Origin of the sequence: Gilliamella sp. W8128 (assembly GCF_016100545.1) — a bacterium.
Lineage (GTDB): Bacteria > Pseudomonadota > Gammaproteobacteria > Enterobacterales > Orbaceae > Gilliamella > Gilliamella apis.
In genome coordinates, this window is the sequence record NZ_JACFSE010000004.1 from 115,344 (window position 1) to 230,686 (window position 115,343).

General features: G+C 34.0%; 102 protein-coding genes, 1 tRNA gene and 1 CRISPR repeat array (2 of these 104 cut by a window edge). Of the genes, 32 read left to right on the forward strand and 71 right to left on the reverse strand.

What is annotated here, in order from left to right:
- The 3 genes from rpoD to rpsU form a co-directional block, all read right to left on the reverse strand.
- Positions 1-1,507 carry the 5' portion of an RNA polymerase sigma factor RpoD gene (gene rpoD, locus H3U97_RS05165; RefSeq protein WP_198198433.1) on the reverse strand. Its footprint begins 332 nt before the window's first position, so the window shows 1,507 of its 1,839 coding nt (coding positions 1-1,507); it begins with the start codon at positions 1,505-1,507; the stop codon falls past the left edge of the window.
- A gap of 82 nt (positions 1,508-1,589) precedes the next feature.
- The gene (dnaG, locus tag H3U97_RS05170; RefSeq protein WP_034901120.1) at positions 1,590-3,371 is read right to left on the reverse strand and encodes a DNA primase; all 1,782 of its coding nucleotides are present in this window, start codon (positions 3,369-3,371) and stop codon (positions 1,590-1,592) included.
- 133 nt (positions 3,372-3,504) lie between these two features.
- Positions 3,505-3,720, reverse strand: coding sequence for a 30S ribosomal protein S21 (gene rpsU / locus H3U97_RS05175; RefSeq protein ID WP_034882800.1), 216 nt, complete (start codon positions 3,718-3,720; stop codon positions 3,505-3,507).
- Positions 3,721-3,902: 182 nt separating this feature from the next.
- Here rpsU and hemB point away from each other — a divergent pair, with 182 nt between their 5' ends.
- Positions 3,903-4,913, forward strand: a complete 1,011-nt coding sequence (gene hemB / locus H3U97_RS05180) for a porphobilinogen synthase (RefSeq protein WP_198198434.1) — start codon at positions 3,903-3,905, stop codon at positions 4,911-4,913.
- Between the two features lie 428 nt (positions 4,914-5,341).
- A complete protein-coding gene (locus H3U97_RS05185; RefSeq protein ID WP_198198435.1) occupies positions 5,342-6,265 on the forward strand; it encodes a hypothetical protein in 924 nt (307 codons plus the stop codon).
- A gap of 23 nt (positions 6,266-6,288) precedes the next feature.
- Here H3U97_RS05185 and nudC read toward each other — a convergent pair whose 3' ends face one another.
- From nudC to epmB, 6 genes are all read right to left on the reverse strand, one after another.
- Entirely contained in the window at positions 6,289-7,092 is an 804-nt protein-coding gene (nudC, locus tag H3U97_RS05190; protein WP_065578153.1) for an NAD(+) diphosphatase, read from the reverse strand.
- 60 nt (positions 7,093-7,152) lie between these two features.
- Positions 7,153-8,778 (reverse strand): membrane protein insertase YidC, encoded by a 1,626-nt coding sequence (gene yidC / locus H3U97_RS05195; RefSeq protein ID WP_198198436.1) that lies wholly within the window; start codon positions 8,776-8,778, stop codon positions 7,153-7,155.
- Positions 8,778-9,101 (reverse strand): membrane protein insertion efficiency factor YidD, encoded by a 324-nt coding sequence (yidD, locus tag H3U97_RS05200; protein WP_081298823.1) that lies wholly within the window; start codon positions 9,099-9,101, stop codon positions 8,778-8,780. Before yidD ends, yidC begins: the two co-directional genes overlap by 1 nt.
- Positions 9,068-9,424 carry a ribonuclease P protein component gene (gene rnpA / locus H3U97_RS05205; protein WP_081298824.1) on the reverse strand — a complete coding sequence of 119 codons (357 nt, stop codon included), beginning with the start codon at positions 9,422-9,424 and terminating at the stop codon, positions 9,068-9,070. The genes yidD and rnpA overlap by 34 nt, the downstream gene beginning before the upstream one ends.
- Positions 9,425-9,435: 11 nt before the next feature.
- A complete protein-coding gene (rpmH, locus tag H3U97_RS05210; protein WP_025314679.1) occupies positions 9,436-9,576 on the reverse strand; it encodes a 50S ribosomal protein L34 in 141 nt (46 codons plus the stop codon).
- A 160-nt stretch (positions 9,577-9,736) separates the two neighbouring features.
- Complete coding sequence (gene epmB, locus H3U97_RS05215; protein WP_198198437.1) at positions 9,737-10,762, reverse strand: EF-P beta-lysylation protein EpmB; 1,026 nt, start codon at positions 10,760-10,762, stop codon at positions 9,737-9,739.
- 32 nt (positions 10,763-10,794) lie between these two features.
- Between epmB and efp the strand changes: the two genes are divergently transcribed.
- On the forward strand, positions 10,795-11,361 hold the full coding sequence (gene efp, locus H3U97_RS05220; protein WP_034901106.1) for an elongation factor P: 567 nt from the start codon (positions 10,795-10,797) through the stop codon (positions 11,359-11,361).
- 206 nt (positions 11,362-11,567) lie between these two features.
- Here efp and trmL read toward each other — a convergent pair whose 3' ends face one another.
- From trmL to thiI, 4 genes are all read right to left on the reverse strand, one after another.
- Complete coding sequence (trmL, locus tag H3U97_RS05225; RefSeq protein ID WP_086320975.1) at positions 11,568-12,050, reverse strand: tRNA (uridine(34)/cytosine(34)/5-carboxymethylaminomethyluridine(34)-2'-O)-methyltransferase TrmL; 483 nt, start codon at positions 12,048-12,050, stop codon at positions 11,568-11,570.
- A 21-nt stretch (positions 12,051-12,071) separates the two neighbouring features.
- A complete protein-coding gene (gene cpxA / locus H3U97_RS05230; RefSeq protein ID WP_198198499.1) occupies positions 12,072-13,445 on the reverse strand; it encodes an envelope stress sensor histidine kinase CpxA in 1,374 nt (457 codons plus the stop codon).
- Positions 13,446-13,475: 30 nt separating this feature from the next.
- Positions 13,476-14,195, reverse strand: a complete 720-nt coding sequence (locus H3U97_RS05235; protein WP_034901102.1) for a response regulator — start codon at positions 14,193-14,195, stop codon at positions 13,476-13,478.
- 125 nt (positions 14,196-14,320) lie between these two features.
- Positions 14,321-15,769 carry a tRNA uracil 4-sulfurtransferase ThiI gene (gene thiI, locus H3U97_RS05240; protein ID WP_086353904.1) on the reverse strand — a complete coding sequence of 483 codons (1,449 nt, stop codon included), beginning with the start codon at positions 15,767-15,769 and terminating at the stop codon, positions 14,321-14,323.
- Between the two features lie 178 nt (positions 15,770-15,947).
- Here thiI and secG point away from each other — a divergent pair, with 178 nt between their 5' ends.
- From secG to H3U97_RS05280, 8 genes are all read left to right on the forward strand, one after another.
- The gene (gene secG, locus H3U97_RS05245) at positions 15,948-16,340 is read left to right on the forward strand and encodes a preprotein translocase subunit SecG (RefSeq protein ID WP_034901097.1); all 393 of its coding nucleotides are present in this window, start codon (positions 15,948-15,950) and stop codon (positions 16,338-16,340) included.
- Positions 16,341-16,347: 7 nt separating this feature from the next.
- Positions 16,348-16,433 (forward strand) — tRNA-Leu (locus H3U97_RS05250).
- A 183-nt stretch (positions 16,434-16,616) separates the two neighbouring features.
- Complete coding sequence (locus tag H3U97_RS05255) at positions 16,617-17,867, forward strand: integrase domain-containing protein (RefSeq protein ID WP_198198438.1); 1,251 nt, start codon at positions 16,617-16,619, stop codon at positions 17,865-17,867.
- A 736-nt stretch (positions 17,868-18,603) separates the two neighbouring features.
- A complete protein-coding gene (locus H3U97_RS05260; RefSeq protein ID WP_086361640.1) occupies positions 18,604-19,116 on the forward strand; it encodes a GNAT family N-acetyltransferase in 513 nt (170 codons plus the stop codon).
- 353 nt (positions 19,117-19,469) lie between these two features.
- Positions 19,470-20,036 carry a hypothetical protein gene (locus H3U97_RS05265; protein WP_198198439.1) on the forward strand — a complete coding sequence of 189 codons (567 nt, stop codon included), beginning with the start codon at positions 19,470-19,472 and terminating at the stop codon, positions 20,034-20,036.
- A 133-nt stretch (positions 20,037-20,169) separates the two neighbouring features.
- Positions 20,170-21,063: a hypothetical protein gene (locus tag H3U97_RS05270; RefSeq protein WP_198198440.1), complete on the forward strand. Its 894-nt coding sequence runs from the start codon at positions 20,170-20,172 to the stop codon at positions 21,061-21,063.
- Between the two features lie 105 nt (positions 21,064-21,168).
- A complete protein-coding gene (locus tag H3U97_RS11590; protein ID WP_198198441.1) occupies positions 21,169-21,369 on the forward strand; it encodes an AlpA family phage regulatory protein in 201 nt (66 codons plus the stop codon).
- Between the two features lie 217 nt (positions 21,370-21,586).
- Positions 21,587-22,339, forward strand: coding sequence for an antA/AntB antirepressor family protein (locus tag H3U97_RS05280; RefSeq protein ID WP_198198442.1), 753 nt, complete (start codon positions 21,587-21,589; stop codon positions 22,337-22,339).
- A 250-nt stretch (positions 22,340-22,589) separates the two neighbouring features.
- Here H3U97_RS05280 and H3U97_RS11595 read toward each other — a convergent pair whose 3' ends face one another.
- Positions 22,590-22,754 carry a YlcI/YnfO family protein gene (locus H3U97_RS11595; RefSeq protein WP_198198443.1) on the reverse strand — a complete coding sequence of 55 codons (165 nt, stop codon included), beginning with the start codon at positions 22,752-22,754 and terminating at the stop codon, positions 22,590-22,592.
- Positions 22,755-22,821: 67 nt separating this feature from the next.
- Here H3U97_RS11595 and H3U97_RS11600 point away from each other — a divergent pair, with 67 nt between their 5' ends.
- Genes H3U97_RS11600 through H3U97_RS05300 form a run of 3 tightly spaced genes read left to right on the forward strand, consistent with a single transcriptional unit; the run spans position 22,822 to position 26,037 of the window.
- Positions 22,822-23,304 (forward strand): hypothetical protein, encoded by a 483-nt coding sequence (locus H3U97_RS11600; protein WP_198198444.1) that lies wholly within the window; start codon positions 22,822-22,824, stop codon positions 23,302-23,304.
- A complete protein-coding gene (locus H3U97_RS05295; RefSeq protein WP_198198445.1) occupies positions 23,297-23,671 on the forward strand; it encodes a hypothetical protein in 375 nt (124 codons plus the stop codon). The genes H3U97_RS11600 and H3U97_RS05295 overlap by 8 nt, the downstream gene beginning before the upstream one ends.
- Positions 23,672-23,682: 11 nt before the next feature.
- Positions 23,683-26,037 (forward strand): primase-helicase zinc-binding domain-containing protein, encoded by a 2,355-nt coding sequence (locus H3U97_RS05300; RefSeq protein WP_198198446.1) that lies wholly within the window; start codon positions 23,683-23,685, stop codon positions 26,035-26,037.
- 106 nt (positions 26,038-26,143) lie between these two features.
- On the opposite strand, the gene H3U97_RS05305 is transcribed toward H3U97_RS05300, so the two are convergent.
- Positions 26,144-26,503 carry an MmcQ/YjbR family DNA-binding protein gene (locus H3U97_RS05305; RefSeq protein ID WP_037489287.1) on the reverse strand — a complete coding sequence of 120 codons (360 nt, stop codon included), beginning with the start codon at positions 26,501-26,503 and terminating at the stop codon, positions 26,144-26,146.
- 608 nt (positions 26,504-27,111) lie between these two features.
- Here H3U97_RS05305 and H3U97_RS05310 point away from each other — a divergent pair.
- The gene (locus tag H3U97_RS05310; protein ID WP_081298780.1) at positions 27,112-27,345 is read left to right on the forward strand and encodes a primase-like DNA-binding domain-containing protein; all 234 of its coding nucleotides are present in this window, start codon (positions 27,112-27,114) and stop codon (positions 27,343-27,345) included.
- A gap of 168 nt (positions 27,346-27,513) precedes the next feature.
- Here the strand turns inward: H3U97_RS05310 and H3U97_RS05315 are convergent, their stop codons facing one another.
- Positions 27,514-28,134, reverse strand: a complete 621-nt coding sequence (locus H3U97_RS05315; RefSeq protein WP_065577681.1) for an NADPH-dependent F420 reductase — start codon at positions 28,132-28,134, stop codon at positions 27,514-27,516.
- A gap of 99 nt (positions 28,135-28,233) precedes the next feature.
- Here H3U97_RS05315 and H3U97_RS05320 point away from each other — a divergent pair, with 99 nt between their 5' ends.
- Positions 28,234-29,130: a LysR family transcriptional regulator gene (locus H3U97_RS05320; RefSeq protein WP_086361242.1), complete on the forward strand. Its 897-nt coding sequence runs from the start codon at positions 28,234-28,236 to the stop codon at positions 29,128-29,130.
- A 159-nt stretch (positions 29,131-29,289) separates the two neighbouring features.
- On the opposite strand, the gene H3U97_RS05325 is transcribed toward H3U97_RS05320, so the two are convergent.
- Positions 29,290-29,649, reverse strand: coding sequence for an MmcQ/YjbR family DNA-binding protein (locus H3U97_RS05325; RefSeq protein WP_039105503.1), 360 nt, complete (start codon positions 29,647-29,649; stop codon positions 29,290-29,292).
- Between the two features lie 599 nt (positions 29,650-30,248).
- Positions 30,249-30,677 (reverse strand): MerR family transcriptional regulator, encoded by a 429-nt coding sequence (locus H3U97_RS05330; protein WP_198198448.1) that lies wholly within the window; start codon positions 30,675-30,677, stop codon positions 30,249-30,251.
- A gap of 133 nt (positions 30,678-30,810) precedes the next feature.
- Here H3U97_RS05330 and lepA point away from each other — a divergent pair, with 133 nt between their 5' ends.
- Positions 30,811-32,607, forward strand: coding sequence for a translation elongation factor 4 (gene lepA / locus H3U97_RS05335; protein ID WP_232343749.1), 1,797 nt, complete (start codon positions 30,811-30,813; stop codon positions 32,605-32,607).
- A gap of 103 nt (positions 32,608-32,710) precedes the next feature.
- On the opposite strand, the gene mukB is transcribed toward lepA, so the two are convergent.
- The 3 genes from mukB to mukF are packed head-to-tail and all read right to left on the reverse strand — an operon-like array spanning position 32,711 to position 39,229.
- Positions 32,711-37,129: a chromosome partition protein MukB gene (gene mukB, locus H3U97_RS05340; protein WP_198198500.1), complete on the reverse strand. Its 4,419-nt coding sequence runs from the start codon at positions 37,127-37,129 to the stop codon at positions 32,711-32,713.
- A gap of 2 nt (positions 37,130-37,131) precedes the next feature.
- Positions 37,132-37,863: a chromosome partition protein MukE gene (mukE, locus tag H3U97_RS05345; RefSeq protein ID WP_081298793.1), complete on the reverse strand. Its 732-nt coding sequence runs from the start codon at positions 37,861-37,863 to the stop codon at positions 37,132-37,134.
- 43 nt (positions 37,864-37,906) lie between these two features.
- Positions 37,907-39,229: a chromosome partition protein MukF gene (gene mukF, locus H3U97_RS05350; RefSeq protein WP_086353907.1), complete on the reverse strand. Its 1,323-nt coding sequence runs from the start codon at positions 39,227-39,229 to the stop codon at positions 37,907-37,909.
- Between the two features lie 299 nt (positions 39,230-39,528).
- Here mukF and H3U97_RS05355 point away from each other — a divergent pair, with 299 nt between their 5' ends.
- On the forward strand, positions 39,529-40,254 hold the full coding sequence (locus tag H3U97_RS05355; RefSeq protein WP_034902283.1) for a DUF4198 domain-containing protein: 726 nt from the start codon (positions 39,529-39,531) through the stop codon (positions 40,252-40,254).
- Positions 40,255-40,304: 50 nt separating this feature from the next.
- Here the strand turns inward: H3U97_RS05355 and H3U97_RS05360 are convergent, their stop codons facing one another.
- The 3 genes from H3U97_RS05360 to rbsK are packed head-to-tail and all read right to left on the reverse strand — an operon-like array spanning position 40,305 to position 43,861.
- On the reverse strand, positions 40,305-41,693 hold the full coding sequence (locus H3U97_RS05360) for an MFS transporter (protein ID WP_198198450.1): 1,389 nt from the start codon (positions 41,691-41,693) through the stop codon (positions 40,305-40,307).
- Positions 41,690-42,643 carry a nucleoside hydrolase gene (locus tag H3U97_RS05365; RefSeq protein WP_370527995.1) on the reverse strand — a complete coding sequence of 318 codons (954 nt, stop codon included), beginning with the start codon at positions 42,641-42,643 and terminating at the stop codon, positions 41,690-41,692. The genes H3U97_RS05360 and H3U97_RS05365 overlap by 4 nt, the downstream gene beginning before the upstream one ends.
- Positions 42,644-42,667: 24 nt before the next feature.
- A complete protein-coding gene (rbsK, locus tag H3U97_RS05370; protein ID WP_198198451.1) occupies positions 42,668-43,861 on the reverse strand; it encodes a ribokinase in 1,194 nt (397 codons plus the stop codon).
- A 363-nt stretch (positions 43,862-44,224) separates the two neighbouring features.
- Here rbsK and pntA point away from each other — a divergent pair, with 363 nt between their 5' ends.
- Both pntA and pntB read left to right on the forward strand, forming a co-directional pair.
- On the forward strand, positions 44,225-45,757 hold the full coding sequence (pntA, locus tag H3U97_RS05375; RefSeq protein ID WP_034902289.1) for a Re/Si-specific NAD(P)(+) transhydrogenase subunit alpha: 1,533 nt from the start codon (positions 44,225-44,227) through the stop codon (positions 45,755-45,757).
- A 15-nt stretch (positions 45,758-45,772) separates the two neighbouring features.
- Positions 45,773-47,164 (forward strand): Re/Si-specific NAD(P)(+) transhydrogenase subunit beta, encoded by a 1,392-nt coding sequence (gene pntB / locus H3U97_RS05380; RefSeq protein ID WP_198191908.1) that lies wholly within the window; start codon positions 45,773-45,775, stop codon positions 47,162-47,164.
- Positions 47,165-47,567: 403 nt separating this feature from the next.
- Here pntB and fabR read toward each other — a convergent pair whose 3' ends face one another.
- Together fabR and oxyR are read right to left on the reverse strand one after the other, a co-directional pair.
- Positions 47,568-48,212 (reverse strand): HTH-type transcriptional repressor FabR, encoded by a 645-nt coding sequence (gene fabR / locus H3U97_RS05385; RefSeq protein WP_198198452.1) that lies wholly within the window; start codon positions 48,210-48,212, stop codon positions 47,568-47,570.
- A 33-nt stretch (positions 48,213-48,245) separates the two neighbouring features.
- A complete protein-coding gene (oxyR, locus tag H3U97_RS05390) occupies positions 48,246-49,172 on the reverse strand; it encodes a DNA-binding transcriptional regulator OxyR (protein ID WP_034902295.1) in 927 nt (308 codons plus the stop codon).
- 420 nt (positions 49,173-49,592) lie between these two features.
- Here oxyR and pcnB point away from each other — a divergent pair, with 420 nt between their 5' ends.
- From pcnB to sppA, 6 genes are all read left to right on the forward strand, one after another.
- Positions 49,593-50,894 carry a polynucleotide adenylyltransferase PcnB gene (gene pcnB / locus H3U97_RS05395; protein ID WP_065650793.1) on the forward strand — a complete coding sequence of 434 codons (1,302 nt, stop codon included), beginning with the start codon at positions 49,593-49,595 and terminating at the stop codon, positions 50,892-50,894.
- A gap of 74 nt (positions 50,895-50,968) precedes the next feature.
- On the forward strand, positions 50,969-53,359 hold the full coding sequence (lptD, locus tag H3U97_RS05400) for an LPS assembly protein LptD (RefSeq protein WP_198198453.1): 2,391 nt from the start codon (positions 50,969-50,971) through the stop codon (positions 53,357-53,359).
- Positions 53,360-53,428: 69 nt separating this feature from the next.
- The gene (surA, locus tag H3U97_RS05405) at positions 53,429-54,742 is read left to right on the forward strand and encodes a peptidylprolyl isomerase SurA (RefSeq protein ID WP_198198454.1); all 1,314 of its coding nucleotides are present in this window, start codon (positions 53,429-53,431) and stop codon (positions 54,740-54,742) included.
- The gene (gene rsmA / locus H3U97_RS05410; RefSeq protein ID WP_086320399.1) at positions 54,735-55,532 is read left to right on the forward strand and encodes a 16S rRNA (adenine(1518)-N(6)/adenine(1519)-N(6))-dimethyltransferase RsmA; all 798 of its coding nucleotides are present in this window, start codon (positions 54,735-54,737) and stop codon (positions 55,530-55,532) included. Before surA ends, rsmA begins: the two co-directional genes overlap by 8 nt.
- A gap of 4 nt (positions 55,533-55,536) precedes the next feature.
- The gene (gene apaH / locus H3U97_RS05415) at positions 55,537-56,352 is read left to right on the forward strand and encodes a bis(5'-nucleosyl)-tetraphosphatase (symmetrical) ApaH (protein WP_034903809.1); all 816 of its coding nucleotides are present in this window, start codon (positions 55,537-55,539) and stop codon (positions 56,350-56,352) included.
- Positions 56,353-56,374: 22 nt separating this feature from the next.
- Positions 56,375-58,192, forward strand: coding sequence for a signal peptide peptidase SppA (gene sppA, locus H3U97_RS05420; RefSeq protein ID WP_198198455.1), 1,818 nt, complete (start codon positions 56,375-56,377; stop codon positions 58,190-58,192).
- Positions 58,193-58,227: 35 nt separating this feature from the next.
- On the opposite strand, the gene H3U97_RS05425 is transcribed toward sppA, so the two are convergent.
- From H3U97_RS05425 to moaC, 5 genes are all read right to left on the reverse strand, one after another.
- Positions 58,228-60,048 (reverse strand): sulfatase-like hydrolase/transferase, encoded by a 1,821-nt coding sequence (locus H3U97_RS05425; protein WP_198198456.1) that lies wholly within the window; start codon positions 60,046-60,048, stop codon positions 58,228-58,230.
- Positions 60,049-60,326: 278 nt separating this feature from the next.
- On the reverse strand, positions 60,327-60,539 hold the full coding sequence (locus H3U97_RS05430; protein WP_086364866.1) for a hypothetical protein: 213 nt from the start codon (positions 60,537-60,539) through the stop codon (positions 60,327-60,329).
- Between the two features lie 127 nt (positions 60,540-60,666).
- Positions 60,667-61,110 carry a molybdopterin synthase catalytic subunit MoaE gene (gene moaE / locus H3U97_RS05435; RefSeq protein WP_198198457.1) on the reverse strand — a complete coding sequence of 148 codons (444 nt, stop codon included), beginning with the start codon at positions 61,108-61,110 and terminating at the stop codon, positions 60,667-60,669.
- A 4-nt stretch (positions 61,111-61,114) separates the two neighbouring features.
- Entirely contained in the window at positions 61,115-61,360 is a 246-nt protein-coding gene (gene moaD, locus H3U97_RS05440) for a molybdopterin synthase sulfur carrier subunit (protein WP_086353913.1), read from the reverse strand.
- Positions 61,357-61,851, reverse strand: a complete 495-nt coding sequence (gene moaC / locus H3U97_RS05445) for a cyclic pyranopterin monophosphate synthase MoaC (RefSeq protein WP_198198458.1) — start codon at positions 61,849-61,851, stop codon at positions 61,357-61,359. The genes moaD and moaC overlap by 4 nt, the downstream gene beginning before the upstream one ends.
- A 194-nt stretch (positions 61,852-62,045) precedes the next feature.
- Here moaC and priA point away from each other — a divergent pair, with 194 nt between their 5' ends.
- Complete coding sequence (priA, locus tag H3U97_RS05450) at positions 62,046-64,214, forward strand: primosomal protein N' (protein WP_198198459.1); 2,169 nt, start codon at positions 62,046-62,048, stop codon at positions 64,212-64,214.
- A gap of 40 nt (positions 64,215-64,254) precedes the next feature.
- Here priA and H3U97_RS05455 read toward each other — a convergent pair whose 3' ends face one another.
- The 21 genes from H3U97_RS05455 to accD form a co-directional block, all read right to left on the reverse strand.
- A complete protein-coding gene (locus tag H3U97_RS05455; protein WP_065650801.1) occupies positions 64,255-64,560 on the reverse strand; it encodes a helix-hairpin-helix domain-containing protein in 306 nt (101 codons plus the stop codon).
- A 152-nt stretch (positions 64,561-64,712) separates the two neighbouring features.
- On the reverse strand, positions 64,713-66,581 hold the full coding sequence (locus H3U97_RS05460) for a SurA N-terminal domain-containing protein (RefSeq protein WP_198198460.1): 1,869 nt from the start codon (positions 66,579-66,581) through the stop codon (positions 64,713-64,715).
- A gap of 150 nt (positions 66,582-66,731) precedes the next feature.
- Positions 66,732-69,143, reverse strand: coding sequence for an endopeptidase La (gene lon / locus H3U97_RS05465; protein ID WP_198191914.1), 2,412 nt, complete (start codon positions 69,141-69,143; stop codon positions 66,732-66,734).
- Positions 69,144-69,319: 176 nt separating this feature from the next.
- Positions 69,320-70,585 (reverse strand): ATP-dependent protease ATP-binding subunit ClpX, encoded by a 1,266-nt coding sequence (clpX, locus tag H3U97_RS05470; protein WP_065614377.1) that lies wholly within the window; start codon positions 70,583-70,585, stop codon positions 69,320-69,322.
- A 20-nt stretch (positions 70,586-70,605) separates the two neighbouring features.
- Positions 70,606-71,208, reverse strand: coding sequence for an ATP-dependent Clp endopeptidase proteolytic subunit ClpP (gene clpP / locus H3U97_RS05475; protein WP_174565253.1), 603 nt, complete (start codon positions 71,206-71,208; stop codon positions 70,606-70,608).
- 90 nt (positions 71,209-71,298) lie between these two features.
- Positions 71,299-72,600, reverse strand: a complete 1,302-nt coding sequence (gene tig / locus H3U97_RS05480; protein ID WP_198198461.1) for a trigger factor — start codon at positions 72,598-72,600, stop codon at positions 71,299-71,301.
- A 108-nt stretch (positions 72,601-72,708) separates the two neighbouring features.
- A complete protein-coding gene (gene lpxD, locus H3U97_RS05485) occupies positions 72,709-73,737 on the reverse strand; it encodes a UDP-3-O-(3-hydroxymyristoyl)glucosamine N-acyltransferase (protein ID WP_065577714.1) in 1,029 nt (342 codons plus the stop codon).
- Entirely contained in the window at positions 73,737-74,225 is a 489-nt protein-coding gene (locus tag H3U97_RS05490; RefSeq protein ID WP_165755099.1) for an OmpH family outer membrane protein, read from the reverse strand. Before H3U97_RS05490 ends, lpxD begins: the two co-directional genes overlap by 1 nt.
- 39 nt (positions 74,226-74,264) lie before the next feature.
- On the reverse strand, positions 74,265-76,688 hold the full coding sequence (gene bamA / locus H3U97_RS05495; RefSeq protein WP_198198462.1) for an outer membrane protein assembly factor BamA: 2,424 nt from the start codon (positions 76,686-76,688) through the stop codon (positions 74,265-74,267).
- Between the two features lie 25 nt (positions 76,689-76,713).
- Complete coding sequence (gene rseP, locus H3U97_RS05500) at positions 76,714-78,078, reverse strand: RIP metalloprotease RseP (RefSeq protein ID WP_165596335.1); 1,365 nt, start codon at positions 78,076-78,078, stop codon at positions 76,714-76,716.
- Positions 78,050-78,892, reverse strand: a complete 843-nt coding sequence (locus tag H3U97_RS05505; RefSeq protein ID WP_086320413.1) for a phosphatidate cytidylyltransferase — start codon at positions 78,890-78,892, stop codon at positions 78,050-78,052. The genes rseP and H3U97_RS05505 overlap by 29 nt, the downstream gene beginning before the upstream one ends.
- The gene (locus H3U97_RS05510) at positions 78,892-79,617 is read right to left on the reverse strand and encodes an isoprenyl transferase (RefSeq protein ID WP_065650805.1); all 726 of its coding nucleotides are present in this window, start codon (positions 79,615-79,617) and stop codon (positions 78,892-78,894) included. Before H3U97_RS05510 ends, H3U97_RS05505 begins: the two co-directional genes overlap by 1 nt.
- Positions 79,618-79,663: 46 nt before the next feature.
- Positions 79,664-80,296 carry a cAMP-activated global transcriptional regulator CRP gene (gene crp / locus H3U97_RS05515; protein WP_034903327.1) on the reverse strand — a complete coding sequence of 211 codons (633 nt, stop codon included), beginning with the start codon at positions 80,294-80,296 and terminating at the stop codon, positions 79,664-79,666.
- A gap of 84 nt (positions 80,297-80,380) precedes the next feature.
- Positions 80,381-80,587 carry a YheU family protein gene (locus H3U97_RS05520; RefSeq protein ID WP_065614372.1) on the reverse strand — a complete coding sequence of 69 codons (207 nt, stop codon included), beginning with the start codon at positions 80,585-80,587 and terminating at the stop codon, positions 80,381-80,383.
- Positions 80,588-80,763: 176 nt separating this feature from the next.
- Positions 80,764-81,906, reverse strand: a complete 1,143-nt coding sequence (locus tag H3U97_RS05525; RefSeq protein WP_198198463.1) for a hypothetical protein — start codon at positions 81,904-81,906, stop codon at positions 80,764-80,766.
- A gap of 120 nt (positions 81,907-82,026) precedes the next feature.
- Complete coding sequence (locus H3U97_RS05530; RefSeq protein ID WP_198198464.1) at positions 82,027-84,738, reverse strand: inverse autotransporter beta domain-containing protein; 2,712 nt, start codon at positions 84,736-84,738, stop codon at positions 82,027-82,029.
- A 449-nt stretch (positions 84,739-85,187) separates the two neighbouring features.
- Entirely contained in the window at positions 85,188-86,705 is a 1,518-nt protein-coding gene (gene purF / locus H3U97_RS05535; RefSeq protein WP_198198465.1) for an amidophosphoribosyltransferase, read from the reverse strand.
- 18 nt (positions 86,706-86,723) lie between these two features.
- Positions 86,724-87,209 carry a CvpA family protein gene (locus tag H3U97_RS05540; RefSeq protein ID WP_086362502.1) on the reverse strand — a complete coding sequence of 162 codons (486 nt, stop codon included), beginning with the start codon at positions 87,207-87,209 and terminating at the stop codon, positions 86,724-86,726.
- A 61-nt stretch (positions 87,210-87,270) separates the two neighbouring features.
- Positions 87,271-87,813: an SPOR domain-containing protein gene (locus H3U97_RS05545; protein ID WP_065650809.1), complete on the reverse strand. Its 543-nt coding sequence runs from the start codon at positions 87,811-87,813 to the stop codon at positions 87,271-87,273.
- A 12-nt stretch (positions 87,814-87,825) separates the two neighbouring features.
- Positions 87,826-89,097 carry a bifunctional tetrahydrofolate synthase/dihydrofolate synthase gene (folC, locus tag H3U97_RS05550; protein ID WP_232343752.1) on the reverse strand — a complete coding sequence of 424 codons (1,272 nt, stop codon included), beginning with the start codon at positions 89,095-89,097 and terminating at the stop codon, positions 87,826-87,828.
- Between the two features lie 6 nt (positions 89,098-89,103).
- Positions 89,104-89,994: an acetyl-CoA carboxylase, carboxyltransferase subunit beta gene (gene accD, locus H3U97_RS05555; RefSeq protein ID WP_086361092.1), complete on the reverse strand. Its 891-nt coding sequence runs from the start codon at positions 89,992-89,994 to the stop codon at positions 89,104-89,106.
- 307 nt (positions 89,995-90,301) lie between these two features.
- On the opposite strand from accD, the gene tmaR reads away from it, so the two are divergent.
- Entirely contained in the window at positions 90,302-90,622 is a 321-nt protein-coding gene (tmaR, locus tag H3U97_RS05560) for a PTS system regulator TmaR (RefSeq protein WP_065577725.1), read from the forward strand.
- A 49-nt stretch (positions 90,623-90,671) separates the two neighbouring features.
- Here the strand turns inward: tmaR and yciH are convergent, their stop codons facing one another.
- The 14 genes from yciH to casA form a co-directional block, all read right to left on the reverse strand.
- Positions 90,672-90,992 (reverse strand): stress response translation initiation inhibitor YciH, encoded by a 321-nt coding sequence (gene yciH / locus H3U97_RS05565; protein ID WP_086361093.1) that lies wholly within the window; start codon positions 90,990-90,992, stop codon positions 90,672-90,674.
- A 1-nt stretch (position 90,993) separates the two neighbouring features.
- The gene (gene pyrF / locus H3U97_RS05570) at positions 90,994-91,701 is read right to left on the reverse strand and encodes an orotidine-5'-phosphate decarboxylase (RefSeq protein ID WP_086357352.1); all 708 of its coding nucleotides are present in this window, start codon (positions 91,699-91,701) and stop codon (positions 90,994-90,996) included.
- 30 nt (positions 91,702-91,731) lie between these two features.
- A complete protein-coding gene (locus H3U97_RS11605; protein ID WP_198198466.1) occupies positions 91,732-92,901 on the reverse strand; it encodes a GDSL-type esterase/lipase family protein in 1,170 nt (389 codons plus the stop codon).
- On the reverse strand, positions 92,894-94,099 hold the full coding sequence (locus tag H3U97_RS05580; protein ID WP_081300023.1) for an SGNH family hydrolase: 1,206 nt from the start codon (positions 94,097-94,099) through the stop codon (positions 92,894-92,896). Before H3U97_RS05580 ends, H3U97_RS11605 begins: the two co-directional genes overlap by 8 nt.
- Before the next feature lie 18 nt (positions 94,100-94,117).
- Positions 94,118-95,518 (reverse strand): MBOAT family protein, encoded by a 1,401-nt coding sequence (locus H3U97_RS05585; protein WP_198198467.1) that lies wholly within the window; start codon positions 95,516-95,518, stop codon positions 94,118-94,120.
- A gap of 63 nt (positions 95,519-95,581) precedes the next feature.
- Positions 95,582-96,580: a DNA polymerase III subunit delta' gene (gene holB, locus H3U97_RS05590; RefSeq protein WP_198198468.1), complete on the reverse strand. Its 999-nt coding sequence runs from the start codon at positions 96,578-96,580 to the stop codon at positions 95,582-95,584.
- Positions 96,581-96,591: 11 nt separating this feature from the next.
- Positions 96,592-97,218 (reverse strand): dTMP kinase, encoded by a 627-nt coding sequence (gene tmk, locus H3U97_RS05595; protein ID WP_198198469.1) that lies wholly within the window; start codon positions 97,216-97,218, stop codon positions 96,592-96,594.
- A 248-nt stretch (positions 97,219-97,466) separates the two neighbouring features.
- A CRISPR array of direct repeats spans positions 97,467-99,084; the repeat unit is 29 nt; unit sequence CGGTATATCCCTGTACCTACAGGGAACTC.
- An 84-nt stretch (positions 99,085-99,168) separates the two neighbouring features.
- Entirely contained in the window at positions 99,169-99,462 is a 294-nt protein-coding gene (gene cas2e / locus H3U97_RS05600) for a type I-E CRISPR-associated endoribonuclease Cas2e (protein ID WP_065577731.1), read from the reverse strand.
- 2 nt (positions 99,463-99,464) lie between these two features.
- Positions 99,465-100,382 (reverse strand): type I-E CRISPR-associated endonuclease Cas1e, encoded by a 918-nt coding sequence (gene cas1e / locus H3U97_RS05605; RefSeq protein WP_065650815.1) that lies wholly within the window; start codon positions 100,380-100,382, stop codon positions 99,465-99,467.
- 11 nt (positions 100,383-100,393) lie between these two features.
- The gene (gene cas6e, locus H3U97_RS05610; RefSeq protein WP_198198470.1) at positions 100,394-101,062 is read right to left on the reverse strand and encodes a type I-E CRISPR-associated protein Cas6/Cse3/CasE; all 669 of its coding nucleotides are present in this window, start codon (positions 101,060-101,062) and stop codon (positions 100,394-100,396) included.
- A complete protein-coding gene (gene cas5e / locus H3U97_RS05615) occupies positions 101,063-101,806 on the reverse strand; it encodes a type I-E CRISPR-associated protein Cas5/CasD (RefSeq protein ID WP_110453044.1) in 744 nt (247 codons plus the stop codon). It abuts the gene before it with no gap.
- A gap of 11 nt (positions 101,807-101,817) precedes the next feature.
- Positions 101,818-102,882, reverse strand: coding sequence for a type I-E CRISPR-associated protein Cas7/Cse4/CasC (gene cas7e, locus H3U97_RS05620; RefSeq protein ID WP_198198471.1), 1,065 nt, complete (start codon positions 102,880-102,882; stop codon positions 101,818-101,820).
- 5 nt (positions 102,883-102,887) lie between these two features.
- Positions 102,888-103,505, reverse strand: coding sequence for a type I-E CRISPR-associated protein Cse2/CasB (gene casB, locus H3U97_RS05625; RefSeq protein ID WP_065650819.1), 618 nt, complete (start codon positions 103,503-103,505; stop codon positions 102,888-102,890).
- A gap of 20 nt (positions 103,506-103,525) precedes the next feature.
- Entirely contained in the window at positions 103,526-105,052 is a 1,527-nt protein-coding gene (casA, locus tag H3U97_RS05630) for a type I-E CRISPR-associated protein Cse1/CasA (protein ID WP_065650820.1), read from the reverse strand.
- A 616-nt stretch (positions 105,053-105,668) separates the two neighbouring features.
- On the opposite strand from casA, the gene H3U97_RS05635 reads away from it, so the two are divergent.
- The 3 genes from H3U97_RS05635 (at position 105,669) to frdD (ending at position 107,031) form a co-directional block, all read left to right on the forward strand.
- Positions 105,669-106,028 (forward strand): hypothetical protein, encoded by a 360-nt coding sequence (locus tag H3U97_RS05635; protein ID WP_131798765.1) that lies wholly within the window; start codon positions 105,669-105,671, stop codon positions 106,026-106,028.
- 197 nt (positions 106,029-106,225) lie between these two features.
- Positions 106,226-106,663 carry a hypothetical protein gene (locus tag H3U97_RS05640; protein WP_198198472.1) on the forward strand — a complete coding sequence of 146 codons (438 nt, stop codon included), beginning with the start codon at positions 106,226-106,228 and terminating at the stop codon, positions 106,661-106,663.
- 14 nt (positions 106,664-106,677) lie between these two features.
- Complete coding sequence (frdD, locus tag H3U97_RS05645) at positions 106,678-107,031, forward strand: fumarate reductase subunit FrdD (protein WP_198198473.1); 354 nt, start codon at positions 106,678-106,680, stop codon at positions 107,029-107,031.
- A 65-nt stretch (positions 107,032-107,096) separates the two neighbouring features.
- Here the strand turns inward: frdD and H3U97_RS05650 are convergent, their stop codons facing one another.
- From H3U97_RS05650 to H3U97_RS05670, 5 genes are all read right to left on the reverse strand, one after another.
- A complete protein-coding gene (locus H3U97_RS05650; protein WP_198198474.1) occupies positions 107,097-107,957 on the reverse strand; it encodes a hypothetical protein in 861 nt (286 codons plus the stop codon).
- A gap of 73 nt (positions 107,958-108,030) precedes the next feature.
- On the reverse strand, positions 108,031-109,800 hold the full coding sequence (yejF, locus tag H3U97_RS05655; protein WP_198198475.1) for a microcin C ABC transporter ATP-binding protein YejF: 1,770 nt from the start codon (positions 109,798-109,800) through the stop codon (positions 108,031-108,033).
- The gene (locus H3U97_RS05660) at positions 109,797-110,828 is read right to left on the reverse strand and encodes an ABC transporter permease (RefSeq protein WP_065614357.1); all 1,032 of its coding nucleotides are present in this window, start codon (positions 110,826-110,828) and stop codon (positions 109,797-109,799) included. Before H3U97_RS05660 ends, yejF begins: the two co-directional genes overlap by 4 nt.
- Positions 110,828-111,916 carry a microcin C ABC transporter permease YejB gene (locus H3U97_RS05665; RefSeq protein ID WP_086360725.1) on the reverse strand — a complete coding sequence of 363 codons (1,089 nt, stop codon included), beginning with the start codon at positions 111,914-111,916 and terminating at the stop codon, positions 110,828-110,830. The genes H3U97_RS05660 and H3U97_RS05665 overlap by 1 nt, the downstream gene beginning before the upstream one ends.
- Position 111,917: 1 nt before the next feature.
- Entirely contained in the window at positions 111,918-113,873 is a 1,956-nt protein-coding gene (locus tag H3U97_RS05670; RefSeq protein WP_198198476.1) for an extracellular solute-binding protein, read from the reverse strand.
- Positions 113,874-114,283: 410 nt separating this feature from the next.
- Between H3U97_RS05670 and cas3 the strand changes: the two genes are divergently transcribed.
- Positions 114,284-115,343 carry the 5' portion of a CRISPR-associated helicase Cas3' gene (gene cas3 / locus H3U97_RS05675; RefSeq protein WP_198198477.1) on the forward strand. Its footprint extends 1,649 nt past the window's final position, so 1,060 of the gene's 2,709 nt are visible here — the first part of the coding sequence; the start codon lies at positions 114,284-114,286; its stop codon lies off the right edge, out of view.

The window sequence follows — 115,343 nt, forward strand, 5'->3', positions numbered from 1 at the left end:
CTTTAGCAATTTTCAATACTTTACGAATTTTCTCTTCAGGCATTTGCATGCGTTCAGATAACTCTTCTGGCGTTGGTTCACGACCAATTTCTTGTAACATCTGACGTGAAATTCGATTTAGCTTATTGATTGTTTCAATCATATGTACAGGTATACGTATTGTTCTTGCTTGGTCAGCAATTGAACGTGTAATCGCTTGTCGAATCCACCAAGTCGCATATGTAGAGAATTTATATCCTCGGCGATATTCAAACTTGTCAACAGCCTTCATCAAGCCAATGTTACCTTCTTGAATAAGATCTAAGAACTGTAAACCTCGGTTAGTATATTTTTTCGCTATTGAAATTACCAAACGTAAATTGGCTTCTACCATCTCTTTCTTAGCTCGTCGGGCTTTTGCTTCACCGATAGACATTCGTCTATTAATGTCTTTAATTTGCTCAATAGAAAGATTCGTTTCTGTTTCTATCTGTTGTAAACAGATAATTTCAGCCTCAATTGGCGCTTCAAATTCCATTAAATTAGCAGCAAAAGCGCCTTTACCTGTGACGGCTTTTTTATACCAATTCATGTTATTTTCATTGCCACTAAAATACGTCATAAATTGTTTTTTCGGCATTTTACACTGTTCAACACAGATCTTCATAATTACACGTTCATGTGCTCTTACGCGATCCATCATGCTTCTCATATTATTAACAAGAATATCAAATTGTTTACCTACTAATCTGAATTGTTTGAAAACTTCAGATAAATTTTCAATTTCTTGTTGTGCTTTTTTATGAGCACGGCCATATTTTTTTATTGCTGCTGAGGTTTTATCATGCTGTTCTTTAAGTTCAGAAAATTTCGCTCTTGCCACTTCAGGATCAATTGAAACATCATCATCAGCTGAGGAATCGCCATCTTCTTCACTTTCGTCATCGTTATCATCGATATCGATTTCAGCTTCACTCTCTTCCAACTCTTCTGGAAGATCTTCAGATGCTTCTTCAGCATTAGGATCAACAAAACCAGTAATAAGATCAGATAAACGAACCTCACCACTTTCCACTAAATTGTATTGTTCTAAAAGATAAGTAATCGCTTCTGGGTATTCAGATACTGAGGTTTGAACTTGATTAATACCATCTTCAATACGTTTAGCGATATCAATTTCACCTTCACGAGTTAATAGTTCAACTGCACCCATTTCACGCATATACATACGGACAGGATCTGTCGTTCTGCCTATTTCTGATTCTACATTAGATAAAACTAGTGCTGTAGCTGCTTCAACGGCCTCTTCATCCGGAACATTATCTGAAAGTAATAATTCATCTGAATCTGGGGCTTCTTCAAGTACTTGAATGCCCATATCATTGATCATTTGGATAATATCTTCAATCTGATCTGAATCAATGATTTCTTCAGGCAAGTGATCATTGACATCAGCATAGGTCAGGTATCCTAGCTCCTTTCCTCGGATGATCAGGAGTTTTAACTGTGATTGAGAATTTTGCTCCATAAAGGTATCCACATTTAGTTATTCGGTCATGTATATTATATATGCAGAATAAGAAATAATTTTCTACATATACCCTGTATATTTAGTCTTTTTTTGATAAAACAAGTATTAATGTCGCTAATTCTTTTTTCTCTGCGGTACTTAATCCGGAGACTCTCTCTTTTGCGATCAGTTCATCTTGCCTTTGGGCGAGTATATTATCATATAACTCTTTTAAAGTATGAGAAAAAATTGACTCTATTTCATCATCTTGGTAATGGTACTCCCATGTAGCCAAACGACTTAACTGTTTATAAAATGGTCGACTAGTACACTCTGTTAATATCTGTGCTGTAGTTATATTTGGGTATTGTTGACATAATTCAAGTAGCTCAATAAATATATCTATGCCTGCTAAATTAACTTGTCGCATAACATTAATATCTGCAACCATTTTAGCCATATTCGGATATTGCAGTAATAAACCAATCAAAATCCGCATGGTCGTTAATTTCATCTGCGGTGCAGACACGGCCTCAATAGGTTTATTTTCACTTTTATTTTGATTAGCGGCAATAAGTTGTTCTATTTGTGATATATCAAGTAGACCTAAGTAACGACCTAATTTCTGAAGTAAATTAAGTCTGAATGCTTTTGCTTTAACTTGCTCAAGTAAAGGTATGGCAAGCGAACTCAATTTAGCTTTACCTTCAGCAGTTTTTAGGTCAACTTGTTTTAATAATTCATCAAATAAAAATTCAGATAAATTAGGAGAATTTTTTACATAATCTTCAAAACCGTCTTTACCAACTTTACGCACAAAACTGTCAGGATCTTCATCTTGTGGTAAAAAAGCAAAAGTAATTTCTTTACCATCAATCAAACAAGGTAGTAATACATTAAGTGCTCGCCAAGCTGCGCTTCGCCCTGCATTATCACCATCATAACAAAATATGACAGAATCAGTTGCTCTAAATAATAATTTGATATGTTCTTCAGAGGTTGATGTACCTAATGCAGCAACCGCATAATCAACTCCGTATTGAGCAAGTGATACGACATCCATATATCCTTCAACCACAATCAGTTGTTCTGGATTTCGATTAACCTCTTGAGCTTCATAAAGACCATATAATTGGAAACCTTTATGAAAAATTGGCGTTTCTGGTGAATTAATATATTTGGCTGAATCATTAACAATCGTTCTACCTCCAAAAGCAATGACATTACCTTGCCTATCGCGAATTGGAAACATTATACGACCACGGAAACGATCATATTGATTACCACTATCATTGGTAACTAACATGCCAGCTTGATTATATAATTTTGTTTCAGCTTTAGTTTTTACCACATTTTGTGAAGTTAAACGCCATTCATTAGGCGCATAACCTATTTTATATCTAGTTATAATCTCTTGATTTAAACCACGTTGTTCAAGATACATATGGGCATCTTTTGAAGTCGATAATGCTAATTGCTGTTGGTAGAAATCGGTGATTTTTGCCATCAGGGAGTAGAGATCACGACGCAAATTACGCGATTCAATTTGCTTTGATTGATCTGCTTGATTAGTATTACTTTCTGTGTAAGGAACTCGAATACCTTGCATACTAGCAATTTCTTCAATGGCTTCAGGAAATGTTAGTCGTTCATACTGCATTAAAAAATTTACAGCAGAACCTGATGCACCACATCCAAAACAGTAGTAAATTTGTTTTTTTTCATTTAATGAAAAAGAAGCGGTTTTTTCATCATGAAAAGGACAACAACCAAAATAATTATTTCCCTTTTTTTTCATTTTAACGCGCTTACCTATCACATCAAGAATACTTGTGCGGGCAAGCAAATCTAAAATAAAATCGCGAGGAATAAGACCTTTCATGATAAAATTCAACCAATTATGGCATTATAAAAAGACAACAAGCCGTAATAATAATACGGCTTGTTAAAATTGTTTATATCTAGAATATAAATGAATTGTTTTTTAAAAACAATTTAAATTTTCAGTATAAAAATTAATATAGACGAGTGCGACGAGCGTTTTCTCTTTCTAATTTCTTAGCATGGCGTTTAACAGCAGCTGCTTTTGCGCGTTTACGAATAGTTGTTGGTTTTTCGTAAAATTCACGATTACGAACTTCAGCTAATACTCCTGCTTTTTCGCAAGAACGTTTAAAACGACGTAATGCTACATCGAAAGGTTCATTTTCACGTACTTTAATTACTGGCATGTGCCTCTCACCTCAAATTTGTTTAATATCACAAAGGACTAAAATTAGTGCGCAATTTTACTCCTATTTGGTATGGGTTGTAAAGTAAAATATCGTATAATTACTATATGATAAATTAATTTGCTAATCTACTTTTTCAATCAGATAATAAAATAGTTTAATTAAGGATATATAGGTGTTTTATGTCGTCTTTCTTTACTGGTCAATATCCACAAAAACGTTTACGTCGAAACCGTGCACAAGATTTTAGTCGTCGTCTGGTAGCAGAAAATCATTTGACGGTTAATGATCTAATTTATCCAGTATTTATTGTTGAAGGCAACAATATCAGTCAATCCGTACCATCAATGCCAAATGTAAAACGAATGAGTATTGATATATTAGTGAAAGAAGCTGAACAAGTTGCTAAACTAGGTATACCAGTACTCTCATTGTTTCCGGCTATTGATTCTTCACTTAAATCACTATTGGCCGAAGAAGCTTATAACGATAAAGGTTTAGTTCCTAGATCAATTCGAGCATTAAAAAAAGAAATACCAGAACTTGGAATTTTAACCGATGTCGCTCTCGATCCTTATACAACACACGGTCAAGATGGTATTATTGATGACAACGGTTATGTTCTCAATGATATATCTGTCGAAGCTTTAAAAAAACAAGCATTAATACAAGCTGATGCTGGGGCAGATATTATTGCACCAAGTGATATGATGGATGGACGAATTGGCGCAATACGTAAAGAGCTAGAATCACATAATTTTGTTAATAGCCAAATAATGGCTTACTCGGCAAAATATGCATCTAGCTTTTATGGACCTTTCCGTGATGCAGTTGGTTCAGCCAATAATATCAAAGGTGGTAACAAAAAGACCTATCAACTTGATCCAGCCAATAGCAATGAAGCCTTACAAGAAATTTATCAAGATTTAAGTGAAGGCGCAGATATGGTCATGGTTAAACCTGGATTGCCCTATCTAGATATCGTTCGTCGAGTAAAAGAAACTTTTGCAGTACCTACATTTGCCTATCAAGTATCAGGAGAATATGCAATGTTAATGGCTGCAATCGAAAACGGTTGGTTAGATGAAAAGTCTACTATCATGGAATCTCTACTCTGTTTCAAACGAGCAGGCGCCGATGGCGTGTTAACTTATTTTGCTAAGCAAGTAGCTCAATGGCTCAATAACCAGTGATAGCTACATTATATTTATCATATCAATTTGCTAATTATAGTGAATTGATATGATTAACCACGGAAAAATAAGCACAACTTTTTAAAGCAAAATCGAATCTCTTTAGATAAAAAAATAACCAAAATTAGCTCAATCAAAAATTTTCATAATAAATAACATCATTAATGTTTTAATTTTTTTTATAAACATTAAATTAAATCAATTACAAAATCGTAATTTATGGATAAAATATATTAAGTTACTTATTCTGACACTAAAAGTCACAAATTAATCGCTGATAGTAAAGATTAGTTTGATGTAATGATCAAGTAACGACGCGATAACAGAATTATTCTGCCCATAGCTAGAATAAACCGATGAATCGAAATATTAATATCGCTATTAGATATAAATAAAATTTTAACCAATAACATTAAGAAGCCAATATTATGAAAAATTATATCTATCTATTTTTATTAAGTATTTTCTTATTAACTGGATGTGATAATAAAAAAAACAGCCAATCATCATCTGATGAAACTCCAACGACTAATCAAAATAACGAAGTTAATACTAATACCCAAAATGATACAACTGATAAAACTACAGGTACAACAAATAACAATGAAGACAATACAATCAAATCTAGTAATGACAATAAATCACAGTTACCAACCCAAGTAACTAATAGTTATCTATTTCATACCGAACCAGAGTTGTTACCTAATAAGAAACTCATTAAACAGCAAACTATTCAAAGTTCGGATAAAAAATCTATTAATTATAACGATAAAGGTTATGTTAAAGATTACGACTTGGAAGGATTATATGGCGAAATAAATTATGATACAGCTAAATACATTTATGGTATGAAAGATACCAGAAACAGTTATGACATTACCTTCGATGAATCTAAAAATATTATTGGTATGAAAAATAGTAATGATGAAATTGTTGCTATTAGTGAATTTGATGAACAAGGCCGTTTAGTTGAAACCACTTTATCTAACTTCGCTGATAATAATATTAATTTTACCAGTAAGATTATTTATGAAAATGATCTGGTTGAACAAGTATTATATAACGCTTATGTAAAAATGGATGATAAAAAACAATTACCCGTTTTAGTAAGAGAAAAAGATGTTATTTATAATGCAAACAAGCAATTAGAAAAAACGATTACTCGAACCTTTAAATTATCTGCCAAAGGTGAAGTCATCATTAATGATAAAAATGAACAAGAATTGGAATCAACTGAAACTTGTAATTACTCTGAATATAACCAAAATAATGACTGGACCAAAGCTGTTTGTGAAACAACCGGAAATGGTTCCAGCAAAATTAATTTAACCAGAACCATCGAGTATCTATAACTTATTAAATAAAGTGAATATGATCAGTTTTCACCAAACTCATCATATTCACGACAAAGTATAATTGTATCCTCAATTAAACGCCTTGCTATCGTGCCATATTCAGGTATTTTTGGTAATTGAGAATAATGGTACCAATCAGCTTCTACTAACTCATTTTTATCGATAGTAATCTCACCACTGTCATAATCTGCTAAATAAGCCATCATCATAGAATTAGGAAATGGCCAAGGTTGCGAACCGACATAACGAATATTTTTAATTTTTATTTTTGTTTCTTCATAAACTTCTCTAGCCACTGTCGTTTCCATGGTTTCACCAATTTCAGTAAAACCCGCTAATACAGTATATAAATTATCTTGATTATGCCTTACATGTTTTGCCAATAAAATTTTATTTTTATTGCGAATAGCGACAATAATGGATGGTGAAATTTGTGGATAATAACGTTGATGACAATGATCACATAGACAACACCATTCGGTTTGACTGATATACATCTCATGGCCACAGTAGCCACAATATTTATGAGACCGATAAAACTCAGACAATTGTACCGCTCTACCAGCCATATTAAACAAAGACTGATCAGCACTATTAAGTAAAGGTCTAATCGAGCCCATGGAACTACTCATTTCTTGACAAATTAACCACGCTGTTTGTCCATTCCATTCACCAATAGACTGAGCGAGTTTATTGGTAAATCCTAATTCGCTGGCGATACCGTTGGGAACTTCGCCATTAGGTAACCATAGACGACCATTTTTACTCACAAACCAGTAGCCTTTTTCGTTACCGATCAAATTATATTGTTTTTGTATATCCATAACACCAACACCAAAAAATAAATATTAAAAAGGAGGATATTACTCCTCCTTTTTATCAAGCTATTTCTTTTTCTTCTCATGAAGACCTTTTTTCTCAAGTTCCCAGTAAATTATACGTTGCTGAGCAATCGTAAACAAGTTACTTACAGTATAGTATAAAACTAAACCTGATGGGAACCATAAGAAGAACACCGTAAAGATTAATGGCATATAAGTCATTAATTTTTGCTGTAATGGATCAGTAACCGGTGATGGTGACATCTTCTGAATTAAGAACATGGTACCACCCATTAATAACGGTAAAATATAATATGGGTCTTGCGCTGATAAGTCATAAATCCAAAGAGCAAATGGAGCATGACGCAATTCTACTGTATTACCTAACATATAAAACAGTGATAAGAAGATCGGCATTTGAATCAACAAAGGTAAACAACCGCGAAGAGGATTAACTTTCTCTTGTCGATAAAGTGCCATTGTTTCCATACTCAGTTTTTGTCTATCATCACCATAACGTTCTTTTAGTGCTTGTATACGAGGTTGTAATAACTTCATTTTAGCCATTGAACGATATTGTGCTCGTGTTAGTGGGAATAAAATACCACGCACAATAAAGGTGATAACAATAATTGAAAAGCCCCAATTGCCTATAAAGCTCTGAATAAATTTTAATAAATAAAACAGTGGTTGAGATAAGAACCATAACCAACCATAATCAACAATTAAATCAAGATGATTAGCGGTTTCTTTTAACTGACTTTGGATTTCAGGACCTAACCATAATTTTGCACTTACTGATTGAGTTTTACCTGGTTGAATAACGGCGGTTTCACCTTTAAAACCAATCGTAGCTTGGGAATTTTTAGCCGTAGCACGTGAATAAAATAGGTTGTTTTGATCCTGCGCAGGGATCCACGCTGAAGCGAAATAGTGTTGCAACATAGCAACCCAACCAACATTAGTTTCCACAGATAAAGCCTTATCTTTGATATCACCAAAGCTATATTTACTATAATTAGTATCAGAACTGGAATAAGCGGTACCACGGAACGCACTTAATCCTAATCCGCCACCACCTTCGGTAACAGCATCATCTGGTAAATCAATAGTTTGTTTTAACTGACCATACATCGATACTTCTATAGGATTTTGGCTTTGGTTATCAATATCATATTGAACATCAATAGCATAATTGCCACGATGTAAAATATAATATTTAGTATAAGTCACTCCATTAACTTGATACGTTAATGGAACTTTCAACTCATCTACACCATCAGCTAAAACATATTCAGATTGAGCAGTTTGATATACTGGACGTTTACTTCCTTGAATTGCATTATCTGGACCATCTTTACCTGTTAAGCCACTTTCAGCAATATAAATAAAGTCAGGTTTAGATGTTAATAATTGGAAAGGCGTACCAGAATGAAGAGACTGCTCATATTTTAACAATTGTGCAGCTTGTACATCGCCACCATAGGTATTAACCGTTAATGACAATACATCAGATTTTATCGTGATTGTTTTACCTTGTGTAAAATCCGCAGGTGAATCTTCACCTATTTGTTGCGTCAATTGATTAGCAACTGGCGGTTTTGGTGCATGATCTTCTTCCCATGCTTTCCAAAGCAGGAAAGAGACGAAAAGTAAAGCAATGACTAAAATATTACGTTGAGATCCCATTAGTGTTTTTCTCTATCGGTTTTAGTTTTAGGAGGTACAAAATCTTCACCTCCTTCATGTAAAGGGTGACATTTTAATACACGTTTGACAGTTAGCCAACTACCTTTTATTAATCCAAAGCGTCTTAATGCAATTACAGCATATTGAGAACAAGAAGGAGTAAAGCGACATTTAGGTCCTAATAAAGGACTAATAATACGCTGGTATATTTTAATGGTAAAAACAAAAATATTAATAATCAAATATTTAAACGCATAAACATGCTGTTTAAATATCAATATTAATTTATTCAGTTTCTTTGTTTTTTGATGATTTGTTGACATAGTTTGTCTAATGTCTCAACTAATTGTTGATTATTCAATTGTATAACAGGCTGTTTAGCCATCAAAATAAAATCGATATTAGGAAACTGATGTTGACGGTGACGAAAATATTCTTTAGCTAATCGTTTAATTCGATTACGCTCGTGTGCTCGTTTAACCTGTTTTTTAGCTATAGCAAAACCTAATCTAGAATGAGCTAGATCATTTTTCCGTGTAACTAAAGTAAGAAAAGGCGAACCTGCACGAATAGATTCTTGAAAGACGCGATTAAAATCGAAGGGAGTTAACAAACGTAACTCCCGAGGAAAAGTGAGTTTAGTCACTCAACTTTAAATTAGCTAGCAACGGTTAAACGAACACGGCCTTTAGCGCGACGACGAGCAAGAACTTGACGACCGTTTTTAGTAGCCATACGTGCACGGAAACCGTGAGTTCTATTACGTTTTAATACTGATGGTTGAAATGTGCGTTTCATGACGATTTATATCCAAATCTAATTTATCAACAAGTTGTAGAGTATAAACTCCACAGCATTAATTAAAGAGGCCCGAATTATAGAGGCTATTTTATTTTTCGTCAATGAGATTTTGATACATAAATTGTAAGGACTGTATTAAATGAATATATCTCCTTTATTAATCATTAATCGCTATGACCCGCTTACTTTTTTCACCACCGATTTCACGAGCTAATTTTGGCACAAGATAACCCGATACATTTTTCGCAAGTTGTCTCATAATTTGCTTAGCATTATCATCATCCACTAAAAAATGAGCAGCCCCTTGCACTTTATCCAATAAATGGATGTAATAAGGCAAAATGCCTATTGAAAATAATTTATTACTTAAACAAGCTAATACATCAGCATCATCATTAACTTTTTTCAATAACACACTTTGATTCAAAACCGTTACCTGATGTTCCTTTAAACGCTTGATGGCATTAGTAACATTATCATCAATTTCATTTGGATGATTAATATGAGTAACTAATACAATTTGTAACCTGGTTTTAGCAAATAACCGACACAGTTCGCTAGTAATACGATTAGGTATCACCACAGCTAAACGGCTATGAATACGTAACCGCTTGATATGAGGTATTTTCTCTAATTCGGTTATTAAAAAAGCCATTTCGTGATCTTTAGCCATTAAAGGATCACCACCAGAAAGGATAATTTCATCCAGTTCTGGATGGCTTGCAATATATGCCAATGCAGCCCCAAGATTTTTTTTAGTTCCTTGATTATCGTGATAAGGAAAATGTCGTCTAAAACAATACCGACAATTAATCGCACATGCAGTTTTAGTCATTAATAATGCACGATTATGATATTTATGTAGTAACCCTGGAATGGTATTATTCTGCTCTTCTAAAGGATCTTCACTAAAACCCGCTACATTAATTAATTCTTTTTCATCACAAAGAACTTGTAACAACAATGGATCTTGACTATCACCTTTTTTCATCCGATTTATAAAAGCCATAGGAACCCGAAGCGGGAATTGCTTTCTCGCTTGCAACATAGGCAGAGAAATCGCCTCAGGATCTAAATTCAAACAACGATAAAGCTCTTTGATATCGGTAACGACATTAGCAAGTTCAAAAATCCACTCATCTTTATTTGGTTGTTCAATATTTTGCTGTATAATGTGGCTCATTTTTGTAATTCAGAATGATAGTTGGAGCTTTTATGGCATCTTTTAGTACTAATGAGTTTAAAGCCGGTCTTAAAATAATGCAAGATGGCGAACCGTGTGTAATTGTTGAAAATGAATTTTATAAACCCGGAAAAGGACAAGCAATTAACCGCGTAAAAATAAAAAAATTACTTTCAGGTAAGACTGTTGATAAAACATTCAAATCAGGTGAATCCGTTGAAGCCGCTGATGTTGTTGATATGAATTTAACCTATTTATATACTGATGGTGAATTCTGGCATTTCATGAATAACGATACATTTGAGCAACTTTCTGCTGATGCTAAAGCTGTAGGTGACAATGCTAAATGGTTAGTTGATCAAGCTGAATGTATTTTAACTTTATGGAATGGTCAACCAATTGCGGTAACGCCACCAAACTTTGTTGAACTAGAGGTTATTGAAACCGACCCAGGCCTAAAAGGTGATACAGCAGGGACTGGTGGTAAACCAGCGACACTATCAACTGGTGCTGTAGTACGTGTTCCATTATTTGTACAAATTGGTGAAGTACTTAAAGTTGATACTCGTTCTGGTGAATATGTTTCACGGGTTAAATAATATCAACGAGATATAAATGCTATTTTTAAAAAAGAGGTCATATTGACCTCTTTTTTATTTACTAAATAAAAAAGTTAATATTTATTTTGAGGAAAGGGGTTTTTATTTCAATAATTAGGCTCAGCTTTTCGACAATTACCAATCCAGCACTCAATCAAACCAGCGAACAGCAATAAACTAACAATATCTAAATTAAGAATTTTAGTTTATTTAGCACCAATATAATCTAATTGTCGCCATGATTCATAAACTACTACAGCAACAGAATTAGATAAATTCATACTGCGACTATTGGCAGTCATTGGAATACGAATTTTCCTATCTTGCGGTAATGCATCAAGGACTTTGGCAGGTAGGCCTCGCGTTTCTGGACCAAACATCAAGAAATCATTTTGATGATAATTTACTTCACTATGTGGTTTTTGACCTTTTGTGGTTAAGGCATAAACTTGAGAAGCTAAATCAAGGTGGTTATCAGCCAAAAAATGTTCAAGATTTTTATAACGTTTTACATCGACAAATTCCTGATAATCAAGTCCTGCTCGCCTTAGTTTTTTATCGTCCCAAAAAAATCCCATTGGTTCGATAATATGTAAATTAAAACCAGTATTAGCACATAAACGAATAATATTACCCGTATTAGCCGGAATTTCAGGTTCAAACAACACAATATTTAAAGGCGCATTCAACACAATAATTTCTCTTAACAATTAATATTTTTGAAGTGGTAATACTATCACAATTTTCAGCCCGCCTAAGTGACTTTTCTCAGCTTTAACTGTGCCGTTATCTCGAGTAATAGCATTCGCTACAATTGCTAAGCCTAACCCTGTACCACCCGACTCTCGGTCTCGAGCTTCATTAGTACGATAAAATGGTCTAAAAATTTGCTCAAGCTCATTATCGGCAACACCTGGACCATCATCATCAATAGTAATAGTCACAGCTTGTTGTTGGATAATAAAATTCACATCAATTCTTTGATTTGAATAACGAAATGCATTTCTTATCACATTTTCAAGCGCACTACATAACGCTTCTGGATAGCACAAAATTGTATGATTAGAAGGAGAATTTTGAATAGAAAATTGTTTTGCTATCTGATTGGCTTCAAAAGTCGCATTATCCAATACATTTTTAAATAATACATCTAATGATTTAAATTCACGAACTTCATTATTATCATGCTGATTCCTTGCTAAGGATAATAAGTCACCTATCATCGAATCAAGCTTTAAAGCTTCATTATTTATCCGCAAAACTTCATTGCTTTCACCTTGCTTACGGCGCAATAACGAAGTTGCTAATTGCAATCGAGTTAATGGAGTACGTAATTCATGGGAAATATCAGAAAACAGCCGTTGCTGTAGATCTTGCATCCGTTTCAATTCTCTAAGCATATGGTTAAAACTTGCACCTGTGGCTTTATATTCATAAGAACCAACTTTTTCAAGCTCAGGCCACTGTTGTAAATTACCATTTGCGACCTGTTCTGCTGCCAATCGAAGTCCTCGTGCTGGTTTAGCTATACTCCAAGACAACCACAACAAAAATGGAGAACTGGCTAACATGGTTAATGTTAAAAGTAAGAAAGGATGATCAAAAATCAAATTAACAAATTGAGATTGAATATCTGATGCGGGCTGTAATAAAAACAGTTGATATTCATCATTAGCATAGTGAATAAGGAAAGGACCAATAATCTCTTGATTATCATAAATTTTTTTCGCCGGATCATCAACATCATGCGATTTTTCACTAAAACTTTTTACTAAATCAATATTTTTAGTATCTGCAGTAATAATTTGCTGATTAGGTGTAACAATAAATAGGACTTGACCAGTTTTTTGATAATTATCCATTACCACAATAAATCTCATCCACCAGCGAAAACTATCTTTCGGTATTTTAGTGAGATCTTTTTCTATCTGACTTGCAAGAACTTCACCACTTTCTTTATCTTTATTGGCTAAATAAGTTAAATTACGTGAGTCGAGTTCGGGCAATACCATTACAAGCGCAAGGAAAAAAGCGATAGTAAGTAAGAATATTGTGAAAATTCTAATTGTTAGACGATCAAAAATCCACATAGATTCTTACCATATTTAAAAAAGCTAATTTTGCAACAAATCATCATTTTGATCTACAACAAATAGATATCCTTTTGAACGCAATGTTTTAATCCATGGTAAGCCATCACTTCGAGGTGGAAGTTTTTTCCGTAAATTAGAGACATGAACGTCAATTGAACGTGCTAATGGGATAAATTCTTTCCCCAACACCGTCTCACTAAGAGTATCTCTTGAAATAGTCATCCCTTTATTTTCAAGTAATTTAAGTAATACTTGAAATTCTGTGCCAGTTAATTCGATGTATTTATCATCAAAATAAACAGATTGTTGTTTGGTATTTACCACAAGTTTATCAATAATATATTGTAATGGTTTTTCACTACTTTCATTACCGGCAGTATCCCATTTAGCCCTACGCAATAAAGCGTTAATTCGAGCAATTAATTCTCGATCATTGAAAGGTTTAAGAATATAATCATCAGCGCCAAGTTCAAGACCATTGATTTTATCGAGTTCGCTATCTTTAGCTGTTAAGAAAATAACAGGAACGGTGAATTCACTTCTTAGTGAAGACAAGACACTTAATCCATTCATTTCTGGCATCATAATATCAAGTAAAACCAGATCGATGGAATCATCAAACTTTTCTAACGCTTCAATACCATTATTTGCAACTTCGACTGTGAACCCTTCCAATTCTAATAATTCACATAATAACGACGCAATTTCTAGATCATCATCAACTACAAGTAATTTGCTCATTATAATCCTCAATAAGTAATGAAATCCTTAATTTTATATCTATTAAATAGACGACAACTAGGCTTTGTATTTTAAAAAATATTATATAGATATATGAAAAAAATATCGTAAATAATTGTTAAGAATTACAGTTTAAATACTTTAACATTGTTAAAACCTTGCTCCATTAAATAAAGTGCTTGTAGTTTACTCATCACGCCTTTAGCACAATACAGTAAATATTGCTTTGATTGATCTAAATCACCAAATTGAGTTGCCAATTTATAAAATGGTATAAGCTTAACTTCAACATTTTCGATTGCAAGTGGATACTCCTCTTGCTCTTCAGGCGCTCGAATATCAATGATAACGTGATTATCTTCTAATGTGGTAACAGTATCAACCTGAGTAATAGTATTATTAGTTTGTTTAGCTATTTCACGAATATCAATATTTTCAGCTTCTTCAACAGCCTTATCTAAAATAGCAAAATCAAAATTTTCCTCTTCAGCTTCTATTTTTTCTTTAACTGCTTTTACCGTTGGACTTTTCGATATGACACCACAAAATTCAGGCATAGTCTTAGCAATATCTTCAGTGCCTATCTGACGAGCTAGATTAATTATCGTTTCTTTGTCATGGGTGATAAGTGGGCGTAAAATTAATGTATCACTGACATTATCGATTAAACGCAAATTAGTTAAGGTTTGACTTGATACTTGACCTAACGCTTCGCCTGTAACCAGAGCTTCAACATTATAACGCTGTGCAACTTTAGAGGCTGCGCGAATCATCATTCGTTTTAAGATAACCCCCATCTGGCCATCATCAATTTTTTCCAAAATCTCGCCAACAACATCTGAAAAGTCAATGGCAATAAAACGAACTTTATGAGAACTTCCAAATCTATCCCACAAATAATGAGCCATCTGTTTCACGCCAATTTCATGGGTTTTGCCACCTAAATTGAAAAAGCAATAATGGACTCGACAGCCTCGTCTGATCAGCATATAGCTAGAAACACCAGAATCAAATCCACCAGAAATAAGAGAAATGACATCTTCTTGTGTTCCGGTTGGGAAACCACCTATTCCGGCATGCCGTTCTTTAACTAGTAGAAGTTTATCTTTATCAATCTCAAGATTAACCGTAATATCTGGACGAGTTAATTTGACTTTAGAGGTCGCAACATGCTGATTAAGACCACCACCGACATAACGCTCTACCTCAATTGAGGTAAATTCGTGCTTACCACGTCGTTTAACTCTTACACAAAATGTTTTATTCTCAATTAAAGGCGCATAGTGATTAAACGCTTTTTCATAAATATCATGTAAATCGGTAAAAGTAAGTTCTTCAACCACTAAAATATGATGGATACCAGGAATTCTTGTTAATAGTTCTAAAATTTGATTTTCGCTATTTTCAATTTTAGGGCGAACTTCAATAAAATCCCAATGACGAATAACTGCAACATCATTAATAGCATTTTTTAAAATATTACGAATATTGCTAGTAAGAATTTTAATAAAACGTAAACGAACAGACTCGCTTTTGATGGTAATTTCAGGGAAAAGTTTAACTATAAATTTCATACAACTGCATTAGCCAAGAATAAAAATGGCGACATTATACTGATTTTTCCCCTAAAAACGTACAATTGATTATGATAAATACAGAAAATAATAAAATATACTTGCTTGTTGCTCACTCTTTCGCTAATATTTCGCATCAATAAATTCTGTTCTATAACATAAAAATTGACAGGTTGAAATGTACGAACTTTTAATTATAGGTTATTTATTTATCGCACTTGCGATAATCGTTTTAGTGCTAATTCAGCGCGGTAAAGGTGCTGACATGGGCTCATCTTTTGGTGCAGGCGCTTCTGCAACTTTATTTGGTTCATCAGGAAGCGGCAATTTTCTAACTCGCACAACAACAATACTTGGTGTGTTATTTTTTGTGTTAAGCATTATTTTATCAAATCTTGGCAGCGCAAAAACCACAACTTCAAGTGATGAGTTTAAAAATATTGGAGATAGTGCTCCTGCGACTACGCAACAAAATACCGAAAGCACTAGCGGTAATGGAGACGTAATTCCAACTACTGATCCTGTTATTCAACCACAAAAGATTAATCCTACATCCGATATTCCAGAATAAAAACGGCGCCGTGGTGGTGAAATTGGTAGACACGCTATCTTGAGGGGGTAGTGCTCTAAGGGCATGCGGGTTCAAGTCCCGCCCACGGCACCAATTCAATATTCATTAACATTCTTTTAAATCCTTTAAAACACATCAAAACCAACAAATACAAGGCTTAAAGCCTATTTTGTTATTCATTAAGCACCAGTAAGATACATTTACAGCCAGAATTTTTAGGTATATGCTTAGGTATACGAACACAATATACCTAAAACCCGTATACCTAAAATCATTATGGCAAGAAAAACTCTACCATTAACCGACACACAAATAAAAGCAGCCAAACCAAGAGATAAGGATTATTCTTTATTTGATGGTGGCGGTATGTATCTTTTAATCAAAGCGAATAACTCTAAGATTTGGCGTTTTAAGTATACGCGCCCGTATAGCAAAAAAGGGGCATTAATAAGTTTTGGCAGTTATCCAGAAGTTTCGCTACAACAAGCACGAAAACAACGGGACGAAGCGCGCGAATTAATTAAACAAGGTATAGATCCTCAAGAACATAAGGCAGAACAAGAGCAACTACAACAAGAAGCTAGCAATAATACTTTTTATGCTATGGCTCAAAAATGGTTTAAATTCAAAACCGAACAAGGATTAGAAGAACAAACCTTAAGAAAAGCTTGGCGCTCATTAGAGAATCATGTTTTCCCATATATAAAAGACATTCCCATTAACCAAGTAACAGCTATTAAAGCAATTAATGCACTACAGCCATTAAATAACAACAATAAATACGAAACAGTTAAGCGAGTTTGTCGGCGAATTAATGAAATAATGTATTATGCTGTCAATATGGGAATTATCGATAATAACCCTCTCGCTAGAATTACCGATGTTTTTAATAGCCCAAAAGTTAAAAATCAGCCAACTATCCCCCCTACTGAATTACCCGAATTTATGCAAGCACTGGCTATGGCAAATATTGAACTACAAACTCGATGCGTTATTGAATGGCAATTGCTAACTTTAACGCGACCAAGTGAAGCCGTAGGGGCTAAGTGGGACGAAATAAATTTTGATAGAAAATTATGGAGTATTCCTGCCGAACGCATGAAGATGGATAGACCACACAATATACCTTTATCATCACAGGCATTAGCTATCCTTGAGATAATGAAAACTATTAATCATAAAAGTGAGTTTGTGTTCCCTACTGCTAGACCTCCCTATAACAAACCAATGAGTAGCCAAACCGCTAATATGGCAATAAAGCGCATGGGATACAAAGATAAGTTAGTTGCACATGGATTAAGAGCTTTAGCTAGTACCGCTTTAAACGAGCAAGGCTTTAATTATGATGTCATTGAAAGCGCATTATCGCACGTTGATAAAAACGCAGTGAGAAGAGCCTACAACAAGGCAGAGTATGAGCAACAAAAGCGTATTATGCTTGACTGGTGGGGCGACTTTGTCGAGCAAGCCAGTAAAGGAAATGTCTCATTGTCAGGTAACCGCAATTTAAAGCTAGTTAATCATTAACCATATCACGCTATTCATACCGTGCCCCATATTTGGGTTATTCACTTCAATTCTCCATAATAACCACTCCTCATATCTGAGGGGTGCTTTTTCAAATGTCACCCTTTACCTTACAAATCAGTACGTTAGTCGTAACTCAGATTTGAGTTACGCACAACATATACTTTGACTATTTAATTACCCCCATTAATTTGGAATTTATCAGATAACTATACATACTATACATAAATACAAAAAACTTGATATATATTAATATATTATATTATGTATACTTATTTTTTAAGTGTTCATAAGTATTCATTACTATACATACATATATGTCTTTTAGATCACACAGATAACAATATGATTTATATTAATATTACGGACAATTCAAATGTTTAACTTGTTAATAATCAATATGTTAATATTTCGCTTGATCATTAGGTAGCTGAATGGTGATTTCCACCATACAGTATTAAATTTGTAATCTGCTAAAAAGCTAGCAGGTTTATTACATTGGTTTGAGTTATTCAACCATAGATATTTATGGTTATCCATTTAGTAATAGTGAACAAAAAAATTATTTCAATTCGCGGTTGTGTGTATAAAGGAGTATGGGTGATTTTTAGGATGATTTGTTATGAACTTTGTACCATCCCCTCTAGGTATAAAGGTTTCTTTTTAATGGTTTAATAATTCCAGACACCAAATAAGGTGGTAAAATAACATCATAAAAATGAGGAGAACCATGATAATGGACAGTCGAAGTTATACAACAGAATCTAAACGGGATTCTGTATCTAAAATCGAAGTAAAATCATATTCACCAACCTATGCAACTGAAATATGCGATTTATTTCATTCGACTATTCATGCTATTGATACCGATATTTATAGCAAAGCAGAGCAAGAAGCATGGTGCCCAACACCACCAGATTATCAGATGTGGTTAAAACGTTTAGATAATACTCAGCCTTATATGGCTATCTTTGGCTCACGCCTTGCTGGGTTTATTGAACTCAAAGACGATGGTTACATAGACTGTTTTTACGTGCATCCTGACTTTCAAAAACGTGGCATAGCTAGAAAACTCTATGACCATATACTTGACTTGGCTCACCAGAAAAAGCTTTCACAATTAAGTGTAGATGCTTCAAAAGTAGCCATGCCCATTTTCAAAAAATGGGGTTTTAAAATAAAGCGGGTTAACAAAATATCCAGAAAAAACCAGGTACTGATAAATTACCATATGTATAAACCACTTTGATTTTTATTGAGACCTTTGTACCGTAAAGCTTCACTCAAACTAAATTCCTAACCGCGCTTTTTTGAAGTATATAGTTTCTTGAGTCCATAAAAAGAGCGCTCAATTTTGCAGTTCTGTTAAATTAAAACAGTTATCTTCATAATAAAGATAACTTATAAATTCCTTTCATGGGGTTGAATTTAAAAATATCACTTCAATACTTTGAAGTAAGTGAGAAAATGAATAAAACAGAAAAGAAAAAGATAAATTGCTATTTTCATGATATATCAAACATAAGGTTAATTGTATCGATTGAGCAATCAATAGTTAATGAAATTGGCGATTGTTGAAAAATTGAGGAAGGATTGAAACGAATGAATCAAAATGACATTGCTTTTTGGGGAATGATTGGCAATTGGTTTACTGGATTGGCAACATTTTTAGCTGTGATTGTATCGCTTTATTTAAGCACACGACAGACTAGAATAAAATTAAAATGCTTTTTTGGTGAGAGAATTAAAATATTAGGTGATGGCACTAATTTAGGAAAATGTATATTTATTGAGATAACTAATCTTTCTTTAATGCCTATTAATATAGAGCACCAACTTGGTATCGGAATGATAACAAAGAAAAGGCGTTTACGTTTTTGGAGAAAAAAGAAAGTATGGATGATTAGTATCGATCCACGTAATGTTTCAGGCAGTAAAAATAAACTTTTAACAGGTGAAAATAGTTTAATGTGGATTGATTTTGATAAATATAAAATTAATGAATGGTATAAGAATATGGCAATAAAATTATACACACATGGAGTGAAACCAAATGAAATTGAATGTTATGTTTATGTTAATAATTCAATTACTTATAGATTCCCATTTGATTCTGTTGTACTTGAAAAATTAGAATTACAATATAAAAAAATAATAAATGATAGATAGTTTTATGTATATAAACACAGTGCTACAATATATCTAACTGTATATTAAAGTATTATTTGCGTCTAGGCTGATCCCCGAACATTCGCAACCCTAGCGAACTGGCGCAAATATCTATTAGGGGCGTGAGGGGCGTATGGCATTACCAGAATTAAAATATTGCACTCTTGAAAGAGCTGCAAAATTACTTAATTGTGAAATATGGGATATTTTCCATTGGTGGCAATTAGGGTATATAGATCTAAGTATAATGGTTAATAATGTACATGGTCTTTTCGCCATTCAATTTAATGATAAAGATTCTTATAAAAAATATAGAAAAATTGAAAAATCGGGAGATAAATTAGAAGTAACTAATGACGATAAAACCTTTTTATCTATATGTAATGAAATTTATAATCTTTCTAAAATATATCCACCCAAATATAATTTCGGATTTTCAGATTCAAAATATATATTCGCAGGAGAAGCGAATATATCAGGACTAATTACTTTTGCTTTTAGAACTGAATTGCCTTGTTTTGGAGAGTATTTAGAATTCGAATTTTTAGATAAAAACGCAGAAATATCTTTCGTACCGACAAATTTTAATAGTGAATTAAACCAAGCCTTTATTTCTTTATCTCAAGAAAGTGAACTTTTAAGGAAAATTCATATATCAAATTTAATAATAACAGGAAAAGATTTAAAAAATTTACAAAATTTTGATAGCACTATTCCAAATGAGAAAATTAACTATCCCAATTTAGATTTAAAGGTTTTCTTTCAAAAATCAGGGCAAAAACCACATAATTTAAAAGAAACGATAATATTAATCGCTAGAAACACTAAAAATTACTATTTAAATGACGGATTAGATATAGGATTAAAAGCGATAGCAATTAAAATCAAAAATCATAAAGAATTTAAAGATAAAGGCTTGCCTTCGGCGGAACAAATGGTTAAATGGTTTATTTCCGCAGGCATAGCTACCTCCAAAACAACTAAAACCTATGATTTTAATCTAATACTTAATATATCTAACTACTAGTGCTAATTATTTGGCTACTAGTTGAATTAATTAACACTACTACCTATAACATGATCATATTGCTACAGTTACCTTGTTTTAATCACTTTTATAACGAGGTAACAAATGACAAATACAATCCTATCCAGAAGAGATGTTAAAAATTTACTTCACTTCAAATCTGACACCAGCCTTTATACGTTGGAACAGAGAGACAAAACATTCCCACAAAAAATCAGAATCGGCTTGCGTCGCGTTGGGTATCGCGCTGATGAGATTTACTCTTGGCTTGAATCTCGCAGAGTAGAACGTCGAGAGGTCGCTTAATGGTGATAAAGCAAAGCCCTTTATATCGCGAAATGATAAAGGGCTAACACTGGAATAATGACGCTTCCAATGATAGCCAATCTCGCGTTAAGTGTCTAGCTAAAAAACACCGAAATAACCAATTGATTTTAAAGTAAAACGAAAAAAATCGTTACGGTCTCCCCTTGCCTAAATTCAGCTAAAAGGGGAATTTTTCGACACGTTAGGAGTAATACTTATGACAGATTTTAATAATTTAGTACCAGTAATAGAAACGCAATTCAACGGTAAATTACAGCAAACAGTTAGCGCAAAGTCTTTACATTCTTACTTAAAAGTAGGAAATGATTTTTCTACATGGATAAAGGGAAGAATAAAAGAATATGACCTAATTAAAGGTGATGATTTTTTAATCTTTGATTCATTAGAATTCAGGAATCAAAGTATAAATAATGAACAGTGGACAACTAAGCGAGGCGGAGACCGTAAAAGTATTGATTATATTCTAACAATTGGAACCGCTAAAGAATTAGCAATGATTGAAAACAATGAACACGGGCGAGCTATCAGAAAATACTTTATTCGTTGTGAAGAACACCTTAAGAACATTGCACCCGCCATCCAAAAGAAAGAGCTAAAACGCTTAAAGGCACGAAATGAAGTTGCAAACTATAGCCGTCCTATGTGTGATGCATTAACTCTACACAGGCTATCACTTGGCAAAGAGACAAAACCTTATAACTATACCAACGAATTTAATATGATTAACGGTATTGTACTAGGTATGACAGCTAAAGCTTTCCGAAAAACTCATAATATAACTGGTGATATCCGCGATTACCTCAATGAAGAACAACTAAACCAAATAGCTTACCTTGAGCGTTCTAATATTACACTAATTGATTTGGGTTGGAGTTATGAGCAAAGGAAAGATGAACTAATCAAGCTATCACAAAGCTACATGACTAGATTAATTGGTAAAGAGGCTTAATCATGACTACAAGTTTATATAACAATCTAGCAATACTGATGTATACCCAAACCTTAAATAATCTCCCTGTGAAGCGTTACGGCGCAATTTTCCGACACGTTAGGGAAGATTTTATTGATATCACTACGCGCGCGCGTATGCGTCGGAAAACTCATTGCATGGGGTTGAATTTTAAATGTTGGTTTTGTCAGTCCATAAAAAGGAGAATGGGAAAACAAAAACCACCAATCAGTGGTATTAATTTAAAAGATTATTTCTTATCTAATTTAGCTAGTTTTTCGCGACAAGCAGAAATAACCCAAGCTGAAAAGTTGGTGTTCTCTTTTTGGGATTGCTCATCTATTTTTTCTATTAGCTCGTGTGGAAAGCGAATTCCCTTGGTAAAAGATTTATTATTTTTGTATCCCGTTGCCATTAGTAAAAAAATCCTAATCAATTTAGTGTTTAAACACTATACATTAAAAAATTGTTTAGAAAAAGCATTGACGTGTTTATGCACTTTATTTTATAGTGTTTATGCACCAAGTAAATTTTGTGGTGCTAAAAAACAATCCCCCGAAGTGCTACCAACACTATCGAGGGATCTAACCAAACCATTAAATGAGGTAATGATTATGGCTAATAATAATGATACCCTATGCCCTAAAAATGGGCAATATGACCTACCTAACCTTTTATCCGTCTTGAATTTATATCAGGCTGATATCCAACCACAAAACTTATTACACGCAAAAGCACACTTAGAAGAACTCAGACAATCAATTCTATGGGGAATCGGTGCTATAGGTAATTTGTTATTTTGGGCTTCTGAATGTGAAGAATATGAGGAACAACAATTTAAAGACGATATACGCGACATTGGTTACTTATTAGCACAATTAAAAAACATTGCTTGCTTTGCTTCAAATCAGATTAATTTACTCGACTATAAACTTAATCATAAGGAAGTTAACGATAATGAATAATAACCAAAAAATAACCGCAATTCACCATATCATCGTTGATTCAACTATGGCGATAGTAGCAAGTTTATTTTTAATTGAGCAGATTAACAAAAATGATAGTCAGGTATTTATTCATGAAGGCACTAAGATTGATATTAACAAAGATTTAATTGTCTTAGGTTTAGATATCAATCTTAAGCAATGCTTGATTGAGGATTTTGGCGAAAAAGAGGGATTAAATCGAACTTATGGAATGTTGAAAGACATGTACATAGAAAGTACAGATGCCCCTTTAGCATTAACCTCATTAGGACAAGAATTACTTTCAACATTGTTTATTGATTTAGTCGAAGATATCAAAGCTGAATCTAACGGGACAATCCATTAAGGGGGGCGGTAATGAAAATAAATGAAATTACCACCCAAGCGGTAGGTAAATGGCAATCAATCTTTAGTTCATTAGGTATCGATGTGGGTAATGGCAAACATTGCCCCTGCCCTATCTGCGGTGGTAAAGATAGATTTAGGTTTGATAATAAAGATGGGCGCGGTACGTATATCTGCAATCAATGCGGTAGCGGTGACGGCTTAGAACTTATTAAAAACTATTATCATTGTGACGCGAAAGAGGCGAGCAATAAAGTAGCCGAATACTTAAATTTAAGGAATACCTCCACAAGCTCGGATTTCAAATCCGACCTACAAGACAACATACCAGAAAATCCTGTATGTAAAAAGGTTAATTATTTGCTATCTAAAGCAATATTAGGTCAATCGGATTACCTCACTGAAAAAGGGTTAACGTTCGATTTAACCTTGCTAGATGATGGCCGTATCTTTGTCCCTTTGATTAATATCAACAGTGAATATACAGGCGGTCAATTTATCGAGCCAAACGGAAATAAGCGCTTAATGAGAGGCTCAAATAAGAAAGGTGCTTTTATATGGGTTAACCCAAAATTGGGCAGACCTGACGAGGTAAGCAAAGAATTACTCACAGCTACCGAGATTATTATTTGCGAGGGATTAGCTACAGGTATATCGATATCGGAATTCCGCCATCGGTCATTGGTGATATCTGCTATTGATGCAGGTAATCTTATTCATGTGGCTAAAGCTGTCCGTGAGGTTAATTCTACCGCAAATATTATCATTGCTGGTGATAATGATATAGGGAGTCATAAAAACACGGGTAAAGAAAAAGCGATAGAAGCGGCTACTGCGGTAAATGGTTATTACACAATCCCCGATACAGATTATAAATGTGATTGGGATGATTATAGGCAACAGTTTGGACTTCAGAAAACTTCAGTTTTATTCGATAAAAACTTATCAAAAATTAACGTTCAAACCTTAACAAATAATAACAACCAAAACTTGAAAAAAGTTGAAACCCAAAACATGAATTTATCACAAATGGCATCCAGTCAGCGCGCCGAATTGTTAAATGAGCATTATCACAATAACCTCGCCATTAATTTAACTACTGATGAAATTTATCACTATCAAGCTAATGCATGGCAACCCATTAGCGATAAAGTCTTAATGCGGACATTAGCCGATTTATTTAATCAATCAGGTGAGCCATTTAACCCTATGCGCATAAGTTCAGCGGTTGAAACCCTCAGATTATCTTTACCTGCAATGGGTCGCGCTCAAACGGATTTAATTTGTTTTAAAAATGGTGTTTATGAGCTGAAGACACAAACTTTCAGACCACACAATAAGCAAGATTGGTTATTGGTGAGTAATAACATTGATTATTACCCTGCCAAAGAAAAAGAATCTTTTGAAACTCACGCGCCGAACTTTGCTAAATGGCTAAAAAGAGCATCAGGTAACCAAGATAAGGCTAAGAATATACTAGCTGGGCTTTATATGATATTAGCTAATCGTTATGACTGGCAATTATTCTTAGAGGTTACAGGCGCAGGCGGTAGCGGTAAAAGTGTATTTGCTGAAATCGCAACTATGTTATCAGGTAAAAACAATACTGTTATAGGTACAATGGAATCGCTGGAAAAGGCAAGAGACAGGGCGCTAGTTGTTGGTTACTCTCTTATCATTTTACCAGACCAACCGCGATATATGGGCAGTGGTGCAGGTTTAAAAGCAATTACGGGCGGTGATGAGGTCGCAATTGACCCTAAACACAAACAGCCCTATTCCTGTAAGATTCCCGCGGTAGTGTTAGTAATCAACAACGAAGCTATGCGATTTAATGAGCGAAATGGCGGCATATCAAGGCGTAGGGTAATATTTCACTTTGACGAGGTTATACCAGAAAAAGAGCGAGATTTAAACTTGGTTAGCAAAATAGAGCAAGAGCTACCCTCAATTGTGAGGTTGTTACTTAATGAGTTTGCTAACCCTAATGATGCTAAAGAACGATTACATAAACAGCAACAATCAGAAGAAGCAAAGTCTATTAAAAGAGAATCTGACCATTTAGTTGATTTCTGTAGTTATTTTGATGCGTTAGACAATCCTAACGGTATGTTAATAGGGAATCTTGGCATTATGCCATTTAATCCAAGAAAGTATCTTTATCATTCCTATATCGAATACATCCGTAACACAGGATTAAGTAATCCTCTATCCTTAACTCAGTTCGGCACATCTTTAAGTTATGCAATGAACGAGAATGGCAAGCAATACATGAAGAAGCGCTTTACAGTAGGGGTTAAAACTAATTTAGAACTTAATTTAAACGCCAGTAAAGACTGGTTACCTAAAGCAGAAGAGCCTATCTAAAACTAATTGTTTATTAATGTTTAAACCGCCTTGGCTGGCGGTTTTTTGTATTAAACAAAATAGATGCTTAAGGAAATAAACAAATATATTAAGGCTAAGGCTAAAATTACTTTGAAGTTAAGTGATAACTTTCAGTCAGTAAATCAAATATTTCTTTATCTGATAAATGTCCAGAAAGAATAATGCTGATCCAATGTTCTTTATTCATATGATATGCAGGCAAAATACCTTCTTTTTTCCTTAAAGAGCCTATATGTTCAGGTCTTGCTTTAATATCCAGAACATCAATCTCTTTATCATCTTTTAGCCCAAGTTTTGAGCCAGATACATTCATAACAATAGCATACCATTTATCACCATCCTGATGATGGCGCAATACTGCATAGTTAGGTAAATTTTCCCAAAGATAGTTAGGTTCTGAATGAAAATGTTTTTTGGCATAGTTAAATAATGTTTCTCTATTCATTATAATCTCCTAAAGATGTTGGATATAGAAAATACAAATTAACTGCATGTGGGTTTACTTACATAAGTATAACATTATAGTTGACTTGGAATAATCAAAATCATAAAAAATAAATAGCCCATTATTTAGCTAATCTAGTAATAAATTTTTACATCATTGAATTATGTACAGTAAAAATGTAGAGTTATGTATAGTTAAAATGTAGACCATACATAGCGCAAACCCTTATACAATAAAGCTTATAAGAAATCATGTATAGTATGTACAGTTTTTTATAAAATTTTATTTTAATGGGGGGTAGTTAATTTCTTTAACACTCAAATTTGGGTACCGCCTCTTTAGACAGATTTTTACATCTGCGAAAAATCAACTTTAAATCAAAAAAAGTGAGTACTAAAAATACCCAATTTTAGGGGTCACTTTTCGTTTTAGGTATACGTTTAGGTATACGAAGTAAATTTTAAATAGATAAAACACTTTTACTAAAAAGGTTTAACACTTGCTTTTCAAGTCCCGCCCACGCACCAATTCAATATTCATTAACATTCTTTTAAATCCTTTAAAACACATCAAAACCAACAAATACAAGGCTTAAAGCCTATTTTGTTATTCATTTTAATCTAAGAAAGTATCTTTACCATGCTTATGTCGAATACATCTGCAACACAGGGTTAAGCAATCCCCTATCCCTTACCCAGTTCGGTACATCTTTAAGTTACGCATTAAACGAGAACGGCAAGCAATACATGAAGAAGCGCTTTACAGTAGGGGTTAAAACTAATTTAGAACTTAATTTAAACGCTAGTAAAGACTGGTTACCTAAAGCAGAAGAGCCTATCTAAAGCTAATTATTTATTAATGTTTAAACCGCCTTGATTGGCGGTTTTTTTGTATAGTACGAATGTTGAGTTAAAATATAGACCGTACATGGCGACTATTTAGCAATATAAATTTTAATATCATTTTGTTCATTATAAATTAAATAACAAAATTGGCTGTTATTTTCGTATTTATGCTTTGACCCAAATCGGGGCTACTGTTGGTCCTTGCCCAAGGAAAAAGGCAAAATGAATATTCATTGCACCAATAGGTTCAATAAAACGACTATTACACAAAGAACCAGCGTCAATCGGTTCAAATCCAATTGAATTAGCAATGTTTGATACAACGGTTTTCGCGTTATCATCATCAGAAGCAATAAAAACTTGCAAAGTTTGTTTTGTTCGTGCTGATGTAGGTAATAATTGAGCAAAGATAGTATTAAATGCTTTTACGATTTTCGCCTTTGGTGCCAATGCTTGAATTTCTTCTGCGCCTGATGTGACATGCCCAATCAGTAACTCTTTAAAGTCTTGCGTAACTGGGTTAGTGATATCAATTAATATTTTATCGGTTAAATCACCACAAGAGAGTAATACCTCTTTTACGGCTTGATAAGGTAGTGCTAAAATCACCATTTCGGCTGATTTTACCGCGGTTTCAATACAACCACTTTCAGCACCGATATTTTTTGCGAGAGTCTGAGCTTTTGCTGAGTTTCTGCTTGCAATTACAATATCATGATTTGTTGTGGCAAGTACATTTGCAAGTCCTGTCCCCATATTTCCTGTTCCAATAATAGCAATTTTCATTTTTTCTCCTGTTTATGAATGAATTGATAAAACTATACAATAGAAATAAAAAGTGATAAATTTCAGTTATATTTCATATTTAAAAACAAATTGTTTCTAATGGATAGATTAACTTCTATGTCTGTTTTTGTGAAAGCCGTTGAATTAGGCTCATTTTCGGCTACAGCAAACGTATTTAATATGTCACCACAATTAGTCGGTAAACATGTCCGCATGCTTGAAGAACACCTAAATGTTCGTTTGTTAAATAGAACAACTCGTCACCAGAGCTTAACCGAAGTAGGACGCGCATTTTATGAACGTGCCAAAAATATTCTTGCCGAAGTTGAAGAGTCAGAAGCGATTGCAGCACAAATTAATGCCACACCTCGAGGGCGAATTAAGATTAGTGCACCAATAACATTTGGCACTCATGCATTAGCACCAAAGTTACCCGAATTTTTAAGTACTTATCCAGAAATTTCCATTGATTTATCACTTACTAATCGTATTGTTGATTTAATTGATGAAGGATTTGATTTAGTTTTCAGAGTTGGCGAATTACCTGATAGTGGATTAATTGCAAGAAAATTAAAACCTTATAAATTGATTTTGTGTGCAGCTCCTTTATATCTAAAATCCTCGCCACCGATTAATTCGCCAAAAGATCTTAAATATCACGAATGTTTAGGTTTTTCTCACACAACATTACAAACTCATTGGCAATTTGAGGGAGCTGAAGGTCATTTTTCTGTACCTGTATCAGGGCGATTTATGACCGACAGTGGTGATGCACTATTACCAGCAGCCATTGCTGGATTAGGTATTATGTTACAATCAGCCGAAATGGTGACACCAGCAATAGAAAAAGGACTGTTAGTTCATCTTTTACCTGACTATCACGTGCCAACCCGACCCATGCATATTCTTTATGCATCTAATCGACATGTTCTACCTAAACTAAGATGTTTTATTGATTTTTGTATCCAAAAATTTGGTGAAGATGAACAAAGTTAGAAATCATAATAGGCAGTATAAATCGGTTACCTAAAGCAGATGAGCCTATCTAAAGCTAATTGTTTATTACTGTTTACACCGCCTTGATTGGCGGTTTTTTGTATAATACAAAATAGATACTTAATGAAATAAACAAATATATTAAAGCTAAGGCTAAAATTACTTTGAAGTTAAGTGATAACTTTCGTTAAGTAAATCGAATATTTCTTTATCTGATAAATGTCCAGAAAGAATAATGCTGATCCAATGTTCTTTATTCATATGATATGCTGGCAAAATACCTTCTTTTTTCCTTAAAGAGCCTATATGTTCAGGTCTTGCTTTAATATCTAGAACATCAATCTCTTTATCATCTTTTAGCCCAAGTTTTGAGCCAGATACATTCATAACAATAGCATACCATTTATCACCATCCTGATGATGGCGCAATACTGCATAGTTAGGTAAATTTTCCCAAAGATAGTTAGGTTCTGAATGAAAATGTTTTTTGGCATAGTTAAATAATGTTTCTCTATTCATTATAATCTCCTAAAGATGTTGGATATAGAAAATACAAATTAACTGCATGTGAGTTTACTCATATAAGTATAACATTATAGTTGACTTGGAATAATCAAAATCATAAAAAATAAATAGCCCATTATTTAGCTAATCTAGTAATAAATTTTTACATCACTGAATTATGTACAGTAAAAATGTAGAGTTATGCAGGGTTAAAATGTAGACCATACATAGCACAAACCATTACAAAATAAGGCTTACAAGAAATCATGTATAGTATGCATAGTTTTTTATAAAATTTTATTTTAATGGGGGTGGGTTAATTTCTTTAACACTCAAATTTGGGTACAGCCTCTTCAGACAGATTTTTACATACGCGAAAAATCAACTTTAAATCAAAAATAAGTGAGTAATTAAAATACACAATTTTAGGGGTCACTTCTTATTTTTGGGGTACGAATGAGGATACACTAACAAATATAAAAAATAGAAATTATTTATCCAGAAGGGTTTAAAAGACATTTTTCAATTCCCGCCCACGCACCAATTCAATATTCATTAACATTCTTTTAAATCCTTTAAAACACATAAAAACTAACAAATACAAGGCTTAAAGCTTATTTTGTTATTTGATGAGCTGTTTTATAATATTGTTTCTTAAACTGCAATAACGCTAATTGTTCGTTCAATAGGGTAATAGTATCCATTAACGTCTTTTCTTGTTGATTGATGATAGCTAAACGTTCGTCTAACGTTTCATCACCTTTAAGACACAGCTTGACATAGTGTTGAACATCTTTAATTGACATATTGGCGTTACGTAAACATTCAATCAATTTTGCCCACTGTAAATCTGCATCAGAAAATAACCGTTTTTCATTTTGATCGCGTTGTAAAAATGGAAATAGATTAAGTGAGTCATAATACCTAAGCGTGTGGGCTGACAAGCCTAATAGTTTTGCTGCTTTAGTCACCGAGTATTTAGGTGTTTGGTTTAATTCACCATTTTGTGCAATTGATGCAATACAATCATTTATATTTACCATATTTATACCTATGTTTTCATAAAAATCAATTAAATAGATTAGCAAGTATGATAATTTGGCCAAACTTGACTTAGAGTTACTCTAACCATTATAGTTCACGCCAACATTTAAGAAAAGTATGGGAGAAATTAACATGAACCCAAATAATATAAGAAATTTTTGTATTATTGCCCATATCGATCACGGTAAATCAACACTGGCAGATAGATTAATTGAGATGACCAATACTGTCTCTGAACGTGATATGAAAGAGCAATTATTAGATAACATGGATCTCGAAAGAGAACGTGGTATTACAATTAAGTTACAAACTGTGCGCATGTACTATAAAGCTTCAAATAATATTGAATATGAGCTTAATCTCATCGATACCCCTGGACATACTGATTTTAATTATGAAGTTTCGCGCAGTTTAGCTGCTTGTGAAGGAGCTTTGTTGCTAGTTGATGCAACCCAAGGCGTACAAGCACAAACAATCGCTAATTTAAAACTGGCTCAAGAGCAGAATTTAACTATTATTCCAGTTATCAATAAAGTCGATATGCCGAATGCGGATGTTGACAGCGTGATTAAAGAAATCGAAGAGTTAGATGGCATAAACTTAGATAAAGTTATTTTAGCTTCAGCTAAAACCGGCGTAGGAGTTGATAATATTTTAGAATCAATCGTTGAAAACATTCCTGCGCCAGAAGGTAATAAAGATAAGCCACTGCAAGCGTTAATCTTTGATTCTCATTATGATGTGTATCGCGGTGTAGTGCTACACGTACGCGTTTTTAACGGTGCCATTCATACCGGAATGAAAATTAAAATGCTCAAAAGTGATATTGAGTTCGAAGCATTACAAACGGGCGTATTTTTACCAGCAATGAAAACTGTTGATTTACTTGATGCAGGTGAAGTTGGATATATTTCGACTAATATTAAAATCGTCGCAAATGTTAAAGTCGGTGATACCCTAATTGATCCTAATCACCCAAATACCGAAGCAGTACCTGGTTATAAAGAAGTCAAACCTATGGTTTATGCTGGATTATTTCCAATAAAAAATGAAGACCAAGAAAAACTTAAAGATGCGGTTGAAAAATTATCGCTTAATGATTCGGCTTTCATTTATAAACAAGAAAATTCCATGGCATTGGGGGCTGGTTTTAGGTGTGGTTTTCTCGGTATTTTACATATGGAGATTATTCAAGAAAGACTTGAAAGAGAATATGGTATCGAAATTCTCTCTACCTTTCCTAGTGTTGAATACCGTGTAACATTAAAAAATAGTGAAATCATCAATGTTAATAATCCTATGTTGTTACCGAGTTTTGAAAAAATTGACTATATTGAAGAACCATTTATAGATGCAGTAATTATTATTCCTATGGAAAATATTGGCGAAATTATGGAACTTTGTCAGGAAAAACGAGGTATCTACGTCGATATGATTTATCTAAATAATAAAATGGCAGAGTTGACCTTTAAACTGCCAATTTCAGAAATTGCATACAATTTTTATGATTCACTTAAATCGATTACTCATGGCTATGCATCTATAGATTATCGTGATAGAAGCTATATTGCATCGGATTTGGTAAAAATGGATATTTGGTTGAATGATGAGATTGTCGATGCATTTTCATTTATTTTACCTCGAGATAAAAGTTTTGAACGAGGTAAACAAATTGTGCAGAAGATGAAACATGTTATTCCTCGCAAACTCTACCCAATGCCGGTTCAATCAGTAGTCGAAAATAAAGTCATTGCACGCGAAGACATTCCACCTTTACGTAAAAGTGTCACCGGTCGTGGCTATTCGGGTTCGGCATCGAAAAAGAAAAAAATCGCTAAAAATATTAAAGAGAATAAGATTAGACAACGTAAATTTGGTGGTGTTGATATTCCACAAGAGGCCTTTCATGCTGTGTTGGATATTCATTAATGATGTAGGCTAGTTGAAATTAACCATTGCTTACATAATTAATCAACATTAAATAACAGTTTCGCCGGCAATAGCCGGCGAAACTGTTTTTAGTCAGTAATAACTAAGCAAAGCCTTTCAATCCAACAACATGTACGTGTTCTTGGTTGTTGATCACTTTACGCACTAATTTATAGGTGGTACCTTTTTCCGGACTGATATTTTCTGGAGCAGCGATAATAAGTTGCATTTCTAATCGTTCACAAAGCTCAAAGAGCGTTGCAATCGATTTAGCATCCAGACGTGCCGCTTCATCTAAGAATAATAAGCGACATGGTGAAATATCCTTATTGCGCAGACGTTTAGACTCTTCTTCCCAACTTTGAATAACCATTAGTAGAATAGACATACCTGTACCAATCGCTTCACCGGTTGATAATGCACCACTTTCAGCGCGTAACCAACCGTCAGCGCCACGATTAACTTCCACATCCATCTCTAAATAGTTTCGATAATCTAGCAACTCTTCACCAATATTTTGTGCAGTTCGTTGCCCCATATCAATATGTGGATTCAAACGTTGATAAAGTTTGGCTAACGCTTCTGAGAAGGTTATACGATTATTACTAAATAGATCCTGATGTTCATTTTGATCATCAGCTAATGCAGCTAATAATGAAGAGTGTGCCTCACGAATACTAACATTCAAACGAACACCATTAACCTGACCAAATGCCACTGCTTGCAATCCTTGATTAAGCATACGTATACGGTTTTGTTCACGTTGTATAGTTTTACGAATAATATTAGCCACACTTTTTGAACTAATAGCCAATTGCTGTTCTCGTGAAGTAAGTTCTTCAGTTAAGCGTGACAACTCAATTTCCATTTGTTCAATGGCTTCAATCGGATCATCAGTTTTGACGATATCTTGGCGAATTCGTTCACGTAAATGTTTATAAACCGCGATATAAAATTGGATTTTACGTTCTGGTCGTTTCGGATTTTCGGATAACCTTAATACATCACGTAAGTGTTCATTATCATTTACCGCTAAACGCAATGAACCAAGTGCTTTATCCGACATAGAACGTAGTTCATCAGCGCTGAGATAAGCCAATTCTCGTCGATGTAATCGTCGTTCTACACTGTTTTCTTTAACGAGTCGTAACACTAAACACCAACCAGCTTTTGCTTCAACAACTTGTTCACGTAACTGTTTATAATCACGCAGTGTTTGTGTTAAGCGTTTTTGCATTTGCGTCATTTCGCTTTCACACATAATAAGTTGTTTTTCCAAAGACGTGCATTGTTGGCGATTACTATTGAGTTTTTGATGAATTTCATCACGACGGATACGAGCTCGCTCTTCAGTGATTGCATCCGCTTTAACACCAATTTGTTCGATCTCTTTATGCAATTCATTAAGCATGTCTCGCTTAGTTTCAAATGCACTTTTAAGGGATGCTAATGTTTGATTGTATTGATTATATTTATCTTGATACTGTTGCATTTGACGACGAGCTTCACCTCGTTGTCCTTCAACAACTTCTAATCGAGCACGTAATTTTTCATTGAGATCACTATTTTCATTCAACATACCAGCTGAATCTTCATAGCTAAAATGAGCACGACGTTGCATCACTTCCGTTAAAGCAAAAACTTGTTGGCGAATGGTTTGCTGCTGAGCTTTAACAGTATTGTACTGCTCACGTAACGATTCATTCTGCTCAGGATCACTTTGCAATACTGCAACAATTGGTTCAAGTTCGGCAATAGTATGGCGATGACGACTAACATATTGCGCGGCCTCTTGCGCTTCAGCAACTTGCTCACGGAGATCATCAACCCGATCTGCTAAATCATCATCAGCCAATAAATGCATTTGAGCTACCAATCGATTTACTGTGATTAACTGCTCTTTACAATTTGCAACTTGTTGTTGATTTTGTTTATCAATACTTTCTTGTGCCAAGAGCTGACGTTCGATTTCATTACGTCTTGTCGATAACTTTTGCACTTCGGCTTCTGGATCGATATCAAATGCTACAGATAGATATTCACCAATAAACTGCCCAACATTTTGCTCAATACGTTGTAATTTTTGCAGATCAAATGAAATTGTTGCATAACGTTCATGTAGTTCATCACGTTCTGCCGATAATTTTTCAAGATGAATTTCACGTGCTGCTCGGCCAAATAAAGGTACCTTAGGAAAGCTGGAAAAACGCCATTGCCGATCACCAGTTTTAACCAATACGGATTTCGTCATCTCTTCACAATCAAAAACACTATCGTCAAATGAAGATGGATCACCTTCGATAAAATAGATATCTTCTGGATAATCTTCTTCACTATTTGTCAGGCTTTCTAGTTGAGCTTTTACCAGTGATAAATCAGGTACCACAATAGCTTGTCTTGATGGGCCATATAATGCTGAAAAATAAGGTGCATCATCAATAGTTACATCCTCATAAATTTCAGAAAGTAATACACCATTAAACCTTTCCGCTAACGTCGATAAACGACCATCATCAACACCACTTGGTTGATTGAGTTGTTCAATTTGTGCATCAAGTTGATTGCGTTTGAAGTTTATTTGATCACGTTGTGTAACTAAAGTGCGTTCCTGTTCAAGCAATTGTTGCATATGTTGCGTGACAGCATGACTGTTAGTAAACGTTTGCTCTGTTTGTTCTTGCAATGCGATAAGTGCATCTTGGGCTTTTAACCATACTGGTGCTTTTTGTCGATAAGCACCAATTTGCGTTTGAATTTGCTCAAGCTCTTGCTTAAATTCAATACGTTTTTCACTTGATTCATTGGCAAGCTCAGCATTTTGGTCTAATTGAACTTCTAGCTCTTGTTTAAATTCATCAAGCTCATCATAATTAAGTTGATGACCAAAACGCTTACAAAATTGAGTTAATAATGATTCAGCTTCTTTTTGCTCAAAAAAGCGTTGCTCTAATTCATCTAATTGCAGTTGTAAATGTTCTGCTTGATCGGCTTGGTAACATTGTGAAGGCCACTGCTTTAATGCTTCTCTAGCGGCACTCCAAGCATCACTGCGCACTACGTCCCCAACTAATTTAACAACTAGTTGATAAGCTCTATCAAATTGATTAATGGCGGCATCAGAAACACTTAGTCTTTGCTCTAATTCTAACAGTTGTTCAGTAACTTCTTTTTGTTTTTCTTCAAAGATTTCAAAATGATTTTCAACATTACTTATACCTAATTTTGGTAATTGGCATAGTTGCTGAGCATTTTTTAAAGCTTGGATAGCTTGTTGGTATTGGATTGCTCGAGTCTGCTGCACATCTAAAGCTTGTTGATAATCAGCTAATTGGGTTTTTATTTCATCAACTTCTTGCTCAGTATGTTCAACCTGATCACGGTAAGTTTGATACTGTTCATTGGCTTCGAGGACAACTTCATTTTGCTCTTCAAGTTTTAAATTCAGATCATCTAAGTCCGCTTGATAACGGTCTATTTTTTCTTGTTGACGTAAAGCTGTTTGCGCAAGGTTAAGATGATCATTGGCAGCCTGAAGATCCGTTTCTAAATCGCTTTGAGCATCTTGATATTCTTTTAATTCTTTTGCCATTTCAACTTGGCGAAATTGATTACTAATCAGTAGATCTTGCGTTTTAAACATGTCACGACGCAATCCTAAAACCGATTCGATATGAATTCTACGTTCATTAGCATGACGCATATAGTCAGCAGCAACGTAGTTGGTAGACTCAGTAATAAGGTGTTTGAATAAATCACGATCCGATTGTGTTACCCGAATAGCTTCAAGCGTCATTCTATTTTCACGTAATGCTGCTTCCATATCTTGGAAGGCTTTTCTGACACCACTATTTTCCGGCAACAAATAATCACGTAATGATCGTGTAATAGCACTTGAAATTCCCCCATATAGAGAAGCTTCAATCAAGCGATAATATTTACTTCGGTCAGATGAAGAGCGTAACCGTTTCGGTAATATACCAAAATCAAACATGACTGAATGATAATCGGTGATAGAGTTAAATTGTTTAAAAATAACTCCTTCCATTGACTCAATTTTATCTTTTAATTCTGGTAATGATAAAATTCGAGCCTGTTTATCATTTAAACGTTCTGTTACCAATTCAGTTGGACTAATATTGACTGGCAAACCTTGTATTAAAAAAGGTTTAATATCTACTTTTTTGTCACGCCCTGCTACTTGCTGTAAACGTACACCACAGATAATTCGCTGATTACGAGAGTTGATAACGTCTAGCATAGAGTAACACACACCTGGCTTTAACTTACCATGTAAACCTTTATCTCTAGAACCTGAAGTTGCACCCGCTTCAGTGGTATTTCTAAAATGTAATAAAGTCAAATCAGGAATTAGCGCTGTGACAAATGCAGCCATAGTCGTTGATTTACCCGCGCCATTACCACCTGAAAGCGTGGTAACTAGTTGATCAAGCTCAAAGGTTCGGGCAAAAAAACCATTCCAGTTAATTAAGGTTAATGAGTGAAATTTACCGTGTCCCATCATCATTATTCAATCTCCTCATTAACATCTTCATCTTGTTCTTCACTATTATCATCATCCAAAATAAGTGATGATTCTATTTTAATCGCTTCACCATCTCGAATTAAGCGTAATTGCGCTTCTTGCGCATCATCACTACTGCGAACATCAGCACCAAAGCGGAAAATAGATTCATTTATACGAAATCGACTACTATCATTACCTACAATAAAGAAGATCATGCCTAGTCGACGTAAGCGATTTAATGCGGTTTTTACTTTATCAAATAGTTTTTGACGATCTAAGTCAGATCCCGTTGAACGTTGATTAACTAATTTCAACAATTTACTTTCATCCGCTAAGGAAACCAGCTCATCAAAAAGTTCTTGCAAAGTGAAGATACCTTCATGCGCTAATCGTTCTGGGCTTAAATAGAGATAACACAATACTTTACCCACTAACATGTCTAATTCAGAAAGAACTGAACGGGGAATTAAAGTGGTTGAACGAGGACGGAGATAAAAAAAGCCTTCTGGTGCACGAATCAGCTCAACATTATAACGTTGATAAAACTGTTCAAGTTCAAATTGAAAATCCATCAAAAATGCATGATTGTCCAGTTCATCAATACCAATATGGCGACCTGAGCGTAATAAACTATCTAGTTCAGGGAAAATTGGATTGGCAATAGCTTGAGCCAATTTGACTGGCATATATTTATCTATAGACGCTTGAGAACTTGCAGCAATACGTCCCATGACTTCATCAAGATGATGAGCAGTTTGTTCCATTTCTATATCTTTAGTATCTGTTGATGACATGTGCTTGTACCTTAGCTCCATAATCGTTAATAGGTTTCCATTCGGCAGGAATACCAAGTAAATCACTTTCGGCAATACCTAATCGAATAGCCTGATCAATAAACAATCTTGCAATATCAAAATGCTGTTCTCGTGGGAACTGAGCTAAATAACTATGAATAGCAATACTCATATCAAGTGGTTTATTTTCTTGTTTAAAGATCAATAGATTTTGTTCAATATGTGCAACTATATGCTCTTGAATTTCTTCAATCATTTCAAATTCGAGTTCAGAAGGTAACTCACCAGTCACTTCAGCTTCATGTAATGCCAACTCTTCGTCACGCATATCCAGTAAACGTTCAGCATTCGCAAAAGTAAGTGACCATGGTGAATCAAAATAGCTTTGGATCGATTTGCGTAATCGTTGAGAAAAAACTCGATTCTTATCTAAATCAATTGCAGTACGAATAAATTTATGAACGTGCCTATCATAACCTATCCATAGGTCTATTGCTTTTTGTCCCCAACCGATGATTCGGTCTAATTTACCTTGTAAATCAATAACTACATTATTAATTTTATCTAACTCAGGATTATCCAAAGTCGCATCTTGTATTAACAGCAAACTAGCTTGTAACTTATCGCCAGCCGCTGCTAATGTATCTTGTAATTCACGTAAGGTTTGCGATGTTTCTGTCAGTAAGCCCTCACAGCTACTAATTGCCGCCTGCCAATCTTGACTTAATAATGCAGAAATATTTTGTTTTACATCAGCTTGTTGTTCATCCATCACTCGTTGAGTGATATCAATGCTATCAAAGATCTCAGCTACTGAATATTTTAAAGGTGCGAAAACATTACGATGCCAATGTAAATCATCACCACCTTCAAGAGCAGCATCTGCGGCACGTTTTAATTCTTGTGCAACAATTGAAAGTTGAATTGATAAACGTAAAGTCGAGAATTCTCGTTGACGAATATAGTAATCAGATATACCAATTCCCAAAGGTGTCAATCGATAAATAGAATAACCATCGGTCATTTCGCTAGCAAAACGTGTGATTAAACGCTGGCGTACTAAATCATTAATCGCATTATTCGCACGGACAGTAATAGTATCTTCACTTTGCTCAAAAATGTGTGAAACATGTCGAAAACCATCAATTAATTCAGATTCAGTCATTTCACCATCAAAGCGTTCACTGTTTAATACAGCTATTGCCAACAAAAAGGCTAATCGCTCAACAGGCAAAGCAATCGAAAAATCATTTTTTTTTGCCCAAGAGACCAGTTCTGGCACTGATTGGGAAAAATCCATCATAGTGATTCCTTAATTAAGGATGTTCAGCAAGCCTGACATCTTAAAATAATATGAGAAACACAATATATTGTGTTATGGACAAAATTTTATCGATTATATAACAAATTGTAGTAGTTAAAAATAGCTAAGTTTAGGATTTATTATTAGAAGTAATAATCAATAATTAATTTTTTTAAATACGCTAATTGCCATTACAAAAAACGCAAATTTATTATCTAATTAACATTAGGTTTGAATTGACTTATGTAAATATAAAAATGATAATGATTATCGTTTTCACTTAAAATGTAGAGGTATTTATGCGAAAAGTATTATTATCAATTTTATTGGGGACTTTTATTGGTTTGGTTTCACAATCAGTAATTGCTCATGGTATATGGATTACTAATCGAGTCGATCAAAAACAAATTGTTTTAGGTGAAGGGCCTTTAGACAATGGTTATAAGACTGAAAGTGTAAAAGATGTTAAAGCTTATAATAGTAATTGGTCACTGCTACCGATATCTAAAAAGTCACATGATAATTTTGTGACTATTGAACCGTCAGATCAAACAGCGGTAGTAACGGTTGATTTTGATTATGGCTATTGGACCAAAAATTCAGAAGGTAAGTATGTTAATTTACCCATGAATAAAGTTAAAGGAGCCAGTAATGGCACTCACGCCATAAAATATAGCGTTAATTATTTATCATCCGTTAATAACCCTAAAATGGTTGAAGATATTCCTTTACAAATCGTTCCTTCTGTTGATCCGACAAAATTGAAACGTGGTGATAGTTTACCAATTACTGTGTATAAAGATGGAAAACCACTAGCTAACACAGCAGTTATTGTTGATGTGGTGAATAACTTAGATAAAACAGTGAAAACAGATGATAAAGGTCAAACTACTATTATTGTGCCAAACCAAGGTTTAAACGTTATTGGCGTTGAAATTGGTTTTCCGCTTAAAGATAACCAATTAGCAACACAAGATAAGTTTTTTACCACTCTAGTTTTTACACTAATTCCTGAAGAAGATTAATTTATATACAAAAAACGGGATTATTATCCCGTTTCCTATTAATCATCTGATTAAACTTCAGCATTGATTGGACGAGGTATAAGAAAACTACAAAGTAGAGCTAATACCGTGATCACTAATCCAAGTAACATGCCATTGAAATAACCATCAATTGAGTTACCATTCATCATTTGAATTGCTGGTAATAATGCAAAACTTAAGCCAGCGCCTAAATTAAATGCCCCAGCATTCATACCTGGTAGAAAACCTGGGTTTTCGCTAGGTGATAAAACAACACCTAGGCCATTCAAAATAATATTGGCCATGCCTGCGTAGAAAATACCTAGCACAATAACCCCTACGGATAAAATAGGTAGAGAATGAATGCCATAAAACATAATAACTAAGATGCCAATAACACAGCCCACAAGACCTAATTTTAGCACATTGTTATACCCCATTGTTGGTGCCAATCTTCCAGAAAATGGTCCCACAAACCAACCAATTAAAGCATAAGGAGTTAGAAAAATGAGTGAAGCCCAATCAGCTTCTAATCCAAAGCCAATCTCATGATTTTGAGCAATTGACATAACTAAACCATTAACAATAGCGAAAATACCTGTCATGGTTAAAGTTGTTGTTAATAACAAAGCCCATGTAGCACGTTTTTTCAAATGATGGGTGGTAACAAGGGGTTGTTTATTTCTTTTTTCTACATGCCAAAACAGAATAAAACATAAGATAGCAAATAGTGTTAATCCTACCACAATCAACCAATTTGCATTACCCAGTTTACCCGCTTCATTAAGCGCGAGTAATAGCGCAGCTATGGTTAAGACAATTAGTAAAACACCTAACCAATCCATTTTGGTGCCTGCCGATGGTTTAGATTCGGAGGCAAAACGATGAACAAAGAAAGTGGAAATTGCGGCAACTATAGCTATAACCCAAAATACAGAACGAAATCCGAAATGAGTAGCAAGTAGACCGCCAGCTATCGCATCAACACCAGCAATACCACCATTTACTGCTGTTATTATTCCCATTAACATACCATACTGTTTAACATCTTTTACTTCAAAACTTAACATTAACAAGCATAGAGGTACGACTGGCCCTGAGACACCTTGAATAATCCTAGCGGCATATAACACTTCAATATTTGGTGCAACAGCAGCTAAAACTGTACCTAATGTCATGATTAATAACATAGCAGTTAAGACTTTTTTTCGCCCTTTTATATCACTTAATCGTGGTAAAAATAATGAAAATAAAGCTGCTGCTGTGAAAAACGAGGTTTGCGATAGCCCAACAGCAGCATCATTAGTTCCTAACTCTTTTGCTATGGTTACTAATACAGGGCTTAACATACTAGCATTAAGTTGGAAAGCAACACATGCAGCAAGCAAAGCCATCATCAGTGTAAATACATTGGATTTATCTTTACTTTTTTCAATCATAGATTAACCTCACCTATTCGTTCTAGGGAGTCAACAATTAAATCCCAAAAACCAGTATGATCAAGTTCAGTTGCAACCTGAGTATGACAACTATCATCAGGAGGGAAACGAAAATCAGCCACGGTCATTCCTAAAGTTAATGTACCTGTCAATTCAATATCAACTGGTACTCGTTTAGTTTTTATTAACTCAGGATTAATAACATAAGCAACAGCGCAAGGGTCATGAACTGGCGGATAAGTAAAACCTTGAGCTTGTTTATACATTTTTCCGAAGAATTCCAACATTTCCAAAACAAATTTAGCTGGTTTTGTTTTTATTGCAGATATTTTTTCAATTACTTCTGGTGTAGCTAATGCTTGATGGGTAAGATCTAATCCAACCATAGTAACTGGCCATTTTTCATTAAATACTATGTGAGCTGCTTCTGGATCTATCTTGATATTAAACTCAGCAACAGCACTCCAGTTGCCAACATGATACCCACCACCCATCAAAACAACTTCTTTTACTCGTTCAACAATTTTCGGCTCTTTACGTACCGCCATTGCAATATTAGTTAAACCGCCTGTTGGAACCAATGTGACTGTTTTAGGGGGATGAGACATGATGGTATCAATAATTAAATCAATAGCATGCCTTTTATCTAATTGAATTGCCGGTTCAGGTAAAACGGGGCCATCAAGTCCAGAGTCACCATGAATATCCGGTGCCACTTCTACATTTCTAATTAAAGGTCTTACCGCTCCAGCAGCAAAGGGAACATTAGTAATATTAGCGATACGTGCAACAGATAATGCATTACGAGTTACTTTTTCTAATGTTTGGTTACCAACAACCGTAGTTACCGCTAGCAATTCAATATTTGGATTACCATGAGCTAATAAAAGTGCGATAGCATCATCATGACCGGGATCGCAATCAAGGATAATTTTTTTTGGCTGATTCATCATAAATCGGTTCCTCAAGTAAATTTATATCTTTGCCATTCGTTTAAGCACATTTTGATGCGATGGCATATTTGATGCACCTTCACGCTCAACGGCTAAAGATGCAAAAGCTGAAGCATAAACTGCTGCTTGGTAAAGAGTTTCTCCTTTAGCCAATGAAGCACAAAAAGCTCCATTAAAAGCATCGCCAGCACCAGTTGTATCAACAGGAACAGCTAAGAAAGGCTTAATATGTTGATGATGTTTACCATCATAAATAAGAGAACCTTTACTACCTAAAGTAATAATGACTGTTTGAATACCTAATGAATAAATTTTTTCTGCTGCAAGCTTGGCACTATCGAAATCATTAACTTCAATTCCTGACATTAAACTTGCTTCAGTTTCATTCGGAGTAATAATATCGATATAAGATAATAACTGTTGAATATCTTTAGAATAAGGCGCGGGATTTAACACCACTTTAACCCCCATTGCTTTAGCTAATTTCATTGCATTTAAAACGGCATCAATATTATTTTCAAGTTGAACTAATAGAATATCAGATTGTTTGAGATAACTTTCTAACATTACAATTTCTTTATCAGTAATTGTTAAATTTGCACCAGGATAGATGGCAATCATATTCTCGCCATTCTCTTCAGAAACATAAATGACAGCATTGCCGGTAGGTTCTTTATCTGATTGATACAAAGTAAATGAGTTAATTTTTGATGAAGATAGATGATCATGAGCAAATTGACTAAATTGATCGGTTCCAACTTTTGCGACAAAATGAACTTTTGCATCGGCATGACTTGCAGCAAGTGCTTGATTAGCACCTTTTCCACCTGGACCAATCATACTTTTTTGCGCTAGAATTGACTCACCGCCTTTGGGAAATCTTGCCACTTGTGCAACAATATCAACATTAAATGAACCTAAAATACAAACATTACCGTTCATTCTGTCTCCTCGTTTTTTAAATTTCTGTTTATCATATCTTGTCATTAATGAGGTAATACACTCTTTATCAGTAATATTGCTTACTAATCTATGCCTTTTAATCATGGCTCCACCATAACAACGAATAACTAATAATTGTTTCGCCAGCGTAGAGAGATCTTTTCTAATAGTCTCTTTAGATACTTTAAATATTTCCGAAAAATATTGAACACTACCTTTTTCATGTTTATCTAAGTAATCTAAGATAGCTTTTTGTCTTTCTTCTAAGAACATAAAGTAAACCTCTTGATGATTAATTCAAAGTATAGCTGGATTAAATCATTAAAAGAGTGATAATAATCATAACTTATGAGATAAAACAGAAGCAAACGGAACAAACATAGGTTAAACTCGACTGCTTTAAAAATAGTAAAATTTAATGAAAACTATCCATCTTATTATTGTCACGTCTATTAGTAATAACTATCAGCAAAACAATTATACTTTTGCTATAACTCATAACCCTATATCAAGTTATCATAAAAAATAATAATCTAATTTCGATAATAAAAAATTAATTCCTTACTCGCACTGTCGCTAATTTATGCTAAAATCGCAAAACATGAATAATCTTTCTTAACATAAGGATGTAACGCAATGCATATCGGTATACCAAAAGAACGGTTAGCCAATGAAGCTAGAGTTGCAGCAACACCTCAAACCGTTGGACAACTGTTAAAACTAGGATTTACAGTTTCAGTAGAACAAGGTGCTGGACATGCTGCTCATTTCGAAGACCAAGCTTTTATTGATGCTGGAGCCACTATTCAAAGTACAAAGGATATTTGGCAAAATGATCTTATTTTAAAATTTCATGCGCCAACTGATGAAGAAATCGCTCTAATGAAAGAGGGATTAACACTTATCAGTTATATTTATCCTGCTCAACATAAAGATCTTTTAGAAAAACTTGCAACTAAAAATATTACTGTAATGGCAATGGATTGTGTACCTCGTATTTCACGAGCTCAATCTCTTGATGCATTAAGTTCAATGTCTAATATTGCCGGTTACCGTTCAGTTATTGAAGCAGCAAACCAGTTCGGCCGTTTCTTTACAGGGCAAGTTACTGCTGCAGGTAAAGTGCCACCAGCAAAAGTTTTAGTAATTGGTGCGGGTGTAGCGGGTCTTGCTGCAATTGGTGCGGCGGTTAGCTTAGGTGCGATTGTTCGTGCATTCGATACCCGACCTGAAGTTGCAGAACAAATTAATAGTATGGGAGCTGACTTCTTAGAATTAGATTTCGAAGAAGAAGCGGGCTCTGGTGACGGCTATGCTAAACAAATGTCTGCCGCATTTATCGAAGCCGAAATGGCATTATTCGCTGAACAAGCTAAAGATGTTGATATCATCATTACTACAGCATTAATTCCAGGTAAACCTGCACCAAAACTTATCTCAAAAGAGATGGTTGAATCAATGAAACCAGGCAGTGTTATTGTTGATTTAGCAGCATTAACTGGCGGTAACTGCGAATTAACTAAACCAGGTGAAGTATTCGAAACTGATAATAATGTTAAAATTGTTGGTTATACTGATTTAGCTAACCGTATGCCAGCACAAGCATCACAATTATACGGCACCAACATTGTTAATTTATTAAAATTACTTGCCAAAGAAAAAGATGGTAATATTGATATCAACTTTGAAGATGTGGTTATTCGTGGCGTAACTGTAGTCAAAGATAAAGAAATCACTTGGCCTGCACCACCGATTCAAGTTTCAGCACAACCACAGAAAAAAGCGGTTGAGCCTGTGGCTAAACCTGAACCTAAACCAATGTCACCAGCCAAAAAATATGGTATTTTTGCTTTATTAATTATTGCCTATTTCTGGTTAGCAAACTCTGTGCCTGAGAGCTTTTTAGGCCACTTTACTGTATTTGCTTTATCATGTGTAGTTGGTTATTACGTAGTATGGAATGTAACCCATTCATTACATACACCACTAATGTCAGTTACTAATGCTATATCCGGTATTATATTAGTCGGTGCAATATTGCAAGTCGGTGATGATAATGGCTTAACTACGGCGATTGCCTTCGTTGCTATTTTGATTGCTAGTATCAATATTTTTGGTGGATTCTTTGTTACCCAAAGAATGCTAAAAATGTTCCAACGTGGCAAGTAAAGGAGATTATTGATAATGTTAAGTCATGGAATCATTCAAGCAGCTTATGTTATTGCTGCATTACTGTTTATCTTTAGTTTACGAGGCCTATCAAATCAAGAATCAGCTAAATCTGGAAACATTTATGGCATGATTGGTATGGCAATTGCTCTTATTGCTGCTGTTGCTAGTATCAAAGGTGGACTGCACTGGATCATTATTGCTATGGTTATTGGTGCAGCTATCGGTCTATATCTTGCTAAGAAAGTAGAAATGACCCAAATGCCAGAACTGGTTGCGCTTCTCCATAGTTTTGTTGGTATGGCGGCGGTTCTTGTTGGTTTTAATAGTTTCTTAGATGCACATACAATAATTACCAGCAATGAATTAACTGTGCATTTAGTTGAAATCTTTGTTGGTATCTTCATTGGTGCGGTTACATTCTCTGGTTCAGTAGTTGCATTTGGTAAACTAAATGGTCGTATTAGTTCTAAACCACTATCTATTCCATATAAACACTACTGGAACTTAGCAGCCATTGTTGTATCAGTAATTTTAATGTTTACTTTTATTGGTGTAAAAACTGGCGCAGGCGCACTTGTTAGTTTACTAGTTATGACAATCATTGCATTAGTGTTTGGCTTCCATCTTGTTGCTTCAATTGGTGGCGCCGATATGCCAGTGGTTATTTCAATGCTTAACTCATATTCTGGTTGGGCCGCAGCAGCAGCAGGATTTATGTTAGGTAATGACTTACTTATTGTTACTGGTGCTTTGGTTGGTTCTTCAGGGGCAATTCTTTCTTACATTATGTGTAAAGCAATGAATCGTTCATTTATCAGCGTAATTGCCGGTGGTTTTGGTAGTGATGGCAGTTCATCAAGCTCATCAGAAGAAGAACAAGGTGAATACCGTGAAATGCAACCAGCCGAAGTTGCTCAAACCTTAAAAGAAGCTCGTTCAGTGATTATTGTACCAGGTTATGGTATGGCTGTAGCTCAAGCACAAGGTGCAGTAAGCAATATTACTGAAAAACTTCGTGGTATGGGTATAGAAGTTCGCTTTGGTATTCATCCAGTTGCAGGACGTTTACCTGGCCATATGAACGTATTATTAGCTGAAGCAAAAGTTCCTTATGATATTGTATTGGAAATGGATGAAATTAATGATGACTTCCCTGATACTGATGTTGTTTGGGTAATTGGTGCTAACGATACAGTTAACCCTGCAGCAGAAGAAGATCCAAATAGCCCTATCGCAGGAATGCCTGTTCTAGAAGTTTGGAAAGCAAAAACTGTCATTATTTCAAAACGTTCTATGAATACCGGCTATGCTGGCGTGCAAAACCCACTATTCTTTAAAGAAAATAGCTACATGTTATTTGGTGATGCTAAAGATAGTGTTGAAAAAGTGCTACAAAATTTATAATGATGTTACCATTATAAATCACAACAAACTGCGACTTAATGTCGCAGTTTTTTTAATGACAATTTTCATTTTTTGAATGTTTTAGATAAAAAACCAATAATGAGATCTATAACTTCACGATGTTTCTCACCTTTTGTATGATAACTACCATCTTTACAATGAATACCCTAACCTTATTTTTCTTGATTTAAGATATCTTTTGCTGTAGATTTACAAATTTGCATAAAACAGAAATGTATTACATCTGGATTAATTATATAAATTGCGGAAGATTTAGCTAGAAATGTTTGTAAATAGGAAATAAATTAAAATAATTATAAAATGATGTAATAAAGTTTATTTATGGCAATTACTATTGAAATCTAAATTACAATTTGGGAATAAATATAAAATGAAAAAATGATCAATGATTTTCAAGTTTTACTTGTTCTTTATGATAAAGGTAATAAGCCCCTCGAGAAACCATTCGAAGTTGAAAAATAAGATCTTCTATTAATTTTTGACGTTGAATAGTATCAAAATCAAGCGTTTCCGCACCAGCATTAAAAGCAATAGTAACCATCGCTTCTGCTTGAGCTTCATTATAATGATGTGGCATTTGATTAGCATTATCTAAATAGTCAACAAGCTCGACAATGAAATGCTGAATTTCACGTGCAATTGCCGAGCGAAAAGCAGAAGAAGTTCCAGCTTTTTCACGCAGTAATAATAGAAATACTTTAGGATTTTTATCTACAAATTCAATAAAGGTGGTTACAGAAGTCCGAAGCACACTACCACCTTTTTCGATACGTTTTCGAGCTTGTCTTAATAATTGACGAAGAGTTAAACCACTTTCATCAACCATCGCTAAACCTAATTCATCCATATCACGAAAATGTCGATAAAATGAGGTAGCGGCAATACCTGCTTCACGAGCAACTTCACGCAAACTTAAACTTGCAAAACCTTGTTCAGCATTAAGTTGATTAAACGCAGCATCAATCAAACTTCGACGCGTTCTTTCCTTTTGCTGCGCTCTGATACCACCGGTTTTAATGTTTTTCATTTTCAAAATTCAGCATGATACAAATGTAAGTTATCAGTTTGTTTGCCCCAATAACCGCTCTTTTTCTGCAAAAACTTTTGGCATATGATCGCGAATAGTTTTAGCTATAGTTTCATAACGTGCTCTTAGTGGAGAGCCTGGTCGATAAATCAAAGCAATACTTCGCATTGGTATAGGATCACTACAAGGAATATAACAAATATTATCACGAGTACGTTCATTCGGTGCAGCAAGCTCTGGAAATAAGGTAATACCACGCCCAGCAGATATCATACTTCGTAATGTTTCTAAACTCGTTGCTTTAAATTGTTTGTCTTCATCAATTCCGACTTGAAAACAATATCCCATCGCATGTTCACGCAAACAGTGACCATCTTCTAACATTAAAAATTTTTGCCCTTTTAAATTAGAAAGCTTAACTGTTTGTTTAGTTGCTAATTCGTCACTTGCTGGAACCGCTAAAAACATAGGTTCATTAAACAGTGGTAATTCAATAAATTGTGCTGTTTCTTTTACTTGAGCAATAATCGCACAATCCAGTTTTCCACTCTCAAGTTGAGCAACAATATTGGCAGTTTGAGCTTCATGCAAATAAAGTTCTAATTGAGGAAAAGATTCGTGTAAAACGGTAATTACATGCGGTAATAAATAGGGTGCAATAGTTGGGATCAAACCTATATGCATCGGACCAGACATCTCTTCACCTTGACGACTAGCCATCTCTTTTAAAATTTGTATATTACGTAAAATTTCTTTGGCTTGCTCAACAAGCATCATACCGGTTTGGGTAAATAACACTTTGCGACTAGTTCGCTCAAGTAACATTACACCTAATTCGTCTTCAAGTTTTCTGATTTGACCACTTAATGTTGGTTGACTAACATTACAAGCATCTGCTGCTTTACGAAAGTGCCGAAATTCAGCTAACGATACAAAATATTCCAAATCACGAATATTCATAGTGTCCCCAAAAAATTATCAGTTAATGGTTATATACTCAGAAATATAATAAATAGATATAAAATACTACTGTTTTTTGTATAAAAATCATTTATAAAATAAGAGTATCAAATTCAGTAAAATTAATTAGTCATTTAAATACAGATAAAATCTGTGTTATGCATAATTTCTTGATGCTTAATAGGCTAACTTTATTAATTGTACTATATAAATTGCTATTGTTGATAATTATGTTTAAAAAATCAAATAGAATCTTTGATGATTATAAACTAAATCCCATCATTCTACTTACCATAGTCATATTAAGAAAAATGGAAAGTTAAAAGTAATTGCGATATAATCGCGCGCTAGATTGCTATATAGACTATTATTAATTTGAGGTGTGCTATTTTTAAACAAGTTTCTCGCTTTTATCGTAAAATGTTTCAGCATGAAGAACAGCAAAAATCGCACTATGTCTCCATTTCTCGCAATGAACATAATATTTCTCGTAAAAATATAAGCGAAAATGCCCTAAAAGTTCTTTATCGCTTAAATAAACAAGGATATGAAGCTTATCTAGTTGGTGGATGTATTAGAGATCTTCTCTTAGGTAAAAAACCTAAGGACTTTGATATTGCCACAAATGCTACTCCAGAACAAATTCAAAAGGTGTTTCGTAATTGTCGCCTGATCGGAAGACGTTTTCGTTTAGCACACATTATGTTCGGTAAAGAGATAATTGAAGTTGCCACTTTTCGTGGTGACCATGATGGTCAAAGTGAACATACCAATATCTCTAAAAGATCACAATCTGGCATGCTGTTACGTGATAATGTATACGGTACGATTGAACAAGATGCTATCCGACGGGACTTCACGATGAACGCCCTTTATTATAACGTTAAAGACTTTACTATCCGTGATTATTGTGGCGGATTAAACGATTTAAAAAATGGCGTTATTCGATTAATTGGCGATCCACAAACAAGGTATCGTGAAGATCCTGTTAGAATGTTAAGGACAATTCGTTTTGCCGCCAAACTTAACATGAAAATAGATCAAGCAACGGCTGATCCCATTAAAACGCTGGCCCCGTTGCTAAAAAATATTCCATCAGCACGACTTTTTGATGAATCATTAAAATTATTGCAATGCGGTCATGGTTACAACACTTATATCTTATTAAAACAGTACCAACTTTTTGAACAACTTTTCCCGGTAGTTGAACGCTTATTTGTACACAATAATAATGGCAATTTAGAGAAAATTATTGCTCACGTATTAAAAAATACTGATTATCGAATAGCAAACGAGCAACGTGTCAATCCTGCTTTTTTATACGCTGCCTTTTTTTGGTATCCAATTATAGAACAAACTCAGATTAATTGTATTGAAAGCGGCCTTCAGTATTATGATTCTTTTTCTATGGCCATTAATGATGTGTTAAGCGAACAGTGTCGAATTATCGCAATACCCAAACGATTAACAAATATAATGAGTGACATATGGCGTTTACAATTAAGAATGAAGAAACGAGAAGGGAAACGCGCCTTTGTGATTTTAGAACATCCTAAATTTCGTGCTGCCTATGATTTGTTAGAAATGCGATCATCTATTGAAAAAGGTGAATTGTTAGATTTAGCTAAATGGTGGGATGAATTTCAACATGTATCCACCGAAAGGAAAATATCTATGGTTAAACAACTAGGCAAAAGTAATAAACGACGAACTAAACGTTAATTTTCATTCGCACTTTTATAAATAACCGCTATAATGTTTTAATTAAAATAATCATAATTACACTCTAATCATTGATGAAAAAATTATCACTCTCTCTTATTGCTATAGCTGTTACATTTTCTTTGTATAATTATAATAGTCCTAGCTATGCAATTGGCTTACCTAAAAATGATACTAACAATCCTAAGTGTCTTATTAATGTACCAAAATTTGAGCGACCAATTGTAAATGGTGATATAAATACATTACCGGTTAATGCAGAATCTAATGAATTCGAAGCAATTTATCCAGATTTAGCTATCTATAGTGGCGACGTGTATGTTGAACAAGGTAATCGCACCGTTCTAGCAGATAAAGTAACTATTGATTCTAAAGATACAAATAACCGCATGGCAATATTGGATGGAAACATCACTTATCAAGATAATTTAATAAAAATGAAAGGTGATCATGCAGCGATAAATCTCAACAATAATAATTCGGATATGCATCCCAGTGAGTATCATTTAGTTGATCGGCTTGGGCGTGGTAAAGCCGATGAAATGAAGCTAGAAAAAAACCGCTATATCATTCTAAAAAATGGTAGTTTTACTTCCTGTCCAGTAGATGATAGTACTTGGAATATTAAAGGTACTACAATAATTCATGATAACGAAGAACAATTGCTTGAAGCCTGGAATGCAGTATTTAGCATCGGCAAAGTACCTGTTCTATATTCGCCTTATTTACAATTACCAACCGGCAATAAAAGACGTTCTGGTTTATTAATACCCACTTTTGGTTATGACAGTATTGATGGTGTTGACTTCGCTTTACCTTTTTATTGGAATATAGCACCAAATTATGATGCAACATTAACACCAAGAGTATTACAACATCGTGGTATACAATTACAAACCGAATTTCGCTATTTAAATCAGTTAGGATTAGGAACTATCGCTTTTGACTGGTTGCAACATGATAGCCAATACAATGAAGATAGAAAAGCATTATTAAATGGCAATAATTATGATGATAATAATAATCGCTGGTTATTCCATTGGAAAAATGAGGAACTAATAAATTATAATTGGCGCTTATATACTAATGTTACACGGGTTAGTGATAATCAATATTTAACCGATCTTAGCTCTAAATATGCCTTTCAGACAGATGGATATTTAACGCAATTCTATAAGTTAGCCTATAATGATGAAAGTTGGGATGTAGCTTTAGGTTACAACCATTTTCAAACATTTTATAAGAATAACCTTTATCAAACTCAGCCTCAATTCGATGTTAACTATTATAATTACGACCTGGGCCCACTAAAATTCAAAACATTTGCACAAGTATATCATTTTATAAATGCCACAAAAGATAAACCTAATGCATGGCGAGCCCATATTGAACCAACACTGAATTATACAGTAACTAATTCTTGGGCCTCATTAGCAACAGAAACAGGCTTTATGGCGACTCATTACAAACAACAAAATCTTAAAAGATATAATCGCCTAAACAAAGGTCTAGATAAAAAGTTATATAAAAAATTAGATAATAATGTAAATCGTTTTATGCCTAAATTTAGTCTGGATGGTAAAGTTATTTTCGAACGTGACATTGAGTTTAAAAATGGTTATACCCAAACACTCGAACCACGAATTAAATATACTTACATTCCCTATCGCAATCAATCCAATATCGATAACTATGACTCAAGTTATTTACAGACTGATTACGTTGGATTATTTAGAGATTTGGCATACAGCGGTTTAGATCGGATAGCCTCGACTAACAAACTTGCTACAGGGGTAACCACACGTGTTTATGATAGTAATAAAATTGAAAAGTTCAATTTATCTCTTGGTCAAATTACTTATTTCACTAAATCTAAAACTAGTGAGCATAATAATGAATTAGATAAAAATTCAGATACGGGTAGTATTACATGGGCAACAGATAATTTTTGGCGTATAAGTAATGATATTGTTTTTCGTAGTGGCATCCAATATGATACCCGAATTGACACCATTGCCTTAGCTAACACTACCTTTGAGTATCGACCTAACAGTGATAAATTAATGCAATTATCTTATCGATATGCAAACCATAATTATATTACTACTGTAGATGACAGATATAAATATTCATCAGAAAAACGCTATAAGCAAGATCTATCTCAAGCCGGTATCATGGCTAGTTGGCCATTATCTGCAACTGTAAGTGCTGTCGGATCGTATTATTTTGATATGAAACAGAATCAAACTGCAGATAGCTTTGTTGGCTTACATTATAGTGATTGTTGCTGGGGAGTAACCATGCAATATGGCCGAAAGCTAACCGATTGGGACGACAAAACCCATGTGAGCAAATATAAAAATAAACTTTCAATTAACTTTGAATTACAAGGTTTAGGTAACAATAGTGATTACAAAGCTAAAATGTTAGACTTTGGTAAGTTACCTTATACATCAACATTTTAATAAACTAACTAACAAATAAATTTATAGTGATAAAATTAATATCACAACAATATAATGAGTTAAATAACTATGAAATTATTAAAACTTTTTATTGCATTAAACTTAAGTATTAATGTAGCACTCTTTACCCCACTTTCAGCTCATGCAGCTCCCAAAGTTATAGAACAAGTGGCTGCGGTGGTTAATAATAATGTCATTTTAGAAAGTGACGTTAATGATATGTTAAAAACCATTAAAGCAAGCGCCGATCCGAGAACTTTACCTAACGATAAAGTACTCCGAAAGCAAATCATCGAGCGCTTAATCGTTGAAAATTTGATTTTACAAAAAGCAGCTAAAGCTAAAATTAACATAAGTGATGATGAAGTAACCGGCGCGATTGATAGTATTGCAGCTGAAAATGGTATGACAATCGATCAATTACGAAGTAAATTATCTGCAATGGGAATTAGTTATAGCACTTATCGAGAACGTATTCATAATGATATGTTGATTGAGCAAGCCCGTATAAATGAGGTTAGACCGAGAATCAAAGTATCACCTCGAGAAGTAGAAAACTTAACTAAAACAATGGCTAATCAACCGACTAATAATATTGATGTCAAAATTAGTCATATTTTAATTTCCATTCCAGAAAAAGCATCTAAACAACAAGTTGATAGTGCCACAAATAAAGCCATGGACATTATTAATCGAGCTAAAAAAGGGGAAAATTTTGCTAAATTAGCCACATCATACTCTAATGATGACCTCGCACTAAAAGGTGGCTCTATGGGATGGCGAAAGCTCAATGAACTACCGACTATATTCGAAGAACGTTTGATTCGTGCAGCAAAAGGTAGTGTAGTCGGTCCTATCCGTTCAGGTGTCGGTATTCATATAATAAAAGTTGATGATACTCGTTCTGAAGCGCCGAAAAAAATTACCCTTCAAGAAGTGAATGCTCGACATATATTAATTAAAACTAACGTATTAGTTACCGATCAAATTGCTAAACAAAAATTAACTGATATCCGTAAAGCCATTACTAGTGGAGCAACCACATTCGCTGCTGCAGCAAAAGCTAATTCTGAAGATACTGGTTCGAAGGACAATGGCGGTAATTTAGGCTGGAATAGACCTGAAATTTATGATAATGGCTTTAAAAGTGCACTATTACAACTGAAAAAAGGTGAAATCAGTCAGCCAATAAGATCATCTTTCGGTTGGCATTTAATTCAACTAATTGATACCAGACAGACTGACGGCACCAATATGGTTAAGAAAGATCAAGCTTACCGACTTATTTTTAACCGAAAATTTGCCGAAGAAGCACAAGTTTGGATTCAAGAACTAAAAGGTGATGCTTATATTAAAATTACAGGTGAAGGAAAGAATGAATAGTCGTGTTCATCAAGGGCATTTTGCTCGCAAGCGATTTGGTCAAAACTTTCTACATGATGATTATATTATTGAAAGTATTGTTGCTGCGATACAACCTAAACAAGGGCAAGCTTTAGTTGAAATAGGCCCAGGACTTGCTGCATTGACAATACCGGTAAGTAAACATGTTGATCATCTGACTGTGATTGAAATTGATAGGGATTTAGCTAGTCGATTGGTCGAAAATCCTTTTTTACAAAATAAAATTAGTGTGATTGAACAAGATGCATTAACATTTGATTTTAATCTATTATTTGATCAATTAGGTCAGCAATTAAGAGTATTTGGTAACTTACCTTACAATATTTCGACGCCCTTAATGTTTCATTTATTTGAATACGCGCCAATTATTGCTGATATGCATTTTATGTTACAAAAAGAGGTAGTTACTCGTTTAGTTGCAGCTCCAAATAGTAAAGATTATGGACGCTTAAGTGTGATGGCACAATATTACTGCCAAATTATCCCTGTTTTAGAAGTACCACCAACTTCTTTTAAACCCGCCCCTAAAGTTGATTCAGCTGTAGTGAAACTAATACCTTATAAGCAAAAACCTTATTTAGTTAATGATGTCAAAGTACTCTCACGGATTACTACAGAAGCATTTAATCAAAGACGTAAAACCATACGCAACAGCTTAGGTAATTTATTTACGGCAGAACAAATGCTTGAATTAGATATTGACCCTAATTTACGGGCGGAAAATTTGACGGTAAAACAATATTGTCTATTGGCAAACGCTTGGAAATAACCTTATGGCAAATCTAATAATTGGTGATATTCATGGGTGTTATGATGAATTTATGCGTTTACTTGAAAAAGCAGGTTTTTCATCATCGGATACGTTATGGTTAACTGGTGATTTAGTTGCTAGGGGGCCTAAATCACTGGAAGTTATTAGATTTGTTAAACAAAATAGCGAACAAATTAGATTAGTGTTAGGTAATCATGATTTACATCTGTTATCAATCTATGCCAATGTTACCCCTCCTAAAAAGAAGGATAACCTTGATGAATTAATTCATGCAGATGATTTTGATGAATTAATGAACTGGTTACGTAAACAACCACTAGTCCAAATAGATGAAAAACTAAAACTCATTATGACTCATGCTGGAATATCACCACAATGGGATATGGAAACATTAAAAAAATGTGCCCATGATCTAAATGTCATTTTAAGCAGTGATTCCTATCCCCTTTTCCTTGACAAAATGTATGGTAATTTTCCCGATGAATGGTCAATAGATCTACAAGGATTAGATCGATTACGATATATTGCCAATGCATTAACGCGAATGCGTTATTGCTACGAAGATGGCCGACTCGATTTTTATTACAAAAACCAACCGGATCAAGCTCCCTCAAAGCTTAAACCTTGGTTTGTTCTGCCAAGAAAAATCCCCTCAGATTATAGTATAGCTTTTGGTCATTGGGCAGCACTGAATGGAAAAGGAACTCCAGAGAATATTTACGCGCTTGATACAGGATGTTGTTGGGGCGGCAAATTAACTTGTTTGCGATTTGAAGACAAAAAATACTTCAAAAAGAAAAATACCGAAACCAATTAAATTAGAAAAAGGCTATTTTATTATGTCTGCACTATCTGTTATAAAATCAATCTGGAAAATTATCAATTTAATCAGAGAAATATTTCTTAATCTCGTTTTCTTAATCATTATTCTATTGATTTTTAGTGGTATCGCATTAATAAAAGAAGTCAACAAACAAGATGTCATTCCTCAATCTGGCACTTTAATTATGGATCTTGAGGGAGTTGTCGTTGACAACTCACTTTATAGTGATGAAATTTATGAAATACAAGATAAGATCTATGGCAAAAAAGTAAATCTATCTCGCGAAAATAGCTTATTTGATTTAGTGCAAAAGATATCTCAAGCCACATCAGATCCAAATATTAAAAGTTTGGTGTTAAAATTAGATAATTTTGTCGGAGCTGATATGAGCTCCCTACAGTATATTGGAAAATATTTAACGAAATTCAAAGCAGCCAATAAACCTATTTATGCCATCGGCTCAAACTTTAATCAAAGCCAATATTATTTAGCCAGTTATGCTAATAAAATCTACTTAACGCCATTAGGAGCTGTAAATGTATTTGGGTTATCAGCCAATAATTTATATTACAAAACATTATTAGATAATTTAAAGGTAAATACTCATGTTTTCCGTGTCGGTACTTATAAATCTGCTATTGAGCCGTTGATTCGAGACAATATGTCGGAAGAAGCTAGAAGCAATACCTCTCGATGGTTAAATCTAATGTGGAATAACTACCTTGGTGACATTTCAGAAGAACGAAAAAAAGCACCCTCACAATTAGTACCATTAGCCGAAAACATGCTATCAGAATTAAAAGCAGCTAATGGCAACATGGCACAATACGCGTTATCAAATGGTTTGATTGATGCAATAGCGACTAATCAAGAATTCGAACTAGAAATCAATATAAAAAATAGAGTAAGTATTTATGATTACCAGCTGAAAGAAAAAGTGATGCCCGCAAGTAAAGAACCAAAAATAGCCGTTGTTTTTGTCAATGGAACAATTACCAATGGTGAAAATAGCAGCAATGTTGCTGGAAGCCAAGATATTGTTGAGCAATTAAGAAAAATTCGTAAAAATTTAAATAAAAATAATATACAAGCGGTCATACTTAGAGTAAATAGCCCTGGAGGAAGTGTTGATGCTTCAGAAGCGATTCGCAATGAATTAGAAGCTTTACGTAGTTACCAAATTCCAGTTGTTGTCTCCATGGGTGGTATGGCCGCTTCAGGTGGTTATTGGATATCAACTGCATCGGACTATATTGTTGCCAGTCCAAATACTATTACTGGATCCATTGGCATCTTCGGTATAGTACCAACCTTTGAAAATTCACTTTCTCATATCGGAGTCTATAATGATGGAGTATCAACATCACCATTAGCAAATAGAAGCCTAACTCAAAATCTATCAAGTGAAATGAACCAATTTATCCAAATGAATATTGACAATGGTTATCACACTTTTATTTCTTTAGTAGCAAAAGCACGAAATATGACTACCGAACAAGTAGATAATATAGCCCAAGGACAAGTGTGGCTGGGCTCAGAAGGAAGTAAAAACGGTTTAGTAGATAAGTTAGGTGATTTTGATGATGCAATCGAAATGGCCGCTACATTAGCTAATATTTCAGATTATCAAATAGATTGGCAAAAACAAGAAGGTAATTGGCTCAATGCTTTTTATTCAGATATGATTGCGATGATGCCTAAATCAACAGCAGAGGTATTGTTCGAACAAATACCTGAAGTAAAACAGATCAAACAGCAAGTTTCATTCTGGGACAAATTCCAAGATGGGCAAAACCGTTATATTTACTGCCTAAATTGTGCAGATATTAGATAATAAAAAATCCACCTCTAAGGTGGATTTTTTTACCATTATTTGTCTGCTTGGAAAAAATAACGCATTTCATCCATTGCAGAATGGATGAGATTATAATTAGGTGTGTCATTTACTTCATTATTGTAAGCATCGAAATAATGACTAATACCGAGACGATTAACAAAATAAATGTTGTCTTTAGTCCGTACCGCATATGAGCTATAATTAGACATAAGTAACCAATCTCTATCCATTATTGGACTAAACAAATCATAACCGGTCGAATAGTCAGTAATATCATTTTTTACATGTAAATAATTACGCATTATCGAAGGTACAACATCTTCATGGCTGGTAAATTTATTTATATTATCGCTTATATGTTGAAGATCTTTCGCTCCAACAATAATAAAAGGTACTTTGGTTTGAGCATCCGTATAATTGCCATTATGCCCCCAAAAACCTAATTTATTATCATTCATTTCTTGTGAATGATCACCTGTAATAATAATCAATGTATTATCTAATGAACCAGACTGTTTAAGTTCATCATAAACTTTCTGCAACAAATAATCATCATAATAGACACTCTGTTTATAACGATTAAAAATTGGAATGGGATCTGTATTGTTATTTAATGTCATATAATTGAGATCACCAACTGGTTTAAATTTCACATCAAAATCATTTGGGAAATCATAAGCATGTGGCGCATCAAAAAATAAAAAGGAAAAACTAGGATTAGATTTGTCCCTAGATTCATACCAATTTAGCCAGTCATCTGTTATCTGTTTATCACGACTTGATGCTAGGCCATTTTTACTACTTATTCTTAAATTTTTGATAGTTAAAAAAGCTGTTCGATCAAATTCAGGTGAGGTGACTTTTGCTGAAGTAAAAATCCCAATATTATAATTTTCTCTTTGTAGAGTAGTTATAAATAACGATGGAATACGGTTTCTTATAAATGAATCCCAGTATGTCCCGGGAATACCATAGAAAAGACCAAAAATACCTGTACGAGTTGCATTACCTGTTGAATAATGATTATTAAAAATTATGCCATCATTCTGTTTAACAAAACGATAGGTGTTGGGGGAAATATCTGGACTAAAAGTATCATAACGCCAAGAATCTAACACAATAAACATAATATTAGGTGTTACTTGATTATCTGGATTAATCATAAGATCTTTTTTAGGGTAATAGATACTTGCGTGCTGGCTATCCCTTTCAATAAGCACTTTATGTTGTCCTGATTTATCAAAATATCCCATTATCTTTTTTGAGGTAAACGGACGATATAAAGGAATATATTCTTTTATAACCATAATCGGAGAATAGGCGTAATAAAAAGCAACCATATGTATCAAATGACTGATAACCAAGCAACTAGCAAGAAAAACTGTTGGTATAATTAATATTTTAGGTCGAATAGTTTTATGATTAAATTTTTTATCAAATAGATAAAGGATTAAATATTCTATTCCACAAAAACCGAATATTAACAAAAACATTAATACATAAGTCGAAATTGAAAAATCCACGACCTGACCGGACAAAACCATAGATAATACCGACTCATTGATATGAAATCGATATTGTTGGAAAACGATAGTATCTATATATAAAACAATTTGCAATAAACTGAATATAAGTGCCAAGCAGATATTAGTTAATTTTTTACTCATCCAAAGGAAAGGAATAGATAAAACGAAAAATAATAAATATATTGAAAAAAAATGACCTAAAACTGCAATAAATGCAAAAAGGCTTCCATCCCAATTAAACGATGCACCAGGTACCCAAAAATATCGGATTGCTATTATTGCCGAAATAAAAATATTTACTAACATAAACCAATAAAGTTTTTTCATAGAAATCCATTAAATAACAGGCTAAATTTTTTTAATAATAATATTTTTTTTATTTTGAGTTAGGGCTTTCCGCAAAATTTTTAACAAAAAAACAATAAATGTATGGAGATTAATATAAAATTAACAAAAAGAAATAACAATACCAATTAATTCCACGAATAAAAGCTACCTAAACCAGACAAATGATGTTTAGTCGTATAGCCATAAAATGCGAACACACTCAACATTCAAACAGTAATAAAAAGAAGACACTGGCAATTGAAAACGACGTATAATATTTAAAATATATAGAAAAAATTAAACCATTTACCACTTAATAAAGTAATTGCTGAAACACCAGATAAACGATTAATCATTCCTGAAATAACAAATACTAATCCAATTTCAGCAATTAAAAGTACCCACATTACTCGTGATAATAAAATGAGAAACTCAAAACTAGTTGATGCAAACCAAGCAACAAAAGCAGTTAAAAGTAACCCAACAGCCATCCATATACTTGACTCATGTTTTGTTGTATACGGCGCTTATTCTTTAACTGAACCGTTAGGAGTATAACTTGATATATCTTAACTCCCATAAAAGTAACATAATACCTTATTATATATTAAATAAAGATTAATACCATTTTTCCAAGGAATTTACATCAGATTGCTTTGCCTCTACCCAGTTTTCACCATTACCAGTTTGTTCTTTCTTCCAAAATGGTGCTTCGTTTTTTAATACATCCATAATAAATTCTGTTGCAGCAAAAGCATCACTTCGATGCGCAGAACTAACGCCAACAAAAACAATACTCTCATTAACATTAATTTTGCCCACACGATGCACTAATGCAACTCGATTAATTGACCATCTATCTCTGGCTTGATGAATAATATTCCTCAACACTTTTTCTGTCATTTGAGGATAATGTTCCAACGTTAAACTAATCACTTTGTTTTCTAAACTACGTACTTTCCCAATAAAAGTGACTACTGCTCCATCTTGAGGTAACTCATAGAGCCATGTTATTAATGAATTTATATCAATATATGATTGGTTGACTTCAATAATATTCATATTGTCATCCACCTGTTACTGGTGGAAAAAATGCAATTTCATCACCATGTTGAATTATATGATGATAATCAACTAGCGCATGATTTACCGCACATAATACAGTCTTTTCTTTTAAAGCAAATGCCCATTTGTCACCACGTAAACTCAGCTGTTCTAAAAGTTGTGCAATAGACATTTGCTCTACCATTAATTCCAAAGATTCAATTCCTAGTAGCTCTCTAATTTGTGCAAAAAAATAAATTTTATTCATACTTTCACTTTTCTAATTAAACTATAGTCACCAGATTTTCCACCAATTTTATTTAATAATCTAACCTGATTAATAATCATATCTTTCTGACTAGCTTTGCACATATCATATATCGTTAATGCAGCTACAGAAGCAGCAACTAACGCTTCCATTTCCACGCCTGTTTGACCAGTTACCTTACAAACTGACTCTATTCTTACACTATGATTTTCAAATAGCGGTTCAATATTAACCTCTATTTTAGTAAGTAGTAGTGGATGACAAAGTGGTATTAACTCCCATGTCCTTTTCGCAGCTTGAACTCCAGCAATTCGAGCAGTTGCAAACACATCACCTTTATAATGTTTTCCTTCAATAATCATATTAAATGTTTCTTCATTCATTAATACTATTGATTCTGCCCTAGCCTCTCGATGGGTTATCTGTTTTTCTGAAACATCCACCATATGAGCATCACCACGCTGATTAATATGTGAAAATGACGCTGACATTTTTGAACACCCTTAAACATTATGTTTTAATTTGTTACTCAAGATAACAAATTTTGTTTATCGATACTACTAGCATATACATAAAGTATTAATATTTAATTTAGAAATAATTAATTAATCTGCCTGCGTAATTTTTGCGAGTTAAACAAAATCTGCGTACAATAGCAATTTTATAACTGTAATAGTGATTGTTAATGCTGATTGCACATGTAGCCTTACCGGTGCCCCTTTATCAACTGTTTGATTACACACTTACGACGCAGGCTGAAATTGGTATGCGAGTTAAAGTGCCATTTGGTAAACGGGAAATGATTGGAATCATCGTTAAGATTGATCAACAAACAACTTTTGATATCGAAAATTTAAAACCTATTACCGAAATTATTGATACAAAAAACCCCTTTCCTCAACCAATTTGGCAATTATTAAATTGGGCAACCAATTATTATCATTTTCCAATTGGTGAAGTAATATTTCACGCTATGCCGATCCCATTAAGGCAAGGACGTCCAGCCATCAAAGATGGCATAAAACATTGGCAATTAACACCAAAAGGGCAGCAAATTGATTTAAACCTTCTATCACGAACACCAAAACAGAAATTATTAGTATCTTCACTCAGAAACAACTGTTTGAATGAAAGTGAATTTAAATCGAATATCTATCAAGAATTACAGAAAAAACAGCTTATCGAGCTTGTTTATCGCCAACCTGATAAAATTTGTTGGCATACAAATTATTCAACCAACAAAACACCGATCCAATTAAATCATGAACAATTAAATGCAATCACTACTATTAATAAACAAAACAAACAATTTGGTGTATTTTTGCTTGATGGTATAACTGGTTCTGGTAAGACGGAAGTTTATCTAAATATTATTTCTGATGTTTTAGCTCAAGGAAAACAAGCTTTAGTATTAGTACCTGAAATTGGTTTAACACCGCAAACTATCAAACGTTTTAAACAGCGTTTTAATGCACCAATTGATATTTTACATTCGGGCCTTACTGATAAGGAACGTTTAGAGGTTTGGTTAAAAAGTAAAGATGGTGACAATGCTATCGTCGTAGGTACACGATCAGCACTTTTTACTCCATTTCAAGATTTAGGTATTATTATTATTGATGAAGAGCATGATAGTTCTTATAAACAGCAAGAAGGCTGGCGTTATAATGCCAGAGACTTAGCAATCATCCGAGCAAAAATTGAAAATATACCTATTATTTTAGGATCGGCTACGCCCTCTCTTGAAACCATTAATAATGCCCAAAATCATAAGTATCAACAGCTCAAGCTTACACAACGAGCGGGTAATGCCAAATTAGCAAAACAATCTATTTTAGATATTCGCGGTATGGCTCTAACTTCTGGACTTTCCCAGCCATTAATTACCCGAATAAAAAAACATTTAGATAATAATAATCAAGTTATGTTGTTTCTTAATCGTAGGGGATTTGCGCCATTAATCATTTGTCATGATTGCGGTTGGATTGCCGAGTGCCCACGTTGTGATCGACCTTATACCTTTCATAAAAAACAAAATAGACTAATTTGTCATTATTGCGATACACCTAGAAATATCCCACAACAATGTCCTAAATGTGGTTCGACACAATTACTACCGATTGGATTTGGAACAGAACAACTAGAAAAACAACTCAATATATTATTTCCGAATATAAAAATCACTCGTATTGATCGTGATACGATAACCAAAAAAGAGGCATTAAACACTTATTTACATGACATCCAAAAAGGCGGTGCTCATATTTTAGTTGGTACGCAAATTCTGGCTAAAGGACATCATTTTCCCGATGTTACATTAGTTGGAATAGTGGATGTTGATGGCGCTCTATTTTCAAGTGATTTTAGAGCCACAGAAAGATTTGCACAAATATATACCCAAGTGTCAGGACGTGCTGGTCGGGAAACAAAAGCTGGCGAGGTTATTCTACAAACTTATCATCCAGAACATCCATTATTAAATATATTACTAACGCAAGGTTACCAAGCATTTGCCAAACAAACCTTACAAGAACGTAAGCAAACATTATTACCACCATTTAGTTACCAGGTGCTAATTCGTGCCGCTGATCGTAATAATCTACAAGCACCAAAATTTTTACAGCGTATCCATGATTGGCTAAAAGCAAATTATAATCAAGATTTATGGCAACTTGGGCCTATACCTGCAAGCCAACCGAAAAAAGCGGGCTATAATCGTTGGCAATTACTCTTACAACATAGCAACCGACAAGTATTACAGCAAATATTAGATAACCTTCTTATAGTTATTGAACAGTGGAAAGATACATCAAAAGTAAGATGGAGTATTGATGTTGATCCAATTGATAATTAAACATCTCTTCCAACAGGCAATCTGTTGGAAGAGATTAAATTTATAATGTAATTTTTCCTATATTTTTATCTAGTGTTGCTTGACCAATACCTGAAACTTCTTTTAACTGCTCTATAGAAATAAAAGGACCAAATTTTTCTCGATATTCAATAATCTTCTGAGCTTTACTCATACCAATACCAATTAACCCTTTAGTTAACTCCTCAGCTGTTGCGGTGTTGATATTAACTTGAACAACTTGTTTTTGTACCTCTGTGGTAGTGGTTTCTGATTTTGATTCCGCAAAACTAATAGTTGAAAAAAAGAAGCTTGAGAATAAAAAACATAATATTGTAAAAATTTTCATTTGATTAACTCCAAAATAATTATGCAAGTAAATTTGCAAGTTAACTATCTCATTAAGTTAATAAAATGAATTTTACTAATAATAGAAATGCGAAAAGCCACTTAAGTGGCTTTACTTTAATTACAGCGAGTATAAATTTACTTCGATCTCAATCACATATTCACATCAGGCATTATTTCAATTTTTGATTTAGAACGAATATCATCACGAAGATAATAATAAGTATCATCAACGAATAATGGTAATAATTCTGATGAAATATCTTGATACTCTGTTGGTGTATCTACTTTAGTTAATGCAACAATATAAGCGGTATTATTTTCTAAAAATTCTGCTCCATAAGTAACAGATTTAACACCTTTAATCGGTTGATCTAAATTAAATACCATATCGACAACCTGTTTATCTAAATTGGTTGAGTCTCTATTTAACTCATACCTTTGACTTAATCTAATTTTATCAGATTTACCGGTAGTATTTAATTCAGTTAATAAATTTTCAACATTAGATTTAAAACGATTATCAGATATATTCTTAGTTAACTGTTGTTTAATTGTATCTTTAACTTCATCAAATGGTGCTATCCCTTCAGGACGATTATCAGTAACTTGAATTACAAAATCATAACTACCTTGTTTTCTTTCAATTGGAATTAAATCAGACATTTTATGAGTTAACTGACCATCAACTATCATTTCTTCACTAAAAACTAAATCGCTTATTTCAGGATGAATCATGATTGAAAATGGATCTTGATAAGTTGTCCAATCAGTCGTATTTACAGTAAGCCCTGTTTTTTCAGCTAACTCCTCAAGAGATTTCGGTGATTCACTTAATGCAACTTTAATTTTATCTTCAATTGCATTGAATTCTTTTTGTATTTTTTGATTAGCTATGTTTGCTCCAATCCTAGCTCTAACTAAATCAAGATCCATACTTTTACTTGGCTGTATACCATCTAACTTAATTATTGCAAACCCTTCATCGGTAGGTATCGGTGTTGAAATTTGGTTAATTTTTTTTAAATTTGCTTTTTTAAATACTTCAGGTAAAGAATTATCTTCAGCAAACCAACCTAATGAACCATTTTTACCATAAGCTGACATATCATTATTTGTATTCAGCGTTTGCGCAATTTGTTCAAAATTAGCACCTGTAGCCAATTCTTTAGTAATTTTATATGCTTGTGCTTTATCAGTTACAAAAATTACACTAAAAGCTTTTTGCGCTGGATAACTATATTCATGAATATTTTTATTATACTCTGCTTTAACTTCATCATCACTGATTTTAACTGATTGAGCAATAAGATCTTTAGAATTATAAATATATTTAATTTTTACACGTTCTTTTTTGTGAAAATTATTTTTATGCTCATCATAATATTTTTGTTCGTCAGCTTCAGAAATATTTATATCTTTATTATCATCAATTGATGAATCAATTACCGTCGCATAAATATTTCTCGTTTGATTTTTTAATAATCCTATTTCTGAATCAGATGGTAAAACAAAACTCGATTTTACTAATGCATCCATAACTTGTTGTTGTTGTAATGACGTTTTTAATATTTCAGCATAACTATCAGGAGTGAAACCATTTTCAGCCAGTAAATCTAAATAGTTCTGATTATCAAATTTACCGTCTATAAAGAAAACTTTTTGTTGTTTAATATAATTCTTTATATTCTCATTACTGATGGCGGTATTAATTTTATCTGCAAACTGATAAGCTAAATAATTATCTATTTGCTGAGCTAAAATATTACGACGCAAGATTTTGATAAAAGATGCATCACCAGTAGTTTTTGCTAAGGATTGTTTGACTTGATCTTCAAATCCTGCACGACTGATACCTTCACCATCAACTTTAGCAATATATAATTGTTCATCGTTGGCACTATTTCCACTACCACCAAAACCTAAAAATCCTACGCCGGTAAAAATAAAACATAAAATAATGATTGCAAAGATTATTTTAACAACAACACTATTTGCTGCTGTTCTAATTGTTTCCATCATAACTGGCTATTCTCCATACACCTGAATTTTAATTTCGCAAGTATAGCATATTTGCTAAAATAGGCTATTATTCAATTAAAAGTCGATAAAAAAAGTCAACACACGGTTGACTTTTTCATTCATAAAACTCAAAAACATTAGCTAATAGGTTTATAATTTATTTATATTTTTGCTAGATTTTACGCTAGCTTTTCTTCTTTTAGCTTTTCCTATTACAGGTTCAATACCAAATGGATTGTTTTGTAAGGCGATAGTTAATACTTCATCAATCCATTTTACTGGTTTAATTTCGATTTCAGATTTCACATTATCTGGAATATCTTCAAGATCTTTGACATTATCAATAGGAATCAATGCTGTTTTTATACCACCTCTATGCGCAGCTAATAATTTTTCTTTTAATCCACCAATTGGTAATACTTCACCTCGTAAGGTTATTTCACCGGTCATTGCAACATCAGAACGAACAGGATTACCTGTTAAGGTCGAAACCAACGAGGTACACATAGCAATACCAGCACTTGGACCATCTTTAGGTGTAGCTCCATCAGGAACATGCACATGTATATCACGTTTTTCATAAAAATCGTTATTGATACCAAGTTTTTCTGCTCGTGAACGAACAACAGTCAGTGCTGTCTGAATTGATTCTTGCATCACATCACCAAGAGAGCCGGTGTAAGTTAATTTCCCTTTCCCAACTACACTTACCGATTCAATTGTCAATAAATCGCCGCCAACTTCAGTCCAAGCTAAACCAGTAACTTGACCGATTCGATTTTCACTTTCTGATTTGCCATAATCAAAACGTTGTACACCTAAAAAGTCTTTTAGATTGTCTTGGCTAATATTCACTTTATGTAATTTACTATTTAAAGCCAATTGTTTAACTACTTTACGGCAAATTTTAGCTATTTCTCTTTCTAAACTACGCACACCAGCTTCACGAGTATAATAGCGAATAATACCAATAATAGCAGAGTCATCAATATCTATTTCTTTGGCTTTTAAGCCACTGTTAGCGATCTGTTTAGATATTAAATGTTGTTTAGCTATATTTAATTTTTCATCTTCAGTATAACCAGACAGTCTAATGACTTCCATCCTATCAAGTAACGGGGCAGGGATATTCATTGAATTAGCCGTTGCCACAAACATTACGTCAGATAAATCATAGTCTACTTCTAAATAATGATCATTAAAGGCATTATTTTGTTCTGGATCTAGTACTTCAAGCAATGCAGACGCTGGATCACCTCGCATATCAGAAGCCATTTTGTCGATTTCATCTAACAAAAATAGTGGATTTTTAACTCCAACTTTAACCATACGTTGGATTAATTTACCTGGCATGGATCCAATATAAGTTCTTCTATGGCCACGAATTTCCGCTTCATCACGAACACCACCTAAAGCCATACGCACATATTGTCGACCAGTTGCTTTTGCAATAGATTGGCCTAGAGATGTTTTACCAACCCCTGGAGGTCCAACTAAGCATAAAATTGGACCTTTTACCTTATTAACTCGCCCCTGTACAGCTAAATATTCCAATATTCTGTCTTTTACACGCTCAAGCCCATAATGATCTTTATCTAAAACCTTTTGTGCAGCTTGGATATCTTTTTTTACTTTACTACGTTTATGCCAAGGCAACTGTAGCATCCAATCGATATAACCTCGAACAACAGTTGCTTCAGCTGACATAGCTGGCATCATTTTAAGTTTATTAAGTTCGGATAGTGTTTTTTCCTTGGCCTCTTGAGGCATTTTTGCCTTAGAAATTTTTAAGTTTAACTCTTCAAATTCATCAGGTTTATTATCTATATCACCTAGTTCTTTATGGATTGCTTTAATTTGCTCATTCAGATAATACTCTTTTTGAGCCTTTTCCATCTGTTGTTTAACTCGCTGACGAATATTCTTTTCTACTTGCAACAAGTCTATTTCAGCTTCCATTAATGAAATAAGTAATTCAAAACGTTTTTCTAAATCAGCAGTAACCAAAATATCTTGTTTTTGCTCAACTTTTATAAATAAGGTTGCGGCGATGGAATCCGCAAGTTGTGATGGTTCTTTTATAAGATGAATAGAATCAACAACTTCTTGTGTTACTTTTTTATTAAGTTTGGCATAATCATCAAAGTTTGACAATAGTACTCTTGTCATTGCTTGATTGATTTTATCTGTTTTTTTCGACTCTTTTAATGGTTTGATATCAGCTATTAAATAGTCATCCTCTTTTCGTTCAACTATATCACCAATCTTAGCTCGAGTAACCCCTTCAACCAGTACTTTCACAGTTCCATCTGGTAATTGAAGTAATTGTAAGACATTAGCTACTGTCCCCACTTCATATAAATCTTCAACATTTGGTTCATCTTGAGAAGGATGCTTTTGCGTAACAAGAAAAACTTGCTTATCCATTTCCATTGCACTTTCTAAGCAACGAATTGATTTATTTCGACCGACAAAGAGAGGAATCACCATATGAGGAAATACAACAACATCACGTAATGGTAAAATAGGCATAATCATTTGTTTAGTTTGTTTTGTCTTCATTTTATTCTCTCGGTAGTACAAACTTATCTGTCTTATATTGGGGCCATTTTAAGATATTCAAGCTTATCCTTTGATGTTTTAAATACGGTAAGTGCTCTTTCAAAGCACATCCGTATCTTAGCGAACTGAACATTAACTGCGATTTGTCTGCTTAAAAAGACATATTGGTTTATCTATTAAGCTGACAATTCTGTATTTCCACTATAAATTAATTTAGGTGATTGCAACTGTTCAACAGTTTCTTTATCAACAAGGACTTTTTTTACATTATCCATTGATGGTAAGTCATACATTGTATCTAACAATATATTTTCCACGATTGAGCGTAATCCTCTAGCACCTGTTTTGCGTTTCATCGCTTTTATGGCAATTGCCTCTAAAGCCTCTTGTGTGAATTCTAGTTCTACACCGTCTAATTCTAATAATGCATTAAATTGTTTAGTTAAGGCATTTTTAGGTTCAGTCAATATATTGACTAAAGCATCTTTATCTAGTTCCGATAAAGTTCCAATGACAGGTAATCTACCAATAAATTCAGGAATCAAACCAAATTTGACTAAATCTTCTGCTTCAATTTGCGCTAGTAATTCAGACTCTGTTGCTTTATTTTTGCTACTTTTTACATCTGCACCAAAACCAATACCAGTATTGGTAGAAACACGATTTTCAATAACTTTATCTAAGCCACTAAAAGCACCGCCACAAATAAAGAGAATCTTTGATGTATCCACTTGTAAAAACTCTTGTTGTGGATGCTTACGTCCACCTTTAGGAGGAACCGATGCTACTGTTCCTTCAATTATTTTTAACAATGCTTGCTGTACCCCTTCACCAGATACATCTCGCGTGATAGATGGATTATCTGATTTTCTTGAGATTTTATCTATTTCATCAACATAGATAATTCCTCGTTGAGCTTTTTCTACATCATAATCACAACTTTGTAATAACTTTTGAATAATATTTTCAACATCTTCACCAACATAACCTGCTTCGGTTAAAGTTGTTGCATCCGCCATAGCAAAAGGAACATCTAAAAAGCGCGCTAATGTTTCAGCTAATAATGTTTTACCACTACCAGTTGGACCTATTAATAAAATATTACTTTTACCTAACTCTACATCACTACGTGTAGAATAACTACGCAAGCGTTTATAATGATTATAAACAGCCACAGATAATACTTTTTTTGCTCGTTCTTGACCAATGACATATTCATCAAGATGGTCGCGTATTTCATGAGGAGTTGGCAATGGTTTACTTATAAATTCTTCATGAGAAAGAAAATTTTTGGTCTCTTCTTTTAAAATATCATTACACAAACCAATACATTCATTACAAATATAAATAGATGATGGCCCAGCAATTAGTTTACGGACTTCATGCTCACTTTTACCACAAAAAGTACAATAGAGTAATTTTTCTGAGTTTTCTTTATCCACTTTTTTCCACCTATTTAGTTTTAAGATCTTTTACTGTATATGGCGTCAACCAATCCATATTCAACTGCTTTCTCAGCTGACATGAAATTATCACGATCTGTATCCTTCTCAATTACACTAATATCTTGTCCGGTATGTTTTGCCAAAATATTATTTAATCGACTTTTTACCTGTAATATTTCTTGAGCATGAATTTGAATATCAGATGCTTGGCCTTGAAAACCACCCAAAGGTTGATGAATCATAACACGTGCATTCGGTAGACAGTAACGTTTACCTTTAGTTCCTGCGGTCAAAAGTAGAGATCCCATTGAGCATGCTTGTCCTAAACAGATAGTACTTACATCTGGTTTTATAAACTGCATTGTGTCATATATAGCCATACCAGCAGTTACAACTCCACCAGGAGAATTAATATATAAGTAAATATCTTTTTCAGGATTTTCTGCTTCAAGAAAAAGCATTTGAGCTATTATTAGATTCGCCATATTATCTTCAACTTGTCCAGTCAAAAATATAATTCTTTCTTTTAATAGTCGTGAGTAAATGTCATAAGCTCTTTCTCCTCGAGAGCTTTGCTCAACAACCATTGGAATCACACTCATGCATGGTTCTAAAGGCATTTTCATCTCCTAATTAAACAAAATAGCCCAAACAGTTAATCCTTATTTGGGCTTTATAGAAATTTTTAATTAAATAAAATAACAAATTGCTTATGCAACTTGCTGATTCATTAATTCAGAAAACGAATAGGTTTTCTCTGTTACTTTAGCACTAGCTAATAATAAATCAACTACTTGATCTTCTAGCGCAACAGAACGGATATTATCCATTGCTTTCTTATCTTTGTGGTAATAATCTACTACTTCTTTTGGATCTTCATAAGCTGTTGCAATTTCATCGATTAATGATTGAACTTTAGTATCATCAGCTTGTAATTTATTACTTTCAATAATTTCACTAAATAGCAACCCAACTAATACTCGACGTTTTGCTTCTGCTTCAAATAACTCTTTAGGAAGATCCATTGCTTGTTTAGCATTACCACCAAAACGAGTTACCGCTTGTTGACGTAACACATCTACTTCTCTATCAATTAAAGCCGCTGGCACTTCAATATCGTTATTTTTAACTAAACCATCAATAGCTTGTGATTTAATTTTATTACGAATTGTAGCATTAAGTTCTCGTAACATATTTTTGCGCACTTCTGCACGCAAACTATCAACAGTTCCATCAGCAATACCAAATCTTTTAACCACATCTTCAGTAAGTTCTGGAAGTTCAAGTTCTTCAACTTTCTTAAGTGTAGCAGCAAATACCGCAGGTTTACCTTTTAAATTTTCAGCATGATAGTCATCTGGGAAAGTAACATTGATATCAAATTGATCACCGGCTTTATGACCAATAATTGCATCTTCAAAACCAGGAATCATACGACCTTGTCCTAAAACAAGTGCAAAATCATCAGCTTTACCACCTTCAAATTCATCACCGTCAACTTTACCTAAAAAGTCGAGAGTAACACGATTTTGTTCTTTAGCTTTTTGTTCAACAACTTTCCAAGAACCCTGTTGTTTACGTAAAGTTTCAATCATTGTGTCAACATCTGCATCAACAATTTCGGCAATCGGTTTTTCAACTTCGATCTTATCTAAATCTTTAATTTTGATTTCAGGATAAACTTCAAACTCAACAGTAAATGTATAATCTTCACCATCTTTATATTCTTTTGGAGTATATACAGGTGCACCAGCTGGGTTTAATTTTTCTTGAATAATAGCATCGACAAAATTACGTTGCATTAAATCGCTTAAAGCATCCTGTAAAATAGAAGCACCATAGCGTTGTTCAACAATTTTTAAAGGAACCTTTCCTTTACGAAATCCATCGATACGAACTTTTTTTGCAGTATTTAAAAGTTCTTTATTAACCGCTTTAGTGATATCTTCTGATTTAATAGTAATTGATAAACGACGACCTAAACCTTGTGTTGTTTCTACCGAAACTTGCATCTTTATACCTCGAAATTATTAAATATATTTGCTCATAATCATATTATAAACAATAATTGAGCTAATTAATTTTACAAAATAGGAAAGCATTATACCGACCGTAATCGACTACGTCGAGATATTTAACTGCTTCTTCTCAAGTGCTTTCAAACGTTTATTCATTTCATCAATATGTAATACTAATGAAGCTGTTTTACGCCATACTTTATTTTGTTGTAATGGGATTCCTGATGAATATACACCCGGCTCGGTAATTGGGCGCATTACCATTCCCATTCCTGTCACTGTAACTTGATCGCAAATTTCCATATGTCCATTAATGACACTAGCACCGCCAATCAAACAATGACGACCAATAGTTAAACTTCCTGCCATGATTACACCACCGGCAACAGCGGTATGATCACCAATAATATCGTTATGAGCTATTTGGCATTGATTATCAATAATAACACCATTGCCGATAACAGTATCATCTAGAGCACCACGATCTATGGTTGTTGATGCACCAATTTCAACATTATTACCTATTACTACTCGACCTAGTTGAGGAATTTTTATCCATTTACCTTTATCATTAGCATAACCAAATCCATCTGCGCCAATTACAGTTCCTGATTGGATTAAGCAATTTTCACCAATAACACAGTTATGATATATAGATATATTAGCCCATAGTTTAGTGCCTGCTCCAATAACTGTATCCTTACCAATAAAACAACCGGCACCGATAATACAATTATCACCAAGAACTACACCACTTTCAATAACTGCATTAGCTCCAACCGCAACATTGTTACCTAGTTGCACTGTAGGATCGATAACTGCTGAATCGGCAATATCATTAGCGGGTAAAGGAGTTGTATCCAAAATTTGGGCTAATTTTGCATAACATAGGTAGGGATTTTTTACTATTAAAGCTGCCCCATTCCAATACTTAAGACTTTCTTCAGTCATGACAACAGCAGATGCATTACAGCTAGATAAATTATTTTGGAATTTCTTATCAGACAAAAAAGTTATTTGGCCTTCAGTGGCGCTTTTCATTGATGCCACACCAGTGATGATTAATTCACCATCACCGTGTAACGTAGCACCCAACTGTTCAGCTAATTGCTCTAAACGAAAAGCAAACATTAATTTTTAACCTTTTCCAAAACTTTATTTGTAATATCAACAGCATCTGAAGCCGATAAAGTTGCTTCAGCTTTTAATATTAAATCATATTTTTCTTCTTCAACAATTTTTTTAACAGCTTCTTGAATTTTAGTTAATAATTTACTTGCTTCTTCAGTTTCTCGTTTACGATAATCATTTGAGAAAGCTTTTGCTTTATTTTCAAAATCAGAAATAGTTTTATTCAGTTTTGTTTTTTCAGAAGAAGATAAAGTTAAACCATCTTTCTTCAAACGTGCTGCCGCATCATTAGCTTTCTTCTCTTCTTGCTGTAGTGTTTTCGCTCTAGCTTCAAATTCCTTATCTAAAGCTTTTCCAACTGTTTCTCGTTGCGGCATTTGTTGTAATACTGACATAACATCAATAACACCAATTTTAATTTCGGCATTCGCTGTGCCAGTAAAAAGTAATGCAACACTAAGACCAAGAACAGATATAATTTTTTTCACTTTATTCACCTATATATTTTAGTTATTCACAACTTGGTATTACCATGTTGAACCTATATTAAATTGAAATTGTTGCGCCGAATCGCCATTATATTTCTTAAGTGGTTGTGCATAAGAAAATACCAATGGACCTAATGGAGACATCCATTGAACAGCAAGACCAGCTGACATTCTAATATCTGATGGGGAACTATAATCAGGAACATTTTTTCCTTTTAGATCCCATTCTGTATCCCAAACAGTACCGGCATCAAAAAATACTGAAGTTCTAATACTATCGGAATATTTTTCACTGGCAAATGGTGTTGGAACAACCAATTCTGTGCTAGCAAATGCTAGAGCATTACCCCCGATCGCATCTTTAGATTTTTCACATCCAGATGTATCATTTAACGTACGACAACCGTTTTTGTTAAAATATACCGCTTTAGGACCCACAGTGTTCGATTTAAAACCACGTAAAACAGTTGAACCACCAGCATAGAAGTTTTCATAAAACGGTAACTCTTTACCACCAAATCCACCACCATAGCCTAAACGACCACGAGCTAAGAACACCCAATTATGATCTCCGTCAATTGGATAGTAATAAGATGCATCAGTAACCATCTTATAGTATCGATTATCAAAGACTGGCGCAGTCGCTTTTATATTTGCTGTTAATTTTAGACCATCAGTAGGAAAGTATCCTCGGTCTAATGAATTATATGTCCAATAAGCATTCAACAATAAATCGTTGGTATCATATGAAAACGATTTATCTTTGTTTTTCATATTTTCACCCATGGATTCAAAATAGCGCCACATATTATACTGTGCCTGCATATCAGTTAAATTATGGTTAGCATATTCAGCGCCAAAACGGAGGAAATTATTTTCACTTATAGGGAAACCTAAATTAGCTGTTGCCCCCCAGGTTTTACTTGAATATTCTGATTCATCATCATCGCTATCAGTTTTATAAGTATTGTAATAAACACTACCACCTAAACTGACACCATCAACCGTAAAATATGGGTCTACTATCGATATCGATGCTGTCTTATCATTGCTAGTAGTATTAATATCAAAAGAAACACTGTTACCTGTGCCTAACCAGTTATCTTGTGAAATACCTGCATTAAAACTGACACCACTATCAGAACCAACACCAATACCAAATTTAATACTACCTGTATTTCGCTCGGAAACTTTATAAATAATATCAACTTGATCATCTACTCCCGGAACACGTTCAGTATTTGCTTCTACCGAATCAAAAAATCCAAGTCGATTTAAACGATCTTTACCTAGTTCAACCAAACCATTACTTAACCATGATCCTTCCATCTGACGAAGTTCACGACGAACGACACTTTCACTAGTAATTGTATTTCCGACAACTTTAATATTACGGACATAGAAACGTTGTCCAACATCAACTAATACTATTAATTTAACGGTATGTGATGCATCATCCATTTCTGGTTGAATAGCTACTTGTGGGTAAGCATAACCAAAATTAGCTAACAAACGTTTAACATTATCTTCAATATCAGTAATTTTTTTACCATTATAAAGTTCCCCAACAGTCAGTTTTTCTTTGGCTATTTTAGTTATTGCCTCTTTATGACCAGCAAAATTACCTTTAAAATCCAATTCTGATAATTTATATTGTTCACCTTCATGGATGTTAATAGTTACATAAATACCTTTTTTATCTGGTGTTAAACTAACTTGTGTAGATTCAATATTGAAACGTGCATAACCTCGATTTAGATAAAAGCTTTGCAATTCATCTAAGTCAGATGCTAATTTTTGTTTTTGATATTTACGATCACCTAACATATTCCACCAAGGAACCTCATCACGTAATGTAAAACGAGAAATCAGTTCTTCTGATGAAAATGCTTTTGCACCAACAATATTGATTTGATCAATTAACGCCGATTTACCTTCAGCAATAACTAATTTTAGATCAACACGATTGCGAGATAATGGCGTAACTACAGCTTTAATTTGAGCATTATATTTACCAACACTGTAATAAAAATCCTCTAAACCTTTTTCAATACCTGAAAGCATAGTGCGATCTAATGCATCACCTTCTCGAATACCAGTACTATCTAAATTCTTCTTCAACATATCATCTTTGACAGATTTATTGCCAGAGAAAGTAATGCTAGCAATAGTAGGACGTTCTTGCACATGTACAATCAATCTGTCACCATCTCTTGATACGGTTATATCATCAAAATTACCACTTGAGTAAAGAGATTTAATAATACGGCCTAAGTCAGCTTCATTGACATAGTCACCAACTTGGATTGGCATTTCAAGCATAGCTGCGCCAACAGTTACACGCTGTAGCCCCTCAAACTTGATATCTTTAACTACAAAATCATCAACACAAAATGCATTGGAACTATATACTGCTGTAGTACTAAACAGCAAAGATGCTATAAGTAAGTTTTTTATTTTCATCGTATATATTTATAACCTCATCCCATTACAATCGTAAAATATCATTAAATAGTGCAATTCCCATTATTACCATTAATAAAACAAATCCGATACGAAAAAAACGCTCTTGTGCTTTATTTGATAAGGCATTTCCTTTTATTCCTTCAAATAATAAAAAAAGAAGCTGCCCGCCATCTAACATTGGTAATGGAACAAGATTGATTACACCTAAGCTTATACTAATAAAAGCCAGAAAATATAAGTAAGGAGTAAAACCATAACTTGCTGTTTGCCCTGCGCTTTTTGCTATTGTTATCGGTCCTGATAAGTGTTTAAGACCAATAACACCTGTTACTAATTGATAAAGAGATCGAACTGTTAACTTTGTTGTTAATATAGTTTGTTCCATCGCCTTGTCAAATCCATTTAAAAAACTATACTGCTTAATTACCGAATCAGATGTCGGATAAAATCCCGCAACCCCCTCTCCATTTTGATTTATTTTGGGTGTCAGCGTCAGATTGATATCTTTACCATTACGATCCACTTTCAATACCATGATTTCGGCTTTTTTTATTGTATTCGCAAAATCACTCCAATTTGTATATAAGTGATCATTATAACTGATAATTTTATCACCAACTTGCAAACCAGCTTTTTCAGCAGCCGAATCTGTCACAATTTTACTCACAATTGGATAAATTTCCAACTGTTTAGGTATAAAACCAAAAGCTGTTATAGCAGAATCTTTCTCAATATCAAAATACCAATCGTTAATATTAACATTTTTAATGATTTCTTTTTGGTTACTATCACCATTAGAACTATCAATATATGTAATATTAACGTTTTGATTGCCTAACGCAGTAATTAATGCAATATTTACATCATTCCAACTATAAATTTTTGTATTATCTATCATTTTTAACTCTGAATTAGCTGGAATGTTCAATGTTGCAGCCGGAGTTAAAGGTATAACATTTTTTACTTTAACGGGGTACTCAATGACCCCCATCAAAAAAATAATCCAATAAATAAGCACTGCTAAAACAAAATTGGCAAATGGACCAGCAAAAATAATTGCTGCTCTTTGCCATAGTTTCTTTTTGTCATAGGCAAATTTTTCAAAATTGGGAGCTAATTCACTAGCTCGACTATCAAGCATTCTAACATAGCCACCTAGTGGAATCATAGCAATAACTAACTCTGTTCCACTTGAAAACTTATGCGCCCATATTTTTTTTCCAAACCCAATCGAAAAACATTCAACATGGACCTTGCATAACCTAGCCACATAGAAATGTCCAAACTCATGTACAGTGACTAATATACTGATAGTAATGAGAAATAATAACAGTGACCAGAGCAAAATCAATAACCTTTTAAAGTAAATGTAAAGATAGTGCTGCAAATATTGGAACTGCAGCAGTTAAACTATCAATCCGATCTAAAATACCACCATGTCCAGGAATAATATTACCACTATCTTTAATGCCTGCTTCTCGTTTAAACATACTTTCAGTTAAATCACCTAATACTGAAACTAAAATAGCCAACAAAGAACTCAATATAAAAGTTATGAAACTAATTTGGAAATAACCGGTTAAATAAACAAACACACTAATCAAAATGGCTGAACTAATTCCACCTAAAAAGCCCTCTATCGTTTTCCCTGGTGATACTTTTGCTGCCAATTTTCGTTTACCTATCGCTCTACCAACGAAATATGCACCGGTGTCGGTTGCCCATACTAACACAAATACATATAGCAACCAAACAGCACCTGTATAAGTATTAAATATATAATTAATTGACCTAAGCTCAATCATACCGACAAAGAAAGGAAACAGTGTAAAAAAAGCAAATAATAATTTAATAATCAGTGAATTAGACCAGTATTTTACTGACTTTGGATAACCAATAACCAATAAAAATGCAACTAACCACCAAATAATCGATAAACAAATTATATAATTAAATAATCTATATTTTATTAATGCTGTATTTGGAATTAGATAAACTAAACTTAATAACATTACAACAGAAAATGTAAAAACAATTTTATGTAATGGTTTAGTCATAGCTAGAAAATTAGTCCATTCCCATGCAGCTATTCCACAAACAGCGATAACTAGATAAGAAAATATTGATAATGGCGCAAAAAACAAGGCAATAATTACCAGTGGAATAAGTATTAGTGCAGTTAGAATACGGTGAATTAACATTAAAGTTCCTCATTTTGAACACCGCCGAAACGTCGTTCTCTAGTATTAAATACGTCTATCGCTTCATCGAAGGATATTGAGTTAAAGTCAGGCCAAAGTGTGTCGGTAAAATAGAATTCTGCATAGGCACTTTGCCATAATAAAAAGTTACTAATTCGATACTCACCACCAGTACGTATAACTAATTCAACTTCAGGCAAATCACTCATGCAAATGGTTGTGGCAAAACTATCCTCATTAATATCTTCAAGTTTTATCTCTCCTTGCAAAACTTTAGTTGTCATTTTTTGTGCTGATTGTACAATATCCCAACGACCACCGTAATTAGCCGCAATATTGAGAATAAGGCCGGTATTATTTTGTGTTAAGCATTGAGCATCAATAATCAGTTTTTGAAGATGTTCATTAAACTTTGAAATATCACCAATAATATTTAAACGAACGTTATGTTTATTTAACTTTTGGATTTCTCGATTTAAAGCATAAATAAAAAGTGATATTAAAGCTGAAACTTCATTTGATGGTCGCTTCCAATTTTCACTACTAAAAGCATATAAAGTGAGTACTTTGATATTTAGTTTTGCTGCATGAGTGACAATTTTACGAACTGCTTTTAAACCAGCTCGATGACCAATTGCCCTTAATTGATTACGTTGTTGAGCCCAGCGACCATTACCATCCATTATAATAGCAACATGATTTGGGATGTATCTTTGTTGTGTCATTTAATATCTCGTAATATCTCAATCATTTTAATCATAATTTCGATAATCAACGGGTACCATAAACCACAATTGTTTTGCCATGTGCTGAAATCAAATGTTGGTCTTCAAGCATTTTTAAAATTCTACCCACTGTTTCACGTGAACAACCAACTATTTGACCGATTTCCTGACGGGTAATTTTGATTTGCATGCCATCTGGATGGGTCATTGCATCAGGCTGTTTGGTTAAATTCAATAAGGTTTGTGCAATTCGTCCAGCAACATCTAAAAAGGCTAAATTGCTCACTTTTTCTGATGTTACTTGTAATCGACTTGCCATTTGACTAGCGAGACGCATTAAAATATCGGGATTAACTTGTACAAGCTGTTTAAATTTTTTATAAGAAATTTCAGCCACTTCACAACTTGTTTTCGCTTTTACCCAAGCACTACGCTCTGTGCCTTCTTCGAAAAGACCTAATTCACCTAAAAATTGATTTTGATTTAAATAAGACAAAATCATCTCATTACCTTCATCATCTTTAATTAATACAGCAACAGATCCTTTCAAAATATAATAGAGAGTTTCGGCTTTTTCTCCTTGATGAATAAGGGTACTTTTAGCTGGATATTTATGAATATGGCAATGAGATAAAAACCATTCTAATGTTGTATCTGATTGCTGTTTACCAATCATTATTCCGTCCTCTCCATTCAATTACTACAATGACACTATAACAAAGTTACACAATAAATCATATACTCAGTAAAACGATTTTAATCATTATTTAATAATTTTGATATCAATTGTTTCATGTAATTCAGACCAAAAAATTGCGGCAGTTCCATTAATTAAATGAAGTTTTACATCATTGACTTTATCTGCAAGTGTTTTTTCCTGCATACCATAATCGGTACCTTCTCGTAAAACAAAAGATTCAATAAGATTATTTAATGTTTGAGGATCAAGAGTCTGCCAAGGAATAATCATGGGTGTAATTATCGATTCGATTAATTATTGTATCAATTTAATACTTAGAAGTGCACAATTAAATATTATATTACGTAACACTTTTTATCCATTTAATTTAATTTGATTAAGCTTATTTTATTAAAAAAAACCACTCAATAGAGTGGTTTTTATCAATTTCATAACTAAATAGATAATTATCTTGCTATAACTTGAAGTTTGAAGCCTTGAATACCTGCTCTAGTCGTTGTTAAGGTACTATATAATGAGTTATGTTTAGTATTTGCTATCGTAGCAACATTGCCACCAGCTGCTTCTACCGCACCTAATGCAATTGAATCACCAATATTAGTTCCAGCTGCACTATACACACCTGTAGTTAATGCATCTGCAGGTGCAGCTACACTACCTGTATTAGCACTAGAGGTACCGTAAAGATACCATGAGAAGCTATATGAATCAGTAATTATTCTATCAGTACCAGCAGTATTTGGTAAGCTATGATCCCCAGTAGTATTTCCATCCGTTATTTGCCATACAACAGCACCTAAACGATCACCATATTGTGGAACTGTTCGTTTCGCCCAGTCTGCATCACTAACTCCTGTTGGTCGAGCTGGTAAAGCTGCTATATTTATATCCATGTCAAGTGTACCATCTGTTTTATATTTGAAAATACCAATTTTTGTACTTTCATCAGAGTAAATTGGTCCTACTGGGTTGTTAGGATCTGGGTCACCAGAACCAGTATCAGGAGCTGGTTGTTCGTTATCACCTAGTGTTTCTTGATGTTGAGGAACTTGAGTACTCCAAATATCAGCAAGGTTTAACCATTCATTTACATTTGGATTACCAAATGTGGTTTTCTCTTGAAGTTGTAAACCAACTTTCACCGCACCAGCCATAGATTCAGTAATTTTAAAATATATATGACCTTCTTCACCAGTATTAGTAAAACTAAGTGCACCGGAAATATCACTAGTCACATTTGTCCATGACACATTATCAGTAGTTTTATTAATCCATACTCTTAATGTGTCTTTTATTTCACCTGTTGAATCAATATCACCATCTGAATCTTTTAAATTAAACCAAATATGAATAAAATCACCAACTTTAGCTTTTCTATCTCTACCAGCAGCTGTATTACCAGCAATATCTTCGGTAATACGAATGGTAATAGCACGTTCAATATCATGATCTTTAGCGAAAATAACCGGTGCATTACCTTGTATTTGATTAACGGTTTCGCCCGTTATATCTACTGCGTAAGCACTACTTGCAGCATAACCAGCTAAGAATAAGCCTAATGCGACTTTTTTGATTGTTAGATTTTTCATGTTTAACTTCCTATTTTCTTTGATAAATTAACATGTTGTATTTATATAAATACACCATTTTTTGGTGTTCCCTTTTAAATTATCAACGATAATTTGTGATAATTAAAAAACTTTTTAACTTTAATAAGCAATAACTTGTAATAAGAAACCTTGGTCTCCAGCACATGCTCTTTCAGGAATAGATACTTGCTGCCAATTCACGTGCTCAGGTGCACCTTCAACTTTTTCAATACTTGTACCAATAAACGCATAGCTATCTTCACCGTCGATATTACTGCCATTTACTGTTGATTTGATTCCTCGAATCTTATAACGTGCATTTTTACCCATACTCACGTTAAACCATGGTCCATTTCGATAGTCAGGATTACCCAAGGCATTTTTAAGATTAACCGCTCTATTTCCAGGGCATGCGCTATCATTTGATCCAACAAGTGACCAGACAATAAATGGATCCTGAATTACGTTGTCAGCCAGATCATAAGCGACTACATAATATTCGGTATGAACTTTCCACTCATTTGGACCACTTGGATTAAATACTAGGTAAGGGTTATCATCAGTAGCTGCAACTAATGCATTATCTGAACTTCGATAAACTTCAAGTCTACCTGCCTGACCACCATTAAAGTAAACAATCGCATGGTTCAAAGATTGACCATATTGATTCAGCTTAGCTACAAAATCAACTGTACCAGTGATATTAGAAGCAACATTGATAGCATAAGTATCACCAATTACCTCTATATCTCTATTAGATATCTTATGTCCCATCTTGATTTTTTCAAATGATTTAACAATGACACAAGGATCTGCTGTCGGACAAGCTGTTATATTTCCAGTGGTTCCATCAATCAAATTAATTGGATTACCATTACTAGTTGCTACCCACAAATCGGTAACGGAAGCTTCAAACGAATTTTCAATACTATTCATTAAGATATCATCACTAAATCCATCATAGTCAGTTAGGCCCCGAGTTTCTACACCTTCTTTTGGTGTGACCAAAGTAGCCATTAACGTAACGGTATCCGTACCATTAGCAGGATTGTGAACAGGAGCTGCACTTGCTCTACCATAAACATCAATAGCCCAAACGCCCACTCTGCGTAGTTCGTTATTAGGTAGAACTTCAAAAGAAACTGAGTTAGATGTTGCTGATCTTTTCCCCTTTCCATCAGTAACTGTTACCGATAAAGAATAAACACCATTGGTGCTAACTGGGTGGCGTTGGCCATTTTTATCAAGATACTTTGGAGCGACTATTTTCCAATTATCAACACTTGCTGGTGGATTAAACCATGAAGAAGCGGTACAAGTTCCGATTGCCGAACATAAGAAACCACCACCATCATCGATATCTTGCATATTACCAGACCACACCAACTTGGATACACCTTTAGCATTATGCAAAGCTATAAAGATGTTAGATGTTGTACCTTCGATTATTTGAATAGATTCTAATCCTAAATCGACAGTCATTTTTCTTTCTTTATATTCAAGGACGATATAGTTGTTACGATCAACTAAATCATATCGACTGCCTTTTAAGGATCGTGCTGATTGGACCATATCTGGATCTAATTGATCTTTTAATGGCGTACCAATCCGATAATTCATGGTTAATTCTGCTGTAGTCGTTTTTTTATTATCTTGCCCGCGTTTATGTTGAGCTTTTATCGTGAAAAGCGGAACAGGAGTATAATCTAATCCAACTGTTATCGCTCGTGGATCTTTTTGTAAATTATCTTTACCAAACAATGCAACTTTATCACCAAAGTATTGTTCATACATTAGCGACCCACCTAGATGTGGATATTGTGGCAAATAACCTTGAAAACGGATATCAAAACCTTTAGCAGCTCTTTCTAAATATTCATCAAAATCTTTAGACTCTTTCCAGTCCGAGAGAGGATGATAATAGTTCACCGCGAATTTCATGTAATCACTCCATGCCTCGGCACCAATACCTAAACGATTATGTGCACGTTGAAAGTCGTGATCCAAAAAAACATTATAACCAAGTAACCATTTTTTATCGGCTACATCCCAACGTTGGCCAATACCAATATTACCTATACGGCGATTATGTTCATATTCTTGGAATGTAATTTGGCTAAAAATCAACATATCCTCAGTATCAATCCAAGGACTAAATAATTTTAAATTAACGTTATTAAATTGGCCTTTATCACTCAAATCAAACTGTAATTGAGCTGTCCCAAAACGACCTAAGAAATCTTGTGCTGCATTACGAACTGGGTCAACAATTTGCGTTTTAACGCCATTACGAACATAATTTTCAGCATAATCTTTACCTTTGTCTTTCAGATGTCCTGATATACCACCATTATCTGATGAAGTAATTTGCTTCCAATCTTGAGTAGCGAGAGTTTGTAATGTAGACGCCACTTGAGTAGCTAAAGCATCTTTATCTTGTTTTACATCATAATTATCGTCAGAACTTAATTTAGGTAAATTCGAATATTTATCTTTTTTATCATCATTAATTTTTATAGCAGGTAATAAAGGAGAATTTTCAGGCAGAACTAGACGCTCACCAATATCAACGACATCTTTCTTGTCAAATCGACCGGCATTCATCGCTCTTAGCTCTGAAATCGAAATACTACTTAACAACGCAATCTGATATAGGCTGCGCTGTTGATTATTTATCATCTCTCGAGCTTTAGTGCCATTTTTCAATTCAATTATCTTATTACTATCAACTGCATTTGAAGACGTCTCCGAGTCTGTAGCGTAAACAGGATGTAGAGATAGTGCTGCAATCACGAAAGCTGAGATAATTTTTAAATTAAGACTCTTAGTCATCTTAATTATTCCTTATATTCCTCTGACAATATTACAATGTTTTTTCTGTTTTCTATCATTACTGCATTGTCATTAATAGTTGTAATTATTTATTGGTTTTTATATATTTTTTTAAATTACTTTTTACAAAATTAATATTTCTTTACAAAACAACCAAATTTATAAGGATTTTATTACAAAAAAGTAATTTATCAAAATATTTTATTTTATTTTTTGATTTTTTTTGTAAAGAATATTTTTATTATTATTTTTCATTAGGTTATATTGATGCGATTTTGAAGGTAAATTAGCTTTTTAATTAATTTATTGAAAAATACTGTTTTTTATTAATAAATATATTCAAATTTTAAACTAATAAAATTGGTTAGTTTTTCAATAAATAAATCTGAAAAAATATTTCAGATTTATTTATTATAATCTTGTCATAATTTTACAAGATTAAATAATTGCTATTGTTCTTCGTTATAAATTTCAAGATTTTCAGATTCTTTAATTGATAAAGATGTTTTCGTTTCAGCTCTATTATTCTCTAATTGATTAAAATAATTATCATCAACATCTTCTGTAATATAATTGCCATTAAATACGGAACATTCTAAATGATGAATATCGGGATTTTGTTCTCGAATAGAATCAATTAAATCAGAAAGATCTTGGAATATTAATTTATCTGCTCCAATTTCTTTTGCAATCTCATCAACTGATCGATTATAAGCAATTAATTCACTCGCAACAGGCATATCAATACCATAAACATTAGGATGTCTAATTTCTGGCGCAGCCGAAGCTAAATAAACTTTTTTAGCACCGACAGAACGTACCATTTCAAGAATTTTTTCAGATGTTGTGCCTCGTACAATAGAATCATCAACAAGAAGCACATTTTTACCCTCAAACTCAATACGATTCGCATTAAGTTTTCTTCTTACTGACAGTTTTCTGGCATTTTGTCCTGGCATAATGAAAGTACGCCCTACATAACGATTTTTAACAAATCCTTGTCTATAAGGTTTTCCTAAAATACGAGCAATCTCAAGAGCAGCATCACAGGATGTTTCTGGAATAGGAATGACGACATCAATATCAATATCGTTCCACTCTCTGGCTATTTTTTGTCCCAGTTTTTGCCCCATTAATATCCGTGACTGATAAACAGATACACCATTCATTAACGAATCAGGTCGAGCAAAATAGACATACTCAAAAATACACGGATAATATTGAGGATTATCAGAGCACTGTTTAGAATAAAGCTGGCCATCTTGAGTAATATAAATAGCTTCACCAGGCTCCACATCTCGCATAAATTCAAAATCGAGAATATCTAAAGCAACACTTTCTGATGCAACCATATATTCTGTTTTTTGATCATCAATGACTTTTTTACCAATAACCAATGGTCGAATGCCAAATGGATCTCGAAAAGCAACCAGCCCATGACCAATTATCATTGCTACACAAGCATAAGCACCTTTAATAATTTGATGAACTTGATGGACAGCACTAAATATATTATCTGCGGTTAATGGATAAGTCGGGAATTTATCAAGTTCACTGGCAAAAATATTAAGTAACACTTCTGAATCTGAGCTAGTATTTATATGGCGCCTTGCTAATTCGAATACCTTATCACGTAACTGATCAGTATTAGTTAAATTACCATTATGGGCAAGAGCTATACCATATGGCGAATTTACATAGAAAGGTTGAGCTTCTGAAGGGCTTGAACTACCCGCGGTTGGATAACGAATATGACCTATACCTAGATTACCTTGTAAACGTTGCATATGATGTTCTTGAAATACATCTTTTACCAAACCATTTGCTTTACGTAAACGAAAGCGATTTTGTTCATCAATGGTTACAATCCCTGCTGCATCTTGTCCACGATGTTGCAAAACAGTTAAAGCATCATAAATAGATTGATTAACTGTACTACATCCTACAATACCAACAACACCACACATACAATGATTACCTCAAACTTATTGAACTAAAAATGAAGACGACTGCTGTATAAAATCAAAAAACCAGCGAATGATAAAATGGAAATGCGGAATAAGTTGTGATTGCACCCACGATGGAGATTGGGATAAAGGAGTAAAGGTATCAACAAAAAAGAGCACTGCTGCAACAACTAAAATACCTCTTAATACTCCAAAACAAATTCCCAATACTCGATCGGTGCTTGATAGCCCTGTTTTTTGGACTAATTGACCTATAATATAAGAGACGATTGCACAAACAACTAATGTCGAAATAAAAAGTATCGCAATCGCTACTGCAATCCGAATGACATCACTATCAAAATAAGTCAAATAACTAGTGATGTACATATAAAAACGGCTAGCAATAAAAAACGCTAACACCCAACTAATTAAAGATAGGGCTTCTTTGACAAAACCTCTAATAATACTAATCAATGCTGATAAAATAATCACACCGATAATCGTAAAATCAACCCAATTCATCATAATAACTCACAATTTTTATATTAATATTTTTTAATTTTTATAAATCATAAAATGATTATTAATTGACAATAATCACACCTTTTAACTTGGTTAAATTATCTAAATTACTAATCAACTGTTCGGCTTGCTCTCTTTTCGCATAAGGACCTACTTGTAATTTTATTAGTTGATTTGGTCCAGGATTATTTGGTATCACTCTAACGTTATAGTTATTCAGTCGTAATAAGGCAACTAGTTCCTCTATTTTTTTCTTATTTTTTAATGCTCCAAGTTGAATCATATAGGGTTTATCAGCTTGTTCTGAAGATGTTGTCATTGGAGTATCAAAATTATCATCAATAATTTCGGGTGAAGCTAAAGGACTAGGATATTGATCTGAAACAGGAGTATAAGAGGATTCATTTTTTACAACAGCCTCTTGATTTTGTTCATCTATTACACCTGATTGCAATATAGGAATAGTTGATGTTTGCAAATTAGATTTATCAGTGATTATATTAGGAGCAATAATAGCAATTATTAACAAAAATGTAGCAAAACCAACAAGTTGATTTCTAACTTTATTTGATCTACATTTAATTTTCTCTTGATTATTATCCATGTTCACATTTACCTAGTTGCCTACTATATCCAAAACGGCAGAAACGGTATGAAATGAGCCACAAACGACAATAATATCATCTTCTTTTGCTTCTTTCATAGCCTTTTGATATGCTTCATTAACCGAATCAAATGTTGCGATATTCTCTACATTTTCCTCTTGTAAAAACTGCTTTAATATATCAGCATTACATCCGCGCTCACCATAAAGTGAAGCACAATACCACTGATCAGCATTAAATATAGATAAAGTACTTTTAATATCTTTATCCTTAAGCATCCCTATCACAAATCTCACTTTTCCAACTTTTGATTGTTGCTGTTTTAATAACTCAATTTGCTTGACTAAATAACTGGCTGCATGAGGATTATGCGCAACATCAACGATTACAGTTGGTGATAATTGGATAATTTGAAAACGTCCTATTAAGCTAGTTTTTTCAAGAGCACTGTCTATTTGTTTTTGAGTGATAGAAAATGGTGAATGACTAAGGGCAGCAATTGCTGTTGCGGCATTAGCTAAAGGGACTTGCGGAATCGGCAGATTTTGATATTGCTTTATTGAAGAATTAAATTGCCATGTTAATTTGTCAATTTGCTGATAAGACCAATCTTTGTTTACAGCAAAGAGCGGGCAATTTACGGCATGAGCAACGTCTAACATGGACGATGGTATTTCAGGTTCACCAACAACAGCAATACTTTTCGGTTTAAAAATACCGGCTTTTTCTCGACCAATACTTTCTCTTGTATTTCCCAAATATTCAACATGATCAATACCGATTGTCGTTATAATTGCTATATCAGCATCAACAATATTGGTGGCATCAAGTCTACCACCTAGCCCGACTTCCAAAATAACAACATCTAGTTGGGCTTGCTTGAATTGATATAAAGCTGCAAGTGTTGCATATTCGAAATAGGTTAATGAAACATCTCCTCTGGCCTTTTCAATCGCTACAAATGCCTTAACGGTATCAGACGGTGTTGACTCTTGATTATTGATTCTAACCCGTTCAGTAAAATGCAATAAATGTGGAGAACTATAAACACCAACACGCTTATCAGCAGCAAGTAAAATCATTTCTAACGTACGACAAGTTGTCCCTTTGCCATTAGTTCCTGCTACAGTGAAAATATAAGGAGCTGGTTGTAATAGTTCTAATCGCTCAGCAACTGACTTTACCCTTTCCAGCCCTAGTTCAATACTTGAAGGGTGTAACTGTTCCAAATAACAAAGCCATGTCTTAAGATCTGACATGGCATCGGGGATTTTATTTTGCATGATCAGTTAAATTGTCTCATCATTAGCGACATTATCAAAAGGGTTAGGAAGTTTCATTAATTTAGCCAATAAACCAGCAATTTTAGGTCGCATATCTCGACGATGAATAATCATATCAATTGCACCTTTTTCAAGTAAAAACTCACTACGTTGGAATCCTTCTGGTAAGGTTTCACGTACAGTTTGTTGTATTACTCTAGGACCAGCAAAACCAATTAATGCTTTAGGTTCGGCGATATTAATATCGCCCAACATAGCTAAACTTGCAGATACACCACCCATTGTTGGATCGGTCATTACTGAAATGTATGGTAACCCTTCATCTTGCATTTTGGCTAAAATAGCACTTGTTTTTGCCATTTGCATTAATGAGAATAGTGCTTCTTGCATACGAGCACCACCACTGGTTGAAAAGCAAATTAATGGACATTTATCTGCTATTGCTTGTTCCGCAGCACGAGTAAATAAAGCACCGACCACTGATGACATTGATCCTCCAATAAAAGCAAACTCAAAACAAGCTACGACAACCGGTATGCCTAGTAGCGTTCCTTTCATAACAACCATAGCTTCTTTTTCGTGAGTTTCTTTTTGCGCAGCAGTTAAACGATCTTTATATTTTTTAGTATCTTTAAATCTTAAAATATCTTTTGGCGCAAGTTCTGCACCAATTTCAACATCAGAACCTTCATCTAAAAAACGATATAAGCGAACTCGGGCAGGAATATGCATGTGGTGATCACATTTCGGACAAACCTCTAAATTTCGGTCAAGTTCAGCTTGATAAATGACCTGCTCACAATTGCTACATTTAGTCCAAACACCACCTGGAATATTCGCCTTTTTATGATCTGACGATATATTATTTTTACTCAGAATTTTTTCAATCCAGCTCATTATGATTCTCTCATTCGGTACTCTTTACAATTAACAACGTATTGTATAATACTTTGCAATAATTCTTAATACTTGTTTTTGCTTTTATTCCAATTTATCCGTAATTAGATAACGTTTTTGATACTACACAAAAATAATATACAACCAAACTTTAAAAAAGTTCAGATAAAACAAAAATAACCATCTATGTTAATTGTTAAATTTATCATTTAACAAATGAAACTATATTTAATATGACCACAAAAAATTATTAGTATATAATTAAAGAATAATTGTTTTTCATCTTTTCAGAAATAAGGGGTTATAGATGGACAAGGAAAAATCAGCCGCACCATCATTTCAAGATGTTCTTGAATACATTCGTTTGTCACGTCGTTTAAACAAATTAAAACGCGAAATCTCAGATAACGAGAAGAAAATTCGTGACAACCAAAAGCGCGTATTATTACTTGAAAATTTAAGTGATTATATTAAACCTGATATGACTTACGAAGAGCTTCAAGCTATTATTGCCAACATGAAGAGCGATTACGATGATCGTGTTGATGATTACATCATCAAAAATGCTGAAATTTCTAAGGAACGTCGCGACATCAGTAAAAAAATGCGTGGTTACCGCTCTAATTAATTTTTTTTCAAATAATACCCTTTTCAAAAGGGTATTATTTTTTGGTTAACTAACCTCCAGCAAGTTTAACTTTAAATCCTTTATCTTCTATTAGTGATTTTAATAGATCGCGTTTATCACCTTGAATCTCAATTTTTCCATCCTTAACCGAACCACCACAACCACAACGTTTTTTAAGATCGGCAGCTAATTGCTGTAATTGGCTATCATCTAAGTCAAAACCATCAATCACACAAACACCCTTCCCTTTTCGGCCCGATGTCTGACGTGAAATACGAATGATACCATCACCTTTAGGCCGAGGCTTAGTGGCTTTTTCAGGCATTATTCGACCATGCTCAGTTGAATAAACAATTGGATTATCTGTCATACTAATTGCTCTTAGATGAATCAAGAGTTGATAAAATAGTCTGTAATGCTTTGCTTGGATCCTCCGCTTGCGTTATAGGACGGCCTATGACTAAATAATCGGCACCCGCTGCTTGTGCTCGCTGTGGAGTCATAATTCGTCGCTGATCATCAGGAGTAGAACCTGCTGGACGAATACCTGGTGTAACCAATTTGAAATCACTACCAAGCCGTGTTCTAAAACTCTGTACTTCTTTGGCAGAACAAACTACACCATCAAGCCCACAATTTTTGGCCAATAATGCTAAACGAGTTGCTTGTTCTAATGGCGATACCTCAATACCAATTTCTTTAAGATCTGAAGATTCCATACTCGTTAGTACAGTGACCGCAATTAATAAAGGTGCATCTTTTCCAAATGGGTAAAGCGCATCTTTTGCCGCCGCCATCATACGAATTCCACCACTGGCGTGAACATTTGTCATCCAGACACCTAGTTCAGCGGCAGCAGCTACTGCTTTGGCTACCGTATTAGGTATATCATGAAATTTGAGATCTAAAAAAATATCGAAACCTTTTTGTTTTATCTGTTTAATAAAATCAGGGCCAGCATGAGTAAATAATTCTTTACCAATTTTAAGACGGCAATCTTTAGGTTCAACTTTATCAATAAAATTCCACGCGGACTTTGTATCAGCAAAATCAACAGCAACAATAATTGGAGATGACATAACTTAGTTATTCCTTTTAATTATAAATTTTTAACTATTCTTTTTAATAAATTCATTTAAATCAGCATAGAATATACGAGCACTTTCTTTATAACCTTGTAATGTTTGATGTACTAAATCTGGACGAGCAAGGCCTCGTTTACGCCAATCTTTAATAGAATGAGGGCCGCCCATAGCCAGTTGCCAATCCCAAAACAGTGTTTTCTCTGATTTAGCAACTTGTTTTTGGATACTCATTACCTTAGCAAAAGACTTTGGAAAACTCTTTTCATTTAACATCGTATCTGGTGGCGTCATTAATAATATTACCGAATTTGGTAATGATTTGCGAATTTGACGAATATTTTTCACCAAGTTTTTACGATAAGCATTCGCATCTAAGGTTTCATCAAAACTTTCATTTGTACCATATTCAAGAATAATCAAATCACTTTTTGAGGCCGATAATTCATTTAACCAGTTAGAACCCCATTTCTGCCATATTGTCTGTTTGGCGCCATTAGTTGCAATCGAAGAGACAATAACCCCAGATTGTTGGTAACGAGTTAACCATATACCACCGAGTTCAATATCGCTAGTTGCTTTGATAGAAAAAGGTGCTTTAGTGATAAAAGATATTGTCTGCCAGACATTACTTTTGGATGAATAATTAATATCTATTTTTTTATCATTAGCATCATAAATATTCAGCAAATTAGGACTATTTTTTAAAGCTTTAACGGTTAATTGTATTTGCCAATTTTTATTGCCAGCATTTTTAGGCATCAGCTGAATAGTCGCTACATCTTTCGTTGGCTTAGCAATAAATCCTCCCATCGGAAAATCTAAATTACTTAATGTACGGCTACTTAATACATTCCAGTTTTTTGTTTTCCAACTTACCCCGGCATGGCTTTGACCTTTTATCGCAACCGGAGTGACCCAGCCAATCCCTGCATTACCATATTTTTGTTGCATCAATGTTCGAAATTCACCAGTAAAAAAATCGGCCGCTGAGTGAGAATCGCCAAGCTGAGTAATATTCACAACTTGATTACTATTTTTAGACAATGAATTTAAATGTTGGATAAATTGTTTGCTATTGGGATCGCCAAAGTCAACAATACTTGATAGTGTACTTGTTCTACTTTCAGCAACACTGCAACCAACAGAAACAGTGACAATCATTACAGTAAAAATATACTTTAAAAGTTTAATCACTATCATTGTCCTCTAATTGTTTAAAGATAATTTTTTCCATAATAGCCGTGGCTAAAATTTTCTGGCCGGTGGAGGTAAAATGGACGCCATCATCAACCCTTACTTTTATTTTTCCTTTATCGGATTCAACAAAACTTGTAAAGTTCTCATAAGTACAACCTAATAACTGATTAGTAGTTAAAAAATGTTGTTGTACTTTTTCTATTTCAGATTGATACAACATATTTAAATACACCATGCCATCATTGAGTTTTGGTTTACGCATACAAGGTGCAGCTAGCCAAAGGACTTGTACATCATGCTCATAAGCACTATTTAAAATAGCAGCTATACGCAAACGGTATTCTTCTTCCCATATAGGTGATTTGAATTTAACGTATTTAGGGTATCCTTTTACGGGAAAATCCCACGGATCATTAGGCCCTAGAAATACCACAAGTAATTTAATAGAAGGATCGGTAATTAAGTTATCACTAATTGTTTTTGGCCAATTAAAGGCTTTTGGATAAGCAAGTCCCGTACTTTGTTTACTAAGATCAATACTTTCTATTTTATATTGTTTGAATAACATTTTTTTAACATATGGTGCAACGCCTTGCATTAATGAATCACCGGCAAAAAAAACCTTATCATTTTCGGTTAATACTATTGGTAATGGTTCATGAATTAATGGAATATCATGCTTTGGTATCTTAGGTGTTTCAAGGTCAGTTAATAAAGATGCTTGATTGTTTTCTGGTTTATTCGTTTGATTTTTTTTAACAATATCTGGCTGTGGAATAATTAGAATATCTTTAATTAAATGAATATTGGTATCTTCTACATTGTCATCATGATCGATAATTGTTGCTTGTGATCCTAACAAAATTTCATCTATAGCTTCGTCAGAATCTTCTTTTATGAAGTCTTGAGTAACACCTCCTGAATTAAAAAGATCGGAATGATAAGTTTGTTGCCAATAGATTAAAATTGATCTGTGATAAATTGCAATTAATGCAATACCAGTAATAAATAATAGGAAAAAAATTTTTTTTGCAGAAAGCGTATCATGATTATTTAGTAAACAATCTGATTTTTTAAAATTGTTTTTAGTTCTTTTGTTATTATTAGAAGTATTATTTTTTAATACTCTATTTTGCTGTCCATTTTTTCTGGACCTATTTCTTCTATTTTTCGAAAATGTTTTTTTGTATGTCATTTTAATTTTTCATCATAATCAAAAATTAGCATAAATAAAGTTTGGTACACCAGAAGGTGCTAAATAGATTGTTAGCCATAGTATAAAGATAAATAAAACTGGCAGGTAAATACTATTTATTCTACTAAGCTGTACCGTACACCAAGTAGGAATATTTTTACATAATGGATATATAAAAAATATGACACATATACTTATAAATGCCGCCATATAATGTGGTTCGACTGTAAAATTGTGGCATAGTGCATTTAGATAATCTAACGCATCCGCTAAACTCTCACAACAGAAAAATAGCCAAGTAAAACAGATATAGTGCCAAGTTAATAATCGAGCAACAATTGGCGAACGTTCTGTTATCCATCCTCGACCTATATAACGGTCTAAAATATTAAGAAAGGCAATACCTATACCGTGACAAGCGCCCCAAATAATAAAATTAATCCCTGCTCCATGCCATAATCCAGACAGTAACATAGCTAACATCACATTAATTTGAGTGCGAACAAATCCACGACGACTACCACCTAAAGGAATATAAATATAATCTCTAATCCAATGAGATAAACTAATATGCCAGCGATCCCAAAACTCACGTAAATTAGAGGCTAAATAAGGAAAATTGAAGTTAATCGGCAGCCGGAAACCTAATAAAAGCGCAATCCCAGTCACTAAGTCAGTATAACCAGAGAAGTTAAGATAAATTTGCATAGCATAAGCATATAGGCCAACTAATAAATCAATAAAGCTATATTCTAAAGGGTTTGAAAAAATTGGTGTTACCCAATTTTCACTAATTAATCCGCCCAGACAATAAACTTTTATGACTGCTAGAATAATTAATGTAAAAGCTCGGAAAGGTTCTAAAATATCTCTAGGTTGACTTACCGCAATTTGAGGCAGAAACGTTTTTGCTCGATTGATTGGCCCAGCAATTAAACTGGGGAAAAAAGCTAAAAACAAAGCAAAATCCCAAAATCTCGCTACCGGTAATTCTCTCTTTTTAATTGATACCAAATAACTTACTGAATGGAAGGTATAAAATGAAATGCCTATTGGAATAAGAACAGTAACAACAGGTATTAAAATTGATAAGTTTAAATAATTACATAATGACTGTAACTCATATCGAAAAAAATCAAAATATTTAAATAATGCTAAATTGATGATTGAAGCAACCAACCCTAAAATCAACCATCGATTGGCATGATGTTTGGAGGCAGCAATCATCAAGGAAAAGAAATATATCGCACAGGTATAAATAAAAAGAATAACAGCAAACTGTAAACTATAGCTACCAACAATAAGATAACTTGAAATCAAAAGTAATATATTCTGAAATTTTGGTAATAATCTAAAAGCCCAATATATCGCAAAGAAAACCACAAAAATTAGACCAAATTCAATCGATAAATAACTCACTGCAATCCTTTCATCTGTAAATATATCGTTGACCAAAAACTTTATTACTACATTATCACTATATTAATTCTGCTGCTGATAGCTTATTAGTTGCGATTGAGCTAAAACATTATAGATAATCAATTCTTTATTTAATCCAGTCACCGATAACAATAAATTCCTCGCTTTTAACCAAATTTGATACAACGAAGCTATTTCATCATTATTTTTTGTCGCAAGTAGCCTGACTAAAGGCACTTGATCACGATTAATTATGTATCGACCTACTTTTTGTTTGGCTTTTAATGCATCGCTTAGCAATGCACAAAACCAAGTAATTTGCTCAAAAAAACCTTCATGATTAAAAGTTTTCGCTAATTGCCAAAAATTATTTCGTGGTAAGACTTCTGTTAAATTTTCACAAAATGATTTTCTCTGCTGCCATTTTTCAGGTTGTAGTAATGTTGCTGCATTCAGTGGCGCATTTTCGCTCAATAATAATGCAGTGGCAAGTTCATTATCACTGTATAGATGATTGTGTTGCTTTTTTAACCAAACAATAGATTCTTCTAATTTTGGGATAGGCAAAAAATAACAAAAACAACGGCTGTGAATCGTGGGTAAAAATTGGCTATTATGCTCATCACTCAAAATAAAATAGGTATTTTCGGGTGGCTCTTCTAAAGTTTTTAGCAATGCATTAGCTGCCGCCTCGGTCATTGAAGCCGCATGTTTGATCCAAATTATTTTATTACCACCTTGTTGTGATTTTTCATAAACTTTAGTCGAAATATTACGTATTTGATCAATACCAATTGATTGTTTACCTTGCTCATGTGTAATGACGTAATAATCAGGATGATGCTGAGATAAAAACAACTGGCAATTATGACAATTACCACAAGGCTCTAATTGTTGTGAAGATTGACAAATTAATCGATTAATCAGTAGATTTATCAATTCTTCTTCACCACTTCCCTGAATATAATTAATTAACAAGGCATGATGCGCCCGATTATTAACAATCGTATCAGCAAGTTGCTGAAAAGGTAATGCAAGCCAAGGATATTTATTAAAAATCATAAAACTAAAACCTAATTTATTAGCCATGAATTCAAAATAGTTTCAATTTGAGTTGTCACTTCTTCTATAGATTTATTGGCATCAATGGTTACAATAGTATTATCACGTTCAGCTAATTGTAAATAACGCTGACGAATACGCTCAAAGAAAGGTAATGATTGTTGTTCAATGCGATCAAGCTGCCCGCGCGATCTGGCCCGCATTAAACCGAGTTCTGGCGCAATATCTAAGTACAAGGTTAAATCAGGTTTAAAATTACCCAAAACCTGAGCTTGTAATGTTTCAATAAAAACCTGGTCGATCTGTCGCCCACCACCTTGATAAGCTTGAGTTGATAAATCATGTCGATCGCCAATAACCCATTTCCCCATTTTTAATGCCGGTTTAATTACATTATCAACCAATTGAATACGAGCAGCATAAAGCATTAGCAATTCCGCTTTATCAGTTAGCGGCTCATTATCTAAACCATTTTTAATAATATTTCGTAATGCTTCTGCAATTGGAGTACCGCCAGGTTCGCGAGTAAATTGTAAATCACAAATATGATGTTGTTTTAAAATACGAGCAACAGTATTGATGGCTGTTGTTTTGCCTGCACCTTCTAAACCTTCGATGACAATAAATTTACCTGTCATACAAAATTCCTAAATGATTGATAATGAATTTACGATTAATGTTGAGTATTGTACGCTATTTTTAATAATTATTTTAGTTTAACTAAAAAACCTCTATTTCATATTATCTATACATATGATTATTAACTTTTATTTTTATAAATAGCTATCATTAGAGCCTTGTAAAAAATATTGAGGAGTGTATACCATCTACTCACATAAAGGTAGATAATTTAAAACCATTTGGATGTAATTTTATTAGCTAATAAAGTTATATCCCTGTACCTACAGGGAACTCCTTAATTTCCTTTGCTTTAATAATAATGCTGTCGGTATATCCCTGTACCTACAGGGAACTCTCTTATGCCAGAAAAACTAGTGATCTGTATGACGGTATATCCCTGTACCTACAGGGAACTCTATTGGTGTACCATTTTTTGAATAGTACATAGCGGTATATCCCTGTACCTACAGGGAACTCGAGATTATGCGCTCTATCACTCAATTTAAAGCCGGTATATCCCTGTACCTACAGGGAACTCAATGTTTTTGTTGCCGATTTTATTGCGAATTACGGTATATCCCTGTACCTACAGGGAACTCCCGTGTTACGCACTGTTGCGGCTTTTAACTGCGCGGTATATCCCTGTACCTACAGGGAACTCGGAATAACATTTTCAAATAGATAGCCCGCATCCGGTATATCCCTGTACCTACAGGGAACTCAATACCAATATCCATATTTAAATAATCTTGTTCGGTATATCCCTGTACCTACAGGGAACTCGCATGTTTTGTTCTAAAAAATCGTCCAAATATTCGGTATATCCCTGTACCTACAGGGAACTCTACAGAACCTAGTTCATCGGTATCACCCGCAACGGTATATCCCTGTACCTACAGGGAACTCATAGAACATACCTGCATCAAAAGGTGTGCTACCGGTATATCCCTGTACCTACAGGGAACTCTTGACTAGTGAATACTAATCCGTTAAATGCATCGGTATATCCCTGTACCTACAGGGAACTCGGCAATCCTAACTCCTGCGGGTTAAAATCGATCCGGTATATCCCTGTACCTACAGGGAACTCTGCACCCGTTGCATAATGCCAAAAATATGGTGCGGTATATCCCTGTACCTACAGGGAACTCCTGTAGATAAAGCTATAAGCGAAGGAACAACCCGGTATATCCCTGTACCTACAGGGAACTCCCTTTAGGTGTTGATGTGATGATACATTTTGCCGGTATATCCCTGTACCTACAGGGAACTCTGATCAGGTCAGCAGGTTTCGGCATAAATTCACGGTATATCCCTGTACCTACAGGGAACTCAGCCACACTCCATCAAATCTTTTAGGTGCTTTCGGTATATCCCTGTACCTACAGGGAACTCAAACAACGTGATAACCTGATGCCTTTAGTTCTCGGTATATCCCTGTACCTACAGGGAACTCGTACTCCCATTCCTCTGTTGCAAAGTCTAGTCCGGTATATCCCTGTACCTACAGGGAACTCTCATATTTTTATCAAAATAATCACGTTCTCCGCGGTATATCCCTGTACCTACAGGGAACTCCCAAATCAATGATAAAGCAACTCGATACGTTACGGTATATCCCTGTACCTACAGGGAACTCTAAGGCAATGTCAGTCGCATACAAATATGCCGCGGTATATCCCTGTACCTACAGGGAACTCTGGTAGTAATTTTTTTAGAGGAGAGGGGATATCGGTATATCCCTGTACCTACAGGGAACTCTTGCATTGTATGATCTACGAGGTAACAGCTCCCGGTATATCCCTGTACCTACAGGGAACTCTAATAATTCAGACAGGAAAATAACGCTAGGGACGGTATATCCCTGTACCTACAGGGAACTCTCTAAATATAGATATTTGTTTTATATAATATTTTTTAGTTAGTTAAAATCTACCAAATTTTTCTAATTTTTAAAGAACATTAACCTATTGATTTTCAATAGGTAAAAAAGAGACCAACCTTAGTCCATCTAAATCTACCGGAACCCTTCTATTTGCACCATAAGTTTGAAAGTCAAATCCTGACTCAGTATTAGTCGCCCAAGCAAGGACAACATTGCCTTCCTCAGCAAGTTTAGTGATTTGTTGCCATAGCATTTCTCTTATTGGTCTTGATATATCACCGATGTAAACCCCGGCTCTAATTTCAAGTAACCAAATTGCTAAACGACCTCGTAACCTTGGAGGGACATTTTCAGTTACTACAACACACATACTCATTTTTAGCGACTCCTAAAGCCACTGTCAGCTAGAGATTGAGGTTCTGGGATAGCTGGTGGTTGGGCATCATCTGGAGCAGGGGGCGGTTCAATTCCACCAGCAGATAAAACTTCTTCGATAAGCGGAATTAATATTGCTAATGTTTTTTGGCTTCTAAAAATTTCACGGCATGCCACACGAACTTCCCGATCGGGATCTGCATTGTTTTTTGCCGCTATTTCAAAAGCTTTAGGTACAACGGTATCAAATTTAATAATATCAGCAATATCATAAACAAATGAGAGTGGTTTTCCACTATGTACAAACCCGATAGCCGGTGCGTAACCGGCCGCCAAAACAGCTGCTTCGGTGATGCCATATAAGCAAGACGTGGCAGCACTTATACATTGATTAACCGTATCTCCTTTTTGCCAATCTTTGGGATCGTATTTTCTTCCATGCCATTTAACATGATAACGTTTAGCCAGTAATGAATAAGTTTCACGTACTCGCGATCCTTCAATGCCTCGTAACTGTTCAATAGAGCGACGACTCGGTGCCGGTTCACCAAATCGTAACTCAAACATTTTTTTGACCACTTTTAAACGTAAATCATCATCTAAAGCCAATTTAGCTTGATAAAGTAATTTATCTGATCTTGCCCCACCTGGTTGACCCGATGAATACATTCTGACGCCAGCTTCACCGACCCAAACGAGCAAAGTGCCAACCGTTGCCGCTAGTTTGATAGCGGCATGAGAAACTCTAGTTCCGGGTTCTAACATTATGCAAGCTATCGAGCCCACTGGAATATGCGTTCTGATGCCGGTTTTATCAATTAATACAAAGGCTCCATCTAGAACGTCAATTTGTCCATATTGCAAAAAAATCATTGACGTTCTATTTTTTAAAGGAATCGGATTAAGTGGAACATAAACCATAATCGCGCATCCTATTGATAATGTTTTAGCAAAAATAAACCACAACCAAATCCTTTACTTTTGCCAACTCCTTGATAGATGGTATTTAAAAATAAGTCAACATCCGTTACGGTTAACACCCCTTGATAATCAACACTGCTATAAGTAATGGGTTTAAGATTGCTTTTTTTAATAAATTGCTCTTGGGTATAATTAATTACTGTGCAATCAAGTTGTTGATCATTAGTCGATAATGAAAATCCTCTGCTTTCACTTTGTTTAATTAACCAATTTATGGCAGCTTCATTCTGACGAATTTTTATCTCATTAGTATCTAAACCTTGTTGTTTAGCAAGATATTTAGCATTCATCATCACATCACTACGTTTGCCATTTTTAAACACCACTGGATTTGCCCGCAGGGAAAAAATCAATTTCATACCAACGGTTAATTTTGGCTGGTATGGTTTAGTTTCTATTAAAAATAGCTCATGATTGGTTAGTGGTGCTATTTCCGATAACAGATAGTATTGATAGCCTTTGCCAATTCTCTCTTCACGAAATAAAAAGCAACGTTTTTCTTGATTAGGAAAGAGTTGCCATAACCATTGATGAATAGCATAAAGTCCTGAATTTTGCATTTTCTGTTGCATAACATAAGGAAGTCGATTTAATTTTAAAGTAACTCGAGAAAAATACATCTATTCACTCCCTTTCAAATAGCCGGAAAACTGCTGACGATCACTAAATTGCCAACGGTGACGGCTTATTGGTTGATCTTGACGACGCTGAATTTTAATTACCTCAAAGTGATCTTCTTGATTGGTCTGTTGCCAATAATATTCATCAGCAATACCTTTTAATAGTTTATCAATAACCGGATCTTGACGATGACACTCTTGATAGTGTTTATCGGCAAAACTAAAAGCCTCACGCAATGTTCCTTGATACAAAATAGGCGATAACGGTAACGATAAAGGTGAGTTTTTTCTTCCTGCGTATAAGGGAAAAACAGGTTTAAGTAATGCTTGCTGAATTTGTTCTAAACTATAAGGTGCATTCTCAGTCTCAGTCATGACTATTTGATAATAAACGTCATTATAATATTCACGCTGTGATAATAACGTCTCTAGTTCAAGAGGGTTTTGTCGTATTTCATCAAAGCGTGTATACCAGACTTGCTTTTTATTAGCCCGAGGAGCTTGGACGGTATGAAAATCTCGAAACCAACTATTGTTAGCAATAAAAGGACGAATCGCAAAATGATAATGCTGATTAAAATGATCAATCTGATTATCATCACGACGAATGCCGAGTGCAGCCGAAACTAATCCCAATAAAGCAGAGCGAGAGGGAATAATATTGCTGTGGCGAACTTCGCCAACAGCAGGTTCGCCCCAAGAGGTAAATGGGGCATAAATCTGAAAAATAAGATGGTTGATCATCTTGTCCCCCCCTATTTTTGCGCAACAAAATCTAATGCAGCACTAAGGGTTCCTTCTCCAGTTTCACTATTGAGAACATAGCGACTATCAGCACATTGACCATAAACTTTATCAAATTTATCTCGTTGCTCTTCCAAACGACTAATAGCATCATTTACCATATCTTGACTACGAATTGGATTAAAATAAGCTACCGCTAAAGAGCGCGGTTGTTGACTTCCTTTTTCTATTAAAAGATAGGAAGTATATGCTCGTGAAGCGAAACTATTTTGCATCCCTGTTGGTGCAACTTTGGCGGCTGATTCAGTTAAAGCTTTTAAGGTTTTTTCAACCAATGCTTCATCACCATTTAAATTTTCGAGAAGTAAATCACGGCTGATACAGACATAAGTATAAAACAGTGCTGAAGCAAATCCACGTTCACCCAAATGCGCTGAACCAGCATCAACATCATTATTATTTAAATCATCAACAGCAGTAAAAAAATCATCCTCAATGGTCACTGTACTTACGCCTAATGCATGAGAAACTTGGCAGGCAGCTTCAATATTAAATGCCGGGCTATCAGCTAACATTCTGCCAAATAAGGCAATATCAATACTACTATTTTCTTTACGTAATAATTTAACTTCATCATCGCTAGGTTCGCGTTTTTCACTAATTAGTACATCAACTAATTGTTTAATTGCTTGCTGTTCATTGCTACTAATATGTACCAATTGTTCAATTTCTAAATTAGTCAATGGATCTTTTGGTGATTTCTCATTTCTGACTTTACCAAACTGATTCGCTATTTTAATTGCACTTGCTGTAGCTATTTTTTCAGAAACGCCGTTATCAATCATTGCGGTATAGACCCAGTCTCGAGCAAAACGACGTGAACGAACACCAATATGATCACTTAATGATTGATAAAAACAGTCAGAAGTACGCCACGCTCTTTTTAAGCTTTGTGACGAAATACGCAAACGGTCAGTATTTCCCATTTTAGCAGTTTTTGGTCGACCTAAATCATCACGGTTTAAGTTTGAAGGAGCATAAGCGGTTAATAGATGTAATTGAATAAATGTAGTCATGATGATTATTCCTTAGTATTATTTTTAGTTGAAAAATAGTCCATAGCCCAACGAGTAGAAAAGCGTTTAAACGGATTAGTATTAGCTGGCCAATTGTGTTCACGAGCATACCACTCTTGCATCCATAGAAAGATGCCGTCAGCAAGGGAAGTTAGATTAACGCCTTTTTCACCGCGTAACTTAACGGCACGAATTAAACGCTGACAAAATTCTTCTGGGGTTTCACTATTAAGAAGACGTTCAAATCGCAATTTAGATAAATAATTACGTTCTCCGCCCTTTACTTTTTCACTCAGTTGCGCAGCAAATGGTGCCTTATCATTATTTAACTCTGCAAAAACAGCCACATTAACCAATATCTGTAATGCATGATAATGAATATCCGTTTGCGCTAATTTACTGTCGTTATTAAGAAGTTTATTAGCTAAAATCGTATAGCCATCCTGTAGAATTATTAATTCAGACAATGAAACCCGGCGTAATTCAGCACGTAATTTTCGTCCATTGTAATTAATACCATTAAATTTACATTGCCGTTGCTGCAACATAGAAAACCATTCATCGATAATCTTTTTGTGGCTATCATTTAAGATCATCAGCTTTTTTTGGATAGTGTCTGACATGTTGTTCTCCCTACATGCAATCAAGACGTTTTATTAAGTTTAATCTTTTTGATATTTCTAAGTTTGTTAAAATCTTTAAGTAATTTTTCTCTGGTTGTAATTTTTTCGGAACTTATCATCTGTTGATCTGGGTCAGAAAAAGCCGCTTTATCGTAGATTTGAGTAATATATTTTAATAAGGTATTTGTCCAATCTAACAACAGATGAAAACGTCCATTAGGATTCTCTTTTTCTTTGATAAGTTGTTTCACAAATTGGTAAAAAGGCATTTCTGTTTCTTTCCAATAAGCAATATCCACTGAACTGGACTGTTTATTGATAGCTGTCAAGGCTTTACGCTGTAATGATAAAGCGTCTTTGCTAAATTCTAATGCTTGTTCAATCAGCTCTTTAAGATCGCTGTCAGGATCAGCTAATGCAGGATATACTGGAAAAGTGTGTTCATACCAACAGCGTGCCTTCATATTGTCAAAATCGTATCCAAAGCACCAAAGGTGATATTTTTCAGCAGATTTCAATCCTCGATTATAATGAACACCTACCACCTGAGCCGATTGGGTTTCATCATTAGTGCTAACCATGCCTAGCCAATCGCGGTAAATTAACCCACCAGGTTGCCCTTTAATCGCAATGGGTGCATTTGTTTTGCTATCAGTTCGATATGGCGATAAAGGATGGCGCCAGTTTTGGTATTGAACACCATAATTTTTAGTTTGATAATGGCTAATAAGCTCAGACGACTCTTCGCCACAAAGATCACAATGGCCTTGTGTTGTATTTTCAAAATCTAGCTCAATGCGACGAGGCATACCCCAAAATGCTTGACAACAATTAGCTTGTTCAGGAAATACACTTAAATTTTTAGGTGGTTCACTGGTTATGGTTTTGTTTAACCAAGGGAAGACAGTTTCATCATAGCATTGTGGCTTTTCGTCATCATCAAGTGGCACTACATTTAACCATAATTTTTTCCATAATGGTGTTGAGGTGTTTAACTCTGGCATCATTAAAGTGGTAATTGGTCCGCCACCTCGCAAACTCACTCGATGTCCTTGTCCCCCTGATGGGGCATTAGTTTGTAAAGTAAACAGAGCTATAACCGCACAATGAGGACAGATAGCGTTAACAAAATCCCGCTTAATAAAATGGTCGGTATTTTTCTTTAGTGCATTTTCACCCGGTGCTTCAACCAATAAACCTGATATAGGCACTTTATTACCATTTAATGGTGTAAAGTCTTGCATAAAGGCCGGTTTAGCTGCACCAAATTGCATTGCTGGTTTAACTTGTTCAAATGCCTCATCGAGTTGTACTTGAGTTATACCTTCATGCCAATAATCTAACCATTCATCATTATCTTCAGGGGAAAAAGTAGTTTGCAGTAAACCTATAAGGAATTGATAAGCAGCACCTTGAAAGTCAGGTCTAAAATAGGCTAAGTCGGCAATGGTTTCGTCAACTAACTGACTGGGTTTAATTTTACTAATATGACCATCAAAATAAACAACAGGAATCCATTCATGGTCTAACAGTGATAAAGAAGACAATTTATCCCCCTTTTTTTAGTTTAAAATAAGCGAAATATACATTATTTAGCTTATCGGTTTAAGTTTAAATTACTTAAGTCTATATGAAGCCGATTTACTGATTTCAAAGCTTAAAATAAATGATCGAATTTCTTGCTCATTTATTACATTTTATAATTCAATAGTCTATCAATTTTTTGGTAATTGCACTAATTTTGTAGTGTATTACATATTGATAATAATTTTTTAAATGAAATCATAAAAAATTTCTAAACGATTGATAATAAATTTACGATTAATGTTGCGTAATGTACGCTATTTTTAATAATTATTTTAGTTTAGCTAAAAATTAGCTATTAATGATATAGTAAAAATAAACTTTATTATTAAGAAGAGATGATAGAGATCTTATATGCCACAAAACTTTAAAAATTATAATCAAGATCTATTAAAAAAAGTTGTATTAAAGAAAAATATAACAACAATAGTACAGCTTTCAGTGGCACTCTTGTTTATTCTTAATATTCTTTTTACTTTGCGATTACACCAAAGAACTATTATCTTCCTTAAAGTTGAATATGCATTTTTTACTGTAGCCATCCTGCTTAGTTTTCTCCTCGCTTTTTCTAGAAAAAAAATGTTAAAAAAATCATTTTTAGAACGAATTAAACATTACCTTACACGTACTTTTATGATTTTTTCGTTTAATCTCATAATTTTTTTAGTTCTACCAGCAGAGATCATTTATTTCTATCCTACTGAATATAAAACTTATACCACTGAATATAAAATTACCACGCCAGGGCCAAGTAGAGGTAGGCATGGACGTTGTAAACATGGTTTAAAGATTCTTGATAAAGATAACAATTATTACTTTTTTCTATGCATAAATTTAAATGACAAAATCAAATATGGTACTAAAGCTCAAGTAAGAGTCAAAGAAACACCAATAGGCTCATATTTAACTGATTATAAGTTATTTGTTACTAGCAAATAATTTATTAGTTAATCACATTTGCAATGTCATGCAAACCATTTCAACGCACTTTCTGCCTAGTGTTATTACCTTAAAAACCGATATTATGCAGGACTTTAATTTGACGATTTGAATCACTTAATGTTTATAATACAACATTAAACATTCAGCCCTAGAAACGTTAATTACATAATAATGTTACTCACATTGAGAAAGTTATGATTAAGAAGAATAATGATAATTATCCAGCAAATAATGATTTAAATAATAACAATACTGGTACACAGTCCGAGATCACATCGTTACAGACAAAACAGCCGTTGTTTCTGTCAATCATTGATAAATTAACGCCTTTTTCCATGATTTGGGTTAGTTTGGTGTTGATGTATGGTGTTATCTGTATGTATACAAATAGAATGGGACAAGATGAGTTTTATCGTTTTATCTTTTTCTTACAAAGCCCAGTTGTTGTAGTGCTAAACTGTATTGCATTACTACTCGCTTTATTTCATTCACTAAACTGGTTTAGGTTAATGCCAAAGGTTATTTTTAAGCAAAATATTCATAAAAAGAAACAAGGATATTTACTTATTATTGGCTTATGGGGTGTAACAATTTTACTTTCATATTGCTTACTATTATTGATAATTAAATAAGTGGTATTTGATCAATGAAAAATCAACAAACTAAACCAATACAGTCTGACTCAAAAGTGGCCAAAGGATTATTTGCTTTAGGTGGGCTTTGGGCAGCTATTTTCGCACCAGTGGTATTAATCATTGTTGCGTTTATCATTCCTTTTGGTGACGCAATAACGCGTTCATATATTTTAAAGTTAGCCAATACTGAATTAGGTAAATTATTTTTGTGCTTAATGATTTCGCTACCAATTTGGTGTGGATTGCAACAGATTCTAACTTTGTTACATCAATTTAATATCTATCCAAAGCGAGAAAAGCTACTTACGTATGGTTTAGCGTTAGCATGGACAGCTCATGCGATTTATATTTTATTTGTAAGATAAAACTAGAGTGATGTTTATTCATTGGCGTTATCGAGTTCACTTGTGATAACGCCATGTTTAATTGATTAATAATAAGTAATCTGCCGAACTATATTAGTTTGTTTGTTTTTTCTATTTTGTTTTGATTGTGTTGCACTCAACCAATCATTTTTCTCATTAAAAGTTAAAAATTCAGTCATGTAATGAGTTGTATTTTTTCCAACTATTGAATAAGTCGATTGGATTGCATTTAATCGATTTTTATCATCATATTGGTAAGAAAAATCGCTTTCATTTTTAGTTTTATTACTATATTGCGCCGATACCTTTGCTAGATGGCGATTTTGATAACCAAACGCATAAATCGAAGCACCTTTTTGCTCTGTTCCTACTACTTGGCCATTAGCATCCAACTCTTTTAGCTGCCATTGCACATTTTTATTAATTAAACAATTGTTATTATCAAATTGATAACTATCATTCTCAATAAAGGTAAAATCGGGAGCTTGTTTTATCTGTTCAGAAGCAATAACTCTACCTTGTGTATCGATTTTGAACTGAGTAGTACTACTTGTTTTATCCTCAATATCCTCAATCACATTTTGCCAGCCAGATTGGTTTTTTTGTAGATGTTCAGAATAGAGTTTTTCATTGTCACCGGAATAAAGATCGTAATGACTTTCTGTAATCAAACCATTTGGATCATAATTTAAACTATGTTTGACAATTGAACGTATCGTACCAGTATCTGATGTAATGGTTGAAGTTCTCACTTCTTGCTTAATCCCTTTAGCTGTTGAATCAATAAAGTCTAATATTTTAAAAATATAGTTATTTGCCTCAACTTTATTTTGTTCGGGATTATCTGAACACGTCAATGCCATTGCATTTATTGAGATAAATGATAAACATGAAGCGGTTAAAAAACAGAATATATTTTTTTGCATAATGAACCTGTTAACTCGTTTACTAAACTAAATATTTAATAGTGGCTTATAGCTAAGCCACAAAGTTGTACATTTATTTTTTTCGCATTAATAATGCGTCTTCCCAATTAACCTTTTGTTCTTGTTTATGCTCTTGCTGAGCTTGTTGTTTTTCATCAGACTGTTCATCTTTTTCTACATTTTCAGATGATTCTGCTTTTTGAGTTTTTTCGATAATATCCGCATGAATTAACGTTTTAGTCGCTTTTCTCGGTGGTTTATCTAAAAATGATAGTAAAACTTTGGTGTACTCAGATTCCGGCGTATAAAACACTTTTTCTCGTGAACCTTGTTCAACAATTTTACCGTCTTTCATTACTACAATCTGATGACATATTGAATAGACTAAGGCAAGATCATGGCTAATAAACAGATAGCTAAGATGATGTTTCTCTTGCAATGATTTAAGTAAATTAATTATCTGCTTTTGAATTGTATGATCTAAAGATGACGTTGGCTCATCTAAAATTAATAGTTCCGGTTGCAATATTAAAGCTCTAGCAATCGCTATTCTTTGCCGTTGTCCACCAGAAAACTCATTTGGATAACGAAAACGCATTTCAGGGTCCAAACCAACCTCTAGCATAATATCAATTACCGCTTGTTCTCGCTCAGCTTTAGTCAATTTTTTATGTGTCATTAGACCTTCACTGATAATTTGCTCAACATTAAAGCGCGGATTAAGTGATGAAAAGGGATCTTGAAATACAACCTGAATCCGGCTACGGAATGGTAATAACTTCTTACCAGATAAATTCTGGATAGGATGGCTATCAAATAGGATATCACCTTTTGATTTGATTAAACGTAAAATAGCCAGTGCGGTGGTACTTTTACCTGAGCCTGACTCCCCAACAATACCAACTGTCTCACCTTGATGTACTGCAAAACCAATATTATCAACAATTTTTTTCTTTTTGCTGCTAAATAATCGTTTTTGAGTAACGACCTCAACATCAAGATGATTCACATTCAGCAATATACCGGGAGTATCAGGTAAAGGAACCGGTTCACCACTAGGCTGAGAATTTAATAATGTTTGAGTATATTCATGCTGTGGACGCAAAAAGATACGTTGTTTATTATTGAATTCAACAATTTGGCCATCCTGCATTACCGCTACTTTATCTGCCAATTTTTTTACTATGCCCAAATTATGTGAAATAAATAACATGCTCATATTAAGCTCTTTTTTGAGCTCTTTGAGTAATTCAATAATCTGTCCCTGAACAGAAACATCTAAAGCAGTAGTTGGTTCATCAGCAATTAATAATTTTGGATGAGTTAAAATGGCCATGGCAATCATTACACGTTGCCTTTCACCGCCAGATAACTGATGAGGATAAGAAGCCAGTTTGCTTTTAGGATCTTTAATGCCAACCCGATCGAGATATTGTAAGATTTCACCTCGAGCCACATTACGTCGCATACCCCGATGTAAAGATAAGACTTCATAAAGTTGTTTTTCAACGGTATGCAATGGATTAAGTGATACCATTGGCTCTTGAAATATCATACTAATTTCATTACCGCGAATTTTACGCAATTGTTTTTCAGAGGCATGTAATAATGATTTATCTTCGAAAATAATATCTCCTGAAGGATAAATCACTCGCTCTTTTGATAACAGCCTTAATATTGACAGTGCTGTTACACTTTTACCAGAGCCTGACTCACCGACTAATGCTACTGTTTCTTGTTCATTAATATCAAAACTAATAGCGTCAACAACTTGATTTTGTGAATGCTGGCCTGTTTTAAAGGCAATACTTAAATCAATGATAGATAATAAAGGAGAACTCATTTATATACTCCTTTGTTTGGATCGAATGCATCTCTAATTGCTTCACCAATAAATATTAACAGTGACAATAAGATGGAAATAACTAAAAAAGAACTAATTCCTAACCAAGGCGCTTGCAAATTATTTTTGCCTTGTAGTAATAATCGCCCTAAAGATGGTGAATCAATTGGTAAACCAAAGCCAAGAAAATCAAGTGCCGTTAGTGTTGAAATTGAACCACAAAGAATAAATGGTAAAAATGTTAATGTTGCCACCATCGCATTTGGTAGCATATGTCGTAACATAATTTTACTATCGCTTACTCCCATAGCCTTAGCGGCTCGAATATAATCGAAGTTACGGGTTCGGAAGAATTCTGCTCGAACAACACCGACCAATGCCATCCAGCCAAATAACACCGTAATACCTAATAACCACCAAAAATTAAGCGGTAAGATACTGGCAAGCAGAATTATCACAAATAGTTCAGGTAAACCACTCCAAATCTCAATAAATCGTTGTCCTAATAGATCAACTTTTCCACCATAATAACCTTGAATCGCGCCAATTAGCACGCCGATAATGGAGGTAAAAAAGGTAAGAAACAGGGCAAAAAACATTGAAACTCTAAAACCATAGGCAATGTTTGCTAAAACATCAAATCCAGCATCGGTGGTGCCAAGCAGATGGTTTTTTGATGGTGGTGTAGGAAACGTGCTGGTTGTGTCATGAATCACAGTATTATGAGTATAACGAAATGGAGGCCAAAGTATCCAACCATCAGACTCAATCTTATTTTGTACCGCCGGATCTAAATAATTAGTTTGTGTTTTAAATTGTCCACCAAATTCAGTTTCCGGATAAAAATGGAATATTGGCGAATAATAGTTATTTTGATACTTGATAAATATTGGTCGATCATTAAATATAAAATCAGAAAATAGGCTGATTATAAATAATATTGAAAATAACCATAATGAATAATACCCACGTCGATTGCGTTTAAATCGTTGCCAACGTAGCTGATTAATTGAATAGTGCGTAGTCATCAGTTGCGAGCCTCAAAGTCAATACGTGGATCGATTATCATATAAGATAAATCTGATAAGAGTTTGGTAATAAGCCCAATCAATGTAAATATATACAATGAACCAAAAATAACCGGGTAATCACGCTGTATAATTGCTTCATAGCCGAGAAGACCCAATCCATTAAGCGAAAAAATAGCTTCAATCAATACTGAACCGGTAAATAAAATACCAACAAATGCAGCAGGAAAACCCGATACAATAAGCAAGGTTGCATTACGAAAAACGTGCTTATACAGAATTTGCCTTTCACTTAACCCTTTCGCTCTGGCAGTAACAACATATTGTTTACGAATCTCATCTAAGAATGAGTTTTTGGTTAACATGGTTAGTGTGGCAAAACCACTTACTACCATAGCAATAGTCGGTAAGCAAATATGCCACGCATAATCTTTTACTTTGCCCCAAAAATCTAATTGTTCAAAATTATTAGAAATCAATCCGCGCAGCGGGAAAATATCCCAATAACTGCCACCTGCGAACAAAACAATTAATAATACGGCTAATAAAAAAGCGGGTATTGCATAACCAATGATAATTAACGTACTTGACCAAAAATCAAATCTTGAACCATCTTTAACCGCTTTACGAATTCCTAATGGGATTGAGATTAAATAAATGATTAATGTACTCCATAATCCCAATGAAATAGAAACAGGTAAACTTTTGGCAATTAAACTTAATACTGATTCACTTTTAAAAAAACTGTTACCAAAATCAAACTGGATATATTGCTTTAACGTATTGATGTAGCGTTCCCAAATTGGTTTATCAAACCCATACTGCTTTTCAATCATTGCCACTATTTCAGGATCTAAACCGCGTGCACCACGATAATTTGATTTATTTTTTGGTTCGGTCAACTTTACCGGAATATTTTCACTGCCAGGCAGCAATACTTGCCCAGCTTGAGGCCCATTCTCCATCATAGCTAAAGCTTGATCAACGGGGCCACCTGGTGCAATTTGCACAATAAAAAAATTGATAGTCAAAATGATTAGTAAGGTTGGTATAATTAGCAATAATCGACGGATAAAATAATTCAACATATTAGTGTACTCTATTCTTTGTCAAACTAGCTGCTTTGTCTGCATCATACCACCAGCTACCAATACCTATTCCATAAGCTGGCTGTATGGCTGGTTGCCCAAACTTGTTCCAATATGCATAATAAGTTTTGCTGTTATACCACATTGGAATCATCGGATATTCTTGAGTTAAAATACGATCAAGCGCTCGCCCCAGTGAAATTAACTCACTTTGATTACCTACATTTTTAATTATTTCAGCAATAATCGAATCAATTGCCTGATTATGTAAGCCGGAACCATTATATGTAGAGTTTAAATATTCACTTCCCCAAAAAAGTACTAAACCTGAAGATGGATAGTCTATTGCACTATAATTACGTGGCATCATGTCATAATCACGCTCACGCATTCTGCGCGTCAATTGGGCATAATCTAATGAAGTTATTTTCATTGTAATCCCTAAACGGGCTAAATTTTGCTGAAATGGAATTGCATATTTGACGTCCGCACCCGTATAAGTTAATAGCTCAAATTCAAAAGGTTGCTCGGTTTTAGCATTAATTAACTTACCATCGTTAATAATCCAACCCGCTTCTTCTAACAATTTAGCGGCGGTTAATAAGTTATTGCGGTTAAAACCGTGTCCATCACTTTTCGCAATAGTATAGGCATCATCAAAGGCTTGCTCGGGAATAATATCCTTATATGGTGTTAACCATTTAAGTTCTTGTTCACTAGGTTTACCTTTTGCAGCATAAATGGTATTTTCAAAAAAGCTAAACGGTCTTTTATAACTATCATAATAAAAGGCGTGATTAAGCCATTCAAAATCAAAAGCTAAAGTTATTGCTTGGCGAACTTTAACATCTTTAAAAAGATCTTTCTGCAAATTAAACGCTAACCATCTAGTATCTACTGCAGTTTCGACGTTTTTTTCTTGCTTTATGATATCTTTTGCATCAAAGTATTTTCCTTGATATTGAGTAAACCAGTTTTTTGGTTGCCCTTCACCTCGAAAATCGTATTCCCCAGCTTTAAATGCCTCTAGAGCAATACTATCATCTATATAATAATCAATACGCTTTTCATCAAAATTATCTAAACCTTTATTAACAGGTAAATCTTTTGCCCAATAGTCAGGATTACGCTTATAAACCACGTACTGTCCCATTTTATAATCACTAATATAATAAGGACCGCTGCCAACAGGAGGGGTGCTTAACGGTTCAGAAAAATTACGATCTTGCCAAAAATGTTTAGGTAAAACATGCATACTACCAACAAAAGAAAGTAATTTTTCGCGATCGCTTTCTGGTAATTCAACACGGACTCGATAATCATCTATAACTTTAACATTTACCCCTTTGTTATAAACTCGATATTGTGAAACACCTTCGGTCATAAATTTATGAAAAGTAAATTCCACGTCATATGCGGTTATTGGCTTACCATCCTGAAAACGTGCATTAGGATTAATCGAGACTTCTGCCCAACGATAACTATCAGAATAAGTAATTGAAGTTGCTATCAGTGGATAAAAGCTGGAAATATCATCGGCTGTTGAGGTAAACAGAGAATCGTATAACTCACCAGAATAATGTTCAGGTGCGCCACGACTAGCATAACGGTTAAAATTATCAAAGTTACCTATTTCATGTAGTTTGATAATCCCACCTTTAGGGGCATTGGGATTCACATATTCTAGATGGTCAAAATTTTCAGGATATTTCGGATCACCCAATAACGAAAAAATGGTTTTATGGTAAATATGCTCGGTAGGTTGACTCGATTCAATTCTGTCAATCGGCTGGGATTCAATGGTCTCAGTTGATGGGTTAGCTTGTAGCGGTGTATCTGACAGCAAAGTGACATTTGGTTCTTCTTCGGCATAGACAGTCATTGAACAAAATAATAATCCACTCAAACAGCTTGAGATGAATAACTTTTTGATATTTTTTTTTCTTTGACTAATCATCCTAATTTAGTTCCTGTTTTATCAACAATTTATCAAAATAAGATTTTACCCTATTCAGTATTAAAAATTTCAAACGATTTAGAATACGCTAAATAACATAGTAAGTTAACTATTTTGCCAAACTTCCAGCGAATGAGCAAAACCTTATTAATAAACTTAATAATGAACAGCGATTATAACATTAATTGTTATCAATATTTGTTTAAGATTTATTCTTTTATAGAAAACAAATTTTAACTAGATAAGAATAAATCGTCATGATTCATAATAAAAAAATTTTGAGGAACGGGGTTTTTTAGTATAAAAATTTAGCAATTTAATCGATATTCTTTTATTATTTTAGAATCATTAATGATACTCAGCTAAATATTCCAACCAGTTAATCATCTAAAATAAGGATATCCGTTTTAATGCTTGAATCATTCTACAAATATTGGGGAAAATGCCAACAAGGCGATCAGTCAGATAATTATCACCTTTTAGCCTACCACAATTTAGATGTTGCAGCTTGTGGATATCATATAGTAAAAAACAATTATTTTAATTCTGCAGAGCTATTTGAACAGATTGGTTTTTCATCAGATGAGACAGAAACAGCCGCCCTTTGGTTCGCCTATTTTTTAGCTTGGCATGATATTGGCAAATTCGCTAATGGATTTCAGCAATTATTCAAACACAATAATCCCAATCTTGTCGCTCCAGATCCTGCCAAAAGTTATTTAACTCGACATGATTCTCTTGGACACTGGTTATGGAAGAATTATTTAATGCAAGAATCAGAAATCCAATTAGAACATTACAATTATAATATTGACCAAATATATAATATTTGGTTATTAATCATGACCGGCCACCATGGCAAGCCACCAATCTTAGATGCCAAAGGCAACTTAGCATTTAATTCACAAGATAAACAAGCATCTTTAGATTATATTAAAGCAATTAATAAGTTGTTTATTGTAGATAATCGGTTAGCTGGTTACCACACTAGTTTTTTTGATAAAAAATCTCGCAAAATTCTCAGCAAACTGAGCTGGTTAATCGCAGCCATAACAGTTATCAGCGATTGGTTAGGTTCCAATGAGGAATTTTTCCCTTTTTGTTCAAAATCAATGGAGTTATCGGAGTATTGGGTAAACTATGCACTCGCTAATGCTGAAAAAGCCGTAACAACTTTACCTAAAAGGTCCTCCATTACTCCTTTTAATGGAATTAAAAACCTGTTTCCATTTATAGAAAAACCGACACCACTACAGCAACAAGCACTATCCTGCCAATTAACCAATATTGAACCTGAATTATTTATTATGGAGGATGTCACCGGTGCCGGTAAAACCGAAGCATCTATGATTTTGGCTCATAGATTAATGGCTGCCGGGAAAGCTCACGGTATTTACATCGGTATGCCTACTCAAGCAACCGCTAATGGTATCTATCAACGAACGGCACAGATCTACGGTCAATTGTATC

Coding starts and splice junctions, on each gene's coding strand:
- dnaG (WP_034901120.1), bottom strand. CDS start 3,371: ATGAAAGGTCTTATTCCTCGCGATTTTATTTTAGATTTGCTTGCCCGC.
- rpsU (WP_034882800.1), bottom strand. CDS start 3,720: ATGCCAGTAATTAAAGTACGTGAAAATGAACCTTTCGATGTAGCATTA.
- hemB (WP_198198434.1), top strand. CDS start 3,903: ATGTCGTCTTTCTTTACTGGTCAATATCCACAAAAACGTTTACGTCGA.
- H3U97_RS05185 (WP_198198435.1), top strand. CDS start 5,342: ATGAAAAATTATATCTATCTATTTTTATTAAGTATTTTCTTATTAACT.
- nudC (WP_065578153.1), bottom strand. CDS start 7,092: ATGGATATACAAAAACAATATAATTTGATCGGTAACGAAAAAGGCTAC.
- yidC (WP_198198436.1), bottom strand. CDS start 8,778: ATGGGATCTCAACGTAATATTTTAGTCATTGCTTTACTTTTCGTCTCT.
- yidD (WP_081298823.1), bottom strand. CDS start 9,101: ATGTCAACAAATCATCAAAAAACAAAGAAACTGAATAAATTAATATTG.
- rpmH (WP_025314679.1), bottom strand. CDS start 9,576: ATGAAACGCACATTTCAACCATCAGTATTAAAACGTAATAGAACTCAC.
- epmB (WP_198198437.1), bottom strand. CDS start 10,762: ATGAGCCACATTATACAGCAAAATATTGAACAACCAAATAAAGATGAG.
- efp (WP_034901106.1), top strand. CDS start 10,795: ATGGCATCTTTTAGTACTAATGAGTTTAAAGCCGGTCTTAAAATAATG.
- H3U97_RS05235 (WP_034901102.1), bottom strand. CDS start 14,195: ATGAGCAAATTACTTGTAGTTGATGATGATCTAGAAATTGCGTCGTTA.
- thiI (WP_086353904.1), bottom strand. CDS start 15,769: ATGAAATTTATAGTTAAACTTTTCCCTGAAATTACCATCAAAAGCGAG.
- secG (WP_034901097.1), top strand. CDS start 15,948: ATGTACGAACTTTTAATTATAGGTTATTTATTTATCGCACTTGCGATA.
- H3U97_RS05255 (WP_198198438.1), top strand. CDS start 16,617: ATGGCAAGAAAAACTCTACCATTAACCGACACACAAATAAAAGCAGCC.
- H3U97_RS05260 (WP_086361640.1), top strand. CDS start 18,604: ATGGACAGTCGAAGTTATACAACAGAATCTAAACGGGATTCTGTATCT.
- H3U97_RS05265 (WP_198198439.1), top strand. CDS start 19,470: ATGAATCAAAATGACATTGCTTTTTGGGGAATGATTGGCAATTGGTTT.
- H3U97_RS05270 (WP_198198440.1), top strand. CDS start 20,170: ATGGCATTACCAGAATTAAAATATTGCACTCTTGAAAGAGCTGCAAAA.
- H3U97_RS11590 (WP_198198441.1), top strand. CDS start 21,169: ATGACAAATACAATCCTATCCAGAAGAGATGTTAAAAATTTACTTCAC.
- H3U97_RS05280 (WP_198198442.1), top strand. CDS start 21,587: ATGACAGATTTTAATAATTTAGTACCAGTAATAGAAACGCAATTCAAC.
- H3U97_RS11595 (WP_198198443.1), bottom strand. CDS start 22,754: ATGGCAACGGGATACAAAAATAATAAATCTTTTACCAAGGGAATTCGC.
- H3U97_RS05295 (WP_198198445.1), top strand. CDS start 23,297: ATGAATAATAACCAAAAAATAACCGCAATTCACCATATCATCGTTGAT.
- H3U97_RS05300 (WP_198198446.1), top strand. CDS start 23,683: ATGAAAATAAATGAAATTACCACCCAAGCGGTAGGTAAATGGCAATCA.
- H3U97_RS05305 (WP_037489287.1), bottom strand. CDS start 26,503: ATGAATAGAGAAACATTATTTAACTATGCCAAAAAACATTTTCATTCA.
- H3U97_RS05315 (WP_065577681.1), bottom strand. CDS start 28,134: ATGAAAATTGCTATTATTGGAACAGGAAATATGGGGACAGGACTTGCA.
- H3U97_RS05320 (WP_086361242.1), top strand. CDS start 28,234: ATGGATAGATTAACTTCTATGTCTGTTTTTGTGAAAGCCGTTGAATTA.
- H3U97_RS05325 (WP_039105503.1), bottom strand. CDS start 29,649: ATGAATAGAGAAACATTATTTAACTATGCCAAAAAACATTTTCATTCA.
- H3U97_RS05330 (WP_198198448.1), bottom strand. CDS start 30,677: ATGGTAAATATAAATGATTGTATTGCATCAATTGCACAAAATGGTGAA.
- lepA (WP_232343749.1), top strand. CDS start 30,811: ATGAACCCAAATAATATAAGAAATTTTTGTATTATTGCCCATATCGAT.
- mukB (WP_198198500.1), bottom strand. CDS start 37,129: ATGATGGGACACGGTAAATTTCACTCATTAACCTTAATTAACTGGAAT.
- mukE (WP_081298793.1), bottom strand. CDS start 37,863: ATGGGACGTATTGCTGCAAGTTCTCAAGCGTCTATAGATAAATATATG.
- mukF (WP_086353907.1), bottom strand. CDS start 39,229: ATGATGGATTTTTCCCAATCAGTGCCAGAACTGGTCTCTTGGGCAAAA.
- H3U97_RS05355 (WP_034902283.1), top strand. CDS start 39,529: ATGCGAAAAGTATTATTATCAATTTTATTGGGGACTTTTATTGGTTTG.
- H3U97_RS05360 (WP_198198450.1), bottom strand. CDS start 41,693: ATGATTGAAAAAAGTAAAGATAAATCCAATGTATTTACACTGATGATG.
- H3U97_RS05365 (WP_370527995.1), bottom strand. CDS start 42,643: ATGAATCAGCCAAAAAAAATTATCCTTGATTGCGATCCCGGTCATGAT.
- rbsK (WP_198198451.1), bottom strand. CDS start 43,861: ATGTTCTTAGAAGAAAGACAAAAAGCTATCTTAGATTACTTAGATAAA.
- pntA (WP_034902289.1), top strand. CDS start 44,225: ATGCATATCGGTATACCAAAAGAACGGTTAGCCAATGAAGCTAGAGTT.
- pntB (WP_198191908.1), top strand. CDS start 45,773: ATGTTAAGTCATGGAATCATTCAAGCAGCTTATGTTATTGCTGCATTA.
- fabR (WP_198198452.1), bottom strand. CDS start 48,212: ATGAAAAACATTAAAACCGGTGGTATCAGAGCGCAGCAAAAGGAAAGA.
- oxyR (WP_034902295.1), bottom strand. CDS start 49,172: ATGAATATTCGTGATTTGGAATATTTTGTATCGTTAGCTGAATTTCGG.
- pcnB (WP_065650793.1), top strand. CDS start 49,593: ATGTTTCAGCATGAAGAACAGCAAAAATCGCACTATGTCTCCATTTCT.
- lptD (WP_198198453.1), top strand. CDS start 50,969: ATGAAAAAATTATCACTCTCTCTTATTGCTATAGCTGTTACATTTTCT.
- surA (WP_198198454.1), top strand. CDS start 53,429: ATGAAATTATTAAAACTTTTTATTGCATTAAACTTAAGTATTAATGTA.
- rsmA (WP_086320399.1), top strand. CDS start 54,735: ATGAATAGTCGTGTTCATCAAGGGCATTTTGCTCGCAAGCGATTTGGT.
- apaH (WP_034903809.1), top strand. CDS start 55,537: ATGGCAAATCTAATAATTGGTGATATTCATGGGTGTTATGATGAATTT.
- sppA (WP_198198455.1), top strand. CDS start 56,375: ATGTCTGCACTATCTGTTATAAAATCAATCTGGAAAATTATCAATTTA.
- H3U97_RS05425 (WP_198198456.1), bottom strand. CDS start 60,048: ATGAAAAAACTTTATTGGTTTATGTTAGTAAATATTTTTATTTCGGCA.
- H3U97_RS05430 (WP_086364866.1), bottom strand. CDS start 60,539: ATGGCTGTTGGGTTACTTTTAACTGCTTTTGTTGCTTGGTTTGCATCA.
- moaE (WP_198198457.1), bottom strand. CDS start 61,110: ATGAATATTATTGAAGTCAACCAATCATATATTGATATAAATTCATTA.
- moaD (WP_086353913.1), bottom strand. CDS start 61,360: ATGAATAAAATTTATTTTTTTGCACAAATTAGAGAGCTACTAGGAATT.
- moaC (WP_198198458.1), bottom strand. CDS start 61,851: ATGTCAGCGTCATTTTCACATATTAATCAGCGTGGTGATGCTCATATG.
- priA (WP_198198459.1), top strand. CDS start 62,046: ATGCTGATTGCACATGTAGCCTTACCGGTGCCCCTTTATCAACTGTTT.
- H3U97_RS05455 (WP_065650801.1), bottom strand. CDS start 64,560: ATGAAAATTTTTACAATATTATGTTTTTTATTCTCAAGCTTCTTTTTT.
- H3U97_RS05460 (WP_198198460.1), bottom strand. CDS start 66,581: ATGATGGAAACAATTAGAACAGCAGCAAATAGTGTTGTTGTTAAAATA.
- lon (WP_198191914.1), bottom strand. CDS start 69,143: ATGAAGACAAAACAAACTAAACAAATGATTATGCCTATTTTACCATTA.
- clpP (WP_174565253.1), bottom strand. CDS start 71,208: ATGCCTTTAGAACCATGCATGAGTGTGATTCCAATGGTTGTTGAGCAA.
- tig (WP_198198461.1), bottom strand. CDS start 72,600: ATGCAAGTTTCGGTAGAAACAACACAAGGTTTAGGTCGTCGTTTATCA.
- lpxD (WP_065577714.1), bottom strand. CDS start 73,737: ATGTTTGCTTTTCGTTTAGAGCAATTAGCTGAACAGTTGGGTGCTACG.
- bamA (WP_198198462.1), bottom strand. CDS start 76,688: ATGAAAATAAAAAACTTACTTATAGCATCTTTGCTGTTTAGTACTACA.
- H3U97_RS05505 (WP_086320413.1), bottom strand. CDS start 78,892: ATGTTAATTCACCGTATTCTAACTGCACTAATACTTATTCCACTGGTA.
- H3U97_RS05510 (WP_065650805.1), bottom strand. CDS start 79,617: ATGACACAACAAAGATACATCCCAAATCATGTTGCTATTATAATGGAT.
- H3U97_RS05520 (WP_065614372.1), bottom strand. CDS start 80,587: ATGATTATTCCTTGGCAGACTCTTGATCCTCAAACATTAAATAATCTT.
- H3U97_RS05525 (WP_198198463.1), bottom strand. CDS start 81,906: ATGAAAAATCTAACAATCAAAAAAGTCGCATTAGGCTTATTCTTAGCT.
- H3U97_RS05530 (WP_198198464.1), bottom strand. CDS start 84,738: ATGACTAAGAGTCTTAATTTAAAAATTATCTCAGCTTTCGTGATTGCA.
- purF (WP_198198465.1), bottom strand. CDS start 86,705: ATGTGTGGTGTTGTTGGTATTGTAGGATGTAGTACAGTTAATCAATCT.
- H3U97_RS05540 (WP_086362502.1), bottom strand. CDS start 87,209: ATGAATTGGGTTGATTTTACGATTATCGGTGTGATTATTTTATCAGCA.
- H3U97_RS05545 (WP_065650809.1), bottom strand. CDS start 87,813: ATGGATAATAATCAAGAGAAAATTAAATGTAGATCAAATAAAGTTAGA.
- folC (WP_232343752.1), bottom strand. CDS start 89,097: ATGCAAAATAAAATCCCCGATGCCATGTCAGATCTTAAGACATGGCTT.
- accD (WP_086361092.1), bottom strand. CDS start 89,994: ATGAGCTGGATTGAAAAAATTCTGAGTAAAAATAATATATCGTCAGAT.
- tmaR (WP_065577725.1), top strand. CDS start 90,302: ATGGACAAGGAAAAATCAGCCGCACCATCATTTCAAGATGTTCTTGAA.
- yciH (WP_086361093.1), bottom strand. CDS start 90,992: ATGACAGATAATCCAATTGTTTATTCAACTGAGCATGGTCGAATAATG.
- pyrF (WP_086357352.1), bottom strand. CDS start 91,701: ATGTCATCTCCAATTATTGTTGCTGTTGATTTTGCTGATACAAAGTCC.
- H3U97_RS05580 (WP_081300023.1), bottom strand. CDS start 94,099: ATGACATACAAAAAAACATTTTCGAAAAATAGAAGAAATAGGTCCAGA.
- holB (WP_198198468.1), bottom strand. CDS start 96,580: ATGATTTTTAATAAATATCCTTGGCTTGCATTACCTTTTCAGCAACTT.
- tmk (WP_198198469.1), bottom strand. CDS start 97,218: ATGACAGGTAAATTTATTGTCATCGAAGGTTTAGAAGGTGCAGGCAAA.
- cas2e (WP_065577731.1), bottom strand. CDS start 99,462: ATGAGTATGTGTGTTGTAGTAACTGAAAATGTCCCTCCAAGGTTACGA.
- cas1e (WP_065650815.1), bottom strand. CDS start 100,382: ATGGTTTATGTTCCACTTAATCCGATTCCTTTAAAAAATAGAACGTCA.
- cas6e (WP_198198470.1), bottom strand. CDS start 101,062: ATGTATTTTTCTCGAGTTACTTTAAAATTAAATCGACTTCCTTATGTT.
- cas5e (WP_110453044.1), bottom strand. CDS start 101,806: ATGATCAACCATCTTATTTTTCAGATTTATGCCCCATTTACCTCTTGG.
- cas7e (WP_198198471.1), bottom strand. CDS start 102,882: ATGACTACATTTATTCAATTACATCTATTAACCGCTTATGCTCCTTCA.
- casB (WP_065650819.1), bottom strand. CDS start 103,505: ATGTCAGACACTATCCAAAAAAAGCTGATGATCTTAAATGATAGCCAC.
- H3U97_RS05635 (WP_131798765.1), top strand. CDS start 105,669: ATGTTAAAAAAATCATTTTTAGAACGAATTAAACATTACCTTACACGT.
- H3U97_RS05640 (WP_198198472.1), top strand. CDS start 106,226: ATGATTAAGAAGAATAATGATAATTATCCAGCAAATAATGATTTAAAT.
- frdD (WP_198198473.1), top strand. CDS start 106,678: ATGAAAAATCAACAAACTAAACCAATACAGTCTGACTCAAAAGTGGCC.
- H3U97_RS05650 (WP_198198474.1), bottom strand. CDS start 107,957: ATGCAAAAAAATATATTCTGTTTTTTAACCGCTTCATGTTTATCATTT.
- yejF (WP_198198475.1), bottom strand. CDS start 109,800: ATGAGTTCTCCTTTATTATCTATCATTGATTTAAGTATTGCCTTTAAA.
- H3U97_RS05660 (WP_065614357.1), bottom strand. CDS start 110,828: ATGACTACGCACTATTCAATTAATCAGCTACGTTGGCAACGATTTAAA.
- H3U97_RS05665 (WP_086360725.1), bottom strand. CDS start 111,916: ATGTTGAATTATTTTATCCGTCGATTATTGCTAATTATACCAACCTTA.
- H3U97_RS05670 (WP_198198476.1), bottom strand. CDS start 113,873: ATGATTAGTCAAAGAAAAAAAAATATCAAAAAGTTATTCATCTCAAGC.